This is a genomic window from Virgibacillus sp. DJP39, from assembly GCF_049310925.1.
GTDB lineage: Bacteria > Bacillota > Bacilli > Bacillales > Amphibacillaceae > Virgibacillus_F.
The window spans coordinates 1-83,960 of the sequence record NZ_JBMERP010000008.1 but is presented as its reverse complement, the minus strand read 5'-3'; the positions used below and the strand labels follow the sequence as shown (position 1 = coordinate 83,960).

The 83,960-nt window shown below is 37.4% G+C and carries 78 protein-coding genes; 62 read left to right on the top strand and 16 right to left on the bottom strand.

Annotation, left to right across the window (positions count from 1 at the left end):
• Positions 1–17: 17 nt before the first annotated feature.
• Entirely contained in the window at positions 18–1,217 is a 1,200-nt protein-coding gene (locus tag ACOI1D_RS05075; RefSeq protein ID WP_422499740.1) for a quaternary amine ABC transporter ATP-binding protein, read from the bottom strand.
• A 204-nt stretch (positions 1,218–1,421) separates the two neighbouring features.
• On the opposite strand from ACOI1D_RS05075, the gene ACOI1D_RS05070 reads away from it, so the two are divergent.
• The 3 genes from ACOI1D_RS05070 (at position 1,422) to ACOI1D_RS05060 (ending at position 6,492) form a co-directional block, all read left to right on the top strand.
• Positions 1,422–1,982 carry a flavin reductase family protein gene (locus ACOI1D_RS05070; RefSeq protein ID WP_422499735.1) on the top strand — a complete coding sequence of 187 codons (561 nt, stop codon included), beginning with the start codon at positions 1,422–1,424 and terminating at the stop codon, positions 1,980–1,982.
• Positions 1,983–2,171: 189 nt separating this feature from the next.
• Positions 2,172–5,588, top strand: coding sequence for an SCO7613 C-terminal domain-containing membrane protein (locus ACOI1D_RS05065; protein ID WP_422499733.1), 3,417 nt, complete (start codon positions 2,172–2,174; stop codon positions 5,586–5,588).
• Between the two features lie 43 nt (positions 5,589–5,631).
• Entirely contained in the window at positions 5,632–6,492 is an 861-nt protein-coding gene (locus ACOI1D_RS05060) for an aminoglycoside 6-adenylyltransferase (RefSeq protein WP_422499732.1), read from the top strand.
• Between the two features lie 69 nt (positions 6,493–6,561).
• On the opposite strand, the gene ACOI1D_RS05055 is transcribed toward ACOI1D_RS05060, so the two are convergent.
• Entirely contained in the window at positions 6,562–7,653 is a 1,092-nt protein-coding gene (locus tag ACOI1D_RS05055) for a branched-chain amino acid aminotransferase (RefSeq protein ID WP_422499731.1), read from the bottom strand.
• A gap of 209 nt (positions 7,654–7,862) precedes the next feature.
• On the opposite strand from ACOI1D_RS05055, the gene ACOI1D_RS05050 reads away from it, so the two are divergent.
• A complete protein-coding gene (locus ACOI1D_RS05050) occupies positions 7,863–9,323 on the top strand; it encodes a carbon starvation protein A (protein ID WP_422499729.1) in 1,461 nt (486 codons plus the stop codon).
• Positions 9,324–9,470: 147 nt separating this feature from the next.
• Positions 9,471–10,256 carry an HAD family hydrolase gene (locus ACOI1D_RS05045; RefSeq protein WP_422499728.1) on the top strand — a complete coding sequence of 262 codons (786 nt, stop codon included), beginning with the start codon at positions 9,471–9,473 and terminating at the stop codon, positions 10,254–10,256.
• A 230-nt stretch (positions 10,257–10,486) separates the two neighbouring features.
• Here the strand turns inward: ACOI1D_RS05045 and serA are convergent, their stop codons facing one another.
• Together serA and ACOI1D_RS05035 are read right to left on the bottom strand one after the other, a co-directional pair.
• Positions 10,487–12,073 carry a phosphoglycerate dehydrogenase gene (gene serA, locus ACOI1D_RS05040; RefSeq protein WP_422499727.1) on the bottom strand — a complete coding sequence of 529 codons (1,587 nt, stop codon included), beginning with the start codon at positions 12,071–12,073 and terminating at the stop codon, positions 10,487–10,489.
• Positions 12,073–13,230 carry a pyridoxal-phosphate-dependent aminotransferase family protein gene (locus ACOI1D_RS05035; RefSeq protein WP_422499739.1) on the bottom strand — a complete coding sequence of 386 codons (1,158 nt, stop codon included), beginning with the start codon at positions 13,228–13,230 and terminating at the stop codon, positions 12,073–12,075. The genes serA and ACOI1D_RS05035 overlap by 1 nt, the downstream gene beginning before the upstream one ends.
• 273 nt (positions 13,231–13,503) lie before the next feature.
• Here ACOI1D_RS05035 and ilvD point away from each other — a divergent pair, with 273 nt between their 5' ends.
• The 13 genes from ilvD to ilvA all read left to right on the top strand — a co-directional run bounded on the left by ilvD (position 13,504) and on the right by ilvA (position 30,167).
• Positions 13,504–15,192, top strand: a complete 1,689-nt coding sequence (gene ilvD, locus ACOI1D_RS05030) for a dihydroxy-acid dehydratase (protein ID WP_422499725.1) — start codon at positions 13,504–13,506, stop codon at positions 15,190–15,192.
• Between the two features lie 678 nt (positions 15,193–15,870).
• Entirely contained in the window at positions 15,871–17,097 is a 1,227-nt protein-coding gene (dapG, locus tag ACOI1D_RS05025; RefSeq protein ID WP_422499723.1) for an aspartate kinase, read from the top strand.
• Between the two features lie 33 nt (positions 17,098–17,130).
• Positions 17,131–18,429, top strand: a complete 1,299-nt coding sequence (locus tag ACOI1D_RS05020) for a homoserine dehydrogenase (RefSeq protein ID WP_422499722.1) — start codon at positions 17,131–17,133, stop codon at positions 18,427–18,429.
• Positions 18,426–19,487: a threonine synthase gene (gene thrC / locus ACOI1D_RS05015; protein WP_422499720.1), complete on the top strand. Its 1,062-nt coding sequence runs from the start codon at positions 18,426–18,428 to the stop codon at positions 19,485–19,487. The genes ACOI1D_RS05020 and thrC overlap by 4 nt, the downstream gene beginning before the upstream one ends.
• Positions 19,487–20,389: a homoserine kinase gene (thrB, locus tag ACOI1D_RS05010; protein WP_422499718.1), complete on the top strand. Its 903-nt coding sequence runs from the start codon at positions 19,487–19,489 to the stop codon at positions 20,387–20,389. Before thrC ends, thrB begins: the two co-directional genes overlap by 1 nt.
• A 725-nt stretch (positions 20,390–21,114) precedes the next feature.
• Positions 21,115–22,836: a biosynthetic-type acetolactate synthase large subunit gene (gene ilvB, locus ACOI1D_RS05005; protein ID WP_422499717.1), complete on the top strand. Its 1,722-nt coding sequence runs from the start codon at positions 21,115–21,117 to the stop codon at positions 22,834–22,836.
• On the top strand, positions 22,833–23,351 hold the full coding sequence (ilvN, locus tag ACOI1D_RS05000; RefSeq protein ID WP_422499716.1) for an acetolactate synthase small subunit: 519 nt from the start codon (positions 22,833–22,835) through the stop codon (positions 23,349–23,351). The genes ilvB and ilvN overlap by 4 nt, the downstream gene beginning before the upstream one ends.
• Positions 23,352–23,395: 44 nt before the next feature.
• A complete protein-coding gene (gene ilvC, locus ACOI1D_RS04995) occupies positions 23,396–24,430 on the top strand; it encodes a ketol-acid reductoisomerase (RefSeq protein WP_422499714.1) in 1,035 nt (344 codons plus the stop codon).
• The gene (locus ACOI1D_RS04990; RefSeq protein WP_422499712.1) at positions 24,417–25,961 is read left to right on the top strand and encodes a 2-isopropylmalate synthase; all 1,545 of its coding nucleotides are present in this window, start codon (positions 24,417–24,419) and stop codon (positions 25,959–25,961) included. The genes ilvC and ACOI1D_RS04990 overlap by 14 nt, the downstream gene beginning before the upstream one ends.
• Positions 25,962–25,984: 23 nt before the next feature.
• Positions 25,985–27,091, top strand: coding sequence for a 3-isopropylmalate dehydrogenase (gene leuB / locus ACOI1D_RS04985; protein WP_422499710.1), 1,107 nt, complete (start codon positions 25,985–25,987; stop codon positions 27,089–27,091).
• 17 nt (positions 27,092–27,108) lie between these two features.
• Positions 27,109–28,515 carry a 3-isopropylmalate dehydratase large subunit gene (leuC, locus tag ACOI1D_RS04980; protein ID WP_422499709.1) on the top strand — a complete coding sequence of 469 codons (1,407 nt, stop codon included), beginning with the start codon at positions 27,109–27,111 and terminating at the stop codon, positions 28,513–28,515.
• 19 nt (positions 28,516–28,534) lie between these two features.
• Entirely contained in the window at positions 28,535–29,113 is a 579-nt protein-coding gene (leuD, locus tag ACOI1D_RS04975; RefSeq protein ID WP_422499708.1) for a 3-isopropylmalate dehydratase small subunit, read from the top strand.
• A gap of 10 nt (positions 29,114–29,123) precedes the next feature.
• A complete protein-coding gene (ilvA, locus tag ACOI1D_RS04970; RefSeq protein ID WP_422499706.1) occupies positions 29,124–30,167 on the top strand; it encodes a threonine ammonia-lyase in 1,044 nt (347 codons plus the stop codon).
• Positions 30,168–30,243: 76 nt separating this feature from the next.
• Here the strand turns inward: ilvA and ACOI1D_RS04965 are convergent, their stop codons facing one another.
• Complete coding sequence (locus tag ACOI1D_RS04965) at positions 30,244–31,008, bottom strand: 2-keto-4-pentenoate hydratase (protein WP_422499704.1); 765 nt, start codon at positions 31,006–31,008, stop codon at positions 30,244–30,246.
• An 865-nt stretch (positions 31,009–31,873) separates the two neighbouring features.
• On the opposite strand from ACOI1D_RS04965, the gene ACOI1D_RS04960 reads away from it, so the two are divergent.
• The 12 genes from ACOI1D_RS04960 (at position 31,874) to narI (ending at position 42,567) form a co-directional block, all read left to right on the top strand.
• A complete protein-coding gene (locus tag ACOI1D_RS04960) occupies positions 31,874–32,137 on the top strand; it encodes a hypothetical protein (protein WP_422499703.1) in 264 nt (87 codons plus the stop codon).
• 42 nt (positions 32,138–32,179) lie between these two features.
• On the top strand, positions 32,180–32,356 hold the full coding sequence (locus tag ACOI1D_RS04955; protein WP_422499701.1) for a hypothetical protein: 177 nt from the start codon (positions 32,180–32,182) through the stop codon (positions 32,354–32,356).
• A 39-nt stretch (positions 32,357–32,395) separates the two neighbouring features.
• Positions 32,396–32,818 (top strand): DUF1801 domain-containing protein, encoded by a 423-nt coding sequence (locus tag ACOI1D_RS04950; protein WP_422499699.1) that lies wholly within the window; start codon positions 32,396–32,398, stop codon positions 32,816–32,818.
• Between the two features lie 35 nt (positions 32,819–32,853).
• A complete protein-coding gene (locus tag ACOI1D_RS04945; protein ID WP_422499698.1) occupies positions 32,854–33,621 on the top strand; it encodes a class I SAM-dependent methyltransferase in 768 nt (255 codons plus the stop codon).
• 160 nt (positions 33,622–33,781) lie between these two features.
• Positions 33,782–34,813 (top strand): GTP 3',8-cyclase MoaA, encoded by a 1,032-nt coding sequence (moaA, locus tag ACOI1D_RS04940; protein ID WP_422499696.1) that lies wholly within the window; start codon positions 33,782–33,784, stop codon positions 34,811–34,813.
• A 206-nt stretch (positions 34,814–35,019) separates the two neighbouring features.
• Positions 35,020–35,436, top strand: a complete 417-nt coding sequence (locus ACOI1D_RS04935; RefSeq protein ID WP_422499695.1) for a hypothetical protein — start codon at positions 35,020–35,022, stop codon at positions 35,434–35,436.
• Between the two features lie 22 nt (positions 35,437–35,458).
• Entirely contained in the window at positions 35,459–35,776 is a 318-nt protein-coding gene (locus ACOI1D_RS04930; protein ID WP_422499694.1) for a hypothetical protein, read from the top strand.
• Positions 35,777–35,794: 18 nt separating this feature from the next.
• On the top strand, positions 35,795–36,085 hold the full coding sequence (locus ACOI1D_RS04925; RefSeq protein WP_422499693.1) for a hypothetical protein: 291 nt from the start codon (positions 35,795–35,797) through the stop codon (positions 36,083–36,085).
• Positions 36,072–39,749, top strand: coding sequence for a nitrate reductase subunit alpha (locus tag ACOI1D_RS04920; protein WP_422499692.1), 3,678 nt, complete (start codon positions 36,072–36,074; stop codon positions 39,747–39,749). The genes ACOI1D_RS04925 and ACOI1D_RS04920 overlap by 14 nt, the downstream gene beginning before the upstream one ends.
• A complete protein-coding gene (narH, locus tag ACOI1D_RS04915; RefSeq protein WP_422499691.1) occupies positions 39,739–41,223 on the top strand; it encodes a nitrate reductase subunit beta in 1,485 nt (494 codons plus the stop codon). The genes ACOI1D_RS04920 and narH overlap by 11 nt, the downstream gene beginning before the upstream one ends.
• A 7-nt stretch (positions 41,224–41,230) precedes the next feature.
• Positions 41,231–41,833 carry a nitrate reductase molybdenum cofactor assembly chaperone gene (narJ, locus tag ACOI1D_RS04910; RefSeq protein WP_422499690.1) on the top strand — a complete coding sequence of 201 codons (603 nt, stop codon included), beginning with the start codon at positions 41,231–41,233 and terminating at the stop codon, positions 41,831–41,833.
• Between the two features lie 41 nt (positions 41,834–41,874).
• Positions 41,875–42,567 (top strand): respiratory nitrate reductase subunit gamma, encoded by a 693-nt coding sequence (gene narI / locus ACOI1D_RS04905; RefSeq protein ID WP_422499689.1) that lies wholly within the window; start codon positions 41,875–41,877, stop codon positions 42,565–42,567.
• 370 nt (positions 42,568–42,937) lie between these two features.
• Here narI and ric read toward each other — a convergent pair whose 3' ends face one another.
• Positions 42,938–43,651 (bottom strand): iron-sulfur cluster repair di-iron protein, encoded by a 714-nt coding sequence (gene ric, locus ACOI1D_RS04900; RefSeq protein WP_422499688.1) that lies wholly within the window; start codon positions 43,649–43,651, stop codon positions 42,938–42,940.
• A gap of 353 nt (positions 43,652–44,004) precedes the next feature.
• On the opposite strand from ric, the gene ACOI1D_RS04895 reads away from it, so the two are divergent.
• Together ACOI1D_RS04895 and ACOI1D_RS04890 are read left to right on the top strand one after the other, a co-directional pair.
• On the top strand, positions 44,005–45,498 hold the full coding sequence (locus tag ACOI1D_RS04895; protein ID WP_422499686.1) for an MFS transporter: 1,494 nt from the start codon (positions 44,005–44,007) through the stop codon (positions 45,496–45,498).
• 217 nt (positions 45,499–45,715) lie between these two features.
• Positions 45,716–46,429: a Crp/Fnr family transcriptional regulator gene (locus ACOI1D_RS04890; protein ID WP_422499685.1), complete on the top strand. Its 714-nt coding sequence runs from the start codon at positions 45,716–45,718 to the stop codon at positions 46,427–46,429.
• Positions 46,430–46,547: 118 nt separating this feature from the next.
• Here ACOI1D_RS04890 and mobA read toward each other — a convergent pair whose 3' ends face one another.
• On the bottom strand, positions 46,548–47,129 hold the full coding sequence (gene mobA / locus ACOI1D_RS04885) for a molybdenum cofactor guanylyltransferase (protein WP_422499683.1): 582 nt from the start codon (positions 47,127–47,129) through the stop codon (positions 46,548–46,550).
• Between the two features lie 183 nt (positions 47,130–47,312).
• Positions 47,313–47,537 (bottom strand): hypothetical protein, encoded by a 225-nt coding sequence (locus ACOI1D_RS04880; RefSeq protein ID WP_422499681.1) that lies wholly within the window; start codon positions 47,535–47,537, stop codon positions 47,313–47,315.
• 142 nt (positions 47,538–47,679) lie between these two features.
• Between ACOI1D_RS04880 and ACOI1D_RS04875 the strand changes: the two genes are divergently transcribed.
• From ACOI1D_RS04875 to dacB, 3 genes are all read left to right on the top strand, one after another.
• Positions 47,680–47,811, top strand: coding sequence for a hypothetical protein (locus ACOI1D_RS04875; protein WP_422499680.1), 132 nt, complete (start codon positions 47,680–47,682; stop codon positions 47,809–47,811).
• Between the two features lie 250 nt (positions 47,812–48,061).
• A complete protein-coding gene (locus tag ACOI1D_RS04870) occupies positions 48,062–48,727 on the top strand; it encodes a tellurite resistance/C4-dicarboxylate transporter family protein (RefSeq protein WP_422499738.1) in 666 nt (221 codons plus the stop codon).
• A 454-nt stretch (positions 48,728–49,181) separates the two neighbouring features.
• Positions 49,182–50,720 (top strand): D-alanyl-D-alanine carboxypeptidase/D-alanyl-D-alanine endopeptidase, encoded by a 1,539-nt coding sequence (gene dacB / locus ACOI1D_RS04865; protein ID WP_422499678.1) that lies wholly within the window; start codon positions 49,182–49,184, stop codon positions 50,718–50,720.
• Positions 50,721–50,749: 29 nt separating this feature from the next.
• Here the strand turns inward: dacB and ACOI1D_RS04860 are convergent, their stop codons facing one another.
• A complete protein-coding gene (locus tag ACOI1D_RS04860; RefSeq protein ID WP_422499676.1) occupies positions 50,750–51,217 on the bottom strand; it encodes a YndM family protein in 468 nt (155 codons plus the stop codon).
• Between the two features lie 298 nt (positions 51,218–51,515).
• Positions 51,516–52,379 carry a prephenate dehydratase gene (pheA, locus tag ACOI1D_RS04855; protein WP_422499674.1) on the bottom strand — a complete coding sequence of 288 codons (864 nt, stop codon included), beginning with the start codon at positions 52,377–52,379 and terminating at the stop codon, positions 51,516–51,518.
• Between the two features lie 263 nt (positions 52,380–52,642).
• Here pheA and ACOI1D_RS04850 point away from each other — a divergent pair, with 263 nt between their 5' ends.
• From ACOI1D_RS04850 to ACOI1D_RS04840, 3 genes are read left to right on the top strand one after another with little or no spacing between them, the layout of a single operon-like run.
• A complete protein-coding gene (locus ACOI1D_RS04850; protein ID WP_422499672.1) occupies positions 52,643–53,548 on the top strand; it encodes a DoxX-like family protein in 906 nt (301 codons plus the stop codon).
• 12 nt (positions 53,549–53,560) lie between these two features.
• Entirely contained in the window at positions 53,561–54,175 is a 615-nt protein-coding gene (locus ACOI1D_RS04845) for a DUF4166 domain-containing protein (RefSeq protein ID WP_422499670.1), read from the top strand.
• Complete coding sequence (locus ACOI1D_RS04840) at positions 54,162–55,769, top strand: YndJ family protein (RefSeq protein WP_422499669.1); 1,608 nt, start codon at positions 54,162–54,164, stop codon at positions 55,767–55,769. Before ACOI1D_RS04845 ends, ACOI1D_RS04840 begins: the two co-directional genes overlap by 14 nt.
• A gap of 47 nt (positions 55,770–55,816) precedes the next feature.
• Here ACOI1D_RS04840 and uraA read toward each other — a convergent pair whose 3' ends face one another.
• Entirely contained in the window at positions 55,817–57,097 is a 1,281-nt protein-coding gene (uraA, locus tag ACOI1D_RS04835) for a uracil permease (RefSeq protein ID WP_422499667.1), read from the bottom strand.
• Positions 57,098–57,825: 728 nt separating this feature from the next.
• On the opposite strand from uraA, the gene ACOI1D_RS04830 reads away from it, so the two are divergent.
• The 3 genes from ACOI1D_RS04830 to ACOI1D_RS04820 all read left to right on the top strand — a co-directional run bounded on the left by ACOI1D_RS04830 (position 57,826) and on the right by ACOI1D_RS04820 (position 60,706).
• Entirely contained in the window at positions 57,826–59,310 is a 1,485-nt protein-coding gene (locus tag ACOI1D_RS04830) for a flavin monoamine oxidase family protein (RefSeq protein ID WP_422499665.1), read from the top strand.
• An 86-nt stretch (positions 59,311–59,396) separates the two neighbouring features.
• Complete coding sequence (locus tag ACOI1D_RS04825) at positions 59,397–59,642, top strand: stage VI sporulation protein F (RefSeq protein WP_422499664.1); 246 nt, start codon at positions 59,397–59,399, stop codon at positions 59,640–59,642.
• A gap of 446 nt (positions 59,643–60,088) precedes the next feature.
• Positions 60,089–60,706, top strand: a complete 618-nt coding sequence (locus ACOI1D_RS04820; protein ID WP_422499662.1) for a hypothetical protein — start codon at positions 60,089–60,091, stop codon at positions 60,704–60,706.
• 167 nt (positions 60,707–60,873) lie between these two features.
• Here the strand turns inward: ACOI1D_RS04820 and ACOI1D_RS04815 are convergent, their stop codons facing one another.
• The 5 genes from ACOI1D_RS04815 to ACOI1D_RS04795 form a co-directional block, all read right to left on the bottom strand.
• Entirely contained in the window at positions 60,874–60,987 is a 114-nt protein-coding gene (locus ACOI1D_RS04815) for a YjcZ family sporulation protein (protein ID WP_422499661.1), read from the bottom strand.
• 32 nt (positions 60,988–61,019) lie between these two features.
• Complete coding sequence (locus ACOI1D_RS04810; protein ID WP_422499659.1) at positions 61,020–61,139, bottom strand: YjcZ family sporulation protein; 120 nt, start codon at positions 61,137–61,139, stop codon at positions 61,020–61,022.
• 44 nt (positions 61,140–61,183) lie between these two features.
• The gene (locus tag ACOI1D_RS04805; protein ID WP_422499657.1) at positions 61,184–61,300 is read right to left on the bottom strand and encodes a YjcZ family sporulation protein; all 117 of its coding nucleotides are present in this window, start codon (positions 61,298–61,300) and stop codon (positions 61,184–61,186) included.
• 50 nt (positions 61,301–61,350) lie between these two features.
• Positions 61,351–61,467 carry a YjcZ family sporulation protein gene (locus ACOI1D_RS04800; RefSeq protein WP_422499656.1) on the bottom strand — a complete coding sequence of 39 codons (117 nt, stop codon included), beginning with the start codon at positions 61,465–61,467 and terminating at the stop codon, positions 61,351–61,353.
• A gap of 338 nt (positions 61,468–61,805) precedes the next feature.
• Complete coding sequence (locus tag ACOI1D_RS04795) at positions 61,806–62,054, bottom strand: hypothetical protein (protein ID WP_422499653.1); 249 nt, start codon at positions 62,052–62,054, stop codon at positions 61,806–61,808.
• A 322-nt stretch (positions 62,055–62,376) separates the two neighbouring features.
• On the opposite strand from ACOI1D_RS04795, the gene ACOI1D_RS04790 reads away from it, so the two are divergent.
• The 21 genes from ACOI1D_RS04790 to ACOI1D_RS04690 form a co-directional block, all read left to right on the top strand.
• Positions 62,377–63,516, top strand: a complete 1,140-nt coding sequence (locus ACOI1D_RS04790; RefSeq protein WP_422499651.1) for a DEAD/DEAH box helicase — start codon at positions 62,377–62,379, stop codon at positions 63,514–63,516.
• A 283-nt stretch (positions 63,517–63,799) separates the two neighbouring features.
• On the top strand, positions 63,800–64,555 hold the full coding sequence (locus tag ACOI1D_RS04785) for a YveK family protein (RefSeq protein WP_422499649.1): 756 nt from the start codon (positions 63,800–63,802) through the stop codon (positions 64,553–64,555).
• Complete coding sequence (locus ACOI1D_RS04780) at positions 64,518–65,174, top strand: CpsD/CapB family tyrosine-protein kinase (protein ID WP_422499648.1); 657 nt, start codon at positions 64,518–64,520, stop codon at positions 65,172–65,174. The genes ACOI1D_RS04785 and ACOI1D_RS04780 overlap by 38 nt, the downstream gene beginning before the upstream one ends.
• Positions 65,175–65,512: 338 nt before the next feature.
• Positions 65,513–67,345, top strand: a complete 1,833-nt coding sequence (locus ACOI1D_RS04775) for a polysaccharide biosynthesis protein (RefSeq protein ID WP_422499647.1) — start codon at positions 65,513–65,515, stop codon at positions 67,343–67,345.
• A 16-nt stretch (positions 67,346–67,361) separates the two neighbouring features.
• A complete protein-coding gene (galU, locus tag ACOI1D_RS04770) occupies positions 67,362–68,261 on the top strand; it encodes a UTP--glucose-1-phosphate uridylyltransferase GalU (RefSeq protein ID WP_422499646.1) in 900 nt (299 codons plus the stop codon).
• Entirely contained in the window at positions 68,254–69,408 is a 1,155-nt protein-coding gene (locus ACOI1D_RS04765) for a glycosyltransferase family 4 protein (RefSeq protein ID WP_422499645.1), read from the top strand. Before galU ends, ACOI1D_RS04765 begins: the two co-directional genes overlap by 8 nt.
• The gene (locus tag ACOI1D_RS04760; RefSeq protein ID WP_422499643.1) at positions 69,393–70,511 is read left to right on the top strand and encodes a glycosyltransferase family 1 protein; all 1,119 of its coding nucleotides are present in this window, start codon (positions 69,393–69,395) and stop codon (positions 70,509–70,511) included. The genes ACOI1D_RS04765 and ACOI1D_RS04760 overlap by 16 nt, the downstream gene beginning before the upstream one ends.
• Positions 70,508–71,401 carry a glycosyltransferase family 2 protein gene (locus ACOI1D_RS04755; RefSeq protein ID WP_422499642.1) on the top strand — a complete coding sequence of 298 codons (894 nt, stop codon included), beginning with the start codon at positions 70,508–70,510 and terminating at the stop codon, positions 71,399–71,401. The genes ACOI1D_RS04760 and ACOI1D_RS04755 overlap by 4 nt, the downstream gene beginning before the upstream one ends.
• Positions 71,402–71,439: 38 nt before the next feature.
• A complete protein-coding gene (locus ACOI1D_RS04750) occupies positions 71,440–72,513 on the top strand; it encodes an EpsG family protein (protein WP_422499641.1) in 1,074 nt (357 codons plus the stop codon).
• Between the two features lie 19 nt (positions 72,514–72,532).
• Positions 72,533–73,609 (top strand): UDP-glucose 4-epimerase GalE, encoded by a 1,077-nt coding sequence (gene galE, locus ACOI1D_RS04745; RefSeq protein ID WP_422499639.1) that lies wholly within the window; start codon positions 72,533–72,535, stop codon positions 73,607–73,609.
• A 25-nt stretch (positions 73,610–73,634) separates the two neighbouring features.
• Positions 73,635–74,222, top strand: coding sequence for a sugar transferase (locus tag ACOI1D_RS04740; protein ID WP_422499637.1), 588 nt, complete (start codon positions 73,635–73,637; stop codon positions 74,220–74,222).
• Position 74,223: 1 nt separating this feature from the next.
• Positions 74,224–74,856, top strand: a complete 633-nt coding sequence (locus tag ACOI1D_RS04735) for an acetyltransferase (protein WP_422499636.1) — start codon at positions 74,224–74,226, stop codon at positions 74,854–74,856.
• Positions 74,857–74,881: 25 nt separating this feature from the next.
• On the top strand, positions 74,882–76,069 hold the full coding sequence (locus ACOI1D_RS04730) for a DegT/DnrJ/EryC1/StrS family aminotransferase (RefSeq protein WP_422499635.1): 1,188 nt from the start codon (positions 74,882–74,884) through the stop codon (positions 76,067–76,069).
• 3 nt (positions 76,070–76,072) lie between these two features.
• On the top strand, positions 76,073–76,411 hold the full coding sequence (locus tag ACOI1D_RS04725; RefSeq protein ID WP_422499633.1) for a helix-turn-helix domain-containing protein: 339 nt from the start codon (positions 76,073–76,075) through the stop codon (positions 76,409–76,411).
• A 30-nt stretch (positions 76,412–76,441) separates the two neighbouring features.
• Positions 76,442–77,596 (top strand): glycosyltransferase family 1 protein, encoded by a 1,155-nt coding sequence (locus tag ACOI1D_RS04720; protein ID WP_422499631.1) that lies wholly within the window; start codon positions 76,442–76,444, stop codon positions 77,594–77,596.
• On the top strand, positions 77,568–78,746 hold the full coding sequence (locus tag ACOI1D_RS04715) for a glycosyltransferase (RefSeq protein ID WP_422499629.1): 1,179 nt from the start codon (positions 77,568–77,570) through the stop codon (positions 78,744–78,746). The genes ACOI1D_RS04720 and ACOI1D_RS04715 overlap by 29 nt, the downstream gene beginning before the upstream one ends.
• A gap of 67 nt (positions 78,747–78,813) precedes the next feature.
• Positions 78,814–80,004, top strand: coding sequence for a glycosyltransferase (locus ACOI1D_RS04710; protein WP_422499628.1), 1,191 nt, complete (start codon positions 78,814–78,816; stop codon positions 80,002–80,004).
• 15 nt (positions 80,005–80,019) lie between these two features.
• Entirely contained in the window at positions 80,020–81,216 is a 1,197-nt protein-coding gene (locus ACOI1D_RS04705) for a glycosyltransferase (protein WP_422499627.1), read from the top strand.
• A gap of 39 nt (positions 81,217–81,255) precedes the next feature.
• Positions 81,256–82,443 carry a glycosyltransferase gene (locus ACOI1D_RS04700; protein WP_422499626.1) on the top strand — a complete coding sequence of 396 codons (1,188 nt, stop codon included), beginning with the start codon at positions 81,256–81,258 and terminating at the stop codon, positions 82,441–82,443.
• 15 nt (positions 82,444–82,458) lie between these two features.
• Positions 82,459–83,475, top strand: coding sequence for a glycosyltransferase family 2 protein (locus ACOI1D_RS04695; RefSeq protein WP_422499624.1), 1,017 nt, complete (start codon positions 82,459–82,461; stop codon positions 83,473–83,475).
• Positions 83,476–83,547: 72 nt separating this feature from the next.
• Positions 83,548–83,960 (top strand): glycosyltransferase family 2 protein (locus tag ACOI1D_RS04690; RefSeq protein ID WP_422499737.1); only part of this gene is annotated, 413 nt, incomplete at its 3' end.

Genomic DNA, 83,960 nt, shown 5'->3' with positions numbered 1-83,960 from the left:
CAAAATCCAATAGTTTATCATTCATGGTTTAAATTCACCTCGCCATCGCCAGTAAGTGCGGCAATAAGAGCACCACGTACAATAATTCCAACTAATTTTTCCCCGTCCACAACTGCTACGGGAACAGGGGAGTTGTGAATCACAGTGAAGATGTCATTTAATGGGGTATCTTTCTCTACTTTTGGTATGTCTGTCCGTAAAATTTCATCAATATTACGGACATCATTTTTTTTAGCGTGTGAAGCTTCGTCTGCTGTTACATAACCTTGAAGGTTACGCTGGCCATCCACAACAAAAATGCTGGATAAACCTTCTTCACGCATTCTCTCCAGGGCAACCCGTGGTCCGTGTTTCTCTATATTAATAGTTTCAGGTCGCTTCATAATTTGTTGAGCAGTTAATACCTTGGAACGGTCAACGTCCTCAACAAACCGTTCAACATAATCATTAGCCGGATTCACCAGGATTTCTTCCGGTGTACCAATTTGGACAATCAATCCATCTTTCATTAATGCTATTCGATCTCCTAATCGAAGCGCTTCATCTAAATCATGCGTGATAAAGATAATCGTCTTCTGCATACTAGCCTGAAGATCAACCAATTCATCCTGCATCTCTTTACGTATTAAAGGGTCAAGTGCAGAAAAAGCTTCATCCATCAGTAAGACTTCTGGATCATTTGCCAGTGCACGTGCTAAACCAACACGCTGCTGCATGCCTCCTGACAATTGATCTGGTGTTTGGTGGAAATAACCACCGAGTCCAACCAACTCTAAAGATTCTTGAGCTTTTTTGGCTCGTTCTTCTTTTGGTATCTTTTGAATTTCCAATCCATATTCCGCGTTTTCCAGAATCGTCCGATGTGGGAATAAGGCAAAGCGTTGGAAAACCATACTCATTTTTTCCCTTCGAACATTCCGGAGTTCTTGTTTATTCATGGTAGAAAGATCTTCTCCATCAATTAAAACACTACCTTCAGTTGGTTCTATTAAGCGATTTAATAAGCGTACTAATGTAGATTTACCACTTCCTGACAACCCCATAATGACAAATATTTCTCCAGCTTCAACTGAAAATGTTGCGCGGTTAACCCCGACCGTATTTCCGGTTTGTTTAAGAATGTCATCTTTAGATGTGCCTTGGTCAAGTAACTTAAGCGCATGTTTAGGATTTTTGCCGAAAACTTTTGACAAGTTTTTCACTTCAATTACCGACACTTTGTCCACCTCTACTTTTCATATTTCAGTTAGCTATTTTGTTGGTAATATAATCTCCCGAAAATGAATTTATTATCCATTGATAAAATGAAGTTTCCTTTAAAAATTTAAATATTATTGGATATTGGGTGCTTATGAGATAATACTGCTAAACATTGAATGATACTCAGGCGTGTACTATAGATAAAAAGGGGATAATTTTATATGAGAAAACCTACTTCAAAAACTGTAATGCACAGCTATCCAGGAATGGTCGCTTTGGTCACGGTCTCCTATAAGGGGAAAATTAACATTATGGCAGCAGGCTGGCATTCTTATATTTCGCACAACCCACCGATATATGGAGTAGCAATTGGCAGAGAGCGGTATACATATAATCTAGTGAAAAAGGCTGGCTGTTTTGCGATTAATTTTTTGACTAGTAAAGAAGCGCAATTTATACAGGAAACTGGTGTATATTCTGGGAGTACTCTGGACAAGTTTGCGAATGGACAAATGTTATATGATACAGGAATTAGCATTGATGCGCCCATCCTTCGAGATGCATATGTTGCATATGAATGTAAGACAATTGATATCAATTCATATGGAGATCATGATTGGTTTGTTGGAGAAATCACCCAATGCTACCGTGATGACGATTTGTTTCTAGAAAATGGGCTTCCTGACTTTGATAAACTAGAAATCCCACTTTATCTTGGCCGTTCAAAATATGCCCAGCTAGGAAAGAAGAGTATTGTGGAAGAACATAAAATTGAAGAATAATTGTATAGATGAAGCAACCTTTGATACCAGAGGTTGTTTTTTCTCTAATTGGTTGGGTCCACCTAAAAAGAAAAAATGATTCAATTCATTAGATATCAAACATAAGCTATAGTAGTTAGACTTTTATGATAAAATAAACTCACATAGGTATAGAAGCTTAAAAGACTTGCTATGAAAAGGTGGAGGGAAATGGAAGAATCATTGTCAAGGGTGCGGCGGCGAATCGTAAGAGATGAGCTTAAGCAATTAGAGGAAAAGGGCTATATCACTGAAGATATTTACATAAATGTTGTTAATGCACATAATCAGTTTTATATAAATATAGAGGAACAAGAAACACTGCTTAAAAAAGAGCAAAACGTGAAGCAGGATACGAAGAAAAATTCCAGTTCAAAGGTGGAGAAGCCACCAGCGAAAATTAAGAGTCCACGGTCACCACAAGAGGTACGTGAGAGAAATATTACTTGGTCGTTGAACCTTGGCGTTATCTTATTGTTAATTGGTGGGTTGGTACTTGCAACGAGCACCTGGGATTTGCTTGGAAACTGGATGAAAACCGGATTGATTGCTATGGTTTCATTGCTGTTTTTTAGTCTTGCTTATTTTACAAAAAAGGTATTAAAAATATCGAAGACTGCATTTGCGTTTCATGTGTTAGGTAGTTTATTCCTGCCAATCATTATTTTATCTGCAGGTTATTTTGAACTATTAGGCTCCTTTTTTTCCTTTGATGGAGAGGGGCGTTACCTCTATGGTGCAGCAGGAAGCATAGCCATTTTACCCGTCTATCTTTCACTAGCGTTTCGTTTAGGTTCACGATTGTTTATATGGTTTTCGTACGTGACAATTAGTAGTTTTGTAAGCTTTCTGATTGCTTCATTGTATTTGCCAATTGATGGATTTTACCTTGGAGTTATGATGTTTAATGCATTGCTAATCCTAGCTTACCGGTATCTTAGGTTAAAGAATAAATTTAAACTGTTTCTCAAGGAATTTGTTTCTTATATCCAAGCAAATTTAATACTATCAACTTTATTAATGATAGTATTTTATAATAATGAATTGGTTCATAGTGGTAATTTACTTTTAACAGCAGCATTGTATTTTGCAATGATTTTTGTGACTAATCAAAAAGAGTACCATTTTGTATTCAGCGCTATGCTTGTTTACGGGGCCTATCAGTTGATTGAGTTTTCGATTTTAAACGAGGTTGGTCCACTTATTTATGCATTACTTGGAATTATATTTGTTCTGGTACCAATGATGTTGCCCAAAGATATACCATTACATAATGCTTTTCGTTATACGAGTGCAGTTGTGTCGTTTTGTGCGTTTCTTTATATTACTTTTGAAGGAATCTTACTGAAAATGGGGGACCCTTCCCTTGTCTTAGCACTAGCTTATATACTTATCTCGTTAAATTTTACATACCTGGCTACAGTAGTAAAGATGCGTGTGTTCAATTATCTAAGTCCAGTTTTCTTTATGGTGGGTTTGTATGAATTCGTTCTTCTCATTCAAGAGTTATATGACTATCAACATTTAAATTTAGCCATGTTTGTAGCCGGTTATCTATTTTATATCATCTTTGGCTGTATCATTAAGTTATCCTTTTTCCAAGAAGTAAGGAACAGGACCAGAGATGTTTCGACAGTTGTAATGGTTATTTGTATTTTGGTTGGATATATCGAACAATCCTGGTGGCAGGCAGGAACGATGCTGTTAGTGGTAAGTATGCTAACAATAGTTGTTGATCGGTTTGAAAAAAGAATTGTTTTTGCAAAAAACTCGATTGCTTCCTGGATTCATGCTGTGTCACTAGGGATGGCGGTAACTACCTATTATGCTGCGATAGTTGCTGACCCTATATTTTATCGATTCACTAGTTCAACAGATGCTGAAAACCTGGTTTTGGCGGGGATTATTGTTTTACTCGTTAGCTTTGTATGGAGACAACTGAAGCGTGATGTTTTTTATACCAACACTTTTTTAGTGGCGCAGATTTTTTACGCTTATGGTATACTGCAGACTTTTTCAGACGGCTTTGATGCAACGCTGAGGTGGATTATTGTACTTGGTGGAGTTGGCATGGCTTTTCTATTATACAAGAAAACGCAATGGACTACAGTATCCTATGTTGTGAGTGGCTTTTCATTATTGTTTTATTTAACATTAATTTATGCGGTTAACGTTCAGCTGCAAATTCAACCGTATCTATTTCAATATGTGCAGTTCACAATTGGTGCGGTTCTGCTACTAGTATCAGGGTCTATTATTGGCAATCGTGATACTAAACTCGCCACTAGTTTCTGGTGGATTGGGCATTTGTATTTGCCTTTTGCGTTAGCCGTAAGTATCCTGTTCTATGTTGAGGATGCGTTTTATGCATTTGCTGTTGCGGTAATTTGCTACGGTATAAGTGTTCACCAAGCAGAAAACGAATGGAAGGTAAAAACCTTTCTTTATGCATGTTTTTCTACACTATGGATAGCCATAAGTTTATCTATGGTAATTATGAATCTAGAGGAACAGATACATTACAGTTTCTTAATAACAAGTGTGATTATTGTCTTTCTTTGGTATATAAGTAAGGGCTTATGGGTAAAAAGGATCGCCTATTATGCTGTTCCGTTTTCGATAGTTGGTATCACATCGCTTTCTAATGTATATCCGTATGAACTGGATACATTTGTTTTGACGATCTGTTACGCGTTTGTGGTGCTTTTCATTATCCATAAGGAAAAATGGGATTTACTTAATGTTGTTCCATTAATTTTAATTTATTATGCACTGCTGGCTTATAGTCAGTCAGATGAGCTCACAACAGTGCTACTTGCTTTTTTTGGTGGAATAGTAACCGTCATAGGCAGTGTCTTCTATTCTACTATTTATCAAGGTAAAAAAAATAAACTAGGCACGATTGACTGGTATTCTATTATTGGCTTAATGGCGTTTATCAATTTATATGGTTTGACTGGAGAAACACTATGGTCAAAACTTCTACCTGGAATATTAATAGTTAATTATCTTATTATTCAACGTAAACGAATTCCTTTCCTTGCAATAAAGTGGGTACTCTTTGTAGCTGGTATTTATTTAATGCAGCCTTATTACGCTGCCATTAGTCATTTCCAAATTCCTGAATTAATCGAAATGGAATTGTATGTGTTGCCTTGGATCATTCCTGCAGTTCTCCTGAAAAAAATAACAGTCTCGCAGCATAAAACGATGGTGAGTCGGGTTCAATGGGTGATATTACTCATCATATCTTTATTACTCGTACAGGACGGGATGGCAAGCAACACAATCTATGATGCACTGATTGTAGGTGTGTTATCGCTTGCGTCAATATTAGCAGGGATGGCCTATCAAATGAAGTCATTTTTCTTTGTCGGTTCAGGTGTCTTATTATTAAATGTGTTCCTGCAAACAAGACCATATTGGGGAGAAATGCCGTGGTGGGTATATTTATTAATTGCAGGATCAATTCTAATAACAGTAGCAAGTTACAATGAATGGCACAAACAAAAGACTTCTGAAGGGAAGGAAACATTGATTTCTATTATTAACAAAAGGATTGTGAAGAAGATTAAGAAGTGGGATTAACAAAAATGGTACTGAACTTACTGGTGAACAGGGGTAAATAAACATGAGAACTACAGAAGAAATGATGGATTTAATTTTAACAAAAGCAGAGAATGATGAGAAGATCCGCGCAGTGATGATGAATGGGTCACGGGTAAACCCTAATGCGACCAAAGATAGGTTTCAGGATTTCGACATAGTGTATGTTGTTTCAGACCTTGAATCTTATACAAATGATCATGCGTGGATAGATTATTTTGGTGAAAGAATTATCATGCAAATGCCAGATGAAATGATTTTGCCACCAGCTAGTGGTAATGATAAATTCGTATATCTAATGCTATTTGAAGATGGAAATAGGATTGATTTAACGTTGGTTTCTATAGACTTGGTTGGTCAAGTTTTGGAAAAAGATAGTCTAAGTGAAGTTTTAATCGATAAAGATAATTTATTTAAGAGTTTACCACCAGCAAATGACTCTGATTATCTAATTACAAAACCAACTAGTAAGTTATTCACAGACTGTTGTAACGAGTTTTGGTGGGTTAGTACTTACGTAGCAAAGGGACTGTGGAGAGAAGAACTTTCGTACACCAAATATTGCATGGAAGTCCCAGTGAGAAATATGCTAATTAGAATGCTAGAGTGGCATATAGGTACTCAAACTAACTTTAACGTTAGTTCGGGGAAATCTGGAAAACTCTTAGAACAATACCTTAGCGTAGAAGAATGGGAAAAATTTGTTCGCACCTATCCAGACGGAGACTATTCCAACATATGGACTGCATTATTCACGATGTGCGAATTGTTTCTGGAGGTTAGTGAGTCTGTTGCAGTCTTATTTAACTACAAATCTTTTGATGCTGAAGGGGTTTATTCATACTTGAGATACGTCGAGCAACTCCATATAAATAAGAAGGTATAAACTACTAACATTTTTAAATAAATAATATAGTCCAGTACGACAAATTAGTCGTACTGGACTATATTATATTCATGTTGTTTTACACACATTTTTTACTTTCTCGATCCAACCAAATGGATCTTCTTGTTTTCCGTATTGAATTCCAGTCATTGTGTCATATAATCGTTTGGCTACATCTCCTGTTTTCCCGTTATTAACAAACAGATGTTCATCATTCCAGGTTAACTGGCCAATTGGAGAAACTACTGCAGCAGTACCAGTGCCAAACGCTTCCTCGAGCAACCCATCCTTATTTGCCTGAGCTAGCTCCTCCATAGAAATCCTTCGCTCTACAACCGGAATGTTCCAATGTTTTAATAATTGTATAACCGAGTTTCTTGTAACTCCCTCGAGAATACTTCCGTTTAAAACAGGGGTAACTACTTCACCATTAATTTTGAAAAATACATTCATACTGCCAACTTCTTCAATATATTTCCTTTCGACTCCATCTAACCACATAACTTGAGCATAGCCGCTATTTGCAACCATTTCCTGAGCTTTAAGACTGGCTGCATAGTTTCCACCTGTCTTGGCTTCACCTGTTCCGCCAGATACTGCACGGACATATTTGTTTTCAACAGCAATTTTAACAGGATTGATACCTTCTTTGTAGTAGGCACCTACTGGCGATAAGATAACAATGAATTTGTAACTGCGCGATGGGGCAACCCCAATATATGGTTCAGTTGAAATAATAAATGGACGAATATAAAGAGAAGTGCCTTCAGCTTTGGGAATCCATTCTTCTTCCACGGCTACTAATTTTTTAATTGCCTTTAGTCCGAATTCCTCGTCAATAGGAGGAATACAAAGTCGATCGTTGGACCGATTCAACCGTTGCAGGTTTTTCTTAGGTCGAAACAACTGAGCTTCCCCATTAGGTGAAAGATAAGCTTTTAATCCTTCAAATACAGATTGACCGTAATGAAATACCATGGCAGAGGGATCAATTGTTAGTGGCTGGTATGGCACAATGCGTGCATCATGCCATCCTATTGAATCTGTGTAATCCATGATAAACATATGATCTGTGAACACTCTCCCAAATTGTAACTGATCTGATTTGGGTTTTTCTTTTTTAGTAGAACATAGATCCACGTTAATTGTACGCTCTTCCATGTTTTTGCCCCCTTGGTGTTTGAAAGTTGATATCAATACTAATGTATATTTATTGTTTACGCAAGACTTTAATTTTTCCGTTTATTCAGGCTTGATAGATGAAAGCGCTTTATTTGAATTATTTGAAAACTTTTCCTCATAATCCTTGATTTTTAAGATTTATCAGTTTAGAATTCTCTTTATGTTAAATTTTGAAAGGAGGCTCAGCGATGGTTACTTTTGTTTTATCCATCTTATTATTAGTAGTAGGTTATTTTGTTTACGGGAAGGTGGTCGAACGAATTTTTGGGATCAACGACCAGCAGGAAACACCAGCATATTCGAAGCAAGATGGTTTTGACTACACACCGTTAAGTTGGTGGAAGGCTAGTTTAATTCAGCTATTGAATATCGCTGGGCTTGGTCCAATTTTTGGGGCATTACTTGGAGCTTTATATGGCCCAGTTGCATTTTTATGGATTGTTATTGGTTCAATTTTTGGTGGAGCCGTACATGACTATTTCTCAGGTATGCTTTCACTAAGACATGGTGGGGCACAATATCCATATATCGTAGGTAAATACTTAGGGAAAAGCGTACAATCAGTTATCAATGTTGTTTCAATTGTACTCATGATCCTCGTCGCAGCAGCTTTTACTGCTGGACCTGCACAACTTATGTCGGAAATAACACCACTAAGTTTCACTGTATGTATCCTGATTGTTTTTACTTACTTAGTTATTGCAGCGGTTTTGCCGATTAATAAAGTAATAGGAAAAATTTATCCGATATTTGGCGGAATCTTAATCTTTATGGCAGTGTCAATTGGTGTAGGATTGTTCTTTTTTGATAACCCAATCCCGAATATTACGTTAAATAGTTTACATCCGGAAAATTTGCCAGTGTGGCCACTGTTAATGGTTACCATCTCTTGTGGAGCTATTTCAGGGTTTCATAGCACACAGAGTCCCATTCTTGCACGAACCTTAAAGAAAGAAAGTGAAGGAAGAAAGGTTTTCTATGGAGCTATGATTGCTGAAGGGGTAATTACCTTGATTTGGGCGGCAGCTGGAATGACATTCTTTGGTGGAACTGGGGCACTCAATGAGGCACTTAGCGCCGGTGGACCAGCTGGAGTTGTTAATGAAATAAGTATTTCAACCCTTGGTACACTAGGAGGTATTCTCGCAATTTTAGGTGTGATTATTCTTCCAATTACAACAGGGGACACCGCACTACGTTCATCCCGAATGATGCTTGCTGATCTATTAAGACAGGTTACAAAGAAGAAATTTGAAGGTAAATTATCACTAATCTTATTAATTATTCCTGTAGCAGTACCAGCATTCTTGTTGACTCAAATGAATTATAGCTTTCTATGGCGCTATGTGGGATGGACAAACCAGGTTGTAGCCACAGTAATGCTATGGACAGGTGCTATGTATCTGTTAAAGCATCATAAGTTTCATTGGATTTGTAGTTTACCAGCTTTATTTATGACTGGGGTTACAAGTATCTATATATTTTATGCACCAGAAGGCTTTGGTTTATCGTATACAACCTCTATGATTATCGGATCTGTTATCTGGCTAATTATCGGCCTTTGGTTTATCTGGCAAGTCATTAGGCATAGGGCAGCAAGGAAGAGTGCTCCTGTCACATCACAGCTATCAAGCTCTTCGGTTCGGTAGCATTTGAAAATAAGAAAGGTTACGACATTGGTACGACTAATCTGGAAAAAGCTGATTAGTCGTACCTTGTTGTAATAATTAAATTTAAAATGATTTGTTTGCTGTACAATAAGGATATACATAAACCTTAAAATGGGGGATTAACAGATGACAAAAGCCATCATGTTTGATTTGGACAATACTCTACTGTGGGATGAAAAAAGCGTAAAGAAAGCGTTTCAATCTACTTGTTTACGTGCATCACAGAAGTATGGAGTAGACGCTGAAAAGTTGGAAAGTAGTGTTAGGGAGAATGCTCGATTGTTGTATGCCTCTTACGATACGTATCCCTTTACACAAATGATTGGAATAAATCCTTTTGAAGGTCTGTGGGGTAATTTCAACGATAACGAAGAAAACTTCCGCAAATTAAAAAAAATTGTTCCGACATATCGGAAAACTGCATGGAACAAAGGATTACAGGATCTGGGAATTGATGACATTGAGTTTGGGTATAAGCTTGCGGAAATATTCCCTGTAGAACGAAAGAAATACCCCTTTGTTTATGAAGATACGTATAAGGTGTTGAATCATCTGAAAGGGAAATATCAGTTGTTATTGCTAACAAATGGCTCACCTGACTTACAGCGAACAAAACTGAACATGTCTCCCGAACTTGAACCATACTTTGATCATGTAGTGATATCTGGAGGTTTTGGAAAAGGAAAACCAGATCCATCTATTTTCGGACATGCTCTCGGCCTTTTGTCTATTGAGAAGGATGAGGCTCTAATGGTGGGAGATAACCTAATGACTGACATTCTTGGCGCATCGAGAGTTGATATAACGTCTATATGGATAAATCATTATCAGCAGAAAAAAAGTGACATTTCCCCAACATACGAGGTTTCTAGGCTTGAAGAAATTTTACAAATTATACATGCAATCAATTAACTCAAGATAGCCAAAGACAAAAAGGACCGACCTAAGATAGATTTAGGTTGGTCCTTTTGTGTGCGATTTTATGCGTCTGCTTCTGAACAGTCGCTTTCGCTTTTCTATTTGTCTAGCTGCAGCGACTAGAGGCTGCCGTCATAAGCAATGGTTACTTCAAACGCTTAACCCGGCGTTTTCGAACCCTTGTTTATGCGTCCGCTTCTGAACAGTCGCTTTCGCTTTTCTTTTTACAAATCTATGGCGGTGATGGTGTAGATTTCGTTTAATTCTTTTAGAGCCTTTAGTCCTTCTTCTTCTAAATGTTTATCGATTTTGAGTACCATGATAGCATCTCCACCAACATCAGATCGATCAACCTGCATGGTTGCTATGTTAATCGTTTGTTCTGCTAGCAGACTACCAATTCTACCAATTACTCCTGGTTGGTCTTTGTGATGAACGACGAGGATATAGCCTGTTGGTGTAACATCTACACTATAATTATCCACTTTTACAATTCTTGCCCCTAAACCGTTTAACAGGGTTCCTGAGACGCTTCTTTTCCCAGACTTTGTTTTGATTTCTACTCTGATAAGATTGGTGAATCCTTTTGCTCTTGAGGTTTTGCTTTCATTGACAGTTATGCCTTTACGTTCGGCAAGGAACAGGGCATTAACGTCGTTGACATGGTTACCCAAATGACGTTTTAAGAGTCCTTTTACCGTGTTTCTGGTTAATGGTCCCACTTCAACATCTGATAAGGCTCCAGAGTAATAGATGTTAATTTCCTCTGCTACTTCTTGCGTTAACCCAATAAGGAATGAGCCAAGTTTTTCTGCTAAATTAAAATAAGGTTCAATTTTGACCATAATATCCTTTGGTACAGACGGTAGGTTTACAGGATTTTGAACTAAATTTCCTGATAAAAAGCTAACAACATCATGGCTAACATCTACTGCAACACTTTCTTGTGCCTCGAAAGTGCTGGCACCCAAGTGAGGGGTGGCAATTACTTCAGGCAATTCCAACAATTTATTATCTAGGAATGGTTCTTCTTCAAACACATCAAGCGCTGCTCCGGCTACTTTTTTCGAGATAATCGCATCATACAATGCGTCCTCGTCAATAATGCCTCCCCGAGCACAATTAATGATGTGGACGCCAGTTTTCATTAATTTAAAAGCATCAGCATTTATTAAGTGTTTTGTTTCTTTCAGCAGGGGAGTATGTACAGTAATGAAGTCAGATTTTTTTAACACATCCTCAACTGTACCGAACTCAACTCCTAAATTATCGGCTTTTTCTTCGGTTAAAAAAGGATCGTATGCAATTACATTCATCCGCTGACCTTTAGCTCTGTAAGTGACTTCTGTTCCAATTCTACCCAAGCCAATAACACCAAGCGTTTTATTTTTAAGTTCAACACCAACGTATTTTTTTCGATCCCATTGATTATTTTTCAGAGCATGGTACGCCTGTGGTATGTTTCTGGATAAAGACATAATCATCGCCATCGTGTGCTCTGCTGCTGAGTTTGTATTGCCGTTTGGCGCATTGACAACGATAATCCCGTTTTCTGTAGCAGCGTCAAGGTCAATATTATCAACACCAACTCCAGCACGACCAATGATTTTTAATTTAGAAGCTTTGCTAATTAGTTCACGCGTAACTTGTGTCTGACTCCTGACTAATAGGGCATCAAATTTACCAATCTGATCTGCTAAAGCATCGGGGGTCAGGGCAGTGTTTATTTCAATGTTCATATTTTCATTTGCACGGAGCGGTTGAATCCCTTCCTCACTAAGTGGATCGCTTATCAAAATGTTAAACGTCATTATTCTACCTCCAGTTTTAAGTAAACTTCTTGAGCTGCGCGAGTTCCTGCACCAAGATCAATAGACTTACCGGTCTTTATTAACCCGATTTCTATGGTACTGATGATTTGTAGTACATCTGCAGGAGAGCAATAACCCATATGGCCAATTCGGAAAATTTTATCTTTCAAATGCTGCTGTCCACCTGCGACAGACAAACCAAACTCTTTATTTATTATTTTTCTTAAATCTTCTGGGTTAAAATCCAAGGGTTTAATAGCTGTAACGGTAGGTGATGCATCAATGTCATCTGTTAGCAAAGGAATATCCAGTGCACGGAATGCGGATCTGGTCATATTCATCATCAATTGATGCCTACTGTATACGTGTTGAAGTCCTTCTTCGTTTATAAGCTCAAGAACCTGTTCCAATCCGAATAAAAGGGATAATGCTGGCGTGAAAGGTGTTGAATTTTTTTCTAAACTATCTCGGTACTTTTCTAGATTGAAATAGAAGCGGGGTTGCGGGTTTTCCTCGATGACTTTCCATGCACGTTTGCTTGCTGCAACAAACGTTAAACCAGGTGGGAGCATCATCGCTTTTTGTGATCCTGTAACTAATAAATCAATCCCCCATTCATCCATTTTTACGTCAACAGCCCCAATACAAGAAACGCCATCAATGACAACCAGAGCATCTGAGTTCTGGTGAACAACCTTTGCCAGACTTTTAACTGGATTCAACACACCTGTCGAAGTTTCACAATAAGTAGCAAATACACTATTAATTTCTGGATGCTCTAAAAGAAAAGACTTTATTTTGTCGGGGTCTAAGGCTGATCCCCAATCAACATCATAGCGGTGATAGGTAATCCCATAACCTTCACATATTTTAGTGAAACGGTCTCCAAAGGCACCTGTTACGATAATCAACACCTCATCACCAGGCTTCACAGTATTAACAACTGCTGCTTCCAAGCCGGATGTTCCGCTACCTGAAATAATTAGAACGTCTTGTTCAGTTCCAAATATAGGTTTCAGCTTAGGCTTAATTCTTTGCAGTAATTCTTTCGTTTCCTGCCCCCTATGTCCAATCATTGGTTGCGTCATTGCTCGTTGAACACTTGGTGGAATGGGACTTGGACCAGGAATTCTTAGAAAATGTTGATCTGGTAGCATATCTATTGCTCTCCTTTTTTGTGGGTTCATTGTCACCACCTGATTTATGTCGAAATTAAGTTTTCTGCTCTGATATATTGGTGTTTAATTTTAATTTAGCATAGCAAACGTGTATTAGTTGTCAATATATTTCGTTAACGTAGAAAATAATGTTTAATTTTGTAAACGCTTAACAAACTGTGGTTGTTGACTTTAAAATTTTAATGAAATAAATACATTGAAGAATAAGAAAATTAGTCATATAATTGTTCGATAAGAAGGGTGGTATGCTGTATGAAAAAAGATTTACGGATTAATAGTAGTGTGTTTAGCGAAGGTTCTATGAAAGCACCGAACCGCGCAATGCTTAGAGCAGTAGGAGTGACTGACGAAGATTTTAAGAAGCCCATGATAGGTATTGCCAGCACATGGAGCGAGGTTACACCATGTAATATACATATTAATGACTTAGCCACTAGTGCGAAAATGGGTGCTAGAGAAGCGGGTGGGGTACCTTTAATATTTAATACTATTACTGTGTCAGATGGTATTTCCATGGGCACGCAAGGGATGCGTTATTCGTTACCTAGTCGTGATGTAATAGCTGACTCGATTGAAACAGTTGTAGGCGCTGAAAGCTTGGATGGACTAGTTGCTATTGGAGGTTGTGATAAGAATATTCCGGGTTGCATGATCGCAATTGCGAATGCAGAAGTACCTGCCGTTTTTGTTTATGGTGGCACGATTTCACCTGGAGTTCACAATGGTAAGGATATTGACATTGTCTCTGTATTTGAGGGTGTTGGCCAACATAACAGTGGTAAAATTGACAATGATGAATTACGCTCAATTGAATGTAAGGCTTGTCCGGGCGCAGGATCTTGTGGCGGTATGTACACAGCAAATACGATGGCATCTGCAGTTGAGGCTATGGGGATGAGCTTACCTGGAAGTGCATCAAACCCTGCTGAATCAAAGGACAAGGAAAGAGACTGTTCAGCTGCTGGAGAAGCAGTTTATCATTTGCTGGAGAAAGATATTTACCCAAGAGATATTATGACAAAGAAAGCTTTTGAAAATGCAATCACAGTTGTAATGGCATTAGGGGGATCAACGAATGCTATCCTGCATTTGCTGTCTATTGCTCATGCTGCTCAGGTCGATTTAACGATTGATGACTTTAATAGAATTCAGGAGAAAACGCCACATCTTGCTGACCTTAAACCGAGTGGTCAATATGTAATGCAGGACTTGCACCGGGTTGGGGGAGTACAGGCAGTTATGAAACTTCTCTTTGAAGCAGGATATCTACATGGGGACTGCATTACGGTAACAGGAAAAACTGTTGCCGAGAACCTAGCTGACGCCCCATCACTTGAAGAAGGTCAAAAAGTAATTATGCCGTTCGATAATCCCAAACGAACTGATGGACCACTAATTGTTTTAAAAGGTAATTTATCACCAAGCGGTGCTGTTGCTAAAGTATCTGGAGTAAAAGTAAAGCAGCATACCGGGCCAGCTCGCGTATTCAATACAGAAAAGGATGCTACTACAGCTGTACTTGAAAACGAAATCAATGAAGGAGATGTGTTGGTAATTCGATACGTTGGTCCAAAAGGTGGACCTGGCATGCCAGAAATGTTGTCCGTCTCAAGCTTATTAGTTGGGAAAGGACTTGGAGAGAAGGTTGCTTTATTAACTGATGGTAGATTTTCAGGTGGTACCCACGGTCTAGTAGTTGGACACATTGCTCCGGAAGCTCAGGTTGGTGGACCAATCGCATTATTAAAAGAAGGAGATCTTGTTACAATAGATTCAGACAAAAAAGATATCTCTTTCAATGTCTCGGACCTTGAGCTAGAGAAAAGACGTACTGATTGGGAAGCACCTGCCCTTTACAAAAAAGGAGTCTTAGGGAAATATGCTCACAATGTTTCCTGCTCATCAAAAGGTGCTGTAACAGACTTTCTAAACAAATCTTAAACAGACATTTAAAATGGCTCCAGTTCATGCTGGAGCCATTTTTTCGCAAAAAATTATGTAAATTTTTCAGATTGATGATTCCACGATATATAAGGGTTGTAAACGCATACATTATTTTTAGATTAATCCGAAGTATCAAAAAAATTAAAAAACATGTTGACCAACTGCGGAAAACGTTATATGATTATCGGCAACATAAATTATTGAAATTGATAACGAGAGAATAAGGAAACACAGTTTCAATCATAATAAAAAAATATAAATTAAATCGACGAAGAGAACGAGGAACATCTGATTGTATTTACAGAGATCTAGGATTTGCTGAGAACCTAGGAATACATATTGTTCTGATACCATCTCCGAGTGCTGAGTTGAACGGTATTTCTTATTAGACTTGGTCAGGTGCGTCACGTACCTGTTATCAAATTGGGCTATTTTTAGCCTCATAAGGTAGTATTTGTAAGAATGCTACAAACATGGGTGGTACCGAGAAAAAGATGAAGTCTTTTCTCCCCTGAACACTGAATTTATTCAGATCTGGGGAGAGGAGATTTTTTTTTATACTCATGACGGTTGAAACCTTGCAAATAGCCACTCGGAGCAGGAAAACGCAGTACACATTGGTTAAGAAGTATTGCCTGTTAAGTAAAAATAAGAATGTAGGAATGAGGTGTAATAATGACAATCTTAGTTCAAAAGTTTGGGGGTACTTCCCTTCAAACACCAGAAAGTATTACGCAGGTGGTTTCTCATATCCAAGATGCAATTGAAAAAAAGTATAAGTTAGTCGTTGTTGTTTCGGCATTGGGTCGTAAGCCTAATCCCTATGCTACAGACACTCTATTAGGTCTTATCAATGAATCTAGTGGTATTAACCAGAAACGGGAAATGGATTTACTAATGTCATGTGGGGAAACAATTGCTGGGGTAGTTTTATCAAATGAGCTGCAAAATAACCGGATAAAGTCTATTACACTTACAGGAGCACAAGCTGGTATTATAACTACATCTGAATTTACACAGGCCAAAATTAAAAGTGTAAACACTGCTCGTATAAAACAAGAACTGGAAGATTATGATGTGGTTGTTGTTGCAGGCTTTCAAGGTCAGACATCCTCAGGTGAGATCACAACCCTTGGTCGAGGTGGAAGTGACACAACCGCAGCTGCTCTGGGTGTAGCACTCAATGCCGAGAAAGTGGAAGTCTTCACAGATGTTAATGGAATAATGACAGCTGACCCAAGGATGGTAAAATCTGCGAGACAATTAAAAATTGTATCCTATTCAGAAATTTGTGATTTGGCCTATCAGGGAGCAAAAGTAATTCACCCAAATGCGGTTGAAATTGTTATGAAAGGAAACATACCATTACATGTACGCTCTACCTATTCAAAAGAGGACGGGACATTGATCACAAATGCCAAAATTAAGGAAATTCCTAAACAGCCGATTATAGGAATAGCACATGTACCCAGCTTATCCCAAATAAAGATTAGTAGTAACAAGGAGAAGGGGATGTACCAACTTCGTTCAGAAGTATTAGAGATAATGGCTGGAACTGATTTTACAGTTGATTTTAAAAACGTTTCTTCAACTGAGTTATTATTCACGGTGTCAAAAGCTTGGACCAAAACCGTAGTGGAACGTCTAATCAAGTTAGGTTTTACCCCACAAGTTACCGAAAACTGTGCGAAGGTTTCGGTTGTCGGTTGGGGAATGGCAGGGGGCCTAATTGCTTCTAAAAAGTTGCAGGTACTTTCGGATAACGGAATAGGAATCCTGCAATCTACTGATAGTCGTACAGCTAGTTGGGTATTGATTTATGAAAAAGATCTAACAGATGCAGTTAATGTGCTGCATGATTCCTTTAATCTAAGTAATACGTTAAAGTCAGGAATAAATTAGGTGAGTTTTTAAAAATAAAGAAGGGGTGGAAATATGACGAAAAATATATCTGTAGGGTTATTAGGTTTAGGAACTGTTGGATCAGGTGTCTTCCAAATTATTAACGAACACCAGGAAGAACTTGTTCATCAACTTGGGTGTGGAGTAAAGGTTGAAAAAATATTGGTTCGTGACGTCAATAAGGAACGTGGTGTAAAAGTGGATCCAATGTATCTAACTACAAACCCAGAGGATGTTCTACTTAATCCGGAAATTGATGTAGTTATCGAGGTTATGGGTGGTATCGATGAAACCCGCAATTATATCCTGGAAGCTTTTAAAGTGAAAAAACATGTAGTAACTGCTAATAAAGATTTAATGGCTTTACATGGTCCAGAGCTTCAACAAGCTGCACACGAAAACGGCTGTGATTTATTTTATGAAGCTAGTGTTGCAGGTGGAATTCCTATAATACGCGGTCTGGCAGATGGTCTATCACCAGATAAAATACAAAAAGTAATGGGTATCGTAAACGGAACAACAAATTATATTTTAACTAAGATGACTGATGAGGGAGTTTCCTATGAAGATGCATTACTGGAGGCAAAGGAGCTAGGTTTTGCTGAATCAGACCCGACTGCTGATGTAGAAGGGTTGGATGCAGCCAGGAAGATGGCCATCCTCTCAAGACTTGCGTTTTCAACATCAGTAGAGTTAGAGGATGTTCAGGTCGAAGGAATTTCAGGAGTAGGAGTAGAGGATTTGCAGATAGGTAAACAGCTTGGTCTAACTATGAAATTAATTGGATTTGCAGATTTTCAGGATGCGCAGCTTGAAGTGAACGTCCAACCAACATTCTTGCGTTTAGACCACCCATTAGCAGCAGTGAAAAATGAAAATAATGCTGTTTATGTTAACGGAGATGCAGTTGGGGAAACTATGTTCTATGGACCTGGAGCAGGGGGGCTACCAACTGCAACAGCAGTAATGTCGGATGTTGTTGCAGTGATTAAAAACTTGTTGTTGGATGTAAATGCCAGACAGTTTTTAAAACCACGTTTTGAAAAGAAATTAAAGACACCGGACCAAAGTTTTGGATCTTACTATTTAAGATTACAGGTTGAGAATAACATTCAAACCTTTTCAGAAATTTCTACCTTATTAACGGATTTAAAAATTGGCGTTGATAGAATTATCCAGGCACCTCAACAAAACGGTGAAACTGAATTTATTGTGATAACTCGTGAAACAAATCTTGAGAAAATCAGAACTGCTTTAGAAGATTTACAGAAGGCTAGTGTGGTAAAAGAAGTAAAAAGTCACTACCGTATTGAAGGAGGAATTGGTGTATGACTTGGAGAGGATTATTAGAACACTATGCAGCTTATTTACCTGTAACAGCAGAAACAAAGACCTTGACGCTACATGAAGGAAACACACCACTGATACACTTCTCGCATCTGTCTGAACTGTTAGGTATAGAACTGTATGGCAAAGTGGAGGGGGCAAACCCGACAGGCTCTTTTAAAGACAGGGGAATGGTGTTAGCCGTTGCAAAAGCCGTTGAAGAAGGAAGTAAGTCTGTTATTTGTGCTTCTACTGGCAATACGTCAGCTTCAGCTGCTGCTTATGCTGCAAAAGCAGGACTGCGTGCTATTATCGTAATACCTAAAGGGAAAATAGCACTAGGGAAACTTGCACAAGCAAAAATGTATGGAGCGGAAATTGTAGAGATAGATGGTAACTTTGATGACGCTTTGAAGATGGTTCGAAAGCTAAGCGAAAATGCGCCAGTTACACTGGTTAACTCGGTGAATCCATACCGATTGGAAGGACAAAAAACAGCAGCTTTTGAGGTGTGTGAACAGCTTGGTTCCGCACCTGAAATACTTGCAATTCCAGTAGGTAATGCTGGGAATATTAGCGCTTATTGGAAGGGATTTAAAGAATATAACGACGCGAAGCAAACAGGTCTTCCTAAGATGTTTGGTTTTGAAGCAGAAGGAGCAGCAGCGATTGTTAAAAATAAAATTATAACAAATCCAGAAACAGTTGCGACAGCAATCCGAATAGGAAATCCGGCAAGCTGGGATTTCGCAGTTGCAGCAAGGGACGAATCTGGTGGTCAAATTAATGCTGTTACCGACGAAGAAATCACTTACGCATTTCGACTACTGGCACGTAAAGAAGGTATTTTTGCAGAGCCTGGTTCTTGTGCCTCAATTGCCGGTATTATTCAGCAGTGCAAGGAAGGTTCTATACCTAAAGGAAGTAAGGTTGTAGCTGTCTTGACTGGAAATGGATTAAAAGACCCACAGACAGCAATTGATCAGGTGACTGTAGATCCTGTCTCCTTGCCAAATGACGAGAAAAAGGTTACAGAATATATAACCAACATGGTGAAAACATGATGCAGCTGAAGATATCCATACCTGCAAGTTCTGCTAATCTTGGACCGGGGTTTGATTCAATTGGGCTAGCATTAAATCGTTATTTGACACTTCAGGTTAATGAACAGGAAAAATGGGAGATTGAACATATCTCCCATTTTTTACCGTTGAATACTGACTATGAAGACCATTTTATTTATAAGATAGCAGATACTATAGCACACTGGCATAATAAGACTTTGCCAGGTTGTAAGGTTATCGTGGATAGTGAAATCCCTTTGGCACGTGGACTTGGCAGTAGTGCTTCAGCAGTTTTAGCTGGAATTGAATTAGCCAATCAACTATGTGACTTATCGTTAACGGACGAGCAAAAACTATTATATGGTACGGAAATCGAGGGGCATCCAGACAATATCGCTGCTTCATTGTTTGGTGGAATTGTCGTTACCGCTATGACACAAAATGAAACCATTGATTATATTAAAATGCCTACCCCGAATCTCGATATTGTTGCTTACATACCCAATTTTGAGTTGAAAACCGACAGAGCACGAAATGTTTTGCCACAAAGTTTTTCAATTAAAAATGCTACTAAAGCTAGCGCAATAAGTAACGTAATGATCGCTTCAATTTTAACTGGAGACCACACATTAGCGGGAAAAATGATGGAAAGTGATTTATTCCACGAACCATATCGATCAGATCTTATCCCTAACTATGTCATGATCAAGCAAGAAGCAAAAAAAGGTGGAGCATTTGGAACAGTAATAAGTGGTGCTGGTCCAACCATGATTTCCTTTACTACATCAGGAAAAGGAGCAGTTGTATCTGCATACATGACAGGGAAACTCTCTAAATACGAAGTAGATGCATTAAAAATAAGTCGAAATGGTTTACGAGTTCATAAAACGTTCTCCAACTAATTTTTGTACTAATAGATATTTTTATAAGGAGAGCTGCCGATAGGTACAGACCCCCGAAAGTTAGAATTGAAAACTAACCTTTGGGGGGGCGGTACCTAGGTGGCTCTTTTAATATTCCCAAATAAGTTGTGTTTTTGCCCAATTTTTTTTAAACGATTAATTCAAATGTAAAAATTATTATTTCGGTTCAAAGACAAAGAATTATCAAAAAAAGCAAAAAAAATCTTTTTTTGTATATTCCTTATCCTGTCAGAGATGTAAACGCATTCAATTATTTAGATTTATCAAAAGTATCAAAAAACTTTCAAATACCTATTGACCTCCTTCCTAAAACGTTATATGATTGTCGGCAATATCAATTATCTAAATGTTATAAATTATAATAAAGATTAATTCGATGACGAGAAAAAAGGAACATGTTTTTTGTATTTACAGAGATCTAGGGTTGCTGGAAGCCTAGAAATACTCATTGTTCTGACATCATCTCTGAGTGCCAAGTTGAACGGTATCCCTACTAGACTTGGTCAGGTGCAATTTTATGTACCTGTTATCAAAGTGGGCTGCTTTGCCAGCCTCACAAGGTAGTATTCGTGAGAATGCTATAAACATGGGTGGTACCGTGAAAAGAGACTCTTTTCTCCCCTATAATTCTGAATTCACGTGGAATTATGGGCAGAGAAGGGTCTTTTTGTTTTCGCAATTGATATCCAAAGGAGGTTTGTAGAGTGAAAGTTGAAGCTAACCATGAAACAAAACAAACAGAAATACCGAGGACCGGTGCTGATTTACTGATTGAAACATTAGTGGAAGCTGAAGTTGAACTAGTATTTGGTTATCCGGGTGGCGCTGTGCTACCAATTTATGATGCGTTATATCGCAGTAAAGCTACTTTTAAGCATGTGCTTTCTCGTCATGAACAAGGATCAATTCACGCTGCAGAAGGATATGCGCGTGTTACTGGGAGACCAGGCGTAGTACTTGCAACCTCAGGCCCTGGTGCAACTAACCTGATCACTGGAATAACAGATGCAATGATGGATTCAGTTCCTCTAGTTATTTTTACCGGTCAGGTTTCAAACAGCGTTATTGGAACAGACGCTTTTCAAGAAGCCGATGTTATGGGAATTACGACACCAATTACAAAGTACAATTATCAGATAAAGGATATTGCTGAACTGCCACGGGTAGTAAAAGAGGCTTTTCATATTGCATCAACTGGTCGGCCTGGGCCGGTGGTAGTGGATATTCCAAAAAATATAGCAGCTGCAACTAGTTCAGTTAAAGTTGAAAGTGCAATTAATTTACCAGGATATCAACCAACAAAAACTCCAAATCCATTGCAGATTACGAAACTAGCAGATGCCTTGTCGCGCTCTAAGCGACCGCTGATACTGGCTGGGGCAGGGGTAGTATTTTCAGGAGCTTCTGCTGAACTAAAAGAATTTGCTGAAAAGTATCAGCTTCCTGTTGCAAATACACTGCTTGGATTGGGAAGTTTTCCTGGAACTAACTCACTTTCGTTAGGAATGGCGGGGATGCACGGTAGTTATGCAGCAAATATGGCTATTTACGAATGTGATTTGTTAATAAACATTGGAGCGAGATTTGACGATCGGTTAACTGGTAATTTGGAGCATTTTGCACCTGATGCAAAAATTGCTCATATCGATATAGACCCGGCAGAAATCGGCAAAAACATTTCAACTAATATTCCAGTTGTTGCAGATGCAAAGGAAGCTTTAAAGGGGTTATTAAAAAGCTCTATAGAAATGCCAGATCATAAAGTGTGGAGGGAAAAGATTTCAAACAACAAGAATGATTATCCTTTGTGGTATGAAAGATCAGATAGTTTAGTATCACCACAATGGCTACTCGAACAGGTGTATCACGTTTCAAATGGAAACGCGATTGTAACCACAGATGTAGGACAGCATCAAATGTGGGCAGCGCAGTTCTACACATTTGATAAACCAAACCGTTGGGTCACTTCTGGAGGTTTGGGGACAATGGGCTTCGGTTTTCCGGCTGCAATTGGAGCTCAACTTGGAGCACCTGATGACTTGGTAGTATCTGTGGTGGGAGATGGTGGCTTTCAAATGACACTTCAAGAATTGTCAGTCATAAAAGAAAGGAATCTTCCAGTAAAAATAATCATTGTTAATAACAATGCGTTAGGAATGGTACGACAATGGCAGGAAAGCTTTTACGAAGAAAGGTACTCAGAATCGATATTTTCCCAAAATCCAGATTTTGTAAAGCTTGCCGACAGCTATGGAATTCGAGGGTTGAAAGTCGATAAGGAAGCTGATGTAGTCGCTATGCTTGAGGATGTTTTTGCATATGATGGACCTGTTGTAGTAGATTGCAGAGTTGTTCAACTTTCAAATGTATATCCAATGATTGCTCCTGGTAAAGGTATTCAAGAAATGATAGGAGTGACAAAATGAAACGAATTATAACAGCTACTGTCCAGGATAGAAGCGGTGTTCTTAATCGGATTACAGGTATGTTGCAAAAAAGGCAATTTAACATTGACAGCATTTCTGTGGGAGGTTCAGAAACAGAAGGTATTTCGAAAATGACACTTGTTGTGGAAATTAGCGATAGCCAGAAGTTAGAACAGTTAACCAAGCAATTAAATAAGCAAATTGACGTCATTAAGGTTTCTGATATTACAGATAAAGCTATCGTTGCAAGAGAATTAGCACTTATCAAAGTGTTAGGCAGTGGGAAATTAAATGCTGAGATTCAAGGGATCATTGCTCCTTTTCGCGCATCTGTAATAGATGTAAGTAAGGAGAGCCTAACCATTCAGGTAACCGGTAAACCGGATAAAGTCGAAGCGTTAATATCACTGCTAAGACCTTACGGAATAAAAGAACTAACTAAGACAGGTGTTACAGCCTTTTTAAGAGGACAGCAGCCAAAGCAGATTACAGAGTTAAATTCATTTTCCGGATAGGAAATGATCAAGAATATAATTTAAAAATGGAGAGGAAGATTGTCATGTCAAAAGTACTTTATGAAAAAGATATCCAAAAAGAGGTATTACAAAAGAAAAAAATAGCAGTAGTAGGTTATGGTTCACAGGGCCATGCACATGCACTAAATCTTCATGAAAGTGGTTATGACGTAGTTGTTGGATTAAGACCTGGTAAATCTCAGGAAAAGGCTGAGCAGGACGGTTTTGATGTTGTTTCAGTTGCTGAAGCGGTAAGTGCTGCGGACGTAGTAATGGTTCTTTTACCAGATGAGCATCAACCTGCTGTCTATAATGAAAGTATTAAACCTAATCTACAGGCAGGAAATGCAATTGCTTTTGCACATGGATTTAATATTCATTTTAATCAAATTGTCCCGCCATCAGACGTTGATGTATTTCTTGTAGCTCCAAAAGGGCCGGGACATCTAGTACGGAGAACATATCAAGAAGGAGCAGGAGTTCCAGCATTATATGGCGTGTTTCAGGATGTAACAGGAAATGCCACACAGGTGGCTTTAGCATATGCACAAGGGATTGGTGCAGCTAGGGCAGGTGTGCTGGAAACTACCTTCCAGGAGGAAACAGAAACAGATTTATTCGGGGAACAAGCGGTACTATGCGGTGGAGTTACCAGTTTAATAAAAGCAGGATTTGAAACATTGACTGAAGCAGGATATCAACCAGAAGTAGCTTATTTTGAGTGTATGCATGAAATGAAACTAATAGTGGATTTGCTGTATGAAGGTGGATTAGAAAACATGCGCTACTCTGTTTCAGATACTGCACAATGGGGAGATTTTGTATCTGGACCACGTGTAATCAATGGAGAAACGAAAGAACGTATGAAAGAAATCCTTGCTGATGTACAATCAGGTGAATTTGCTAAAGGATGGATCCTGGAGAATCAGGCCAATCGTCCTAAATTTAATGCTACTAATGCAAAAGAAAACCAACACCCAATTGAAAAGGTTGGAAGGGAGTTACGAGAATTAATGCCTTTTGTTAAGCAGCCATTACAAACTAAGCAAAAGGATGTGAAAGTACATGTCAAAAATTAAGATTTTTGATACAACGTTAAGAGATGGTGAGCAATCACCAGGAGTGAATCTTAACCAACTAGAGAAATTGGAAATTGCAAAACAACTCGAACGCTTTGGTGTGGATCGAATGGAAGCGGGATTTCCTGCTTCCTCCAAAGGCGACTTTAACGCTGTAAAAAAAATCGCGGATACAATAAAAGACACTTCTGTTACAGGGTTAGCACGAACAGTAAAGTCAGACGTTGATACTGCCTGGGAGGCACTAAAGGGTGCCGCTGAACCATGCTTGCATCTTTTTCTGGCAACATCACCAATTCACATGACCTATAAGCTGAAGAAATCTCCTGAGCAGGTAATTGATACTGCTGTAGAAATGGTGTCGTACGCCAGACAGAGATTTCCACAAGTAGAATGGTCAGCTGAAGATGCGTCACGATCAGATTGGAACTTCCTGGCTCAGATTATCGAGCGTGTTATCGATGCTGGAGCTACTGTTATTAATCTTCCTGATACAGTGGGATATACGACACCTTTAGAGTATGGAAAATTGTTTAAATTTATCACGGAAACAGTGCCCAATATAGACCGTGTTAGTCTTTCTTGCCATTGCCATAATGACCTGGGAATGGCGGTAGCTAATTCATTGGCAGCTGTCGAAAATGGTGCAACACAGATAGAGGGGACGATTAATGGAATCGGTGAGCGTGCTGGTAATGCTGCTATTGAAGAGTTGGCAGTTGCATTAAAGATTCGTTCAGACCACTATCCTTTCCATACAGGACTTAATTTAAAGGAAATTAAGAGAACGAGCGACCTTGTTGCAAAATTGACTGGTATGTATGTGCAGGCAAACAAAGCAGTAGTTGGTAGAAATGCGTTTGCACATGAGGCAGGTATCCATCAGGACGGCGTATTAAAGCATGCTTCGACCTATGAAATTATTACACCTGAAATGGTAGGAGTTGCTTCAAACACATTGTTCCTTGGTAAACACTCTGGGCGTCATGCATTCAAGGATAAGGTTAAGGAACTTGGCATTAACTTAACAGAGGAAAAGTTAAAAGAAGCATTTGATCTGTTTAAGGAACTGACTGATCATAAAAAAGAAGTAACTGACGACGATTTATTAACCATTTTAATGGAAATTCAAACAGAAATGGCTTCTGTAAACAAATACAAGATGGAGATGTTCCAGGTTCAATATGGAACTGCAAATATCCCTACTGCAACAGTGCTTTTGAAAACACCAGATGGGAACACAGTGCAATCAGCTTGCACAGGACAGGGAAGTGTCGAGGCTGTCTACAAAACATTAGATTCATTGATTCAGGAGGATTTAAAGCTGGTAGATTATCAGCTTAAATCTGTTGGCGGTGGCAAGGATGCTATTGCAGAATCACATGTTCAATTGCTTGTTAATGGATTCGCAGTGAATGGTAGAGGATCTGCACAGGACGTTATTGAAGCTTCTGCCAATGCATTTTTAAATGCAGTAAATCGTTATATTGTTCAACAGAATTCTACTAACCATCAAGAAGTAGTCAAATAAAAAGGAAAGCGGAGGGATGACCAATGAATAAACAAATTGTTCTGCTTCCAGGTGATGGTGTTGGCACGGAAATCATGGAGTCTGCAAAACTGGTATTAAATACGATCGCGAGTGAATTTGACCACAGCTTTACCTTTTATCAACATGCAATTGGTGGTGACGCGATTGACAACTATGGCACACCTTTACCGGAAGATACCGTTAAAGCATGTCAGCTTGCAGATGCTATTCTGCTTGGAGCTGTTGGAGGGGAGAAATGGGACTCGTTTCCTGGGCACCTGAGACCAGAGAAAGGGTTACTTGGAATTCGGAAAAAGCTTGGATTATTTGCTAACTTACGGCCAGTTAAAGGTTTCGCACCGTTACTGCATGCCTCGCCACTAAAAGAAGAAGTGATAAAAGGCAGTGACATTTTAATCGTTCGAGAGTTAACAGGTGGACTTTATTTTGGTAAACCAAGCGAACGTCGTGACAATGGTAATATTGTTGTCGATACCCTTTATTATCAACGAAATGAAATGGAACGTATTATCGATAAAGGCTTTCAGAGTGCCAGATTAAGAAACAACAAGTTGACATCTGTTGATAAAGCAAATGTATTGGAGTCCAGTAAGATGTGGCGTGAAATAGTGAATGAGAAAAGCAACGAATACCCTGATGTAACAGTTGAACATTTGCTGGTCGATGCAGCGGCAATGAAGTTAATTACACATCCTACTAGTTTTGATGTAATCGTTACTGAAAATCTATTCGGTGATATTTTAAGTGACGAGGCGTCCGTATTAACAGGATCTTTAGGGATGCTACCATCAGCCAGTGTCCGATCAGATGGTGTTGGTCTTTATGAACCAGTTCATGGATCTGCACCAGATATAGCAGGTAAAGGAATTGCTAATCCATTGGGTATGATTTTGTCCGTAGCATTAATGCTTAGATTCTCATTTGAAATGGAAGAGGAAGCGAGTGAAATTGAAAAAGCTGTTAATGAATGCCTTGAACAAGGTTATCACACCCTTGATTTAAACATAAAGGGTGGTAAACAGGTAGGTACAAAAGAAATAACAGAAATTGTTGTAGAAAACCTTACAACAAAAAGTGTTTCAAATAGCATTTGCAGTATGTATGTCTAAAGGCAGGATGTGATGAAATGGTAAAACCTGAAACTATAGTTAATAAAATTTGGAATAAACATGTTGTTCATAAAGAAGAAGGAACACCGGATTTACTTTATGTTGATTTGCATTTGGTTCACGAAGTAACCTCTCCACAGGCATTTGAGGGGTTACGATTGAAGCAACGAAGCGTACGCCGCCCAGATTTAACATATGCAACAATGGACCATAACGTTCCGACCAGAAATCGGGATATTATTAAAGATCAAGTTGCTGAAAAACAAATGCAAACATTGAGAAAAAACTGCATGGATAATAACATTACACTGGCAGATATGAATCATCCTGATCAGGGCATTGTTCACGTTATTGGCCCTGAGCTTGGACTAACTCAGCCTGGAAAGACAATTGTTTGTGGTGATAGTCATACATCTACCCATGGCGCATTTGGTGCATTGGCTTTTGGGATTGGTACAAGTGAGGTTGAACACGTGCTGGCTACTCAAACCCTGTGGCAGGATAGCCCTAAGACATTAAATGTCCAGGTGGACGGTGATTTAGGACCAGGTGTCACAGCAAAAGATCTAATCTTAGCAATTATTGCTAAATTTGGCGTGCGTTTCGGAACAGGCTATGTACTAGAATATACGGGTGAAGCAGTAAGAAATTTAACTATGGAGGAACGCATGACAGTTTGTAATATGTCGATTGAAGCGGGAGCAAGAGCTGGATTAATCAGCCCTGACATGAAAACAATTGAATTTTTAAAAGGAAAAGAACATGTACCAGAAGGGGAAGCGTTTGATGCATTGGCAGAGCATTGGCTTGAACTTGCTACTGACGATGATGCAGTTTACGACAAGGCAGTAACCATACATGCAGCAGAGATTGAGCCACAGGTTTCATGGGGAACGAACCCTGGTATGTGTGTACCAATTAGCGGTTCAACCCCTGATTTAAGCGAGGTAGACTATAAGGAAGATGTTAGTCGTGCTTTAGAATACATGGGGTTAACAGAAAATCAGCCAATTACGTCAATAGAAATTGATCATGTATTTATCGGATCCTGTACAAATTCCCGCTTGAGTGATTTACAAAAAGCTGCAGCAATTGTAAAAGGAAAACAGGTTAAGTCTAGTGTCAGAGCGATTGTGGTGCCTGGATCATTCAGCGTAAAACTGCAAGCAGAAAAGCAAGGATTGGATATCATTTTTCAGGAAGCTGGATTTGAATGGCGTGAAGCGGGCTGCAGTATGTGCCTGGCCATGAACGACGATATTGTTCCACCTGGAGGTAGATGTGCATCAACCTCGAACCGGAATTTTGAAGGAAGACAGGGAAATGGGGCACGTACGCATTTAGTAAGTCCCGAGATGGCTGCAGCTGCAGCGATAGAAGGACGTTTTGTAGATGTTCGTCAATTTGTAGGGGTGTTTAACTAGTAAGTAGGAGGTGTGCATCATGGAGGCTATTAAAGAGCATACGGGACTTGTCTACCCACTAGATCGAACAAACGTTGACACGGATCAGATTATTCCAAAGCAATTTTTAAAAAGAATCGAAAGAACCGGATTTGGACAGTTTTTGTTTTATCATTGGCGATTTGATGATGATGGAAATAAACGAGCTGAATTTGGATTAAATCAAACGAAATATAACACTGCTTCGATATTGTTAGCTGGTGAAAATTTTGGATGTGGTTCCTCTAGAGAACATGCACCATGGTCATTGCTTGATTATGGGTTTCGAGTTGTCATAGCACCAAGTTTTGCGGATATCTTCTATAATAATGCATTAAAAAATGGAATTATCCCGATTCAAATGGATCAATTACAGTTGGATCAATGGATGCGCCAAGCCGAAGACGCAACATTAACCCTAACTGTAGACTTAGAAAGTCAACGTATTCTCGACGCAGAGAATAACAGCATACACTTTGACATCCCAGCATACCATAAAGAAAAACTGCTAAACGGATGGGACGAAATAGCACTAACACTACAACACCAAGACAAAATAGACGCATTTGAGAATAATTAATTGGAAATAAATGGTAAATGTGCCAGGCACCATTAAAAATAAGGAGAGTGGATTCATTGGGAATTGTTTAACGGGTGAGAAGGTTCATAGTGCGATGGTTCGGCTAGCGCCAATTGTTCATCGGACTCCATTAATAACGTCTACGACTACTAATAAAGTGGTTGGCAAGAAGGTTTATTTTAAGATGGAAAACCAGCAAAAAACGGGTGCGTTTAAGTTTAGAGGTGCAAGCTTTAAATTGATGCAATTATCACCTGAAGAATTAAAAAAAGGAGTTATAACCGCATCTGCTGGAAACCATGCTCAAGGAGTGGCACATGCTGCGGCTAAATTAGATGTTAAAGCAACTATATTTATGGCAGAAACAACTCCATTGGCTAAGATAAATGCAACAAGAGCGTATGGTGCAGAAGTTGTTTTAATAGGGAAGTCTTTTCAAGAGGCATATGAAGCCTCATTAATTAAACAAAGTCAAAATGGTGCGGTCTATATCCACCCTTTTGATGATTATGATGTAATGGCTGGTCAAGGCACAATAGCAATGGAAATGCTAAGGCAAGAAGATCGAATTGACACCATTATTGTACCAATAGGTGGTGGGGGATTAATCAGCGGGATTGCTGTTGCTGCCAAGTATGTCAATCGCAACATCAAAATTATTGGAGTTCAGGCAAGTGGGGCATCAGCAATGTATGATAGCTACCATAACAGCGAATTGAAAAGTCTTGATTCAGTATCGACAATCGCGGAAGGAATTGCTGTCAAACAGCCAGGAAAACGTACATTGCCATTGGTTCGGGAATATGTGGACGATATAGTAACTGTTACTGATGAAGATATTGCTTCTGCCATCATTTACATGCTTGAAAGAAACAAGACTTTGATGGAAGGAGCGGGTGCAGCAGCTCTAGCAGCGCTATTTGCTCACAATGATCAAATAAAATCAAGACATTGTGGAGTAATTGTTAGCGGTGGAAATATGGATCTTGGTGTACTACCGAAAATCCAACAACTCGCAGGCAGTTTGCAAACTGCCGTGGTAGGCACTACATGAATATACAAAGCAGAAACAAATAGTCGAAAAAAGAATCGCTGCGTGATTAAGACGCAGCGATTCTTTTTGTTTCATTCTATATTACATTTAGACTTATTTTACCAACATTATCAAAGTTAGCTTCATAGTTTCCTTTTTGTAGTACTTTTGGCAAAATAAATGTGCCTGAAGATATAATCATACCCTTTTCGATAATACGGCCACTTTTTGCAAGCTCATCTACAAGCCATTTTATTGCATTGACTGGATTATTAAGTACTTCAGATGATGTTCCACTAGAAATTGATTCGCCGTTTAATCGTAAATCTGCTTTTATTTCCCCCAATTGGTCAACTGTTATTTTTTCTACAGGTGATCCAACAATGATATTGCCTGCAACTGCGCTATCCGCTATAACCTGACCAAAGCTTATTTTTGGAAACCAATCTGTAAAGCGTGAATCCGGTACTTCTAGACCAGGAGCAATACTTGTTTTTCGTAAAATGGCGTCATCACTATCTTCTGTTGATAAATTTTCATTTACAATAAACATTAATTCGACTTCAATTAAAGGTGCATTCATTTTGTCCAGTTCAATTATACCATCAGCAAGGCTTGTTTTTGTTAAAGCTCCGTAAAGAGGTGTAGTTGATTGAAATAACTTTTGTGTTTCTTCACTCGTTAAACTGATTTTGTAGCCTAGAAGAATATCCTGGTTGTCAGCAACCTTTTTGTTAGTTATCAAATGCTGGACTTCGTATGCATCTGTCTTACTAATGTTCTTTGGAATACGCTCTTTAGAAATAGGTTGCTTGAGATTGTGTGCATTGTATAAGATTTCAACAAGGCTCGAATTTTTCATTTACAGAACACCTCTTAAATAGTAATTAATACTCATAGTAACAAATAGTTAAGTGAATTGTAAATATACAGTATTTTATATCGTGTTATCTAATTAAGGGTTTAATTGTTATGTTAAAATGAGATAAAGTAAAAGTAGGCTGTTTTCTATAACATGTTTTTTTGACATACAATCTATAGACTGCAACTTATGCGCTGTATTTATTTCCTACCAACAATTACTAAATTGGTGGCTGATTCAGCGCTACGGAAAAACACTCGCTTTCCGTGGGGAACGCTTCAGCCTCCTCGGAGCAAAAACCGCTCACTGCGGGGTCTTCAGACTGTTCCTTTCCCACTGGAGTCTCGCATTTTTCCTCCGCTTAGATAAGTTTCTGTTCAAAGAAGAGGAATCCCGTAAAGCCACAGAATTCATGCGCAACTTTCTATCTTAGTGGAGGCAGAATACGAAGACTCCTGCGGGAACAGCGCGAGTCCGAAGGCCCCGGAAGAAGCGTTCTTTGCTTCTGAGGAGACTGAGGCCGTGCCCGCGGAAAGCGAAGTGTTCTGCCGGAACGGCGTCAAAAGAAAGAATTCACAATGTCGTAGTTTGTATCAACTGTGAAGATTAAAAGCAACAAAACTTACGAAAATAGCATAAACTTAAAAAGGTAAATACTTTTACGGAGGTTAATACGAATGCAATTATTAATGGTCTCTCTCACGTTTGTGGTGACTTTTATAATAGTAGGAATAATTGGTTTTATATTTAGGGCTTTCTCATCTAATAAGGAAGTTAGCAGAAAAAAGAACTTTGCTATTCTGTTTCTAGAAAGTATAGTTATAACTGCTCTTTTAGTTTGGGTTGTGTAGACTGGATAACCTGATTGAAAATTGATGGGAGGCGAAACAGGATATTTATTGTTAAATGGTTTTTAATTGTTTTCGCTTTCTCTTATGTAATCATTAGTTTGCCTAACTTATTTGGCATTGGTGAAGTTATAGATTGGGTCCCGGAAGCTTCTTTATTTCAAAAAGTCAGGGTTTGCGTAATAGAAGGATTGCAGAACGGATGGATATTTAAGTCAATCATTTCATCTATGATAGGGATAGCAGGTGTTGTTGTTTTAATTTTGAGACTCAGGGATTAGACAATGGATGTTTACCGATATGTAAATGGAGGTGGATAAATAATGGAGACGTTTGGACGTGGGTGTTTATACATAATAATAGGAATAGCAGGGCTTTTGTTTCTGGCGATGTTAACACAAAGCCATATTAATATCTCGTTTTTCATTGCCATCCCATTGGTGATTTTGGCTTTTTGGGCAGCAAGCAAAAAAACAAAGGACAAGAATCGGGATGAATGAACCAATTTGAAATTCAATCATATTAGGAGTGAGGCTACTGTGTATGAACAAAAAACGAAAGAAACTGATCACAGTGTAATTGAATTCATAGAAAATGTTGATAGCGTAAAAAAACGCGAAGATGCCTATGAATTGTTAAACATATTCACAGAAACAACTGGACATGAGGCGAAGATGTGGGGGGCAAGTATTATTGGATTTGGGTCTTATCACTATAAATACGCGTCAGGTCACGAGGGTGATGCCCCACTTGTTGGGTTTTCACCCAGAAAAGCAAAAATAAGTTTATACTTTGCGACAGGTGATGAGGAAAGAGAGAAATTATTAGGCGAATTTGGTAAACATACTACTGGAAAAGCCTGTGTGTATATAAACAAAGTAGCAGATATTAACGAAGATATTTTAACAGCATTGATAGATCAATCCATAACTTTTTTGAAAAAAACTTATCCAGACAACTAATTCCACTAAAAATAATCAGTTTTGGGAGTGAGCGAATGAAAGAAGACCAGCTTTTCTCAAGTTATCTTGAAGCAATTGACCAACGCTTTGAAGGGTGGGACTTTTCTTACATCTCGGAAACAGGCCGTATGGGTAGTGAGTTGCTTTCATGGTCCTATGGAAGTATGGTAAAATCATTAATGCATAGCGCTAAGTCTATGTTAGATATGGGAACTGGCGGTGGTGAATTTTTGTCAATGCTAAGACCCTTTCCGGATAAAGTTTGTGCAACAGAAGCCTATGAACCTAATATACGAATAGCTAGAAATAGGTTGGAGCCACTAGGTGTTGGGGTTTTCCCTATTAAAGATGACACAAATCTTCCTTTCGAAAAAAACCAATTTGATTTTATTGTAAACAAACATGCGGCATATTCACCAAATGAAGTTAGAAGGATTGTCCGAGAAGACGGTATTTTTCTTACGCAACAGGTTGGCGGAAGTAATTGTTCTGATATTAACAAATATCTTGGGACAACAATAAATGAAGACTTCCTAAATTGGAATATGGAAGTAGCAGAAACTGAGCTCAAGAATCACTTTTTTGAGTTTCTCTATGGTAAAGAAGAATTTCCAGTGCAACGCTTTTACGATATTGGTGCTTTAGTATATTATTTAAAAGCTATTCCATGGCAGGTCCCTGATTTTAGTATTAATAGATATGAAAAAGAGTTATATCAAATACATCAATTAATCCAATCCTCTGGTTATTTTGAAGTGAAACAGCACAGATTTATAATAAAAGCTAAAGCAGTATGGAGTTAACATATCTAAAGACACATTTTCGTTGGGTGTGAAAAAAATCACAACAAGAAAGTACGGAATGAATTAATATGGCGTTATAAGTTAAGTTTTTACTAAAACTAAAATAAATCCCACATAATAATGAAAATAGTGTCTATATATAATAGGAGGAGTCGATCAGATGAATAGAGAAAAGAATTTAGCTGTTACTGACAAATTTAATCGACCACTTCAGGATTTACGAATTTCTGTAACGGATCGCTGTAACTTCCGTTGTACGTATTGCATGCCTGCTGAGGTGTTCGGAGCGGACTATCCCTTTTTACAGAAAAAAGAACTTCTTAGTTTTGAAGAAATAACAAGAGTTGCCCAAACCTTTGCAAAGCTTGGAGTAAGCAAAATCCGTATTACTGGTGGAGAACCTTTGATGCGACGAGATTTGGAGCATTTAATTAAGAAGCTCTCCGATATTCCAGAAATAAAAGATATAGCTATGACTACTAATGGTAGTCTATTGCCTAAGAAAGCAGCTAAGTTAAAAGAAGCTGGATTAGACCGCGTTACCATAAGTTTGGATTCTTTAGACGATGAAAAGTTCGGTGAAATTAATGGTAAGGGAGTAAAAGTTCAAACGGTGCTAGATGGAATTGATGCTGCTCAGGCTGCCGGCCTTGAGGTGAAAGTTAACATGCTAGTAAAACGAGGGGTTAACGAACATGATATTTTACCAGTCGCCCGGATGTTCCAGGGAAGTAGCATAATATTACGGTTCATCGAGTTCATGGACGTAGGTAGTTCCAATGGTTGGAAGTTAGATGATGTTATATCAAAGAAAGAGATACTTGAAACGCTTCAAAGTGAAATGACTTTAGAACCAGTTGACCCAAATTATTATGGAGAGGTCGCAACGCTGTATCGAAACACAGAAACCGGAGATCAGTACGGAATTATTTCTTCTATAACTGCACCTTTTTGCTCATCTTGTACAAGGGCGCGTTTATCCGCTGACGGAAAAATTTATACATGCCTGTTTGCGGTAGCAGGAACAGATATTCATACACCTCTTCGAAACGGTGCGAGCAATCTTGATTTGGAGGAAATAGTCAGCCAGACATGGGGAAATAGAAGCGACAGATATTCTGAAATCAGAACAACGGAAACAGTAAATGAAAGAAAAAAACAAAAAATTGAAATGTCCTACATCGGTGGGTAACATTTGTAGAAATCACCCTAGTGCACTGTCTTTGAGCACTAGGGTGATTTCTTTGTGGCAAAAGACACAATACCCTAAATAGGGTGTGACCAATATCACATCCTTAGTTGTCTGACTTCGGTACAATATGTGTGTCAGATATTAGTGAAATGGGATAAAATTACCACTTTAAACACATAATACAATGTAGAAAGGAAGGATTTAATTTGTCAGGACCAGCATTAAAGAGTATAGACAGTCACTCTGCTATTCATGAAGCTGCATTAGTTGAAGCAACGGAACTCACAGAACTACTTGATCATCTGGTAGCGAATGATCAACTTGACAAGGCCTTAGAGGTAGCATTTGTTGCTGTTGAACACTGGGAAACCAGAACTTTACAACACGCTGAATCTGAGGAAGAGGGACTATATAAAGAATTAACTAATTATTCTCCCGAGTTAGAGGATTCTATTATTTCATTAACACGTGATCATAATCTTTTAAGAATGTTAGTTAATGAAATTAAAGAACTACTGGATGATGAAGGGGTAAGTGATAAAGTAGTTCAGCGGTTTCAAGCCTTAATCCTGGTAGATTTGCTTCATAATCAGGAGGAAGAAAAATTACTTCCAAACCATTAATCAATAAATTGGAGGGTTGCACATGGTCTCTGAGGAAAAAGAAAACCAATCCGAACGTTCTTTAAGATCAGTATCACCTCAATTATACAGTCTTCTTGTGACAGAATTGGAAAAAGTACATATCCATCCTTATGATATCCAAGCGAATGCTACTGAAAAGGAAACTGGATATCAGCTGCTTATTCGATTCGGTAATGATTTTTCCCACAAGGAGTCTGTATTTTTTTCTTTTGAGTCAATCGAAAATGAGGACAATAATGTAACCGAGTTTATTAAAAATATTGGAGAAACGTGTAAGCAAGCGATGATTGCTGATTACTACAAAATGATTAAAATGTAAAAGTGGGAGGGGAATTTAATGTTTTCATTTGAGGATGATGCAAATTTTGTTCAGGACCGTGAAGACTTAATTGCAATACTGCGAATGCGGTTTGGTGATTTATCTACTGGTATAATCGATGCTATTTACCAAATGAAGGAACTAGATACGTTAGAGCGATTAATATTAGTTGCAGCTAATGCTCCAAGCTTGAGGATCTTTCTTGAAGAATTGGAAGAGGGATCTGGTAGTTTTCGAATTATGGGTGAACGGTTTAATCCAATTGAAGCTTTATTCGAAGGGAATGGCATAAACGGTGGGAAAAAATAACAAACTATTTCAAACGTTAAAGCATTTGAGAAAAGGCGAGATAATTAACGATGGTTGGACTGAGGAAAGTACACGCCCAAGAGATGCAGAGGATATCTACCGTAAGCGTTGGCAGTATGATAAAGTTGTCCGATCTACACATGGTGTCAATTGTACAGGATCCTGCAGCTGGAAAGTCTATGTGAAGGATGGAATAATAACTTCAGAAACACAGCAGACTGATTATCCTACAACCGGAGATGACTTTCCGGAATATGAACCACGTGGCTGTCCAAGAGGGGCAAGTTTTTCCTGGTATACATACAGTCCTATTAGAGTGAAATACCCGTACATAAGAGGAGAACTGTTCAATTTATGGAAAGCCGAGCGGGAACAGGGATTTGATCCTGTTGAAGCATGGGAGAACATTACAAATGATCCAGAAAAACGAGCAAAGTATGTTAGCGCTAGAGGAAAAGGTGGGTTTGTTCGCGCGAGTTGGCAGGAAACTTGTGAGATTATTGCCAGTGCTTCCATTTACACGATTAAAAAATATGGTCCCGACCGTGTTGTAGGGTTTAGTCCAATTCCGGCAATGTCGATGGTGAGTTATGCAGCAGGAACACGATTTCTGTCTCTAATCGGTGGTACCATTTTAAGTTTTTATGATTGGTATGCTGACCTACCACCAGCATCTCCACAAGTGTGGGGAGAGCAGACTGACGTTCCTGAGAGTGCTGACTGGTATAATGCGAAATACTTCATCATTTGGGGCACAAATTTACCTCAAACCCGAACGCCTGATGCTCATTTCATGGTAGAGGCGAGGTACAATGGGACAAAAGTTGTTGGTGTGAGTCCAGATTACGCAGAATATGAAAAGTTTGCTGATATATGGCTGCCGGCTAGAGCAGGTACAGATGGGGCCCTTGCTATGGCAATGACGCATGTAATTTTAAAGGAGTTTTATGTCGATAAAGAAACACCTTACTTTATTGATTACGCAAAAAGATTCACGGATTTACCATTTTTGGTGACATTAAATGAAACAGATGATGACTGTCGTTCTGACCGCTTTCTACGTACAACAGATGTAGATGATAATCACATTTTAGGAGAATGGAAAACACTAGTTTGGGATAATAATTCGAACCAGGTAGAAGCACCGAATGGAAGCCAGGGTTTTCGTTGGGACGACGATAAAAAGTGGAACCTTGAGTTAAAGAAAGAGGATGGAAGTTTAATAGATCCAGAATTAAGCTTCATTAAAAAGTCTGATGAAACTGCGATGGTAAGCTTTCCAGATTTTGCTCAGGCAAATGGTGGATCGGTTAGGCGTGGAGTACCAGTTAAACATATTAAGGATAAAGATGGAAAACTACTTAAGGTGACAACCGTATATGATTTGATGATGGCACATGCAGGCGTTGGCAGAGGGCTAGCTGGTGATTATCCAGTTGATTATCATGATCCAAAACCATATACTCCAGCTTGGCAGGAAAGTATTACAGGAGTCAATAAGAATCAGGTCATTCAAGTGGCCAGAGAATTTGCGGACAATGCAGAACGAACAAAAGGGAAGTCCATGATTGCAATGGGTGGTGGAACGAACCACTGGTATCATAGTGATCAAATTTACCGTTGTATACTAAATCTTGTACTTCTGACAGGTTCACAAGGAGTTAATGGCGGTGGATGGGCGCATTATGTTGGTCAGGAGAAAGTAAGACCACTTGAAGGATGGCAACAAGTTGCATTTGCGAATGATTGGATAAAGCCACAGCGATTGCAAAACGGAACGTCGTTTTTCTACTTTGCAACAGATCAATTTCGTTATGAAGCAGAAATAAACCAGGAGCAATCAAGTTGGGGTGGGAAATACAATTCTATGCACCCAGCCGACGTCAATGCTCTTTCGGCAAGACTCGGCTGGTTACCGTCATTCCCACAGTTCACTCAAAATTCAATAGATATCGTGAAGGAAAGTAAGGAACGGGGGGCAAAGAATCATCAGGAAATTATTGATGATGTAGTAGAACAGATAAAAGACAAAAAGCTAGAATGGGCAATTGAAAATCCAGACGATCCAAGGAACTTCCCTAGAGTATTTTTCAATTGGCGATCAAATTTACTTGGTGATAGCGGAAAGGGACACGAGTATTTCGCTAAGCATTTAATTGGGTCGGAAAACCAAATCCTGGGAGATACTGAAAATTCATGGCAACCTGAAAATGTAAAGGTAGATTCAGAGGCTCCAACTGGGAAGGTTGACCTTCTGGTTAGTATCGATTTTAGAATGACGAGTTCAGGTTTGTTCTCTGATATTGTTTTACCTGCTGCAACATGGTATGAAAAATTCGATATCAGTAGTACAGATATGCATCCGTTTGTTCATCCATTTAATGCAGCTATTTCACCTCCATGGCAAGCAAAAAGTGACTGGGATACCTTTCGTGAAATAGGTAAGGTTTTCTCTAAACTTGCTGAAAAACATTTGCCTGAAACTGAAGAATTAATGATGACACCACTTGGACATGATTCAAAAGGTGAAATTGCGCAGCCACTTGGGAAAATAAAGGATTGGCGCAAAGGTGAAATCGAGGCAATTCCAGGAAAAACAATGCCTAACTTCCAAATTGTAAAGCGGGATTACCCTAACGTACATCAACAAATGACTACAATAGGACCTGAGATTAAGAAAGGTTATGGTGGAAAAGGAGTTATTATCCCTGGTGAACCAGTTTACAAGGAACTGTTAAGCCGTGTTGGGGTTTCAAAAAGAGAAGGAATCGGTAAAGGAAATCCTGATTTGTATACCGATAAACAGGCAATAGATGCAATTCTGCTTATGTCTGGTGCAACAAATGGGAAAAGAGCTGTCGCTGGATGGAAATCCCTTGAAGTCAAAACCGGTCAAAAGCTAGCTGAGATCGCACAGGGACGTGAAGAAGAAGATTTTACCTTACATGACTTAACTGTTCAACCTCGTCATGCTATTTCGACTCCTGTGTGGAGTGGTCTTGAGAAGGACAACAGACGCTACTCGCCGTTTACGGTTAATACGGAATACAACATTCCATGGCGAACACTGACAGGAAGACAAAGTTTTTATTTAGACCATGAAATGATGCTTGATTTTGGTGAAGGGTTACCGCTTTATTTACCACCATTGTCGCATGGACCGTTTTTAAAAAATGAAAAAGAAGTAGAAAACAATGGGAAATCAATCACAGTACGTTACTTAACTCCTCATCAAAAATGGGGAATTCACACCATGTTCACAGATACGACAAATATGTCAACGTTGTTCAGAGGTTGGCAGACAGTGTGGATGAATGAAGAGGATGGTGCATCCATTGACATTAAAGATAACGACTGGATTGAAGTATATAACCGTAATGGAGTTATAGCTGCTCGGGTTGTACTGACTTATCGAATTCCAAAAGGTATGGCGTATATGTATCATGCGCAGGATCGAACATTAGGTGTACCAGCAACTGCAATCAACAAAAAACGTGGTGGTACGCATAACAGTGTAACTCGAATATCGTTAAAACCAACACATATGATTGGTGGCTATTCACAACTGAGTTATGGATTTAACTACTATGGTCCAACTGGACATCAAAGAGATACAATTGCAGTTATAAGAGGATTGAAGGAGGTCGATTGGCTTGAGGATTAAAGCACAAGTAGCGATGGTTATGCACTTGGATAAATGTATTGGGTGTCATACTTGCTCTGTTACGTGTAAAAATACGTGGACAAATCGACCGGGTACAGAATACATGTGGTTCAATAACGTGGAAACTCGTCCTGGTCCAGGTTATCCGAAGAGCTGGGAGGATACAGATCGCTACAAAGGCGGCTGGGAGCTTAAGAATGGGAAACTTAAACTTAAAGCTGGTGGTCCTATTTCAAAGCTTGCAAATATATTTTATAACCCGGATATGGCAAGTATGGATGACTATTATGAGCCTTGGACCTATGATTATGAGCACTTAATTAATAGTCCTAAGTCAGAAAATATTCCTGTTGCAAGACCACAGTCGATGATTACAGGTAAATATATTGATAAACCTGAATGGGGACCTAACTGGGACGACGATCTTGCAGGCGGAAGTGAAATAGTTCCACTTGACCCAAATGTTCAGAAACTGCAGGAACATATTTCGATGGAATACGAAAAGACATTTATGATGTATTTACCAAGAATTTGTGAGCACTGTCTAAACCCATCATGTGTTGCTTCCTGTCCATCAGGAGCGTTATATAAACGTGATGAGGATGGTATTGTTTTGGTAGATCAGGATGCGTGTCGTGGCTGGCGCTTTTGCATGAGTGGCTGTCCTTATCACAAGGTTTACTACAATTGGAATACACATAAAGCTGAAAAGTGTAATTTTTGTTATCCAAGAACGGAAGCTGGACTACCAACAATATGTTCAGAGACTTGTGTAGGGAGAATTCGTTACATTGGGGTTGTTTTATATGACGCAGACAAAATTAAAGGTGCAGCCTCTGTAGAAGACCCACAAGATCTTTATGAAGCGCAGCTTTCATGTTTTCTTGATCCATTTGATTCTGACGTAATTGAAGAAGCAAGAAAAGCAGGAATAAACGATGCATGGATTGAGGGAGCTCAGAATTCACCAGTCTATAAAATGGCAATAAAGTGGAAAATAGCTTTACCTTTGCATCCTGAATACCGTACGTTACCGATGGTTTGGTATGTTCCGCCACTTAGCCCAATTATGAACCATATTACAAATGAAGATGAGTTGAAAACAGATGGTTATATTCCCGCAGTAGACCAAATGCGAATACCAATGGAATACCTTGCTTCGTTGTTGACAGCTGGAGATACTGAAGTAATTAGAAGAGTACTTTTGAAATTAACAGCAATGCGCGTTCATATGAGAGGGAAAACGGTTGGTGGTGTTGATGAATTTAGATCAAGTGAATTAGTAAGAGTTGCAGGTACAACACCAGACGAAATTGAGGACATGGTTCGTTTGTTAGGAGTAGCAAAGTACAATGAGCGTTTCGTTATTCCTACAGGCCGAAGAGAGATGGATGATGATCTTCTCTATAAACAAGGAGCTTGTAGTATAGAAGAACTGGCACCTCCTGAAGGTGTGGTAACCTGGAAAGGGTGATTAAGCTTTGGACCAACAAGAACGAGCATTAATAGCTATTGCTTCTAGAATTTTAAGTTATCCAGACGAAACATTTGATAAGGATAAAAAAGAAATCAGTAACATAATTGCGGAAAATATTTCTTCTAAACAGTTAATGAATGAACTAGAGGAAATTTTCATTCCTTTATATGGTTTAACATTACAAGAGATTCAAGAATTGTATGTGGCTACATTTGATTTAAAATCAAAGCTTGGTCTGTATCTAACAGCACATGAGCTTGGTGACAGCAGTAAACGAGGAGCAGCATTAATAAAACTGCAAAAAATGGTCAATGAAGCCGGATTTGAGCGGGTAGAAGGCGAATTAGCAGATTACATTCCTATGCTATTGGAATTCTTAGCAGTGTCACCCGCAGATAACGATCATACAAGGCTTCAAAGGCGACTTGCAGTTGCTTTTCAACGAATGCTGAATAATATACCAGAAAATAATCCATATGCTCCATTTCTTCTGGTTTTAATGCGACACGTTTTTCCAGAACCAACAAAAGAAGAAGTAGAAAAGCTGGAATTCGAACGAGAAGAAGCCGATTTGGAAGAGTTACCATATCCAATCATGTACCAGTAATGAACATAGATGTGCTAATTTAAACTAGAGGGGGATGTGAAATGACCGCTATTTTTTGGTGGACCATTTTCCCGTACATTACATTAACAATAATGGTTTTTGGGTTACTTTATCGATATGCTTTTCGCCAATTAAGCTGGGCTGCACCATCCACAGAGTTTTTTGAGAAAAAATGGTTGAGAATTGGTTCGCCCTTGTTTCATTGGGGAATAGTTTTTGCCTTTGGTGGTCACATAATGGGAATGGTAATACCAAAGGCTGTCTATGAGTATTTAGGTATTACTGACCATTTGTACCACATGGGAGCGATTTATGGTGGAGGGATTGCTGGCTTAATGGTAGTTGTAGGCCTGGTCATATTACTTATCAGGAAAATGACGGTTGATCGTGTGCGTATTCATGCAACGTTTGCAGACTTTTTTACTGTCATTTCGTTACTTGTTGTTGCGGGGATGGGTGTTTATATGACAATCATCTATAATACAACAGTTGTTGAGTATGAATACCGTACAACGATAGGTCCTTGGTTTCGTAGTTTATTTGTTTTTCAACCTAATTATCAACTAATGGAAGGCGTACCTTTTATTTTTAAACTACATGTTGTATCAGCTTTTGCATTGTTTGCTTCAATTCCGTTTACTAGTTTAATTCATTTTTACAGTTTACCGGTAAATTATCCAATGCGAGCTCCTCAACAATATCGTTCAAGATCAGGATTCAGAAAAAAAGGTTAGATGGTCAATCTCAAGTATAGGATAGTCTTGGTGAAAAACCGGAAGCCAGCAATTTTTGCTTCCGGTTTTTATACGAGGATTAAGCTTTACTGCTCCTTAACTCTCGTAGTTGATAAAAACTGCGAGGTAACTTACTGCTACGGAAATACACTTCCAGTCGCTCGTGGTTCCTCGTCGATGGAATCAACCGTCAGTGTTTTCCAAAGTCCTGGATTACCGCATCAATCTAATAAAGCTTAGTAGGATAAAAAAACAGCAGTTTATAGATTTTGTGACCACAACAACAATCTTTTTGAAAAAACTTATGTAAAACTAATTAAGCAGACAAACCTATGCGGGTTGCCTGCTTATAGTTATATTACTATCTATGTTAGGAAGCACTTTCCTCAATTAGTCTTGGGAAAAGTATATTGTTTTCAAGATGAACATGATTAAAAATGTCCGATTCCAGTTCTTCTAGTTTTAGATATGTTAACTGATACGTTTTACATGCTCCTTGAGGAAGTTCATAGTCATTTGTAATTTCACGAAGTTGAGACAAAATGTTGCCGGCATCCTCGTGTTCACTTTCTAATACTTCAATGGATTTAACTAAATCAGGTAAAAGAGTTTTATTTTTCTCTTGTTCATATGCCTGTATTTTTGGGAAGATAGTTGTTTCTTCCTGAATTAAATGATGTTCAAGTTCTGATTTTAATTTATGGAACAATGAAAAGATTTCTGAGAGTTCAGGCTGATTATTTCCGTGGACACGATATACCTTGGTGACAAATCCGCTTAGCTCTGGCAGGATTTGATTTAGGTAAGCATGATGAGTATTAACGACATAATCAATTAAATTGTTATAGCTTTCTTCTGTCCAGTTCACGTGACTGTCATGTAAAGCAGCTGTGGAAGTATATAAATCGTTTATTTCATTAACAATTTCTTCCTTATTGAGGTTCTTTTTGTCGCAAGCTTCACCAATAGGGCGATCTCCTCCACAACAAAAATCGATTTTATATTTTTTCAATACTTGACTTGCCATCGGGAACTTAACTACCATGTCACCAGTCTTTGACTCTATATTAAACATTTTGTCCATCATTATCCCTCCAGTTTTTTGGTTCATTATAATAGTACCTGTTTTTTTCAAAAGGTACTGTGAGAAAAATCACAGTGTATAATTTAAATCTCGAATATGATAATAAAAGAAAATACTTATAGCAAAATATTTATGGAGTTGTTAAATTGAGAACAACCATATCAGGGTCCTAGCAATATACTTAACGCCTGAATCAGGGGTAAGTAGATTACCAATCTAGAGAATAGTGAGAACGTAGTAAATGTTTTGGTACAAAAAGGAGTAAAACTTGATGCAAGTCATTACTAACAAATTTATAAAAGGAAGTAAAAACCAACAAAATGGAATATTATTTAAGAAAGGGGTAAGAGTAAATGATTAGAAAACTTCAATTACCATTACAAACTATGAATTTAGTCATGGGGTTTATGGTGTGGGTAATTTTATCCTCACTAATGACATTTATTATAGATGATATACAGATGACCCCACAGCAAGTGTCATGGGTTACAGCCACTCCTGTAATATTAGGGTCGCTATTAAGGATCCCAATGGGTTACTTAGCTAATATATTTGGAGCAAGAAAGATATTCATTATTAGTTTTATTCTTTTATTATTCCCAGTTTATTATGTAAGTATCGCAGATTCTTTTGCGGATTTACTAGTAGGTGGACTATTTTTGGGAATTGGGGGAGCAGTTTTTGCAGTTGGTGTTACATCTTTACCTAAGTATTATGAAAAGGAACGTCATGGTTTCGTAAATGGTATTTATGGAGTAGGGAACATCGGAACAGCTTTAACAGCATTCGCAGCACCTGTAATCGCTGGGCAACTAGGCTGGTCGTTGACAGTTCAGTTATATATGGTCTTATTGGGTATATTTATTCTGGCTAACTTATTTTTTGGTGATAAACAAGAAGTTAAAGTTAAGACTCCTTTGCTACAACAAATTAAAGGCGTTTACCGTAATGAAAAACTCTGGTTTTTTTGCTTATTTTATTTTGTAACATTTGGTTCCTTTGTAGCTTTTACAGTGTATTTGCCAAACTTTCTCGTTAACAACTTTGGTTTGGATAATGTGGATGCTGGTCTTAGAACTGCTGGATTCATTGCATTAACAACATTTTTACGTCCACTTGGTGGTTGGCTCGCGGATAAATTTCAACCACTAATTATTTTAATGTACGTATTTTCAGGATTTACCCTTGCAGCTTTGCTTTTATCTTTCGCACCATCTATAAATTTATATACAGTCGGTTGTTTAAGTATTGCAGTAGCGGCAGGAATTGGAAACGGAGTTATCTTTAAGCTTGTCCCAATGTACTTCAACAAACAAGCAGGAATTGCAAATGGTATAGTTTCCGCGATGGGTGGGCTTGGTGGATTTTTCCCACCACTTATATTGACAACTCTTTATAATCTAACTGGGCACTATGCAATAGGGTTTATGGCTTTATCTCAGGTTGCTCTAGCAAGCTTAATAATTGTAATTTGGATGTTTTATAATGATAAATTATCTCTTTCTTATAAAATCTTAAAAACTACTCCACTAGGCATGATGGTTACAGACAGAAATGGTAAAATTATAAAGATCAATCCTGCCTTTACAAAACTCACGGGGTATGGTGTTGAAGAAACCCTGGGTAACAATCCAAATATGTTAAGTTCTGACCTTCATACGAGTGACTTTTACACACAAATGTGGGAAAGCTTGGAAAGTAAAGGTTTTTGGCAAGGTGAGATTTGGAATAAACGAAAAGATGGCGAGAAATATTTAGAGTGGCTTACTATTAATGCGATTACAGACGATTCTGGAGAAACTTTGCAATATGCTGGTGTGTTTAGTGACATAACTGCTAAAAAATAAATTTACTGGATAAGAATAGAAAACGGGGCTTATCGTCAAGCCTTAGTTATACGTATGCTTTCATAACTACTTAGAAACCCGATTATGTATGACATAACCGGGTTTTTATCTGTTAAAGATAGGGGAATTCCCTAATTATCAGAAATGAATATCTTATATATAGTGTAACTATGATACTAGGAAACAAAAAGGATAGTATCATAAGGAGGTAATACAAATGAGTGTTGTCAGTAAATTAGCGGTTGAAACGAATACCACGCATTTTTCTAGTACTTGTTTTAAAAAATTGCAGGAAATAATGTATACCGAGAAGTACAGTTCAGGTTCAACCATTTATTGGGAAGGTGATCCCAATGAAAATTTATATTTTCTTATAGAAGGTAATGTAAAGCTTACAAAGCTGAGCGAAGACGGTAAGGATTTGACAATGTATTATTTTTTTCCTGGTGATATATTTGGAGAATTTGATCCACATCAGAAACAAATTAGTGTTTTTACCGCAGAAGCAATGGATGCGTGTGTGATTGGTGTGATTCAACAAAAAGATTTAGAAGTTCTTCTTTGGCAGAACGGTGACTTAGCAATAGAGTTTACCCAATGGATGAGTCATATGCAACACTACACGCAACTAAAAGTCAGAGATTTGCTATTTCATGGAAAAAACGGTGCACTTGCATCCATGTTAATTAGAGCTTCAAATACCTATGGTGTTAAAACTGGAAGCAGTATACGTATCACTAAAAAATTCACCAATAATGAATTAGCGAATTTAATTGGAGCAACCCGTGAAACAGTTAACCGTATGCTATCCAAATTCAAACGTGATCAATTGATTCGATACGAAAACGGTCAAATTGAAATTTTAAACTTAGCTGAGCTAAAGAATTTATGCCGTTGCGAGGAATGTCCTCTTGGAATTTGCAGGTTATAGGTAAATCAATTATATTAAACTGGCAGAATAAGGTGTAGGCTTATTTCTCCAACACCTTAATAATTTTTCTTGTTTATAAATTAGTTTTTAAGCAAAAGTTGTTGTTCTCCGATATTCCTCATGTCCCTGTCAAAGATTTTATATCACTTAAGAAATCAAGATTCAGTCCATTTGTGAGAAAAACTTTTTTATCTAGGTTAATAGAGTTTATTTTATTCAATAGTTTAGATGGATTAATGACGTTGGCTGTTAAGGCTACTTCTATTTCTGACAGGATACTCTTATGATAAATAGAGTGAAATAATTTAGGACTCGTGTTGTTTACGAGTGCGGGCAAAACTGCTTGGTACTTATAATCTAAACATAAATTCAACATGAATTGGGCTACATTTGCTTTGATTAAAGGCATGTCACAACTCACCACCCATAAATAGGGGTTATTAGCCAGGGACATAACAGCATGTATACCACCAAGAGGCCCCTTTTTTTTGTGATAATCTGTGATAATCCGTACATCCCTTGCAACTAATGGCAAGAATAATCTTGGTTGATTAGTTACGATTACTATTTCCGAGCAAATCTTTTTCATTTCTTCAATTTGTTTGTCGATAATAGTTTGACCGTTAAACGTTAAAAATGATCTTAGAGTTCCGTCCACAATATCATTATTACCCCCGACAAGAATAGCACCTGTAAGCATCTTTTACCCCCTCAACTGATTTATGATTTATTTAACTATATCTTATACTTAGGAAATTGACTGTTAAATTAGTCACATCCTTAAACTTTTCCTCTAAGGGTGTTTTAAAAAGCCGCTCTTTAAAATCCTTTTGAGGAACACGTTTCTGGGATTTAGTATTCTTTTTAAAGTTTGTTACCACTGTCACATCGTGTACTCCACTTGCTGGTCTCCAATTTGGTTGAGTTTTTCAAGCAATGGAAGTGAAACATAAATGTCAGCATTGTCAGGTGGCAGAATAATAGACAAAAAGTGTGACTGTTCCAGATGATGTTGGACACACAAAAGATTTTTTGTGGTATTCGGTACAGAACTTGTTCTATTACGTTGTACTCCAATTCTTCCATACACAATAGGAATTATACTCAAGTATAATTTTTATCTCACCTTAACTAACGCGTTTAAGATTGCCATATACAGTTTTTTTAAAAAAACGAGGATTACAAACCAAGAGATAATGATAAGATAGGGGATGGATGTACAATGTTCTTATTTTGGAGGTTAATTAATAATGTTTACCTTTTTAAAACGACAAGCAAAGGATCTTTTTCCGGGTTATTTCGCATTGGTTATGGCTACTGGGGCATTATCAATTGGAACATCTCTGTTTGGAATGGAGTTTATTTCTACAACATTATTTTAAATTAATATAGCTGCCTATATTACACTGTGGCTACTGACGATTATTCGTCTCGTTTGCTTTTTTCCTGAAGTGAAGCAAGATTTGACAAGCCATACACTTGGTCCTGGTTTTTTTACACTAGTTGCTGGCACAAGCGTATTTGGAAGTCAGCTAATAATTGTTGGTAAAATCTATTCCTTACCTATTTATTTGTGGGTTCTAGCAATTATTTTGTGGGTAGTAATTATATACATTTTTCACAGCGGTCACTATCAGAAGAGATAAGCCAACAATTGCTGAAGGTATCAACGGGGCTTGGTTAATTGCAGCTGTAGCTACACAGTCAGTTTCAATACTTGGAACCCTTTTGGTACCTCATGTGGAGAGTAGTCAGGAAATCATTTTGTTTTTTACTTTATGTATGTATTTTCTGGGGTGCATGTTATATCTTAATATTATTACACTCATTTTTTACAGATTCACTTTTGTCAATTTCAAATTCGCTGCTCTGACACCTCCATATTGGATTAACATGGGAGCAGTTGCTATAACAACTTTAGCGGGTTCTACGCTAATACTGCATTCCAATTATTGGCTCCTGCTCGATGAAATCACCCCATTTCTGAAAGGATTCACGTTGTTCTTCTGGATAACTGGCACTTGGTGGATACCACTCTTATTTATACTTACGATATGGCGCCACATTTATAATCGCTATCCATTTAGGTATGATCCGCAATTTTGGGGGATGGTGTTCCCACTTTCTATGTATACCACCAGCACGTTTCAATTATCTGAAGCATTGGAGACACCATTTTTAACCATAATTCCGGAGTTCATGGTATATGTTGCTATATTTGCATGGATAACAGGGTTCATTGGACTTACTTACCATATATACTTGGATATAATGGCTTTTAAAGTTGCAAAGCTATAAAAAGGCATTTAGAATCCCAAGTTATATCAAATGTATAAAGGGCTATATTGAAAGAAGTTAGTTCGTGAAGTACGTAAAGCCCTAAATGAAGGAACTAGTTAAGAAAATGTATAGTTACAAAATAAGTAATTATAGTCCGTGTTCAAAATTTCAAAATGAAGGATAAATAGGACCGAAAAGCTAGCAAGAAATTCGATGTGTCATTTTTGTCGGACTTTTTGAACAACCTCTCTAAGTAATAACTCTGTATTCAGGGATGGGGATCATGTAAACAACGTGAAGGCTATTTCGAACTTAATGTCTATGTTACAATTGTAGGATGTACACACGTTTTTTGAGAGGAAAGAAAGTATAAAACTTTCTTTCCGCATAAGTGTAAGGTTTGTAAACCTACACTTTATACTTGTTTGAATTCCTTTATAAAAAAACGTTTTAAAGAGTTGAGGTGAAATTCATGAAAATGGTCAGAATAATTTTCGCTATTTTATTTGTTTTTATAGTAGTTATTTTAATAGATATAGCCCCTGCTGACGACAAAAATACTGTTAACAAGGTGAAGGACGTGAGTGTTTTCGAGAAACCACAGGTAACGCAAGAACCCACAAGTAATAAGCCGACGCCGTTAAAGCAAAAAATAGATGAGTACATTAAAAGCGAACCAAATTTAGCAGGAGCGATAATAGGAATCAGTATCAGATCTGCTGCAACCGGTGAAATTATTTATGAACATAGTGGGAATACCCGGATGCACCCAGCTTCAAATATGAAATTGTTTACTGGTGCTACAGCAATGTCTACACTTGGGAGAGATCACACATTCAAAACTGAAATTTTAACGGATAATCCGGTGAATGGTACTACACTGCAAGGTGATCTCTATTTAAAAGGTAAAGGTGACCCCACCTTATTACCTGGTGATTTAAATGATTTTGCAAAAAAAATAATTGATAGTGGCGTGAGTAAAATTAATGGAGATATTGTCGCTGATGATTCATGGTTTGATGATATAAGAATTACACCTGATTTAATCTGGGATGATGAGCAGTATTATTATGGAGCCCAAATATCTGGACTAACTGTTTCTCCTGATAAGGACTATGATGCAGGTTCAGTTATTGTAGAAGTAAAACCCGGGGCCAGTGAAGGGCAGAAACCAATTATTTCCGTTTCCCCACAAACAAATTATGTGCAAATTGTTAATCAGGCCAGGACAGTTCCAAAAGGAAAAGAAGAGGATATTGAAGTAGAACGCGAACACGGTACAAATGTGATTACAGTTAAAGGAACCATTCCTAGTGGCTCATGGCCTGTAAAAGAGTGGATGGCTGTTTGGGAGCCAACGCGTTATACCTTGGATTTGTTTCAACAAGCTCTGAGAGATCAGGGAATCACATGGACTGGTGATTTAAAGGTAGGAAAAGCACCTGAACAAGCATCAGTCTTTCTTTCACATAAATCAGCTCCACTATCAGACATGATCCTTCCATTTATGAAGTTAAGTAATAATGTACATGCAGAAGTGCTCGTTAAAGAGATGGGAAAAGCCATAAAAGGTGAAGGTAGTTGGGAAAAAGGTCTGGAAGTGATGGAAGAAAAAATTCTTGAAATGGGATTGAATATCGAGACACTCAAGCTTCGGGACGGTTCTGGGATTTCAAGCATCAGTTTAGTTCCTCCAAATGAGATCTCAAAACTTTTGTATACAATACAAAAAGAAGAGTGGTTTCCAACTTTCGTTCATTCCCTGCCAGTAGCAGGTGCTGATGATCGTATGGTGGGAGGGACTTTACGGAATAGAATGGAAGACATATCAAACTTTGCAACCATTCAAGCTAAAACTGGAACAATAAATTCTGTTAGCTCATTATCTGGGTATATTAATCCAAGGGAAAGTGAAACAATAATCTTTTCTATAGTAATAAACCATCTACTTGATGAAGACGGCGGGAAAGATATTGAGGATAATATTGTTACTATAATTGCTAGTCAGTAAAAAGATTCAGCCCGGTAGGGGGCTGAATCTTATTTTAACTCATCGTCATTGGACGTATGTCGGTCTTTTTTGATTTCTGGTGAATCCTCTTCAGCAAATTCCGTACTAAATTCTTGACGGGGCATCCTATTTGATTCACGCTGATGTTCTTGCTCCAAAACATCTTTTTCCATATACATATGAAAGAACATTTCCCCAGCTGCTATTCCTATGGCGCTTATAATTGAGGCCATTACTAGCGAAATTTCTTCCTCTATTACGCCACCACCAACTATCCAAATGACAAAGAACGCAAGGCCCAGGTCTGAGAGAGTGGCTACGGTATTACTTGTTTTTGGCAAAACGAATAAATCACCAATTAAGTATGAAGCCCCTGTTAAAACTATACTAATAAGCAAAACTTCACCAAAGTCGACTCCGAAAAGTAAAGACAATACTACGAATAATACTGCTGTAACAACTACAAATTTTATAATTATCGCTTTTAGATGTTCCATTTTTTTCTCCTTTCGTTTTTTTATTTTGGTAGTTTTAGAAGTGTTAAAATATTACAGGTAGATACGTTAAGTCACCTTCATTCGGATATTCGCTTATCTTTATAATGCCCAAGAAACTTTTATGTATGAATGAAGATATTGGGCAACATTACAACAAAATTTCATACTATAAATTATAGGGAAAGTTTAAATCAGAACAGAACTACATATAGTTTTTGTATTATAAAAAGAGACTATTCTTTCAAAGAATAGTCTCTTTTTAATAGGTTTTCCAATAACAATAAATTTTAAGTTAGCATTAATAAGCGTAATAGGAACCAAATGTTTGGACAGAACAATCCAGTGCGTGAAGCTCTTCTAGCGCGCCTTTCATCATTGGATGATCCTCAGACTCTAAGATATCAATTATAAAAAAATAATTACCAAGTCCTGTTTTAAGTGGTCTTGATTCAATTTTGCTCAAATTGAGCTTTCTCCATGCAAAAACAGATAATATCTGATGTAGCAAACCAGAATGATCGACCTCGGGTAGTTTGACCATCAGTGTCGTTTTAAGGTTGGTATTATTTCCACCGTTTTTTAATGTCTCTTTCCGTAACGAAAGTACCACGAATCTTGTATGGTTAAAATGAAAGTCCTGAATATTTTCTTTAATAATATGTAATCCATATTTTTCAGCTGCTAAACTGTTTCCAATAGCTGCAATTTTTTCATCCGGATTTTCTGAAATAAATTTTGCAGCAGCTGCAGTAGATGTCGTTTGAATCAGCGGGACACGACGGTAATGGTACTGTAAATATTTGTGACACTGGGCTAGTGCATGTGGATGTGAATTTATCGATTCTAAGTCGTTTATCGAATCTGCCTGTTTTTTATTTACCATTAAGTGTTGTTCAATCGCAGTTGAAATTTCTGCATTAATGAACAACTCGCTTCCATGAAACAAATAATCGATTGTTAACGGAACGGATCCTTCCAATGCATTTTCCAGCGGAACAACAGCATACGCCACGCGTCCCGAAGTTACAGCCTCAATACAATCCGGAATTGTTGGCTGGGGAACTAACCCTGATTTACCAAAAAATGAACTTGCAGCAATATGTGTAAATGATGCTTCTGGCCCCAAATAGGAGACGGTAGGCTGGTACTTATTTTCTAACATAATGGTCCTCCTGTCAAAAGTTAACAAAATTAAATTAAAGGCCATATTTTAAAACAGGAACTGCAGAAGCCTTCAGTTTAGTGAAATTTTTGTACATTCAGTATAGCATCTTCACACCTTTTTTCGTCAAATTATTTATCACATTAATTTGGGAAATCAACCGTTAGCCCGTAAATATTCCTCCCAAAGACAAACCAACTTGAATGCATCTGTTTTGGCTGGTTAGGATATGGTAAACTATATCTATAATGGGGGTGATGAGCGTGAAGCACAAACCAATCTATGTTGAAATTCCTATCAATACTGAAATGGACAAGATATGGGAGGCTACACAAACCCCAGACATGCACCAACAATGGGATTTACGTTTTTCTTCGATTACATACTTACCAAAAATTGATAATGAACCACAAAAATTCACATATAAAACGAAAATAGGTTTTGGTGTACAGATTGAAGGTTGGGGTGAAAGTGTTGGTAGTCATCATGCTAAAGACGGATCAAAAACTTCTTCTCTACATTTCGGAACCGATCAGACTATTTCCATTATCCGTGAAGGAAGAGGGTATTGGAAGTATATTCCCAACCAAAATGAACCCATTACATTTCTTACACAGTACAACTATGATCCTAGCTTTGGGAAATTTGGAAGCATAGTTGATAATTTAATTTTTCGACCTATGATTGGTTGGGGAACTGCATTAAGCTTTGACGTATTAAAGAGATGGTTGGAAAAGGATGAGAAGCCACATTCTCAGTACATCCGCTTTTTTAGTAATTCGTTAATCACTTTTTTGTTTTTCTTTGTATGGGTATATCATGGACTTGTACCAAAATTACTGGCAATGCATCCAGAAGAGCTTTCTATGATAACTTCAGTACTTCCTTTATCAATAAGTGATTCAACTTTTATCGTAAGCATAGTTGGAATTCTAGAGGTCTTATTTGGTATTTTCTGGCTAATATATCCGAATAAATATAGGTTATACCAGCTACAAATTATTCTATTTCCGTTGTTAACATTGGGAGCAGTTTTAGCGGATCAGAACTATTTAACTCATCCTTTTAATCCGCTTACTTTTAACATATCTTTATTAGCTCTTTCTGTGGTTGGGTTGTTAAACAGCAAGGATATGCCAACTGCGAAAACCTGTAAAAGAAAGCGGTAAGGGGACTTTTATATGTCTATTTATAAAAAGGTGTTGGGTGATGAATTTTATAAACTTGACCCAATGCTACAAAAAAGATACGAATTCGCTGGACAATCTACTTTCACTGGTACAGGAGTTATGAAATCAATCAATGGGGGCCCAAAGTTGTTATTTCCTCTGTTCTGGCTTGGAGTAAGATGGAAATTACTATTCCCTGAACATGGTAAAAATGTCCCGTTTGAGATTGTAAATACGCCTCGAACTGGTCAAAAAGGTGAAGAACAGATACATTGGAAACGGACATTCTTTTTTAATGGAAAGAAAAGATATTTTAATGCGCTAATGAGCTTTGATTCGACACGGATGATTATTATGGATTATTTAGGTGAGCCGCATTTGTTGTACTCTGATCTAGTATTGTCTGTGACAACTAGTGGAGGCTTGCAAATTGATTCGAAAGACCAACGACTGGTGATTGGCAAGCTCGAGATTCCTTTGCCACGCTTATTTCAGGGCCTGGCATCAGTTCACGAACAATATGTAGAAGAACGAAATATATTCGCCATTAATGTGGTGGTCAGTAATCCTATCATAGGAAATGTTTTTTCTTACAAAGGAGAGTTTTCCAGTAATGACTTTCTTTAAAATTGCTATTATAAATGTTTTGTTTTTCATCATGATTACCTTATTTAGCCCAAATCAATGGCATTTTTTAATCCTCACCGTGGCTCAACTTGTTTTTGTACCGATCGTCTTACATATTGTTACTGTGAATAATCGGAACTGGTTTACGAGGTTTGTTCCATATATCTTTATACCACCGTCACTCGGAATTGTATTTTTGCAGTTAATTCCTACAAACATGTTGTTGAATGGTGCATTTGCTGGACTTTATTTTGTTTTTACAATTATAGTCGCATACTACGGCTTTTTCAGGTTCATGAATAGAGGTTTTGTTAATCTGGAAGAATTTATGATTGATATGGGATTGATTTATTTGGCAATAGGTGGCGCTTGGTTTTTCGCAAGTGAAACTAATGTAAACACGGGTTTTTCACCCATTCTAACGTGGCTAACAAGCATACATTTTCATTACGCCTCATTTTTATTACCTGTCTTTGTAGGGTTTTTGGGCAGGTTATATAAATCTACACTGTACAAGTGGATTTGTACGCTTATTTTAATAGCTCCAATCATTGTTGCGGTAGGGATCACTTATTCAGTTGTACTGGAACTGATTTCTGTACTTATTTATATCGTTGCAATTTATGGTTTAATCATCTTGTCTTATAAGGCTAAGTTTAGCAATACAATCCAAAAGCGGATGGTCAGAATTTCTTTTGCAGCTTTAGGTTTAAGTATCCTATTTTCCTTAATGTATGCATTCGGTAATCTTACAGGTCTCTATAGTGTAACGATTACGTTCATGTTATATTTCCACGGAATTACTAACTGCTTATTGTTTGCTTTAGTTGGTGTAATCGGTTGGAATATTAAGCCACCATGTTCAAATGAAAGAGAAATGGATTTCCCGGTTAGTAAAATCAAGGGTAAAATGACTGTTGGAGAAGCTGTTTTGTCGGAAAAGTTGGATGATCCACAACGTAATGGTTTAGTAGATGATATGGAAATATATAAAACTAGCATTGATTCTGAAACGCATTCATCTAGTGTTGTTGATTTTTACGAAAATACCAGAAATTATCGTCTGTTTGCAGAGGTTAATTGGCATAATTGGTTTAAACCTTTTGCATACGTCTACAAGCTTTTGAGCAGGAATGTAAAACAAATCAATTTGCCTTTATCAAGCAAGAAGGTAGAAATGATTGGGGACATCTTATCCGTGAAGGAAGGCATCGATGGAAGAACCAGTCCAAGGGCGTGGGTCAGGAAAGCGAACGGTGAAACGGTTTTTATAGCTGTTTATTCTTATCATAAGACAGGGAACAGGACATACATGAACATTGCTTTACCATTGCCATGGTCAACAATGACAGGAATACTGGAATTGAACTGGAATGAGAGAAAACTAGAATTAACCAGTAAAAGGAAGCAACCAGGTGATTCGGATTCTGGAGTTTACTTTACACTTAAAAACTTTTTATTTAAACTGCCTATTGAAGAAAGATTTCGAGTGGGGGAAGACGTGGACGGAAATTTAGAGGCACAGCACGTCATGTGGATATTTTCAATTCCATTTCTAACAATCAATTATACCATTTGCCAAAAGAGTAGATGATAAGAAAGTAAAAGCCGCACCTTCAAAAGAAGATGCGGCTTAACTATTTATTCGTTTGACAAGTTAAATGTGTCCAGTAACTTTAAGAAGACACTCAAGATGATTGCGACTATTGTTGCTAAGCCCATTCCTGTTAGTGCCACATCGCCTAATTGTACGGTTGCACCACTAATTCCAATAACAAGAACGACCGTGGTAAGAATTAGATTCTGTGAACGGCTGTAGTCAACTTTTGCTTCAACTAACATCCGTATTCCACTTGCTGCAATAATTCCAAATAGAAGAATAGAAATACCGCCCATTACTGGTGTTGGAATGGAGGATATAAGTGCAGCCAGTTTTCCACAAAAAGATAGAATAATAGCTACTACTGCTGCCATTCCAATAATCCAGGTTGAATATACACGGGTAATCGCCAGAACTCCTATATTTTCTCCATACGTTGTATTTGGTGTGGCACCGAAGAAACTCGAAATGATGGTCGAAATACCATTTCCCATTAGTGAACGGTCAAGACCAGGATCTTTCGTTAAATCCTTTTTTACGATATTTCCCGTTACAAATAAATGCCCAATATGTTCTGGTATTAAAACAAGTGCAGCTGGCAGGATAACGAGTATAGCTGACCAGTTTATTTTCATTTGATAAAACTCTGGGATAGAGATCCAAGAAGCTTCTTGTACGTTTGTTAAATCAACAAGCCCAAAAGCATACGCTATAAAATATCCAGCTACAATACCGATTAGGATGGGAATTATTTTTAAGAATCCCCGTAAGGTTACCCAGCAAATAATGGTAATTGATAAGGTTAAGAAAGCTACTAATGCTACTTCTGGATCAACACTCCACGTTGGTGCTGCATCATCGGGGGCTATCCATCCAGCCATTTGAGCAGCTGTCGGGACAAGCTCAAGGCCAATTACTGCAACAATTGCTCCCATTGCTGCTGGTGGAAAAATAACATCAATCCATGCTGTGCCGGCAACCCGTACAAGCATTCCAACTAATGTTAAGACAATTCCAACCGCCAGAAATCCACCTAGAACATAGCTGTAGCCTGTCCCACCTGAATACTGGCCAAGCACAACTAGCACAGGTGACAAGAAAGCAAAACTTGACCCCAAGTAAGCAGGAATTTTCCCTTTTGTTATGAATAGATATAGGAGCGTACCTATCCCGTTCATTAATAGAATCGTTGCTGGATTAATTTGAAAGATAACAGGAACCAAAACGGTTGAACCAAACATTGCGAATAAATGCTGAATGCTAAGTGGTAAGCTTTGTAAAAATGGTAATCGTTCGTCAACTTGAATTTCACGTTGTGCCATGTCTCATACCCCCTAAAATTTGGTTCATCAGTTACGATTTAACAAACAAAAAACACCTTGCTGAAAATATCAGGCAAGGTGTTAGCACACAAATAATTCTCTCTAAAAACCATTAGTTTTCAGAGTTTTTATTTGAAAAACAGATCTTCATCTGTTTAACCTTGCCAGTCTCACAGGACTGAATTAAAGGTAACCGTATGAACTTATCTTAGCTATTATTACAATATCTGCAGGTTGTGTCAATGGTTTTTTTTTGGCTGTTTACTAAAAGATTGTTGTTTTTGACACAAAATGTATAGACTGCGACGTATGAGCTATTCTCGGATAACGGAAGATTCCCGGGCCCACGACGGACGATATTTTCGGATAACGGAAGATTCCCGGCCTGCGACGGGCGATATTCTCGGATAACGGAAGATTCCCGGGCCGCGACGGACGATATTCTCGGATAACGGAAGATTCCTGGGCTGCGACGGGCGATATTCTCGGATAACGGAAGATTCCTGGGCTGCGACGGGCGATATTCTCGGATAACGGAAGATTCCCGGCCTGCGACGGACGATACTGTAGCAGAAGTTATGTCGCAGTTTTCATCGACTGCGAAAATTAAAAAACAACAAAACTTACGAAAAGAGACTTTTTTTAAAATTAAAGCAATATGAAATATAACTGGTTTAGAGCATAGGTGGCTTCAATCCTTCATATTATGCAAGAGGAGGTGGGCTACTTTGGAAGGTAAACAAAATGGATCTAGCGATGATAGATTGACATATCCTGATGACATGCTTTGGACTATACGAAATGGCTTGTCAAAATCACCCGACCCAAAAAATATTACAATAATTGGTGCTGGTATGGCAGGATTAGTAGCGGCATCGTTGTTACTAGATGCAGGTCATAAGGTTACCATTATTGAAGGGAATAATCGAGTAGGTGGGAGGATTTATACAGTAAGAGAACCATTTACTCCAGGGAATTATTTAGATGTAGGCGCGATGCGATTTCCTGAAACACATTTACTACTTATGGAATATATCAAAAAATACAATTTACCCATTAATCAATTTTTAAACACGACAAAGAATGATGTTTTATTTGTAAATAACGTATATACCAGGCAATCCACCTATAATGAAAATCCTGATATACTACAATTCCCTCTCCCTCCAGAAGAACAAGGTAAAACAGCAAAAGAACTATTATTAACGGCCGTTCAACCTTTTTTAACCCTATATGAGAGCAGTACCTCAGCTGAGCAGGAAAAATTACGAATGAAGTTTGACCGGTATTCCTTTGACGATTTTTTACGAAATAATCCCTTTGGAAATAATCTATCTTCAGACGCAATTCGGATGATTAAAGTAATTCTTGGAGCAGAAGGATTTCCAGCGTACTCGTTTGTAGATATCGTACTGGACGTTATCGGAACAATTTTTAACGAGGATCTAATTTTTTATGAGATAACCGGTGGGAATGATAATCTGCCTAAAGTTCTATATCAAAAGCTGAAAAATAATGTTATCTTCAATCAAAAAGTTAATCAGATTTACCAATATAAAAATGGGGTTACAGTGACAGCTCGAGATTTGTGTACTGGACACGGGCATGCATTTGACAGTGACTTTACAATAGCAACGGTCCCATATTCTGTTTTTCAATTTATCGATGTCTATCCATACGAGTCTTTTTCATACAAAAAATGGAAGGTGATTCGAGAATTAAATTACGTATCCTCTGTAAAGATTGGTTTAGAATTCAGAACGAGGTTTTGGGAAACAGCAAGGATAGGTAATATTATTACAGATTATCCTTTACGTTTTGCTTACAACCCTAGTTTAACAGATATAGGGGGACCAGGTGTGATGCTTACGAGCTATAGCTGGGGAAATAATGCCATGCTTTGGAACAGTTTAGATGAAAGCGGTAGAATCCGAGAAGCGTTAAACGGGTTATACAAAATTTATGGCGAGCAAGTATATAAAGAGTATTTAAATGGTACTTCCTACAGTTGGAGTCAAAATCAATTTTCGGCGGGTTGTTTTACATTATTCTCACCAAATCAAGCCTCTGATTTTGGTGATGCTGTTTTTCTGCCGGAAGGAAGGGTTCACTTTGCAGGGGAACATACTTCACGCTTTCATGGTTGGGTTGAAGGTGCGATAGAATCCGGAATTAGGGCAGCATACGAGATACATAACCGAACACTGGTCTAATTTCTCATTTAGTTGATTAACTAGTCACTAACCCAAACTAATACAAATCTTGTACATAAAATATCCTAGGGAGGAGGGATATTCTTATGTCAGATATGTTTAAAAATGTAGAAAAGAAGACAGGTGTATCCATGGGTAGTATTAAAAAACTAGCTGATTCATTAAAGGGAAAAGATATTCATAATGAAAAAACAGCTAGGGACCTGGTAAGGCAAGTATCTAGATTGGCTGGTAAACCTGTTTCCAAAGAGACAGAAGATAAAATAGTTAAGATGCTTGTTAACAATAAAGGTATTGACGAGAAGTCAATCTCAAAAATGATGAAGAAATAGCTTTTCTTTTAGAGTGGTGTAGAATTTTCTACACTGCTCTTTTGATTTTGGTTTATCTTCTCCTAAACTCGACATGCAGGAGTGGCTTTCCTGATATTGCAGCAGATATGCTTCCGGTTTGGGATGAGAGGCACTTATCAGAAAAAGGAAACCAGCTTAGCCGCTAATTGAAAATTTTCCAGATTGGACTGGTCCCCCCTCGTATTTTGAAAACCGCATTCCGCAATGACTAAGATGGAACTTTGCAGTTCTGATACATTTGGTCATAAGGGAAAGTTGTTTGCTAGTATGTGGGGTATATATGCTAGAGCTTGCTGCTATTTCCATCTTGTACAAGGATAAAATCAAACTGGATAAGGAAAAGTTATTTGGCACGGTTATGCGAATAAAAAGACGTAATCATTTCATATAATAAAGGTGAATACTTTCATGTGGAGGTAGCTAGAATGGGATTATTTTTCAACTATATATGGGGGTCACTGACAGAATCTGTTAAGGTATTACAACAATCAGCTCTTGATAAGAACCAGAAGACCAGGTCACTATTGATAGCTTCATTATTAAGTGCTTTTGCTGCACTTTTACAATCTGCAGGTGCATATTTACCGATTGTAGGATATTTTATAAGTCCTTTCTCCACATTGCCTATAATTCTATGCGCAGTAATCTCATTGCAAACAGGGATGATCTCCTACTTTTTAACAATTTTATTATTATTTATCCTGCAGCCAACTGAACTAGTGATTTTCCCTTTTACAACTGGTTTATTGGGACTGGCGATAGGGTTTTCAATTGCATATTTAAAGAAAAGAATACTAGTTGTATGTAGTTCATCAGTTATACTACTGCTAGGTATTTCTGTCATTCTTTACGGTCTGCAGTTTCCACTGCTTGGCCCGGATATTAGCTCAGAATTTTCCATAAGAACACTGGGATGGGTCTATGTATTAAGTCTTTTCTACAGTTGGGTATGGGTTGATGGGGGAGCAATATTGCTAAAAAAGCTTGGCAGGATATTTCCAAGGGTGAATATAGAAAAGAAAGCAGCATTAAAAAAGGGATAAAAGAAAACGGTAAAGCCATAAGGCATTACCGTTTAGGAAGTTCTGTCCGTACATTTTATAGGAGGAAAACAGAAGCATGTTTATTGAATTTTGACTAATTATCCAGTTTAACTGCGTTTATTTCAGCAACTTAACGTTCACTTTTTCATTTAATTTTCCCGGTACTTTTAGTATGCTCCTCCACTAGTTGGATAGTTATTACCAATGATTACCAATAATACGAATAGAACTACCAATAGAATAAAACCGTTGTTGTCACCAAAACCTCCTGCGTATCCCATGAAATCACCTCCTTGTAATAAACGTTCTTAGATTAATAACCACCAATACCTTGTTGACCTGTTGGATAGTTATTGCCGACAACTACTAACAGTACGAAAAGAACTACTAATAGGATAAAACCATTATCACCAGCGCCTCCAGCAAAACCCACGAAATCACCTCCTTCAAAAAATCTCTTTATACTAAATTGGTTTATTAATAACCAATACCTGCTTCACCAGTTTGATAATTGTTACCTACAATTACCAGTAGTACGAATATAACAACTAACAAAATGAAACCGTTATTACCATCACCTCCGATAAGACTCACAAAATCACCTCCTGATTTCGGTATTTTTATATTTATATTAATTTAATATTTTAATAACCAATACCAGCGTTACCAGTTGGATAATTATTACCAACGATGACCAATAGTACAAAAATTACCACTAGGAGGATAAAACCATCATTACCAAAACCTCCAGCGAAACCCATGAAATCACCTCCTTTAATGCATACTATGAAAGAAAATAACAACAGACAAGGCGGATGTTAGGGTTTTCTTAGCGGGTAAGAAAGTATAAATCCTTTCTTACTGCATAAGTGCAACTTAGGCTTTCGCCATTAAATCTTGGCGATAAGCCAAGTTTTCTAAAAAAAAATAATTGAAATTCTAAGCCACCATCAAAGCGTAATTTTTTTCCGTAACTGCTTTTTACTTCGGTTTGATTCAATTTTTTATGCCTTTTGTTATAACCTATGATGCAGCTCCCCATCCGGACAAGGCGAATGAACCATATTATATAAAATAAGGTTTTAATTAGTTTGAATGTCTATAATCCAAAGATGATTCCTACAATAATCAATAATATATACAGTACTAGGATTAAAATTAGATCCATGTTTTTGGAACTTGGTATATAATAGTTGCCTGGACCGTTCAGATAGGATCTTGGCGGTGGCAAATTGTTATAACCTTTTCTATTTCTTTCCCAGTACATCTGAGAAATGACAACACCAACAATCACAAGTAAGACAAACAGGACTGCGATTAAAATAAGATCGTTATTCCTTGATTGCATTGAATAATAATTTCGATTAATTTCATTACGATAATTTATTATTAATCACCTCCTTAACAGGGCGAAAATAAGGAAGCCCTATGAAGGCTTCCGTTCCCGTGAAGGAAGCATTAAATGAGTGTAGATTGATTATTGGCGGGCATATTACACTATATGATTTGGATAATTGTTTGATAGGGCTAGTTCACTAGTATGTAAAAAAATAACTAAATAAAAGAAATAATGTAAAGATATTACAGACAATCATTGATGAACCTTTTTGTATTGAATGAAAAAGGTTATACTGGTTAAAAGGAATATGATTTAGAGAGGAAATTTATTGATGGCTACTAACATAGAAGAATTAATGGGAAAAACATTTTTACAGGAGGCTTGGAATGCTTCTGAATTTAAGGAGCTCACTGTAATTCAAGGCAAAACGTTCGACCTTATTGATAAAGGTCAAGACATTATAGCTGAAGCACCAACGGGCAGTGGAAAGACACTCGCATATCTTTTACCCCTTTTACAAAAAATTGACAGTACAAAAAAACATATCCAAGTAGTAATCCTGGCATCAAGCCATGAACTAGTCATGCAAATACATCAGCAAATTCAAATTTGGACCAAAGGCAGTGGGATTTCAAGCGCATCCTTGATTGGCGGTGCGAACATTACACGTCAAATCGACAAGTTGAAAAAGAAACCACAAATTGTAGCTGGAACACCTGGGAGAGTGCTTGAACTAATTAACAAGAAAAAAATCAAAATGCATGAAGTTCAAACTCTTGTACTTGATGAAGCGGATCAGCTTTTTGTACCAGAACATTTAAAAACTGTTGAAAGTATTATAAAAACGACCCAAAAGGAACGACAGCTACTCTTATTTTCAGCAACAATTCCGACAGCATTGGAAAATACCGCCATTCCTTACATGGACAACCCTAGAATAATTCGGGTTCAGGAGTCAGAAACGAATAAACCAGTTGTTGAGCACGCTTATCTTGTCTGCGAGTCCAGAGAAAAAATTGACATGCTTATGAAATTAACAAATATGGCTGATTCAAAGGTGCTTTCCTTTATGCGTGATATTGGGAATCTATCAGTAGTTGCAGAAAAACTGGCTTATAAGGGTTTAACAGTCGGTGTCTTACATAGTGACACTACAAAGGAAAAGCGTGAAAAGGCATTAAAATCGTTCCGACAAACTGAAAATGCTTTGTTACTTGCAACAGATATAGCTGCTAGAGGACTAGATATTGCTGATCTAACTCATGTTGTAAATGTTGATCTACCAAGAAATGTTACCCAATATACACATCGTGCTGGTAGAACTGGAAGACTCGGATCAACTGGTGGTACCGTTTTATCATTGATTGAGAGTCACGAATTAAAACAACTGGAAAAGTTCGCTAAAGAATTTCAGGTTGAATTACAGGAAAAAAAGTTTTATAAAGGGAGTCTTACAAATAAAAGACAGTAAAAAACATATCTTGATGCAAGTGAGTGTGGAGATTTTTCTCTGCATTCGCTTTTTTTTGTAGTAATTAAATTGTTTTATAAAAATCAAAGTAACTGTTGACACGTTCTTTATTAAGAATTATAATGAGGGAGAATTAAAGAATTGGTTAGTAGTAGAGAGCATTATTAAACAATTTGAATAACTGAAATAGTTGTGCACATATTTTTTTTGAGTACGTCGTTCGTTATATAGAATACCCTGCAGGAGGAACTACCTAAATACGTAAAGGAAAAAGGTGGAGTTAATGAGTAAGGTAGTAAAAAGGGATTATGAATTAAGAGGAAAAGAAATCAATTTAAAGGAATACTACTTGACTATAAAAAAGCGTTTTTGGTTAATTCTAATTGTTACAGTGATTTTTACATTGGCAGGCTACTTCTACAGTAGCCAGAACAAAGTTGTTCTTTTGTACGAAAATCATAGAGATATTATTATCGGGTCAGAAAGTCCGGATATGAACACGCTAATGGTAATGATTAAAGATCCAATAATAATGAACAAAGTAAAGGAAGATTTAAACTTAAGCAAACAATTATCGGAAATTGCAAGTCAAATAGAAGTAGAACAAGTAAATGAGTCCAGGGTTGTAAGGATTACTGTAATAGACCAAGAGCCTAAGATGGCTGCAGCTATCGCTAATGCAACGGCAAATGCTTATGAGAGTGAAATAGTTAACATTACGGGTTTTAAGGATGTTCAGCTGTTATCTGAGGCAAAAGTAAATCCCATACCGATTAATGGGTCTAAAGATAGAACGGTTATTATAGCAATTGTTTTCGGACTAATCGTAAGTATTGGCTTGGCATTTTTGTTGGATTCCTTAGATGGAAGCATTGAAGACGACCGGGATGTGGAAGAAATTCTAGGAGTACCCATACTAGGTGTTATCTCTGACATGAATCGTAAGAAAGTAACTACAAAGAATTCGAATGTTCTAGTATTAGAATCGAGGGGGAAATCAGTTGAAGCTGACAAGAGGAAGGCAGAAGGCAATCAATAAAAAGCATCTAATTACATATTCTCATCCCGATTCCAAGGTTTCTGATCAATTTCGAGCTATTCGTACAAATATTAGTTTTTTAACAGAAGAAAAAAGAAATCGATTATTTATTATTACTTCTCCAGGCGATGGAGAGGGCAAGTCTACCATAACAGCTAATTTGGCAGTTTCAATGGCTCAACAAAAAGAAAGGATTCTTTTGATCGATGCTAGTTTGAGGGATCCAATTATCCATGACATATTTAAAATACCGAATGATATTGGTTTAACGAGCATCCTTTCTGGTAAAGCAAATTTAGAAGGAGCAGTTCAAGAACTTGGAATTGGCAGACTCGAAATATTGACAAGTGGTTCAACTACCTTTAATCCATCAGAATTGTTAGGGAATACCAGAATGACAGAGTTGCTTCGTACAGTAGCGGATACGTATGATATTGTATTGATTGACTCTTCTCCATTATTGACATCAACTGAAACTAGAGTACTTGCCAATCAATGTGATGGTGTTGTTTTAGTGCTGAACCGTGGGAAAACAGAGGTAGAAAAGACGATTGAATCAAGGCGAGTTCTTGATCTTGCACATGCAAACCTGGTGGGTGCAATTATTAATGAGAAGTAAACAAATTTTTTTAAGGTTTTTGTTCTTTATTAAGAATTAATTTGTGTTTATTAATAAATAAGTGTTGGTGAAGCCTACTTACCATTATCAATGAAGGCACTCGGTCATGCTGTGGGTTTCAAAATGAAGAAACCTTAGACGCATTTGTTGTCGGTAGTGTGGCGTGAGGTTGGGTTAGATGCCCATAGCTTATACATAAAAATTATCAGGCTGCAGTGTTTACCAAGGCGCTGTAGTTTTGATATGTAAATACATGTTTAAAAATTTTTACGTATGAGGTTTTTAATAAAGACTTTATACATAAGCGTTTTTCAACTAATGAGGGAGGGATCATTTTCGTGACGTACCGACAGAGGTTGTCCTTATTTATCATACTTGATTCGGTAATCGTATTAACAGCTATTTTTATAAGTGGCTTTCTGGTTAACGCGAGTATTCAGGTAATAACTTATCCAATCCTTATTAGCTCACTTACCATTTTACTAAGCCATCATCTATTTTCTATTAAGTTAAAGCTTTATAAGAAGGCATGGGAATATGCAAGCATTGGAGAATTATTAGTTATCTTTAAGGTGGTATCGTACTCTATCCTTTTGGCAGTATTCGTACAACAGTTATTAATACAGGAAACGTATTTCAGGATGCTTGCCGTTACATGGACGCTGCATCTGTTGTTAATTGGTGGCTCTCGCTTTGTCTGGAGAATGTATCGTGACACATTTATTGCTAAGTCGGAAAACAAGATCAGGACACTGATCGTTGGTGCAGGTTCAGCAGGGACGATGGTAGCAAGGCAGCTTTTAAAAGATAATGACAGTCATTTAGTACCTGTAGCATTTATTGATGACAACCGAAACAAACACCAGTTGGATATATTAGGTATTCCAGTTATTGGTGGAGTTAACAAAATAGAAGAATTAGCAAAAGCTTACGAAATTGAAAGCATCATCATTTCCATCCCTTCATTAAGTAAAAAGGAATTAAACGTCATTTTTCAGGAATGTGCAAAAACCAATATTAAAACTAAAATTTTACCACTGTTAGAGGATTTAGTTACCGGAAAAGTTTCAATCAGTCAATTTAGAGATGTTCAGGTTGCAGATTTATTAGGCAGGGATCCTATTGATATAGATATACAAAGCATATCTGGAGATATCACGAATAACATTGTATTAGTTACTGGGGCAGGTGGATCGATTGGATCTGAAGTATCTCGCCAGATTTCACGGTTTCATCCAAAGCAATTAATACTACTGGGGCATGGTGAAAACAGTATTTATTCCATTGAAATGGAGTTAAAGGAAATGTTTGCACAAAGTCAGATCCAGTTTATTACTGAAATTGCAGATATCCAGGATGGGGAAAAAATGAAGGCAATTATGAGGGAACACAATCCGGATGTCGTTTACCATGCAGCGGCACATAAGCATGTTCCATTAATGGAGAGAAACCCGGAAGCAGCAGTAAAAAATAATATTATTGGGACGATGAATGTTGCTAAAGCTGCTAATCAGAGTGATGTCAAAACGTTTGTAATGGTCTCAACTGACAAAGCTGTTAATCCTACTAGTGTAATGGGGGCATCTAAAAGGCTAGCCGAAATGATTGTTCAGGGAATGAACGAGAAGAATCACACAAAGTTCGTTGCAGTCCGATTTGGCAATGTGCTTGGCAGTCGAGGAAGTGTTATTCCGCTATTTACCAAACAGATTGAAAAAGGAGGGCCAGTGACCATCACTCATCCTGACATGGTTCGCTTTTTCATGACGATTCCAGAGGCATCCCGATTAGTCATTCAAGCTGGTGCATTAGCTAAGGGTGGAGAGGTATTTGTCTTGGATATGGGGGAACAAGTTAAAATTGTCGATCTTGCAAAAAACCTAATCAAATTGTCAGGGAACACGGTGGAGGAGATTGGTTTAGAATATACCGGAATCCGACCTGGAGAAAAGCTCTACGAGGAATTACTCAAACAGGAAGAAATACAAAATAACCAAGTATATCCGAAAATTTACGTTGGTAAAACCACTGGACTACTTTTAACTGAAATTGAAGAAATTATAGCTGACTATGAAAGGTATGACAAAGAAACCTTACGAAGAAAACTTGTTGGGTTAGCTAACCAACCTGTAGGCATTAAAGACGAATCCATTATGTCAGTATCCATTTAGAAGGAGTGTGCGTTAAATGAAAGTAAAAAAAGCTATAATTCCAGCTGCTGGATTAGGTACCAGGTTTCTTCCAGCAACGAAAGCAATGCCGAAAGAAATGCTTCCAATTGTTGATAAACCAACTATTCAATACATAGTGGAAGAGGCAATCGAATCGGGAATAGAAGATATTATAATTGTTACAGGAAAAGGCAAGAGAGCAATAGAAGACCACTTTGATCATTCATTTGAGTTAGAACAAAACCTGTTTGAAAAAGGTAAATTTGATCTGCTCAGGGAAGTTCAAAAGTCATCTAAACTTGTGGATATTCACTATATCCGCCAAAAGGAACCGATGGGCCTTGGTCATGCAATCTGGTGCGCACGGAAATTTATTGGAGATGAACCATTTGCGGTTTTGCTAGGGGATGACATCGTACAATCAGAAACACCATGTCTAAAGCAAATGATCAATCAATATGACCGGTATCAATCTTCTATAATAGGTGTGCAAAAAGTGAAAGAAAAAGAGGTATCCAGATACGGAATCGTTGATGGAAGTATGATAGACAATCGTTTATATAATGTTAGTAATCTCGTAGAAAAGCCAAGGCAGGAGGATGCTCCCTCTAATTTGGCCATCTTAGGTCGCTATATTTTAAGCCCAAGCATCTTTAACATTTTGCAAAACCAAAAACCTGGTGCTGGTGATGAGATTCAACTGACAGATGCTATTGCAGAACTAAATAAACATGAAGCGGTTTACGCCTATGACTTTGAAGGAACGCGTTTTGATGTCGGAGATAAGCTCGGATATATTCAAACCACAATTGAATTTGCTTTGCAAAGAGGTAACTTGAAAAAAGAGCTTTTGGACTATCTGTCTTCTGTAGTAGAAAGAGAATCAGCAAGTCAGACAGGTGAACTGAATGGCTAACAAGGTCCTGTTTTGTGCAACGGTTGATTACCATTTTAAGGCTTTCCATTTACCATATATGAAGTGGTTTAAGGAGCAGGGATGGGAAGTTCATGTTGCTGCAGCAGGAGAGATTGAATTACCTTACACAGACCAAAAATACACCATTCCGTTTCAACGATCGCCATACAGCAGTTCAAACGCAGCGGCGTATAAACAAGTAAAAGCACTCATTGAAGATAATAATTACGGAATCATCCATTGTCATACACCAATAGGAGGTTTAATTGCCCGTTTAGCTGCACGAAAGAACAGAAAGCTTGGTACAAAAATTATTTATACGGCACATGGCTTTCACTTTTGCAAGGGTGCACCACTATTGAATTGGCTGTTATACTATCCAATCGAAAAATATTTATCCCGTCATACCGATTGTTTAATAACGATCAATGTAGAAGATTATAATTTAGCGTTAAAACATAATTTCAAGGCAGGAATTATAAAACAGGTACATGGCGTAGGAGTGGATACGGACCTGTTTAAACCAGTAACTGAAAATAAAAAGTTAGAAATAAGAAAGTCATTTGGCTATCAGGCTGATGACTTTTTATTATTTTATACAGCAGAATTTAACAGGAATAAAAACCAGCAATTTCTGCTTCAGGTGCTGGCATTGCTTGAGGATGAACTACCGACAGCCAAGCTGATTTTTGCTGGTGAGGGTCCATTACTTGAAAAGAGCAGAGAACTTGCAGAAGAGCTTGGGATCAGTGAAAAGGTGAATTTCCTGGGCTTCAGAAAGGATATCAATCAAATTGCGCCGATGTGTGATATCGCAGTTGCATCAAGCTTTAGAGAAGGGTTGCCAGTAAATGTTCTAGAAGCCATGGCTTGTGGGTTGCCAGTAGTTGCAACAGATAATCGAGGGCATAGGGAACTTGTTCTTAATGACCACAACGGCTGGTTGATCACAGATAATAATGTCGCAACTTTCACAGAAAAGGTTATTGAACTAGCTGCTAATAAAGAAATGATAGATATCTTTGGTCGAAACGGGAGAAATTTAGTATTAACGACATACAGCACAACAAAAGTATTGGCTAAAAAAAGCTTAATTTATACAACCTACATGAAGGAAAGGAATGAACTGGAATGGGCGATCCATTAAAGATTTTACATGTCGTTGTCAACATGAATCGTGGTGGGGCAGAAACACTAATTATGAATCTTTATCGAAATATGGATCGCAAAAAGGTCCAATTTGACTTTTTAACTTGCAAAGAAGGTGTCTTTGATACCGAAATTAGGGAGATGGGAGGAATAGTTCACCGGATTCCATATCTCACCGAGGTAGGTCATTTCGGTTATCTGCGAGAACTGGATAGATTTTTAGAGGCAAACAGTGGATACAAAATTATCCATTCCCATATGGATAAGATGAGTGGCCTCGTACTAAGAGCGGCTAAAAAAGCAAATGTTCCGATACGTATAGCACATAGTCATAATACGAGTAGTGAAGGCACAAGGATATCAAAAATCTATAAATGGTATGCAGGAAGACATATTCTTCCAAATGCAACACAGCTATATGCTTGTTCACGTTCAGCCGCAGAATGGTTATATGGAAACAAGTCAAAGAATACAGTGGTTCTTAAAAATGGGATTGAACCAGATGGTTTTCAGTATAAGCAATCTGTACGAGAATCGATTAGGAAAGAATTAAAATTAGATCCTGAATCGTTTGTTATTGGGCATGTCGGGAGGTTTGCTACTCAAAAAAACCATCAATTTTTGTTGGATGTTTTTGCTGAAGTAAGAAAAAATTTACCAAATGCTGTATTAATACTAGCTGGTGATGGTCCATTAAAAGCCGAAATCAGTGAAAAAGCAAAGAAATTGAAGATTGATTCCGATGTGAAAATTCTTGGTATAAGAGAAGATATAAACATACTACTACAGGCCTTTGACATTGTCGTCTTTCCATCTTTGCATGAAGGGCTACCAGTAACGCTAATTGAAGCTCAAGGGGCAGGGTTACCGTGTATGATTTCTGACAAGGTAACAAGAGAAGTCGATATGGAAATTGGTTTAGTTCAATCTCTTCCATTAACTAATCTATCCACTTGGGTTAATGCAATTGTAGAGCGGGCACAAAACTTAAAATCCAGAAAAATTACAAGAAATGCCCTGTCGCAAAAAGGATATGATATAAGAAAAACAGCAGCCTTAACGGAAACTTCTTATTTAGCATTAGGGAGCGAAGTAATATGAAACAGCTGACAATATTCACACCTACATTTAATCGCGCTTATTGTCTGCCTAATCTTTATGAAAGTCTTAAACGGCAAACAAGCCAGGACTTTATCTGGTTGATCATTGATGACGGTTCTACAGATGATACGAAAGAGCTGGTTGATAGTTGGAAGGAAGAAGGAATTGTTGAAGTAGTTTATAGATGGCAAGAAAATCAGGGAATGCATGGTGCGCATAATACGGCTTATAATTTAATTGAAACAGAGCTTAATATGTGTATTGATTCTGATGACTATGTTACGGATGATGCTGTTGAGAAAATCACAGCATTCTGGACAGAAAACGGAAACGAAAACGAAAACGAAAACGTGAGCGGGATACTTGGACTTGATGCATTCACCGACAACGAAATAATTGGAACACAATTGCCTGACCTGAAATCTTCCACGCTGTTCAATCTTTATAATAAGCATGGTGTAACTGGGGACAAAAAGCTTGTTTACCGTACAGAGTTAACAAAAAAATATCCCTACCCTATCTTCACAGATGAAAAATATGTAGGGCTTGCATATAAGTATTACATGCTTGATAGGGACTATGAATTGTTGCTGATGAATGAGGTTTTGTGCTGTGTTGATTATTTACCTGATGGTTCTACTAATAACATGTTGAGACAATACCGAAAAAATCCTAGGGGGTTTGCTTTTTACCGGAAAGAACTGATGAAATTACCTTTTGTGAGCAATTCGTTTAAGTTCAGGCAAGCAATTCATTATGTCTCCAGTAGTTTCATGAGCAATAATTGGTCATTTATAAAAGAAACACCCAGTAAAGCATACACCATACTAGCTCTTCCGTTAGGCGCAGCATTATTTATATATGTTAAAACAAAAACAAAGATTGCTTGATAGATAGTCTTTGTTTGTTGTGAAAGGAAACAAATCCTATGACTATTCTTTATTATAATCTTGCATTGGTGCTAATTTGCTCCTATTTTGCAAGGTACTTCGCTGTTCCTGTTTATTCAACTGGATCTGTTCATATAAAACCTAATAAGCTGTTATTTTTTGGTGCATTAGCATCGTTGGTTGCAGTGTCAGGTCTTCGCTCAAATATTGGGGATACTTATTATTATAAGCATGCATACGAAGTAAGTAACTTTTCCTGGGAACTGATCTTCTCTCAGAAGGATATTGGCTTTGGGATGCTTCAGATGTTTCTCCAGAGATATGTATCCTATGATCCACAGGTAATGATTTTTGCAACTGCACTGCTCACAAATGCTATTATTCTACTCGTTTTATACCATTACTCACGGATGATTGAGCTTAGTTTATATGTATATATTACTGGTGGATTATTTCTAGTATCCATGAATGGAATAAGACAGGTGTTGGCAGCAGCGATTGCTTTTGCAGCAATTAAGTTCTTAATAGAAGGAAACTTTATAAGGTATGCAATCATTATTTTGATAGCGTCGTTGTTTCACCAAACAGCACTTATCTTACTTCCTATTTATTTCCTTGTGAGATTCAAAGCCTGGTCAAAAGCCACTATTGCATTGATTATCTTTGCTGTCGCAATAGTAATCGGATTTGAACAGTTTTCTTCCTTACTGTTTTCTGCGATAGAAGGAACGCAATATGGTCACTATGAAAATTTTGCAGAAGGTGGAGCAAACATTCTTCGGGTGGCTGTCGATGCAGTGCCTTTAGCAATTGCTTACTTGGGAAGAAATAGATTAAGGGAAATTCTCCCCAATAGTGATTATATAGTAAATATGACCTTGCTCGGGTTTATTTTCATGCTACTGGCAACGCAAAACTGGATCTTTGCCAGGTTTTCAATTTATTTTGGATTGTATCAGTTAATACTAATTTCATGGGTCGTAAAGCTGTTTACAAAAAAAGATGAAAAGATTATTTATTATGGCATTTTAATATGCTTCTTTGCCTATTATTTTTATGAAAATGTCATCAGTTTAAACATATTATATAAAAGTGATTTCTTATTGTTTTAAGATAGGGAGGGATGAGTAAATGGCAATTCTAGTAACTGGTGGAGCTGGGTATATAGGAAGTCATACCTGTGTTGAGCTTCTAAACGAAGGGTACGAAATTGTAGTAGTAGATAATTTCTCAAACAGTAGTCAAGAGGCATTAAGGCGTGTAACTGAAATTACAGGTAAATCCTTTAAACTTTATCAATTGGACTTACTTGATAAAGAAAAATTAGAAGCCGTATTTGAGGAAAATAAAATCGAGGCAGTGATCCATTTTGCAGGATTTAAGGCGGTTGGAGAATCTGTAGAGTTGCCACTAAAGTACTATCAGAATAACATCACTGGTACTATCGTTCTTTGTGAACTAATGAAAAAGTATCACGTTAAAAACCTTGTCTTCAGTTCCTCAGCCACCGTGTACGGCATGACAGATCACGTTCCCATCAGGGAAGATGCGCAGCTTGGAGCAGTTAATCCTTATGGCAGAACAAAGCTAATGATTGAAGAGATTCTCAGGGACTTGCATCACTCAGACCAGACTTGGAATATTGCCATTTTACGTTACTTTAATCCAATTGGTGCCCACGCAAGCGGTCGAATTGGAGAAGATCCAACTGGCATTCCAAATAACCTGATGCCTTATATCTCACAGGTAGCGGTTGGTAAATTGGAGCGTTTAACTATCCATGGAAATGACTACCAAACGAAGGATGGAACTGGAATTAGAGATTACATCCATATCGTAGACTTGGCACTTGGCCACATCAAGGCCCTGGAAAAGATTAAGCGAAGATCCGGTGGAGTTGATGCCTATAACTTAGGTACTGGTAAAGGATACAGTGTGTCAGAAATGGTAGATGCATTTGAAAAAGCATCTGGAAAAATTATCTCTACGACTATTTCACGTCGAAGACCTGGTGACGCAGCGACTTGCTATGCGAATCCTACTAAAGCAAAGGAACAACTTGATTGGCATGCGGTAAGAGGGATTGACGAAATGTGTCAAGACTCCTGGCGGTGGCAACAGAATAACCCGACAGGTTACGTGAAAAAGGTTAATAAGGAAAGTAGAACACCGGTGCAGTCTAACGCAGCGGTTTTTTTTAATGTCTGAATAAGATTAAAGAGGGGGTGTCAAAATGAAGCGGATAACGGATGTTGCCATTGCATTAACATTACTCCTGCTATTTTCTCTGCCTATGTTGATTGTAGCTATAGTTATCAGGATTAAGCTAGGAGCCCCTATTCTATTCAAACAGCGACGGCCTGGATTAAATGGAAAGCCTTTTTATCTATACAAGTTTCGAACAATGGCCAACTCACCCGAAACTATTCCAGATGAACTGAGGTTAACCAATGTTGGGAAATTCCTCAGAAAATACAGTTTAGATGAGCTTCCTCAACTCTTTAATGTGGTAAAGGCTGACATGAGTTTAGTGGGACCACGCCCGTTGCTGATGGAGTACCTGGCACTCTACACGAAAGAGCAGGAACAACGACATAATGTCAGGCCAGGAATTACAGGGTGGGCACAAATAAACGGAAGAAATGCAATTGAATGGGAAGAAAAGTTTAGATTAGATAGATGGTATGTCGACAACCAAACGAACGTACTTGATTTTAAAATTCTGAGTGTAACTGCTTTAAAAGTTCTTAAACGAGAAGGAATTAATCACCAGGGTTCCGTGACGATGAAAAAGTTCAGTGGCACAAAGGAAGTTCTGTAGCATGCAGGTCATCATTTTAGGAGATGGCGGTCATAGCAGGGTAATTCAGGAAATGATTTTTTCAATGGAATCACATGACGTAATTGCAATTTTGGATGACAAGTATGAAAGTGGATTTCAACAACAAGGTATCATTCATGCTCCAATTGCTTTCTTGCCAAAGTTAATACGTAAGGATACCAAAGTAGTAATTGCTATTGGAGGAAATCTGATCAGGGAACATATCGCTAAAAGCTTAAGTTTAGTACCGGAAGATTATTTGTCCATCATTCATCCGACAGCGGTAGTTAGCGCATCAGCCAAGATTGGTTGTGGAACCGTGGTTATGTCAAATGCTGTTATTAATTCTCACACAGAAATTGGCATGCATTGCATCGTTAACACAGCTGCGATTGTAGAACATGATAATAAAATCGGTGATTATACGCATGTTTCACCTAACGCTACCTTAACTGGTGGTGTAACTACTGGAGAAGGCGTACATATAGGAGCATCGGCAACGATTATTCCAGGGATGCATCTGGGAAGCTGGTCAGTAATTGGGGCAGGCTCAACTGTAATTGAGCATATACCATCCTATAGCAAGGCTGTTGGATGTCCAACACGTATTATCGAAAGAATGTTGATTAAATAATTAATAGAAGAGATGGTGGCTAAAAATGACAGATCCTAGAATACATCTTTCTCCACCGCATATGAGTGGAAAAGAGCTCCATTATATTAAAGAAGCATTCAAAACAAACTGGATTGCACCTCTTGGTCCAAATGTTGATGCATTTGAAAAAGAAATAGCAAGTTACGTAGGAGTTAAGGATGCTGCCGCGGTAAGTTCAGGTACTGCAGCTATACACTTGGCTCTATCTTTATTAAAAGTAAAAGAAGGTGACAGTGTATTTTGTTCCACACTTACATTTGTGGCAAGTGCAAATCCGATTTTATATCAGGGAGCCGAACCAGTTTTTATTGATTCAGAGCCTGAAACCTGGAACATGTCTCCACTGGCATTAAGAAGAGCTCTGCAGCGTGCATCTCTTAAAGGGAAACTGCCAAAAGCAGTTATTATCGTTAATTTATATGGACAAAGCGCAAAAATGGATGAACTTCAATTAATCTGCAACTACTATGAAATTCCAATTATTGAAGATGCTGCAGAGTCACTTGGAACGACTTATAAAGATAAAGTGAGTGGCTCATTTGGCAGGTTTGGAATTTTTTCGTTTAATGGAAACAAGATTATAACGACATCCGGGGGAGGAATGCTTGTCTCGGATGATGAGCAAGCAATCAAGCGTGCCCGTTTTTTAGCAACGCAGGCACGGGATCCTGCGCCATATTACCAGCATAGTGTAACTGGATTTAATTATCGGATGAGTAATTTATTAGCCGGTGTTGGAAGAGCTCAGTTACATGTACTGGAAGATCGAGTAGAAGCCAGAAGACGAGTTTTTGAAAACTATTTTCTAGCATTAAGCGATATGGCTGGAACTAATTTTATGTCAGAATTGACAGGTACACAGGCAAATAGATGGCTCACGACGTTAACCATTAATGAAAAAGAAGCTGGAATATCAGCAAAACAACTAGTTGAATCATTAAATAGTGAAAACATAGATGCACGCCATGTTTGGAAACCGCTGCATATGCAGCCGCTATTTCAGAAGTGTGACTACTATTCACACGATACCGACGAACATGTTGGAGAAAACTTATTCCAGACAGGTTTATGCTTACCATCAGGGTCAAGTTTAACGGAAGGTGAACAGGACCGGGTTATAATCTGTTTTAAGAATGCAGTGAAAGAAGCCAGGAATACAGAATTATACTATCCAAGAAAACACGAGGTATAGAATATGATCGGGAAAAATATACAGGAAATCCGTAAGCAAAAGGGGCTGACATTATCTGAGCTTGCCCTGCGTGCCAATGTATCAAAGTCCTATTTAAGCAATATTGAACGAAACTTGAATATGAATCCATCGATACAAATCATGGAGAAATTAGCAAAAGTTCTAGGTGTTGATCTTAGAAAGTTAATCGATTTAAAATCTGATAAATCGATTCTTGAGCACGAATGGCTTGAATTTATCAAGGATCTTCAGGAATCAGGTGTAGAGAAAGAACAGCTGCAAGAGTACAAATCCATCATTGAATATGCCAAGTGGCAGAATAAGAAAATAGAAAAGGAGTAGTGAAACAGGTTGGTGTTGGGAGGAGAATAAGTGAGCAGCATAAAGCCGAGGAGGATACTCCATGTTGTTGGAGCAATGAATCGAGCGGGTACTGAAACGATGTTAATGAACATTTACCGGAATATTAATCATGAAATAATCCAGTTTGATTTTATTTCATATGGTAAAGAAGATGCACATTACGATCAGGAAATAAGACAACTTGGTGGAAGAGTAATTAAGTTATCAAATACACAATCAATCAAACAACTCTATCGTGCTATCAAACAGTATGGACCCTATAACGCAGTTCATGCACACACATTGTTTCATTGTGGAATAGCAAATCTGGCTGCACGTATAGCAGGTGTTCCAGTAAGAATCGCTCATGCCCATACTACTGCCGACAATGAAATAAGTCATAACAGAAAAGTATATATTAAATTAATGCGAATCATGATTCAAATCTTTTCAACTAACTTGTTAGCGTGCAGCAACGAATCAGGAAAATATTTATTTGGAGAAAGCGGAGTAAAGAAAGCAACTTATTCCTACTTTCCCAATGCAATCAACTACTTAACATTTATGGCAAATTTAAGAATAGGAACCGCAAAATTGAAACTAGAAGAGGGACTTGGAAATAGTTTGGTTATTGGTCATATCGGTAGATTTATTGAGGCAAAGAATCATGCGTTTCTAATAGAAATTATGAAAAGTGTGGTTAAGCGAGATCCCATTGTTAAGCTTCTGCTGGTTGGCGATGGTGATCTGAGACATCAAATAGAAGATAAGGCAAAAGCAGAATTACTATATGAAAACATCAGGTTTGTTGGTGTAAGGAGTGACATATCAAACTTATTGCATTGCATGGATGTTTTTGTTTTCCCTTCCATATATGAAGGATTAGGCCTTGTTTTATTAGAAGCGCAAGCGAGTGGTGTACCATGTGTTGTTTCTGAAGCCATTCAGCCGGAAGCAGATTTGGAGTTAGGTTTAGTATCGAAACTGGCATTATCTGATGGACCTGAAGTTTGGGCGAATAAGATCATAGAGCAAGCAGGAAAGAAAGAAAAAAATAAAAATTTAATTGCTGACAGCTTTAAAACAAAGGGATATTCCTTATCAGCTGGAATAACAAAATTAACCGCACTTTATAACTTAAAAGATGGAGGATCATATGAAAAATCTGTTGATCGCTTCCTTTGATATGGAAATTGGGGGTGTTGAAAGAAGTTTAATCAGTATGTTGAATAATTTTGATAACACCAACTATGCAGTTGATTTGATGTTATATAGCCATACCGGGGAACTGATGGATCTGCTTCCAAAAAAACAGAATTTGCTTAGAGAGTCAAAATCCTATAAAACTTTCAGAATGTCTATTGGACAAATTTTAAAATCGGGAAATATTGCACTTGCCTCAACCAGACTTCTGGCCAAATACAGGGCCAGTATAGATGATTCAACCGAAAAAGGATATAAGCAGATGCAATATATGTGGAAGTATGGACTGCCGTTTCTGCCAAAAACAGAAAAACAGTACGACATTGCAATAAGTTACTTATGGCCACATTATTTCGTTGCTGAGAAAGTTAGGGCAGCGACCAAAATAGCGTGGATTCATACCGATTTTTCAACAGTTGATACTGACATTGAAATGGACATAAAAATGTGGAATAAATTTGATTCTATTGTTGCGGTATCTGATGCATGTAAAAATGCTTTCATAGAAAAGTATCCTACTTTAGCAGAAAAGGTAATAGTCATTGAGAATATCACTTCACCGGATGTAGTAAGGACTTTAGCGAATGAAGAAGTGGAAAATCCAATGCTCAGTGATTTCAGATTTAAAGTGATAACAGTAGCTCGACTATCTCATGCAAAAGGGATTGATCAAGCTATAAAAGCATTAAAGTTATTAAAGGATAGAGGTTACAAAGATATAGCTTGGTATGTTGTTGGTTACGGTGGGGACGAAAAAATGCTTAAAAAATTGATTACAGCTAACCATCTAGAAGATTCGTTTATTCTTCTGGGTAAGCAGACAAACCCATATCCTCATATGAAAGCTGCAGATCTTTACGTACAGCCATCACGTTATGAAGGCAAGGCAGTTACAGTAGGTGAAGCGCAAATACTATCTAAACCAGTGTTGATCACAAATTATCCTACTGCATCAAGCCAAATTCAGAATGGGATCGATGGTTATATCTGTAAGGCAGACGTAAACGGTATAGCAGACGGAATTGAAAAGCTTTATCAGGATAATGAGTTTAGAGAGAGACTGGCGACTAACTGTACCATGAATAATTATCATAATAGTGAAGAGCTGGATAAATTATACCAATTAGTTTAATTAACTTTTCAAGTAAATTAATTCTGTAATTTACGATATATACAAAAGTAGTGAGGGTGATCTAACAATGAAAAAAAACATTCTTTTTGTAATTGACTCGTTATACTGTGCAGGTGCTGAAAAAAGTTTAACCACTTTGCTTAGTTTATTGAACTATAATAAATATTCTGTTGATCTAATACTATTTTCACATGGAGGAGACTTTGAAAGGTTTATACCTGAGGAGGTAACTATACTAAGACCCTTTACTTACTCAAAGTTTGCAGAATTAAGTTTATTTGGATCGTTTATTCAATCGATGAGAATGTTAGACTTTCAAATGTTTAATTCAAGGGTCAACTATTCAATTAACTTAAGAAAATCAAAAAATAATTTAGAGCAGGAAGCTAGGATATATTGGGAGTGTATATCAGATGTAATAGAACAAAATCCTAAAATATATGATACCGCTATTAGTTATGCACAAGGAGTACCGACTTTTTATGTGGCTGAAAAGGTTAAGGCAAAAGAAAAGTTTGCATGGGTAAATGTTAGTTACCGATTAGATGAAGATGAAAAAAAGTTCCAAAGAAGTTATTATGATCAATTTAATAAGATAGTTGCCGTGTCAGAATCAACAAAAGAAATATTGTTAGAAACTTTTCCTTACTACACTGACCGAACCAAGGTGATATATGATATTAATGACCCTCAATTAATTTCCAGAATGTCTGGTATAGGCGAAAGTTATGAAGATTGTTTTACTGGGTTAAGAATATTGACTATAGGGAGGTTAGCCCATCAAAAGGGATATGATATTGCATTAGAAGTATGTAAAAAACTAAAGGATAAAGGCGTTAATTTTAAGTGGTACGTTCTGGGAAAAGGCCCATTAAAAAAAGAAATCGAGAAATATATACTAGCAAATGACTTATCGGATCATTTTGTTTTGTTAGGGGTTAAATCAAATCCGTATTCTTTTATAAAAAATGCTGATATGTACGTTCAGACATCTAAGTTTGAAGGATTTGGCCTTGCCATTGCCGAAGCAAGAATGCTTAATGTTCCAGTTGTAACTACAAGGTTTGACGCTGTTTATTCTCAAATGGTGGATGGCATGAATGGTCTAGTAGTAGATATGAATGCAGACGCTGTAACAGAAGGAATAATGAAACTAATAAATGATAAGAAATTAAGAGATAGTATTGTTCAGTATTTAAAAAATGAGAAAAAAGGTAATGTGGAGGAAATAGAAAAGTTTTACCAATTAATAGGATGAAAGTGAGTAAAACTAATGAAGAAAAAAATATTGTTCATGCTGATAAATATGAATGTAGGTGGGACAGAAAAAGCCTTACTTAATATGATTTCTGAGATGCCTAAGAGTGATTATGATATCACAATATTGATGTTGGAGGAATATGGTGGATTTCTTGACTCAATACCTAATGATGTACATGTAGAGTATGTGAAGGAATATAATGATTTAATGGATGTATTGAATAAGCCACCAAAAGAAGTCGCTATAAATCTTCTGAAAAAAGGCAAAATACGTAGCGGGGTTGGTCTACTTTTCACTTACGTACTATCTAAATTAGTCAAAAGTAAAAGTATTTTCTTTAAGTACATCTTAAAAGACGTTCCCAACTTCATAAGTGAATACGATGTCGCTGTGGCTTATGCTGGTCCAATGGATTTCATAAGTTATTTTGTAATCCACAAAATTAAAGCAAAAAGGAAGATCCAATGGATTCACTTTGATATTGGGAAGATAGACTTTGACACAAATTTTGCAACTAAATTGTATAGGGAATTTGATAAGCTATTTGTTGTATCAGATGAAGGAAGAAGCCGGTTGGTGAAACGGTTACCGGAATTACTAAATAAAGTAGATACATTCCATAATATCATATCTCCTCAGTCGCTATTAAAAAAGGCCGATGAAGGAATTGGATTTAACGATCAATTTAAGGGGATTAGAATATTGACAGTGGGTCGACTTAGCAAAGAAAAAGGCCAAGATTTAATTATCACAGTGTTGGCAAATTTGAAAGAAAATGGCTTTAATGTAAGATGGTATTGTATCGGTGAAGGAAATGAAAGGGATAAATATGAAGAGCTTATAACAAAATATAAAGTCAAGGAAGATTTTATTTTATTAGGTGCAAGCCCAAATCCGTATCCTTTTATGAAAGAATGTGATATTTATGTTCAGCCCTCACGCCATGAAGGATATTGTATCACACTCGCAGAGGCAAAGTGTTTTGATAATCCTATTGTTAGTACCAATTTCACTGGTGCAAAAGAACAGTTATCAAATAATAAGTTAGGGTTAATTGTAAAATTTGACGAACGGGAAATGGTTGATGCCCTAATGAAATTACTAAATGATGACAATCACAGAAGTTTATGTAGAGAAGGTCTCCATAAAGAAAATATTAATAATACTAAAGAAATAAACAAGTTAATTGGAATAGCTAATGTTACCTAAACACTTTGATATTACAAAGAAATAGAAGGGGTGTATACAATGAAAAAAATATTATTTATGTTAAGCAGCATGAATATTGGTGGAGTAGAAAAATCTTTATTATCCCTACTATCCGTTATACCAAAGGAAAAATATGATATTACGGTTCTATTACTAGAGAAGAAAGGCGGTTTTCTAAATTTAGTACCAGATTGGGTGAAGGTGGAGGAAGTCAAATGGTTTAATAAGGTAAAACCGATCATTATGCAACCCCCACAACAAACAATAGATAATTATATGAACAATAAGCAATTTTTTAAAGTCTTTCCATTTGTTAGTTCATATTTGATATCAAAGCACATGAATGATCGGTACATTTATTATAAGCATGTTTTTAAGCGGATTCCCAATCATAAAGACAAATATGATGTTGCTATTGCATATCAAGGGCCGACAGACATTATTGATTATTACCTAGTCAATAAAGTAACTGCCAACAAAAAAATATCATGGATCCATTTTGATGTCTCTAAACATCCTATAAATGTAAAGTTATATAACAAGTTACATAACAAATTTAACAAAATTTTTGTTGTTTCAAAAGAAGCAAGAAAAAGACTCATTGAAAAATTTCCGAATGATGAAAACAAGGCAGATGTATTTTTAAACATAATAACCCCTGAACTGATAAAGGAGTTAGCAAAAGAGTCATGTCCATTTGATGATGGCTTTAATGGGATAAATATTGTCACAGTAGGGAGACTTTCCAGAGAAAAGGGTCAGGATATTGCAATTAAATCTTTATCAAAACTTAAGAAAAAAGGCTATGACGTAAAGTGGTATTGTGTAGGAGATGGAAATGCTAGAAAAGAATATGAACAGTTAATAGAAAACCTTGGATTACATAACGATTTTATATTACTAGGATCAAAGAAAAATCCCTATCCCTATATACAAAATGCGGATATTTATGTTCAACCATCTAGACACGAAGGATATTGTCTTACATTAGCCGAGGCGAAATGTTTGAATAAGCCTATTGTGTCAACCAATTTCACAGGGGCAAATGAGCAACTTACAAATTCATTTAATGGAATAATTATAAAGACAAGTGAAGAAGAACTTACTCAAAAGATATTATGGCTTATTGACAATCCAATAATAAGAGAAAAACTATCCACCAACTTAAAAGTTTATAATGGTAATACAACTAAAGAAATAGCCAAATTTCTTAACTACATTTCTTAGAAAGGAGTAAAAATTATGATCCCAAAAATAAGTGTAATTGTTCCTGTTTATAAAGCAGAGTCGTATATTCAGAAATGTATTGATTCAATACTGAATCAAACATACAGAGACTTCGAACTCATACTGATAGATGATGGCTCCCCAGATAAATCTGGGGAAATATGTGACGAATATTTCTTAAAAGATGATAGAGTAATAGTAAAACATAAACTAAATGGGGGTGTATCATCTGCTCGTAATGCAGGAATAGATTTAGCAAACGGTGAATTTATAATGTTTGTGGACAGTGATGACTGGCTTGAATATAATGCTCTGAATACGTTAAATTATAATATTATAGAAGATAATAGTGAAACATATGTTTTTAGTCTAATTAAGGACTTATTTAGTGGCAATGAATTAATAAAAAGTGAATTCAACGGGTTTTATAAAAAGCATGAAATAAACGTTGCAGACCTAAGCAAAAACTTTATTTATTATTTAAACTCAGTTGGAATGCAACCTTCTTGGATGTATTTATTTAAAAGAAGCATAATAGTCAACCAAAAACTGTACTTCAATGAAAACTTAGTTTTATATGAAGATTTCGACTTTAATTTACGATATTTACGATACTCTAACAAAATAACTTTATTACCAAATGCGTTATACCACTATAATATAAGTATATCAACAAATCAACTTGCTAAACGTAATAAAGTGAACATAGTTCCTGATATCAATACTGTTTGCAAATCATTGTTTGACTTTTTAAATTATACGGGAGCAAAAGAAGGTGTTATAAAACATACTTATTCATATATCTTTCCAATGTATATTTTATGTTTGCGCAATATCATAATTCATAGGAAAGATACTAAGCTAAGAGGTAAATTTGAAGTACTAAAACAATTACGAAGTGACTTAATATATAAACAAACTATAGCTGAATATGGAATCTCATTAAAGTTTTATAGGGTATTTTCTTTGCTAATAAATAAGCAACAATATTTGTTAGCTTATTTTTTATTATTATATAAATTCAGTAAATAGTCATTCTCTTGTGCTCATAAGTATAAAAAACAGCAACAGATAAATATAATTTTTGGGGTGTAGAGTATGGTCATGGATTATAAATTAAGTATTATTGTGCCTGTTTATAAAGTGGAACAATACTTGGCTAAATGCATAGACTCAATATTAAATCAAACATATAAAGATTTTGAATTGATTCTTGTCAACGACGGTTCTCCAGATAATTGTTCAGACATATGTGATAGTTATATGAAAAAAGACAACAGAATAAAAGTAATTCATAAAGCAAATGGAGGACTATCCTCTGCTAGAAACGCTGGTATTCAAATAGCAAGAGGTGAATACATTGGGTTTGTTGATAGCGATGATTTTATACACCGTAGAATGTACGAAGTTTTGTATAAAAATGCATTTAAGTATTTATCTGATATAGTGGTGTGTGATTATTCGCAGGTGCAAGAAGGTGAAAAATATATTGAAAAAGAAATCAACTTCGAAATAGT

Excerpts from the sequence above, each read along its gene's own strand:
- ACOI1D_RS04925 (WP_422499693.1), top strand. The coding sequence starts at position 35,795 with ATGTTTTCATTTGAGGATGATGCAAATTTTGTTCAGGACCGTGAAGAC.
- ACOI1D_RS04700 (WP_422499626.1), top strand. The coding sequence starts at position 81,256 with ATGAAAAAAATATTATTTATGTTAAGCAGCATGAATATTGGTGGAGTA.
- ilvD (WP_422499725.1), top strand. The coding sequence starts at position 13,504 with ATGAAAAAAGATTTACGGATTAATAGTAGTGTGTTTAGCGAAGGTTCT.
- ric (WP_422499688.1), bottom strand. The coding sequence starts at position 43,651 with ATGGACAAAATGTTTAATATAGAGTCAAAGACTGGTGACATGGTAGTT.
- narI (WP_422499689.1), top strand. The coding sequence starts at position 41,875 with ATGACCGCTATTTTTTGGTGGACCATTTTCCCGTACATTACATTAACA.
- ACOI1D_RS04695 (WP_422499624.1), top strand. The coding sequence starts at position 82,459 with ATGATCCCAAAAATAAGTGTAATTGTTCCTGTTTATAAAGCAGAGTCG.
- leuD (WP_422499708.1), top strand. The coding sequence starts at position 28,535 with ATGGAGGCTATTAAAGAGCATACGGGACTTGTCTACCCACTAGATCGA.
- ACOI1D_RS04765 (WP_422499645.1), top strand. The coding sequence starts at position 68,254 with ATGGCTAACAAGGTCCTGTTTTGTGCAACGGTTGATTACCATTTTAAG.
- thrB (WP_422499718.1), top strand. The coding sequence starts at position 19,487 with ATGCAGCTGAAGATATCCATACCTGCAAGTTCTGCTAATCTTGGACCG.
- ACOI1D_RS05050 (WP_422499729.1), top strand. The coding sequence starts at position 7,863 with ATGGTTACTTTTGTTTTATCCATCTTATTATTAGTAGTAGGTTATTTT.
- ACOI1D_RS04755 (WP_422499642.1), top strand. The coding sequence starts at position 70,508 with ATGAAACAGCTGACAATATTCACACCTACATTTAATCGCGCTTATTGT.
- ACOI1D_RS05060 (WP_422499732.1), top strand. The coding sequence starts at position 5,632 with ATGAGAACTACAGAAGAAATGATGGATTTAATTTTAACAAAAGCAGAG.
- moaA (WP_422499696.1), top strand. The coding sequence starts at position 33,782 with ATGAATAGAGAAAAGAATTTAGCTGTTACTGACAAATTTAATCGACCA.
- leuB (WP_422499710.1), top strand. The coding sequence starts at position 25,985 with ATGAATAAACAAATTGTTCTGCTTCCAGGTGATGGTGTTGGCACGGAA.
- ACOI1D_RS04730 (WP_422499635.1), top strand. The coding sequence starts at position 74,882 with ATGACAGATCCTAGAATACATCTTTCTCCACCGCATATGAGTGGAAAA.
- ilvC (WP_422499714.1), top strand. The coding sequence starts at position 23,396 with ATGTCAAAAGTACTTTATGAAAAAGATATCCAAAAAGAGGTATTACAA.
- ACOI1D_RS04845 (WP_422499670.1), top strand. The coding sequence starts at position 53,561 with ATGTCTATTTATAAAAAGGTGTTGGGTGATGAATTTTATAAACTTGAC.
- ACOI1D_RS04800 (WP_422499656.1), bottom strand. The coding sequence starts at position 61,467 with ATGGGTTTCGCTGGAGGTTTTGGTAATGATGGTTTTATCCTCCTAGTG.
- ACOI1D_RS05065 (WP_422499733.1), top strand. The coding sequence starts at position 2,172 with ATGGAAGAATCATTGTCAAGGGTGCGGCGGCGAATCGTAAGAGATGAG.
- ACOI1D_RS05045 (WP_422499728.1), top strand. The coding sequence starts at position 9,471 with ATGACAAAAGCCATCATGTTTGATTTGGACAATACTCTACTGTGGGAT.
- galU (WP_422499646.1), top strand. The coding sequence starts at position 67,362 with ATGAAAGTAAAAAAAGCTATAATTCCAGCTGCTGGATTAGGTACCAGG.
- ACOI1D_RS04710 (WP_422499628.1), top strand. The coding sequence starts at position 78,814 with ATGAAAAAAAACATTCTTTTTGTAATTGACTCGTTATACTGTGCAGGT.
- ACOI1D_RS04705 (WP_422499627.1), top strand. The coding sequence starts at position 80,020 with ATGAAGAAAAAAATATTGTTCATGCTGATAAATATGAATGTAGGTGGG.
- ACOI1D_RS05055 (WP_422499731.1), bottom strand. The coding sequence starts at position 7,653 with ATGGAAGAGCGTACAATTAACGTGGATCTATGTTCTACTAAAAAAGAA.
- ACOI1D_RS04930 (WP_422499694.1), top strand. The coding sequence starts at position 35,459 with ATGGTCTCTGAGGAAAAAGAAAACCAATCCGAACGTTCTTTAAGATCA.
- leuC (WP_422499709.1), top strand. The coding sequence starts at position 27,109 with ATGGTAAAACCTGAAACTATAGTTAATAAAATTTGGAATAAACATGTT.
- thrC (WP_422499720.1), top strand. The coding sequence starts at position 18,426 with ATGACTTGGAGAGGATTATTAGAACACTATGCAGCTTATTTACCTGTA.
- ilvN (WP_422499716.1), top strand. The coding sequence starts at position 22,833 with ATGAAACGAATTATAACAGCTACTGTCCAGGATAGAAGCGGTGTTCTT.
- ACOI1D_RS04965 (WP_422499704.1), bottom strand. The coding sequence starts at position 31,008 with ATGAAAAATTCGAGCCTTGTTGAAATCTTATACAATGCACACAATCTC.
- ACOI1D_RS04825 (WP_422499664.1), top strand. The coding sequence starts at position 59,397 with ATGTCAGATATGTTTAAAAATGTAGAAAAGAAGACAGGTGTATCCATG.
- ACOI1D_RS04815 (WP_422499661.1), bottom strand. The coding sequence starts at position 60,987 with ATGGGATACGCAGGAGGTTTTGGTGACAACAACGGTTTTATTCTATTG.
- ACOI1D_RS04760 (WP_422499643.1), top strand. The coding sequence starts at position 69,393 with ATGGGCGATCCATTAAAGATTTTACATGTCGTTGTCAACATGAATCGT.
- ACOI1D_RS04725 (WP_422499633.1), top strand. The coding sequence starts at position 76,073 with ATGATCGGGAAAAATATACAGGAAATCCGTAAGCAAAAGGGGCTGACA.
- ACOI1D_RS04875 (WP_422499680.1), top strand. The coding sequence starts at position 47,680 with ATGTTTACCTTTTTAAAACGACAAGCAAAGGATCTTTTTCCGGGTTAT.
- ACOI1D_RS04820 (WP_422499662.1), top strand. The coding sequence starts at position 60,089 with ATGGGATTATTTTTCAACTATATATGGGGGTCACTGACAGAATCTGTT.
- ACOI1D_RS04795 (WP_422499653.1), bottom strand. The coding sequence starts at position 62,054 with ATGCAATCAAGGAATAACGATCTTATTTTAATCGCAGTCCTGTTTGTC.
- ACOI1D_RS05020 (WP_422499722.1), top strand. The coding sequence starts at position 17,131 with ATGACGAAAAATATATCTGTAGGGTTATTAGGTTTAGGAACTGTTGGA.
- ACOI1D_RS04740 (WP_422499637.1), top strand. The coding sequence starts at position 73,635 with ATGAAGCGGATAACGGATGTTGCCATTGCATTAACATTACTCCTGCTA.
- ACOI1D_RS04890 (WP_422499685.1), top strand. The coding sequence starts at position 45,716 with ATGAGTGTTGTCAGTAAATTAGCGGTTGAAACGAATACCACGCATTTT.
- ACOI1D_RS04790 (WP_422499651.1), top strand. The coding sequence starts at position 62,377 with ATGGCTACTAACATAGAAGAATTAATGGGAAAAACATTTTTACAGGAG.
- dapG (WP_422499723.1), top strand. The coding sequence starts at position 15,871 with ATGACAATCTTAGTTCAAAAGTTTGGGGGTACTTCCCTTCAAACACCA.
- dacB (WP_422499678.1), top strand. The coding sequence starts at position 49,182 with ATGAAAATGGTCAGAATAATTTTCGCTATTTTATTTGTTTTTATAGTA.
- mobA (WP_422499683.1), bottom strand. The coding sequence starts at position 47,129 with ATGCTTACAGGTGCTATTCTTGTCGGGGGTAATAATGATATTGTGGAC.
- ACOI1D_RS04955 (WP_422499701.1), top strand. The coding sequence starts at position 32,180 with ATGGAGACGTTTGGACGTGGGTGTTTATACATAATAATAGGAATAGCA.
- uraA (WP_422499667.1), bottom strand. The coding sequence starts at position 57,097 with ATGGCACAACGTGAAATTCAAGTTGACGAACGATTACCATTTTTACAA.
- ACOI1D_RS04735 (WP_422499636.1), top strand. The coding sequence starts at position 74,224 with ATGCAGGTCATCATTTTAGGAGATGGCGGTCATAGCAGGGTAATTCAG.
- ACOI1D_RS04750 (WP_422499641.1), top strand. The coding sequence starts at position 71,440 with ATGACTATTCTTTATTATAATCTTGCATTGGTGCTAATTTGCTCCTAT.
- serA (WP_422499727.1), bottom strand. The coding sequence starts at position 12,073 with ATGACGTTTAACATTTTGATAAGCGATCCACTTAGTGAGGAAGGGATT.
- pheA (WP_422499674.1), bottom strand. The coding sequence starts at position 52,379 with ATGTTAGAAAATAAGTACCAGCCTACCGTCTCCTATTTGGGGCCAGAA.
- ACOI1D_RS05035 (WP_422499739.1), bottom strand. The coding sequence starts at position 13,230 with ATGCTACCAGATCAACATTTTCTAAGAATTCCTGGTCCAAGTCCCATT.
- ACOI1D_RS04990 (WP_422499712.1), top strand. The coding sequence starts at position 24,417 with ATGTCAAAAATTAAGATTTTTGATACAACGTTAAGAGATGGTGAGCAA.
- ACOI1D_RS04840 (WP_422499669.1), top strand. The coding sequence starts at position 54,162 with ATGACTTTCTTTAAAATTGCTATTATAAATGTTTTGTTTTTCATCATG.
- ACOI1D_RS04715 (WP_422499629.1), top strand. The coding sequence starts at position 77,568 with ATGAAAAATCTGTTGATCGCTTCCTTTGATATGGAAATTGGGGGTGTT.
- ilvA (WP_422499706.1), top strand. The coding sequence starts at position 29,124 with ATGGTAAATGTGCCAGGCACCATTAAAAATAAGGAGAGTGGATTCATT.
- ACOI1D_RS04895 (WP_422499686.1), top strand. The coding sequence starts at position 44,005 with ATGATTAGAAAACTTCAATTACCATTACAAACTATGAATTTAGTCATG.
- ACOI1D_RS04785 (WP_422499649.1), top strand. The coding sequence starts at position 63,800 with ATGAGTAAGGTAGTAAAAAGGGATTATGAATTAAGAGGAAAAGAAATC.
- ACOI1D_RS04860 (WP_422499676.1), bottom strand. The coding sequence starts at position 51,217 with ATGGAACATCTAAAAGCGATAATTATAAAATTTGTAGTTGTTACAGCA.
- ACOI1D_RS05070 (WP_422499735.1), top strand. The coding sequence starts at position 1,422 with ATGAGAAAACCTACTTCAAAAACTGTAATGCACAGCTATCCAGGAATG.
- ACOI1D_RS04945 (WP_422499698.1), top strand. The coding sequence starts at position 32,854 with ATGAAAGAAGACCAGCTTTTCTCAAGTTATCTTGAAGCAATTGACCAA.
- galE (WP_422499639.1), top strand. The coding sequence starts at position 72,533 with ATGGCAATTCTAGTAACTGGTGGAGCTGGGTATATAGGAAGTCATACC.